General features: G+C 71.3%; 104 protein-coding genes and 1 pseudogene (2 of these 105 running past the window's edge). 45 read left to right on the top strand and 60 right to left on the bottom strand.

Features of this window, described 5'->3' with window-relative positions:
- Nucleotides 1-463: the final stretch of a tetracycline resistance ribosomal protection protein Otr(A) gene (gene otr(A) / locus H293_RS0106700; protein WP_020117114.1), read on the top strand. The gene continues 1,379 nt to the left of window position 1, outside the view; 463 of the gene's 1,842 nt are visible here — the last part of the coding sequence; its start codon lies off the left edge, out of view; its stop codon occupies nt 461-463.
- Between the two features lie 6 nt (nt 464-469).
- Here otr(A) and H293_RS0106695 read toward each other — a convergent pair whose 3' ends face one another.
- Nucleotides 470-1,663 (bottom strand): cytochrome P450, encoded by a 1,194-nt coding sequence (locus H293_RS0106695; RefSeq protein WP_028807612.1) that lies wholly within the window; start codon nt 1,661-1,663, stop codon nt 470-472.
- Nucleotides 1,664-1,814: 151 nt separating this feature from the next.
- Here H293_RS0106695 and H293_RS0106690 point away from each other — a divergent pair, with 151 nt between their 5' ends.
- The gene (locus tag H293_RS0106690; RefSeq protein ID WP_020117112.1) at nt 1,815-2,477 is read left to right on the top strand and encodes a DUF4230 domain-containing protein; all 663 of its coding nucleotides are present in this window, start codon (nt 1,815-1,817) and stop codon (nt 2,475-2,477) included.
- Here H293_RS0106690 and H293_RS0106685 read toward each other — a convergent pair whose 3' ends face one another.
- The 6 genes from H293_RS0106685 to H293_RS0106660 are packed head-to-tail and all read right to left on the bottom strand — an operon-like array spanning nt 2,478 to nt 6,206.
- Nucleotides 2,478-4,238, bottom strand: coding sequence for a complex I subunit 5 family protein (locus tag H293_RS0106685; RefSeq protein ID WP_020117111.1), 1,761 nt, complete (start codon nt 4,236-4,238; stop codon nt 2,478-2,480).
- Nucleotides 4,238-4,585, bottom strand: coding sequence for a sodium:proton antiporter (locus H293_RS0106680; protein WP_020117110.1), 348 nt, complete (start codon nt 4,583-4,585; stop codon nt 4,238-4,240). The genes H293_RS0106685 and H293_RS0106680 overlap by 1 nt, the downstream gene beginning before the upstream one ends.
- The gene (mbhE, locus tag H293_RS0106675; RefSeq protein ID WP_020117109.1) at nt 4,585-5,325 is read right to left on the bottom strand and encodes a hydrogen gas-evolving membrane-bound hydrogenase subunit E; all 741 of its coding nucleotides are present in this window, start codon (nt 5,323-5,325) and stop codon (nt 4,585-4,587) included. The genes H293_RS0106680 and mbhE overlap by 1 nt, the downstream gene beginning before the upstream one ends.
- Nucleotides 5,322-5,582 carry a Na(+)/H(+) antiporter subunit B gene (locus H293_RS0106670; RefSeq protein ID WP_007386563.1) on the bottom strand — a complete coding sequence of 87 codons (261 nt, stop codon included), beginning with the start codon at nt 5,580-5,582 and terminating at the stop codon, nt 5,322-5,324. Before H293_RS0106670 ends, mbhE begins: the two co-directional genes overlap by 4 nt.
- Nucleotides 5,575-6,027: a monovalent cation/H+ antiporter complex subunit F gene (locus tag H293_RS0106665; protein ID WP_020117108.1), complete on the bottom strand. Its 453-nt coding sequence runs from the start codon at nt 6,025-6,027 to the stop codon at nt 5,575-5,577. Before H293_RS0106665 ends, H293_RS0106670 begins: the two co-directional genes overlap by 8 nt.
- Nucleotides 6,024-6,206 (bottom strand): hypothetical protein, encoded by a 183-nt coding sequence (locus tag H293_RS0106660; RefSeq protein ID WP_020117107.1) that lies wholly within the window; start codon nt 6,204-6,206, stop codon nt 6,024-6,026. Before H293_RS0106660 ends, H293_RS0106665 begins: the two co-directional genes overlap by 4 nt.
- A gap of 213 nt (nt 6,207-6,419) precedes the next feature.
- On the opposite strand from H293_RS0106660, the gene H293_RS0106655 reads away from it, so the two are divergent.
- Nucleotides 6,420-6,977, top strand: coding sequence for a VanZ family protein (locus H293_RS0106655; protein WP_020117106.1), 558 nt, complete (start codon nt 6,420-6,422; stop codon nt 6,975-6,977).
- A gap of 117 nt (nt 6,978-7,094) precedes the next feature.
- Entirely contained in the window at nt 7,095-8,330 is a 1,236-nt protein-coding gene (locus tag H293_RS0106650) for a glycoside hydrolase family 16 protein (protein WP_020117105.1), read from the top strand.
- A gap of 9 nt (nt 8,331-8,339) precedes the next feature.
- On the opposite strand, the gene H293_RS0106645 is transcribed toward H293_RS0106650, so the two are convergent.
- Nucleotides 8,340-8,576 carry a hypothetical protein gene (locus H293_RS0106645; protein ID WP_020117104.1) on the bottom strand — a complete coding sequence of 79 codons (237 nt, stop codon included), beginning with the start codon at nt 8,574-8,576 and terminating at the stop codon, nt 8,340-8,342.
- A gap of 166 nt (nt 8,577-8,742) precedes the next feature.
- Nucleotides 8,743-9,552 (bottom strand): SDR family oxidoreductase, encoded by an 810-nt coding sequence (locus H293_RS49175; RefSeq protein ID WP_020117103.1) that lies wholly within the window; start codon nt 9,550-9,552, stop codon nt 8,743-8,745.
- A 179-nt stretch (nt 9,553-9,731) separates the two neighbouring features.
- Between H293_RS49175 and H293_RS0106635 the strand changes: the two genes are divergently transcribed.
- The 4 genes from H293_RS0106635 to H293_RS0106620 all read left to right on the top strand — a co-directional run bounded on the left by H293_RS0106635 (nt 9,732) and on the right by H293_RS0106620 (nt 13,916).
- Nucleotides 9,732-10,769, top strand: coding sequence for a PHP domain-containing protein (locus tag H293_RS0106635; RefSeq protein WP_033415293.1), 1,038 nt, complete (start codon nt 9,732-9,734; stop codon nt 10,767-10,769).
- Nucleotides 10,770-10,807: 38 nt separating this feature from the next.
- On the top strand, nt 10,808-11,464 hold the full coding sequence (locus H293_RS0106630; protein WP_020117101.1) for an HAD family hydrolase: 657 nt from the start codon (nt 10,808-10,810) through the stop codon (nt 11,462-11,464).
- A gap of 28 nt (nt 11,465-11,492) precedes the next feature.
- A complete protein-coding gene (locus tag H293_RS0106625) occupies nt 11,493-12,662 on the top strand; it encodes an FUSC family protein (protein WP_020117100.1) in 1,170 nt (389 codons plus the stop codon).
- A gap of 294 nt (nt 12,663-12,956) precedes the next feature.
- Nucleotides 12,957-13,916, top strand: a complete 960-nt coding sequence (locus tag H293_RS0106620) for an SDR family NAD(P)-dependent oxidoreductase (protein WP_020117099.1) — start codon at nt 12,957-12,959, stop codon at nt 13,914-13,916.
- A 10-nt stretch (nt 13,917-13,926) separates the two neighbouring features.
- Here H293_RS0106620 and H293_RS0106615 read toward each other — a convergent pair whose 3' ends face one another.
- On the bottom strand, nt 13,927-14,583 hold the full coding sequence (locus tag H293_RS0106615; RefSeq protein WP_020117098.1) for a M15 family metallopeptidase: 657 nt from the start codon (nt 14,581-14,583) through the stop codon (nt 13,927-13,929).
- A gap of 113 nt (nt 14,584-14,696) precedes the next feature.
- Between H293_RS0106615 and H293_RS0106610 the strand changes: the two genes are divergently transcribed.
- Complete coding sequence (locus tag H293_RS0106610) at nt 14,697-15,725, top strand: SDR family oxidoreductase (protein WP_028807610.1); 1,029 nt, start codon at nt 14,697-14,699, stop codon at nt 15,723-15,725.
- 53 nt (nt 15,726-15,778) lie between these two features.
- On the opposite strand, the gene H293_RS0106605 is transcribed toward H293_RS0106610, so the two are convergent.
- From H293_RS0106605 to H293_RS0106595, 3 genes are all read right to left on the bottom strand, one after another.
- A complete protein-coding gene (locus H293_RS0106605; RefSeq protein WP_020117096.1) occupies nt 15,779-16,021 on the bottom strand; it encodes a hypothetical protein in 243 nt (80 codons plus the stop codon).
- A 61-nt stretch (nt 16,022-16,082) separates the two neighbouring features.
- On the bottom strand, nt 16,083-17,363 hold the full coding sequence (locus H293_RS0106600) for an ROK family protein (protein ID WP_020117095.1): 1,281 nt from the start codon (nt 17,361-17,363) through the stop codon (nt 16,083-16,085).
- Nucleotides 17,364-17,369: 6 nt separating this feature from the next.
- Entirely contained in the window at nt 17,370-18,362 is a 993-nt protein-coding gene (locus tag H293_RS0106595; protein ID WP_028807609.1) for a phosphotransferase family protein, read from the bottom strand.
- A 237-nt stretch (nt 18,363-18,599) separates the two neighbouring features.
- Between H293_RS0106595 and H293_RS59940 the strand changes: the two are divergent.
- Nucleotides 18,600-18,737, top strand: a pseudogene (locus H293_RS59940) (diguanylate cyclase); the annotation flags it as partial.
- Here the strand turns inward: H293_RS59940 and H293_RS0106585 are convergent.
- Both H293_RS0106585 and H293_RS0106580 read right to left on the bottom strand, forming a co-directional pair.
- Nucleotides 18,680-19,579 carry a DUF3626 domain-containing protein gene (locus H293_RS0106585; protein WP_028807608.1) on the bottom strand — a complete coding sequence of 300 codons (900 nt, stop codon included), beginning with the start codon at nt 19,577-19,579 and terminating at the stop codon, nt 18,680-18,682. The pseudogene H293_RS59940 and the gene H293_RS0106585 overlap by 58 nt on opposite strands.
- 67 nt (nt 19,580-19,646) lie before the next feature.
- Entirely contained in the window at nt 19,647-20,654 is a 1,008-nt protein-coding gene (locus tag H293_RS0106580) for a quinone oxidoreductase family protein (RefSeq protein ID WP_020117091.1), read from the bottom strand.
- Between the two features lie 140 nt (nt 20,655-20,794).
- On the opposite strand from H293_RS0106580, the gene H293_RS0106575 reads away from it, so the two are divergent.
- From H293_RS0106575 to H293_RS0106560, 4 genes are all read left to right on the top strand, one after another.
- Nucleotides 20,795-21,382, top strand: coding sequence for a CGNR zinc finger domain-containing protein (locus tag H293_RS0106575; protein WP_033415292.1), 588 nt, complete (start codon nt 20,795-20,797; stop codon nt 21,380-21,382).
- 485 nt (nt 21,383-21,867) lie between these two features.
- The gene (locus tag H293_RS0106570; RefSeq protein ID WP_020117089.1) at nt 21,868-23,145 is read left to right on the top strand and encodes an aromatic acid exporter family protein; all 1,278 of its coding nucleotides are present in this window, start codon (nt 21,868-21,870) and stop codon (nt 23,143-23,145) included.
- A 35-nt stretch (nt 23,146-23,180) separates the two neighbouring features.
- The gene (locus H293_RS0106565; RefSeq protein ID WP_020117088.1) at nt 23,181-24,203 is read left to right on the top strand and encodes a hypothetical protein; all 1,023 of its coding nucleotides are present in this window, start codon (nt 23,181-23,183) and stop codon (nt 24,201-24,203) included.
- Between the two features lie 102 nt (nt 24,204-24,305).
- On the top strand, nt 24,306-25,538 hold the full coding sequence (locus tag H293_RS0106560; protein WP_020117087.1) for a lactonase family protein: 1,233 nt from the start codon (nt 24,306-24,308) through the stop codon (nt 25,536-25,538).
- Here H293_RS0106560 and H293_RS0106555 read toward each other — a convergent pair.
- Nucleotides 25,506-26,231: a DUF2470 domain-containing protein gene (locus H293_RS0106555; RefSeq protein ID WP_020117086.1), complete on the bottom strand. Its 726-nt coding sequence runs from the start codon at nt 26,229-26,231 to the stop codon at nt 25,506-25,508. The genes H293_RS0106560 and H293_RS0106555 overlap by 33 nt on opposite strands.
- A 90-nt stretch (nt 26,232-26,321) precedes the next feature.
- On the bottom strand, nt 26,322-26,930 hold the full coding sequence (locus H293_RS0106550) for a TetR/AcrR family transcriptional regulator (RefSeq protein WP_020117085.1): 609 nt from the start codon (nt 26,928-26,930) through the stop codon (nt 26,322-26,324).
- 106 nt (nt 26,931-27,036) lie between these two features.
- Between H293_RS0106550 and H293_RS0106545 the strand changes: the two genes are divergently transcribed.
- Complete coding sequence (locus tag H293_RS0106545; RefSeq protein WP_020117084.1) at nt 27,037-28,560, top strand: cytochrome P450; 1,524 nt, start codon at nt 27,037-27,039, stop codon at nt 28,558-28,560.
- Here the strand turns inward: H293_RS0106545 and H293_RS0106540 are convergent.
- On the bottom strand, nt 28,528-29,349 hold the full coding sequence (locus H293_RS0106540; RefSeq protein ID WP_028807607.1) for a pentapeptide repeat-containing protein: 822 nt from the start codon (nt 29,347-29,349) through the stop codon (nt 28,528-28,530). The two genes, H293_RS0106545 and H293_RS0106540, sit on opposite strands and share 33 nt — an antisense overlap.
- Nucleotides 29,350-29,510: 161 nt before the next feature.
- Between H293_RS0106540 and H293_RS0106535 the strand changes: the two genes are divergently transcribed.
- Nucleotides 29,511-29,711, top strand: coding sequence for a DUF5999 family protein (locus tag H293_RS0106535; protein WP_020117082.1), 201 nt, complete (start codon nt 29,511-29,513; stop codon nt 29,709-29,711).
- Nucleotides 29,712-29,787: 76 nt separating this feature from the next.
- On the opposite strand, the gene H293_RS0106530 is transcribed toward H293_RS0106535, so the two are convergent.
- From H293_RS0106530 to H293_RS0106490, 9 genes are all read right to left on the bottom strand, one after another.
- The gene (locus H293_RS0106530) at nt 29,788-30,399 is read right to left on the bottom strand and encodes an FxLYD domain-containing protein (protein ID WP_020117081.1); all 612 of its coding nucleotides are present in this window, start codon (nt 30,397-30,399) and stop codon (nt 29,788-29,790) included.
- A 124-nt stretch (nt 30,400-30,523) separates the two neighbouring features.
- Nucleotides 30,524-31,825 carry an alpha/beta fold hydrolase gene (locus tag H293_RS0106525; protein ID WP_020117080.1) on the bottom strand — a complete coding sequence of 434 codons (1,302 nt, stop codon included), beginning with the start codon at nt 31,823-31,825 and terminating at the stop codon, nt 30,524-30,526.
- 103 nt (nt 31,826-31,928) lie between these two features.
- A complete protein-coding gene (locus H293_RS0106520; protein ID WP_020117079.1) occupies nt 31,929-32,954 on the bottom strand; it encodes a LacI family DNA-binding transcriptional regulator in 1,026 nt (341 codons plus the stop codon).
- An 80-nt stretch (nt 32,955-33,034) separates the two neighbouring features.
- The gene (locus H293_RS0106515) at nt 33,035-34,459 is read right to left on the bottom strand and encodes a BNR repeat-containing protein (RefSeq protein WP_020117078.1); all 1,425 of its coding nucleotides are present in this window, start codon (nt 34,457-34,459) and stop codon (nt 33,035-33,037) included.
- 24 nt (nt 34,460-34,483) lie between these two features.
- Complete coding sequence (locus H293_RS0106510) at nt 34,484-34,804, bottom strand: L-rhamnose mutarotase (protein WP_020117077.1); 321 nt, start codon at nt 34,802-34,804, stop codon at nt 34,484-34,486.
- Between the two features lie 25 nt (nt 34,805-34,829).
- Nucleotides 34,830-35,909 carry a rhamnose ABC transporter substrate-binding protein gene (rhaS, locus tag H293_RS0106505; protein ID WP_020117076.1) on the bottom strand — a complete coding sequence of 360 codons (1,080 nt, stop codon included), beginning with the start codon at nt 35,907-35,909 and terminating at the stop codon, nt 34,830-34,832.
- Between the two features lie 134 nt (nt 35,910-36,043).
- Entirely contained in the window at nt 36,044-37,036 is a 993-nt protein-coding gene (locus H293_RS0106500; RefSeq protein WP_020117075.1) for an ABC transporter permease, read from the bottom strand.
- Entirely contained in the window at nt 37,029-38,069 is a 1,041-nt protein-coding gene (locus H293_RS0106495) for an ABC transporter permease (RefSeq protein ID WP_020117074.1), read from the bottom strand. Before H293_RS0106495 ends, H293_RS0106500 begins: the two co-directional genes overlap by 8 nt.
- Nucleotides 38,066-39,583, bottom strand: coding sequence for a sugar ABC transporter ATP-binding protein (locus H293_RS0106490; protein WP_020117073.1), 1,518 nt, complete (start codon nt 39,581-39,583; stop codon nt 38,066-38,068). Before H293_RS0106490 ends, H293_RS0106495 begins: the two co-directional genes overlap by 4 nt.
- A 274-nt stretch (nt 39,584-39,857) precedes the next feature.
- Here H293_RS0106490 and rhaI point away from each other — a divergent pair, with 274 nt between their 5' ends.
- The 6 genes from rhaI (at nt 39,858) to H293_RS0106460 (ending at nt 47,587) form a co-directional block, all read left to right on the top strand.
- Nucleotides 39,858-41,018, top strand: coding sequence for an L-rhamnose isomerase (gene rhaI / locus H293_RS0106485; RefSeq protein ID WP_020117072.1), 1,161 nt, complete (start codon nt 39,858-39,860; stop codon nt 41,016-41,018).
- A 139-nt stretch (nt 41,019-41,157) separates the two neighbouring features.
- Nucleotides 41,158-43,197: a bifunctional rhamnulose-1-phosphate aldolase/short-chain dehydrogenase gene (locus tag H293_RS0106480; RefSeq protein ID WP_020117071.1), complete on the top strand. Its 2,040-nt coding sequence runs from the start codon at nt 41,158-41,160 to the stop codon at nt 43,195-43,197.
- Nucleotides 43,194-44,630: a rhamnulokinase gene (locus H293_RS0106475; RefSeq protein WP_028807606.1), complete on the top strand. Its 1,437-nt coding sequence runs from the start codon at nt 43,194-43,196 to the stop codon at nt 44,628-44,630. The genes H293_RS0106480 and H293_RS0106475 overlap by 4 nt, the downstream gene beginning before the upstream one ends.
- A gap of 73 nt (nt 44,631-44,703) precedes the next feature.
- The gene (locus tag H293_RS0106470) at nt 44,704-45,459 is read left to right on the top strand and encodes a (Fe-S)-binding protein (RefSeq protein WP_020117069.1); all 756 of its coding nucleotides are present in this window, start codon (nt 44,704-44,706) and stop codon (nt 45,457-45,459) included.
- Nucleotides 45,456-46,934, top strand: a complete 1,479-nt coding sequence (locus tag H293_RS0106465; RefSeq protein ID WP_020117068.1) for a LutB/LldF family L-lactate oxidation iron-sulfur protein — start codon at nt 45,456-45,458, stop codon at nt 46,932-46,934. Before H293_RS0106470 ends, H293_RS0106465 begins: the two co-directional genes overlap by 4 nt.
- Nucleotides 46,931-47,587, top strand: coding sequence for a LutC/YkgG family protein (locus H293_RS0106460; RefSeq protein ID WP_020117067.1), 657 nt, complete (start codon nt 46,931-46,933; stop codon nt 47,585-47,587). The genes H293_RS0106465 and H293_RS0106460 overlap by 4 nt, the downstream gene beginning before the upstream one ends.
- Here the strand turns inward: H293_RS0106460 and H293_RS0106455 are convergent.
- From H293_RS0106455 to H293_RS58370, 3 genes are all read right to left on the bottom strand, one after another.
- Nucleotides 47,560-50,529: an alpha-L-rhamnosidase gene (locus H293_RS0106455; RefSeq protein WP_020117066.1), complete on the bottom strand. Its 2,970-nt coding sequence runs from the start codon at nt 50,527-50,529 to the stop codon at nt 47,560-47,562. The two genes, H293_RS0106460 and H293_RS0106455, sit on opposite strands and share 28 nt — an antisense overlap.
- A 149-nt stretch (nt 50,530-50,678) precedes the next feature.
- Nucleotides 50,679-51,272 carry a hypothetical protein gene (locus H293_RS0106450; protein WP_020117065.1) on the bottom strand — a complete coding sequence of 198 codons (594 nt, stop codon included), beginning with the start codon at nt 51,270-51,272 and terminating at the stop codon, nt 50,679-50,681.
- Nucleotides 51,273-51,314: 42 nt separating this feature from the next.
- On the bottom strand, nt 51,315-51,491 hold the full coding sequence (locus tag H293_RS58370) for a hypothetical protein (RefSeq protein ID WP_020117064.1): 177 nt from the start codon (nt 51,489-51,491) through the stop codon (nt 51,315-51,317).
- Between the two features lie 607 nt (nt 51,492-52,098).
- Here H293_RS58370 and H293_RS0106440 point away from each other — a divergent pair.
- From H293_RS0106440 to H293_RS0106420, 5 genes are all read left to right on the top strand, one after another.
- A complete protein-coding gene (locus tag H293_RS0106440; protein WP_028807605.1) occupies nt 52,099-52,884 on the top strand; it encodes an ABC transporter ATP-binding protein in 786 nt (261 codons plus the stop codon).
- Between the two features lie 3 nt (nt 52,885-52,887).
- On the top strand, nt 52,888-54,198 hold the full coding sequence (locus H293_RS0106435; protein ID WP_020117062.1) for an FtsX-like permease family protein: 1,311 nt from the start codon (nt 52,888-52,890) through the stop codon (nt 54,196-54,198).
- Nucleotides 54,199-54,344: 146 nt separating this feature from the next.
- Nucleotides 54,345-55,202 (top strand): AAA family ATPase, encoded by an 858-nt coding sequence (locus tag H293_RS0106430; RefSeq protein ID WP_028807604.1) that lies wholly within the window; start codon nt 54,345-54,347, stop codon nt 55,200-55,202.
- Entirely contained in the window at nt 55,199-56,545 is a 1,347-nt protein-coding gene (locus H293_RS0106425) for a vWA domain-containing protein (RefSeq protein ID WP_020117060.1), read from the top strand. The genes H293_RS0106430 and H293_RS0106425 overlap by 4 nt, the downstream gene beginning before the upstream one ends.
- Nucleotides 56,546-56,614: 69 nt before the next feature.
- Complete coding sequence (locus H293_RS0106420) at nt 56,615-57,157, top strand: HEAT repeat domain-containing protein (RefSeq protein WP_020117059.1); 543 nt, start codon at nt 56,615-56,617, stop codon at nt 57,155-57,157.
- A 510-nt stretch (nt 57,158-57,667) separates the two neighbouring features.
- Here the strand turns inward: H293_RS0106420 and H293_RS0106415 are convergent.
- Nucleotides 57,668-58,369 (bottom strand): SDR family oxidoreductase, encoded by a 702-nt coding sequence (locus H293_RS0106415; RefSeq protein WP_020117058.1) that lies wholly within the window; start codon nt 58,367-58,369, stop codon nt 57,668-57,670.
- Nucleotides 58,370-58,492: 123 nt separating this feature from the next.
- Here H293_RS0106415 and H293_RS0106410 point away from each other — a divergent pair, with 123 nt between their 5' ends.
- A complete protein-coding gene (locus tag H293_RS0106410) occupies nt 58,493-59,476 on the top strand; it encodes an NAD(P)-dependent alcohol dehydrogenase (RefSeq protein WP_020117057.1) in 984 nt (327 codons plus the stop codon).
- Nucleotides 59,477-59,541: 65 nt separating this feature from the next.
- Here H293_RS0106410 and H293_RS0106405 read toward each other — a convergent pair whose 3' ends face one another.
- The 3 genes from H293_RS0106405 to H293_RS49170 form a co-directional block, all read right to left on the bottom strand.
- On the bottom strand, nt 59,542-59,901 hold the full coding sequence (locus H293_RS0106405) for a cupin domain-containing protein (RefSeq protein ID WP_020117056.1): 360 nt from the start codon (nt 59,899-59,901) through the stop codon (nt 59,542-59,544).
- Nucleotides 59,902-60,051: 150 nt separating this feature from the next.
- Nucleotides 60,052-61,029, bottom strand: a complete 978-nt coding sequence (locus H293_RS0106400; protein WP_020117055.1) for a threo-3-hydroxy-L-aspartate ammonia-lyase — start codon at nt 61,027-61,029, stop codon at nt 60,052-60,054.
- Nucleotides 61,026-61,697 (bottom strand): helix-turn-helix transcriptional regulator, encoded by a 672-nt coding sequence (locus H293_RS49170; protein ID WP_020117054.1) that lies wholly within the window; start codon nt 61,695-61,697, stop codon nt 61,026-61,028. The genes H293_RS0106400 and H293_RS49170 overlap by 4 nt, the downstream gene beginning before the upstream one ends.
- Before the next feature lie 193 nt (nt 61,698-61,890).
- Here H293_RS49170 and H293_RS0106390 point away from each other — a divergent pair, with 193 nt between their 5' ends.
- The 3 genes from H293_RS0106390 (at nt 61,891) to H293_RS0106380 (ending at nt 67,226) form a co-directional block, all read left to right on the top strand.
- Nucleotides 61,891-63,654 carry a glycoside hydrolase family 35 protein gene (locus H293_RS0106390; protein WP_020117053.1) on the top strand — a complete coding sequence of 588 codons (1,764 nt, stop codon included), beginning with the start codon at nt 61,891-61,893 and terminating at the stop codon, nt 63,652-63,654.
- Nucleotides 63,654-66,038, top strand: a complete 2,385-nt coding sequence (locus tag H293_RS0106385) for a beta-galactosidase (RefSeq protein ID WP_020117052.1) — start codon at nt 63,654-63,656, stop codon at nt 66,036-66,038. Before H293_RS0106390 ends, H293_RS0106385 begins: the two co-directional genes overlap by 1 nt.
- A 120-nt stretch (nt 66,039-66,158) precedes the next feature.
- On the top strand, nt 66,159-67,226 hold the full coding sequence (locus H293_RS0106380; protein ID WP_028807603.1) for a LacI family DNA-binding transcriptional regulator: 1,068 nt from the start codon (nt 66,159-66,161) through the stop codon (nt 67,224-67,226).
- Between the two features lie 28 nt (nt 67,227-67,254).
- Here the strand turns inward: H293_RS0106380 and H293_RS0106375 are convergent, their stop codons facing one another.
- The 4 genes from H293_RS0106375 to H293_RS0106360 form a co-directional block, all read right to left on the bottom strand.
- The gene (locus H293_RS0106375) at nt 67,255-68,259 is read right to left on the bottom strand and encodes a LacI family DNA-binding transcriptional regulator (RefSeq protein WP_020117050.1); all 1,005 of its coding nucleotides are present in this window, start codon (nt 68,257-68,259) and stop codon (nt 67,255-67,257) included.
- Between the two features lie 5 nt (nt 68,260-68,264).
- A complete protein-coding gene (locus tag H293_RS0106370) occupies nt 68,265-71,168 on the bottom strand; it encodes an aminotransferase (protein ID WP_020117049.1) in 2,904 nt (967 codons plus the stop codon).
- Between the two features lie 399 nt (nt 71,169-71,567).
- Nucleotides 71,568-72,098 carry a phosphatase PAP2 family protein gene (locus H293_RS0106365; protein WP_259294437.1) on the bottom strand — a complete coding sequence of 177 codons (531 nt, stop codon included), beginning with the start codon at nt 72,096-72,098 and terminating at the stop codon, nt 71,568-71,570.
- A 74-nt stretch (nt 72,099-72,172) separates the two neighbouring features.
- The gene (locus tag H293_RS0106360; RefSeq protein WP_020117047.1) at nt 72,173-73,252 is read right to left on the bottom strand and encodes a YihY/virulence factor BrkB family protein; all 1,080 of its coding nucleotides are present in this window, start codon (nt 73,250-73,252) and stop codon (nt 72,173-72,175) included.
- A 628-nt stretch (nt 73,253-73,880) separates the two neighbouring features.
- Between H293_RS0106360 and H293_RS0106355 the strand changes: the two genes are divergently transcribed.
- The 3 genes from H293_RS0106355 to H293_RS0106345 all read left to right on the top strand — a co-directional run bounded on the left by H293_RS0106355 (nt 73,881) and on the right by H293_RS0106345 (nt 78,032).
- Entirely contained in the window at nt 73,881-76,070 is a 2,190-nt protein-coding gene (locus H293_RS0106355) for an RICIN domain-containing protein (protein ID WP_020117046.1), read from the top strand.
- A 74-nt stretch (nt 76,071-76,144) separates the two neighbouring features.
- The gene (locus tag H293_RS0106350; RefSeq protein WP_020117045.1) at nt 76,145-77,260 is read left to right on the top strand and encodes a chitinase; all 1,116 of its coding nucleotides are present in this window, start codon (nt 76,145-76,147) and stop codon (nt 77,258-77,260) included.
- Between the two features lie 13 nt (nt 77,261-77,273).
- The gene (locus H293_RS0106345; protein WP_020117044.1) at nt 77,274-78,032 is read left to right on the top strand and encodes an NPP1 family protein; all 759 of its coding nucleotides are present in this window, start codon (nt 77,274-77,276) and stop codon (nt 78,030-78,032) included.
- A 400-nt stretch (nt 78,033-78,432) separates the two neighbouring features.
- Here H293_RS0106345 and H293_RS0106340 read toward each other — a convergent pair whose 3' ends face one another.
- The 4 genes from H293_RS0106340 to H293_RS0106325 all read right to left on the bottom strand — a co-directional run bounded on the left by H293_RS0106340 (nt 78,433) and on the right by H293_RS0106325 (nt 83,495).
- Nucleotides 78,433-78,693, bottom strand: a complete 261-nt coding sequence (locus H293_RS0106340) for a hypothetical protein (RefSeq protein WP_020117043.1) — start codon at nt 78,691-78,693, stop codon at nt 78,433-78,435.
- A 140-nt stretch (nt 78,694-78,833) separates the two neighbouring features.
- Nucleotides 78,834-80,210 (bottom strand): glycoside hydrolase family 43 protein, encoded by a 1,377-nt coding sequence (locus tag H293_RS0106335; RefSeq protein ID WP_020117042.1) that lies wholly within the window; start codon nt 80,208-80,210, stop codon nt 78,834-78,836.
- A gap of 89 nt (nt 80,211-80,299) precedes the next feature.
- Nucleotides 80,300-81,868: an alpha-L-arabinofuranosidase B gene (locus H293_RS0106330; protein WP_020117041.1), complete on the bottom strand. Its 1,569-nt coding sequence runs from the start codon at nt 81,866-81,868 to the stop codon at nt 80,300-80,302.
- Nucleotides 81,869-82,067: 199 nt separating this feature from the next.
- On the bottom strand, nt 82,068-83,495 hold the full coding sequence (locus H293_RS0106325; protein WP_020117040.1) for a glycoside hydrolase family 43 protein: 1,428 nt from the start codon (nt 83,493-83,495) through the stop codon (nt 82,068-82,070).
- Between the two features lie 421 nt (nt 83,496-83,916).
- On the opposite strand from H293_RS0106325, the gene H293_RS59935 reads away from it, so the two are divergent.
- The 3 genes from H293_RS59935 (at nt 83,917) to H293_RS53670 (ending at nt 87,625) form a co-directional block, all read left to right on the top strand.
- On the top strand, nt 83,917-84,744 hold the full coding sequence (locus H293_RS59935; protein ID WP_259294436.1) for a CPCC family cysteine-rich protein: 828 nt from the start codon (nt 83,917-83,919) through the stop codon (nt 84,742-84,744).
- Between the two features lie 158 nt (nt 84,745-84,902).
- Nucleotides 84,903-87,206 (top strand): beta-L-arabinofuranosidase domain-containing protein, encoded by a 2,304-nt coding sequence (locus tag H293_RS0106320; protein WP_020117039.1) that lies wholly within the window; start codon nt 84,903-84,905, stop codon nt 87,204-87,206.
- A gap of 233 nt (nt 87,207-87,439) precedes the next feature.
- The gene (locus H293_RS53670) at nt 87,440-87,625 is read left to right on the top strand and encodes a hypothetical protein (RefSeq protein WP_028807602.1); all 186 of its coding nucleotides are present in this window, start codon (nt 87,440-87,442) and stop codon (nt 87,623-87,625) included.
- A 152-nt stretch (nt 87,626-87,777) separates the two neighbouring features.
- Here the strand turns inward: H293_RS53670 and H293_RS0106310 are convergent, their stop codons facing one another.
- Genes H293_RS0106310 through H293_RS0106290 form a run of 5 tightly spaced genes read right to left on the bottom strand, consistent with a single transcriptional unit; the run spans nt 87,778 to nt 93,787 of the window.
- On the bottom strand, nt 87,778-88,116 hold the full coding sequence (locus H293_RS0106310; protein ID WP_020117038.1) for a DoxX family protein: 339 nt from the start codon (nt 88,114-88,116) through the stop codon (nt 87,778-87,780).
- Complete coding sequence (locus tag H293_RS0106305) at nt 88,113-90,080, bottom strand: acetoacetate--CoA ligase (protein WP_020117037.1); 1,968 nt, start codon at nt 90,078-90,080, stop codon at nt 88,113-88,115. Before H293_RS0106305 ends, H293_RS0106310 begins: the two co-directional genes overlap by 4 nt.
- Nucleotides 90,077-91,657 carry a bifunctional 3-(3-hydroxy-phenyl)propionate/3-hydroxycinnamic acid hydroxylase MhpA gene (gene mhpA / locus H293_RS0106300; RefSeq protein WP_020117036.1) on the bottom strand — a complete coding sequence of 527 codons (1,581 nt, stop codon included), beginning with the start codon at nt 91,655-91,657 and terminating at the stop codon, nt 90,077-90,079. Before mhpA ends, H293_RS0106305 begins: the two co-directional genes overlap by 4 nt.
- 19 nt (nt 91,658-91,676) lie before the next feature.
- The gene (locus H293_RS0106295; protein WP_020117035.1) at nt 91,677-92,615 is read right to left on the bottom strand and encodes a fumarylacetoacetate hydrolase family protein; all 939 of its coding nucleotides are present in this window, start codon (nt 92,613-92,615) and stop codon (nt 91,677-91,679) included.
- Nucleotides 92,616-92,641: 26 nt separating this feature from the next.
- Nucleotides 92,642-93,787: a VOC family protein gene (locus H293_RS0106290; protein WP_020117034.1), complete on the bottom strand. Its 1,146-nt coding sequence runs from the start codon at nt 93,785-93,787 to the stop codon at nt 92,642-92,644.
- Between the two features lie 134 nt (nt 93,788-93,921).
- Here H293_RS0106290 and H293_RS0106285 point away from each other — a divergent pair, with 134 nt between their 5' ends.
- Nucleotides 93,922-94,572, top strand: a complete 651-nt coding sequence (locus tag H293_RS0106285) for a TetR/AcrR family transcriptional regulator (protein WP_199790132.1) — start codon at nt 93,922-93,924, stop codon at nt 94,570-94,572.
- On the opposite strand, the gene H293_RS0106280 is transcribed toward H293_RS0106285, so the two are convergent.
- Together H293_RS0106280 and H293_RS0106275 are read right to left on the bottom strand one after the other, a co-directional pair.
- The gene (locus H293_RS0106280; RefSeq protein ID WP_020117032.1) at nt 94,569-95,348 is read right to left on the bottom strand and encodes an LmeA family phospholipid-binding protein; all 780 of its coding nucleotides are present in this window, start codon (nt 95,346-95,348) and stop codon (nt 94,569-94,571) included. The two genes, H293_RS0106285 and H293_RS0106280, sit on opposite strands and share 4 nt — an antisense overlap.
- A 34-nt stretch (nt 95,349-95,382) precedes the next feature.
- Nucleotides 95,383-96,021 (bottom strand): TetR/AcrR family transcriptional regulator, encoded by a 639-nt coding sequence (locus H293_RS0106275; RefSeq protein WP_020117031.1) that lies wholly within the window; start codon nt 96,019-96,021, stop codon nt 95,383-95,385.
- A gap of 185 nt (nt 96,022-96,206) precedes the next feature.
- Here H293_RS0106275 and H293_RS0106270 point away from each other — a divergent pair, with 185 nt between their 5' ends.
- Nucleotides 96,207-97,823 carry an MFS transporter gene (locus H293_RS0106270; protein ID WP_020117030.1) on the top strand — a complete coding sequence of 539 codons (1,617 nt, stop codon included), beginning with the start codon at nt 96,207-96,209 and terminating at the stop codon, nt 97,821-97,823.
- A gap of 72 nt (nt 97,824-97,895) precedes the next feature.
- Here the strand turns inward: H293_RS0106270 and H293_RS0106265 are convergent, their stop codons facing one another.
- The 3 genes from H293_RS0106265 to H293_RS0106255 form a co-directional block, all read right to left on the bottom strand.
- A complete protein-coding gene (locus tag H293_RS0106265; RefSeq protein ID WP_028807600.1) occupies nt 97,896-98,522 on the bottom strand; it encodes a TetR family transcriptional regulator in 627 nt (208 codons plus the stop codon).
- Between the two features lie 102 nt (nt 98,523-98,624).
- Nucleotides 98,625-98,900: a catalase family protein gene (locus tag H293_RS0106260; protein WP_020117028.1), complete on the bottom strand. Its 276-nt coding sequence runs from the start codon at nt 98,898-98,900 to the stop codon at nt 98,625-98,627.
- A 487-nt stretch (nt 98,901-99,387) separates the two neighbouring features.
- Nucleotides 99,388-100,353: a pirin family protein gene (locus H293_RS0106255; RefSeq protein WP_020117027.1), complete on the bottom strand. Its 966-nt coding sequence runs from the start codon at nt 100,351-100,353 to the stop codon at nt 99,388-99,390.
- A gap of 136 nt (nt 100,354-100,489) precedes the next feature.
- Between H293_RS0106255 and H293_RS0106250 the strand changes: the two genes are divergently transcribed.
- Together H293_RS0106250 and H293_RS0106245 are read left to right on the top strand one after the other, a co-directional pair.
- Nucleotides 100,490-100,972: a MarR family winged helix-turn-helix transcriptional regulator gene (locus tag H293_RS0106250; RefSeq protein ID WP_020117026.1), complete on the top strand. Its 483-nt coding sequence runs from the start codon at nt 100,490-100,492 to the stop codon at nt 100,970-100,972.
- Entirely contained in the window at nt 100,969-101,427 is a 459-nt protein-coding gene (locus H293_RS0106245; protein WP_020117025.1) for a MarR family winged helix-turn-helix transcriptional regulator, read from the top strand. Before H293_RS0106250 ends, H293_RS0106245 begins: the two co-directional genes overlap by 4 nt.
- A gap of 18 nt (nt 101,428-101,445) precedes the next feature.
- Here the strand turns inward: H293_RS0106245 and H293_RS0106240 are convergent, their stop codons facing one another.
- Nucleotides 101,446-102,843 carry a PepSY-associated TM helix domain-containing protein gene (locus H293_RS0106240; RefSeq protein WP_020117024.1) on the bottom strand — a complete coding sequence of 466 codons (1,398 nt, stop codon included), beginning with the start codon at nt 102,841-102,843 and terminating at the stop codon, nt 101,446-101,448.
- A gap of 118 nt (nt 102,844-102,961) precedes the next feature.
- Between H293_RS0106240 and H293_RS0106235 the strand changes: the two genes are divergently transcribed.
- Nucleotides 102,962-103,609, top strand: a complete 648-nt coding sequence (locus H293_RS0106235; RefSeq protein WP_028807599.1) for a peptide deformylase — start codon at nt 102,962-102,964, stop codon at nt 103,607-103,609.
- A 169-nt stretch (nt 103,610-103,778) separates the two neighbouring features.
- Here H293_RS0106235 and H293_RS0106230 read toward each other — a convergent pair whose 3' ends face one another.
- On the bottom strand, nt 103,779-105,218 hold the full coding sequence (locus H293_RS0106230; RefSeq protein WP_020117022.1) for a dihydrolipoyl dehydrogenase family protein: 1,440 nt from the start codon (nt 105,216-105,218) through the stop codon (nt 103,779-103,781).
- Between the two features lie 144 nt (nt 105,219-105,362).
- Here H293_RS0106230 and trxA point away from each other — a divergent pair, with 144 nt between their 5' ends.
- On the top strand, nt 105,363-105,749 hold the full coding sequence (gene trxA, locus H293_RS0106225) for a thioredoxin (RefSeq protein ID WP_020117021.1): 387 nt from the start codon (nt 105,363-105,365) through the stop codon (nt 105,747-105,749).
- 3 nt (nt 105,750-105,752) lie between these two features.
- On the opposite strand, the gene H293_RS0106220 is transcribed toward trxA, so the two are convergent.
- From H293_RS0106220 to H293_RS0106205, 4 genes are read right to left on the bottom strand one after another with little or no spacing between them, the layout of a single operon-like run.
- Entirely contained in the window at nt 105,753-107,189 is a 1,437-nt protein-coding gene (locus H293_RS0106220) for a benzaldehyde dehydrogenase (RefSeq protein ID WP_020117020.1), read from the bottom strand.
- A 30-nt stretch (nt 107,190-107,219) separates the two neighbouring features.
- Nucleotides 107,220-108,398, bottom strand: a complete 1,179-nt coding sequence (locus tag H293_RS0106215; protein ID WP_020117019.1) for a 4-hydroxybenzoate 3-monooxygenase — start codon at nt 108,396-108,398, stop codon at nt 107,220-107,222.
- Between the two features lie 16 nt (nt 108,399-108,414).
- Nucleotides 108,415-109,443 (bottom strand): LacI family DNA-binding transcriptional regulator, encoded by a 1,029-nt coding sequence (locus H293_RS0106210; RefSeq protein ID WP_028807598.1) that lies wholly within the window; start codon nt 109,441-109,443, stop codon nt 108,415-108,417.
- A gap of 59 nt (nt 109,444-109,502) precedes the next feature.
- Complete coding sequence (locus H293_RS0106205) at nt 109,503-110,183, bottom strand: TetR/AcrR family transcriptional regulator (protein ID WP_020117017.1); 681 nt, start codon at nt 110,181-110,183, stop codon at nt 109,503-109,505.
- A gap of 102 nt (nt 110,184-110,285) precedes the next feature.
- Between H293_RS0106205 and H293_RS0106200 the strand changes: the two genes are divergently transcribed.
- Nucleotides 110,286-110,849, top strand: coding sequence for an NAD(P)H-dependent oxidoreductase (locus H293_RS0106200; RefSeq protein ID WP_020117016.1), 564 nt, complete (start codon nt 110,286-110,288; stop codon nt 110,847-110,849).
- Nucleotides 110,850-110,947: 98 nt separating this feature from the next.
- Here the strand turns inward: H293_RS0106200 and H293_RS0106195 are convergent, their stop codons facing one another.
- Nucleotides 110,948-111,853 carry a LysR family transcriptional regulator gene (locus tag H293_RS0106195; RefSeq protein WP_033415242.1) on the bottom strand — a complete coding sequence of 302 codons (906 nt, stop codon included), beginning with the start codon at nt 111,851-111,853 and terminating at the stop codon, nt 110,948-110,950.
- Between the two features lie 118 nt (nt 111,854-111,971).
- On the opposite strand from H293_RS0106195, the gene H293_RS0106190 reads away from it, so the two are divergent.
- A complete protein-coding gene (locus H293_RS0106190) occupies nt 111,972-112,178 on the top strand; it encodes a hypothetical protein (protein ID WP_020117014.1) in 207 nt (68 codons plus the stop codon).
- A 258-nt stretch (nt 112,179-112,436) separates the two neighbouring features.
- On the opposite strand, the gene H293_RS0106185 is transcribed toward H293_RS0106190, so the two are convergent.
- Nucleotides 112,437-112,522, bottom strand: partial view of a TIGR03560 family F420-dependent LLM class oxidoreductase gene (locus tag H293_RS0106185; RefSeq protein ID WP_020117013.1) — the final stretch only. It continues 622 nt past the right edge of the window; 86 of the gene's 708 nt are visible here — the last part of the coding sequence; its start codon lies beyond the right edge, outside the window; the stop codon is at nt 112,437-112,439.

The raw sequence follows: 112,522 nt of genomic DNA, 5'->3' as shown, positions 1-112,522 counted from the left end.
CGAGACCGAACTCGGAGCGCTCCCCCGGGCGTTCCACCAGGCCGTCGAGGAGACGGTCCACGCGAGCATGCGGACCGGGCTGACGGGTGCGACCGTGGCGGACTACCGGGTCGTCCTCGTCCGCTCCGGCTTCGTGGGACCGCTCAGTACCGCCGCCGACTTCCGCGGGCTCACGCCGATCGTGCTGCGTCGGGCCCTGGAGCGGGCCGGCACGCGGCTGTTCGAGCCGTGCCACGCGTTCGAGGCGGAGATCCCCCTCGATGCGCTGGCACCGGTGACCGCGCAACTGGCTTCAGTGGGAGCGGAGTTCACGGGCACCACCGGAGGCGCCACCGCATGGCTGATCACCGGGGAGCTCCCGGCCCGGCGGGTACGCGAGGTCGAACTGCGCCTTCCCGGGCTCACGCACGGTGAAGGGGTGTGGTGGTCCAGGCCCTCGGGCGACCGGGAACTCAGGCCCTAGGAGTGCTCACCAGGACACCGGCAGCCGGCGCGGCCCCCGGGTCATCTGTCCCTCCCGCCACGCGATCGCCTCCGGGGTGAACTCGGCCCGCAGACCCGGGAACCGGACCGCCAGCCGGTGCAGGGCCAGGCCCAGCTCCAAGCGGGCCAGCCACGCGCCCAGGCAGTGGTGGGGGCCGGCGCCGAAGACCACGCTCGGTGTCGTCAGCGGGGCGAACAGGTCGGTCTCCTCGGGCCGCGGAAAGACGTCCGGGTCCCTGTTCGCCGCGTTGGTCTGGACGGCGACCACCGCCCCGGCCGGAATCGTCACCCCGCCCACCTCGACCTCGTCGACCGCCCGGCGGATCAGGCCGGGCAGCACCCTGCCCTCGCTCAGCGGGATCGTCCGCAGGAGCTGTTCGACGGCGGTCCCGGCGGCCTCCTGGCTCTCGGCGAGGCCGGGCCAGGCATCCCGGCCGTCGGTGAGGAGGTGGACGACGATGTTGCCCAGGGCCGTCATCGTCGTCTCGTGTCCGGCGACGACCAGGCCGAGGACCAGGACGACCAGGCGCGGCTCCTCGATCCCGAGGCCGTCGCCCGCGACGACCAGGGCGCTCACCAGGTCGTCGCCCGGCTCCTTGCGCCGCTCGGCGATCAGTTCCGCGCAGAACAGGCCGAACTCCCGCATGGCCGCGCCGACTTCCTCGGCGGTGTGCGCGCCGCCGGACAGGGCGTGGTCGGCCCAGTCGCGGATGCGCTCCCAGTCGGCGTGTTCCAGCCCCATCAGCCGGGAGATCACGGAGACCGGCAGGCGGCGGGTGAACGCCTCGACGATGTCGGCGGGCTGTGGCTGCCGGGCCAGGTCGTCGAGGAGGGTCTCCACCACGGAGGCGGTCCAGGGCCGCCAGCGGGCGATCGCGCGCGGGGTGAAGGCCCGCTGGACCGTGCCCCGCAGCAGTTGGTGGGGCGGTCCGTCCTGGTTGAGGAGGCCGTCCGGGGAGTCCAGCAGGTTCGGCACGAGGAGCAGCGGCGGGGCGTCCTCGTCCCGGAGCGACTGCCTGTCGAAGCGGGGGTCCATGAGCACCTGGCGCACGTCGGCGTAGCGGGTGACGAGCCAGACCGGGGTGCCGGTGGCCAGGGTGGTGAGCCGGGGCGGGCCGTTCTCGGGCAGCGGGATGCGGTGCATGGGACAAAGGGTCCGGGCCGTGCTGTCTGTGCTCATCCGGGTCTCCAGACACGCCGGTACGCAGAGTTCTCCACGGTAGTGCGCCCCCCTGTGTCCCGGCAGTGTCCCAATCAGCCAACAAGACGGTCCCGCAGGGCTTTTGGGGGTCATCCCTGGGCATCCGTGCAGTAGGAAGGAGGGCCGTCGCATGACGACTCCCATCAGGCGCGTGTCCAGGCGCATGCCCGGCTGGGCGAAGATACTGACCGCCGTCGTGGTGGTGCTCGTGGTGTTCTTCGCCGGGATCCGGTTCAGTGTGCTCCCTGGCCTCAAGGACCTGTTCGGCACCGAGACCCACGACCGTACGGGTCCCGCACTTCTGGAGTCCCTCCAGGACATCAGCCGTTACGACGCCGCCTCCGGCAATTTCCAGGTCGTCGTGGACCTGGAGAAGGACACGAAGTTCCTGCCCGACGCGATCCGCGGCTCGCGCACCCTGTACGTGGGGGCGGGCGCCGTCGACGCCTATGTCGACCTCGGCAAGGTCGCCAAGAACGACGTGACGGTCAACGAGGACCGCACGGCCGCCACCCTGCATCTGCCGCACGCCCAGCTGGGCAAGGCCACGCTGGACGCCGACCGCTCCTACGCGGTCTCCAAGCAGCGCGGTCTGCTCGACCGGCTCGGCGACTTCTTCTCCGACAACCCCAACGGCGAACAGGCCGTGCAGAAACTCGCGGTGAAGCACATCACCGAGGCGGCGAAGGAGAGCGAGCTGACCAAGCGGGCCGAGACCAACACCACCAACATGCTCAAGGGACTGCTGAACTCGCTCGGCTTCAAGAAGGTCGAGGTCACCTACGGCACCTGATCAGCCGCCGAGCATGCCCGGCAGGGTGAGGGCGCCGAGCACGGTGGTGCCGACCAGCACCCACGCCACGTAGTCGCCGACGTGCCCGGACTGCAGGCGCCGTAGCCACAGCGCCCGGTCCGGTGCGGCGAACGCCTTCGGGCGGGCGACGGCGAGGAGGGCGAGGACCCCGGCCAGCAGGGTCGAGACCAGGCCCAGCAGGACGCCGGCCGGGGTCCAGTGGACGGACGTGAACACGCCCGCGGAACCGGTCTCGTTCACGGCACGCGCGACCACCTTCGCGAAACCGGGGGCCACGCCGACGGCGACGGCTCCGGCGAGCAGGACGGCGGGCACTGCGGTCATGGTGTCCGGGATCCGGCTGAGCCGGTGCCGGGTCTCGGGCCGCTCGCCGGAGCCGGTCGTCTCGTACCCGGAACCCGTCTCGGGCCTGGGTCCCAGGCCCCCGAACACCCGGGCGGCGACCCGCAGGACGGCCGCGGCGGTGACCGCGCTCGCCGCCACGTAGAGCACGGTGAGCGGACCGCCCACGGCCTCCTCGGTGACGGACTTGCCCAGTGCCGTGCCGAACGGCGGCAGGCCCGCGAGGCCGAGGGCGCCGAGGACGAACAGTACGGCGACGCCCTTGAGTTCGCGGGCCCTGCCGTGCAAGGCGTGCTCGTCGACGCTGCCGTAGCGGTCGAGGAGGATGCCGGTGCAGGCGAACAGGGCGGCCTTCACTCCGGCGTGGCCGAGGACGTACAGGGCGATCCCGTCGTCGGCCTCGGGTTTCAGGACGCCGATGCCGATGAGGAAGAGCCCGGTGTGGGCGACCGTCGAGTAGGCCAGGAGCCGTTTGATGTGCCGCTGGTACCAGCACATCACGGCGCCGATCACCGCCGTCAGCGCGCCCAGCGTGACAAGGGCCCGCTCGAACTCCGGGGCCGGGACGCCGCCAGGCCCGGAGAAGACCGTGCCGTACACGCGCCAGACGCCGAAGGTGCCGAGTTCGACCATGACACCCGAGAGCAGCATGCACACGGGGGTGGGGGCGACGGCGTGCGCGTCGGGGAGCCAGAAATGGAAGGGGACGGCGGCCGACTTGACCAGCAGCGCGGTCATGACCAGGACGAACGCGGCGAGGACCAGGGCGTCGGGGCACCCGTGCGCGTCCAGCCCCCGGCCGATCGCGTGCATCCCCAGCTCGCCGGTGCGCGCGTACAGCAGCCCGATGCCCATGAGCAGGGCGTAGGCGCCGAGCGAGGTGACGACCGCGAAGGTCAGCGCCCCCTGGACGGCCCTGGCCTCCTCGACCCGGTGGCCGGTGAGGGCGTACGCCACGACGCTCATCAGCTCGAACCACACGAACGCGTTGAACAGGTCGCCCGCGATGGCGAACCCGCACATGCCGCCCTGGAACAGCAGCAGGAGTGCGGGGAAGGAGCCGGCGTGGCCGCTGGGCGGTTCGTCGAAGTAGTGCCAGGAGTACGCCAGTGACGCCAGGGTGAGCAGCGAGGCGAGCGCCGCCATGCCGAGGCCGGGCCCGTCGCCGATCAGGACGATGCCGACGCTCTGTCCCTGCACGGGGGTCCAGCCGCCGGACCACTCCAGGAAGGGCGGCGAGGAGTTCAGCAGGAGGACGAGGGCGAGGGCGGCCGTGCCCGCGGAGACCGCGCAGCCGACGGTCTCGGCGACGGGCCGGGGAACCAGGCGGCCGCCGGCGACGAGCAGGGCGGCTCCGAGCAGCGGTACGGCCACCAGCAGGGGCAGCGAGGCGTCCATCAGCCGCGCAGCTCGGAGAGTTCGTCGGGGTCGACGGTGCCGTGCCGTTTGGAGATCTGCACGACGAGGGCGAGCAGCAGGGCCGTGACGGTGGCGCCGACGACCACGTCGGTCAGCGTCAGGGCCTGCACGACCGGGTCGACGACCGGGCGCGAGCCGGGTTTCAGGTCCGAGAAGACGGGGGCGGTGGCGCCGTCGCGGTAGCCGACGGCCAGCAGCAGGACATAGGTGCCGGCCTGGCACACGGACAGGCAGCCGACGGCGTGGATCAGGTTCCGGCTGGTGGCGAGGCCGTAGCAGCCGGTCAAGAAGACCCACCCGGCGACCAGATAGGGAAAGACGTCCATCACTTCCCGTTCCCCTCCTCGATCTCGACGGTCTGGTCCAGGAAGCGGGCGAGCAGGACGACGACCGCGCAGGCCACCTCCATGCCGACGGCCGCGTTCAGCAGGGGGACGGTGCCGCCGGAGGACAGCGTGTTGAAGGTGCCGTACGGCAGCACGGTGTTGGCGAGGAAGGCCGAGCCGCCGATCAGTCCGGCGAGGCCGGTGACGACGTAGGCGGAGGTCGCGATCGCGTCGCCGGTCTCGTACAGGGCGACCGGCCGGACGCGTTCCAGCGCGCGGTAGTCGGCGCCCAGGTAGAGCAGGTGCAGGGAGGTCGCGGCGACCACCCCGCCCTGGAAGCCGCCGCCGGGGCTGAGCTGTCCGTGGGCGATCACGTAGAGGCCGGTGAGGAGGGCGACGGGGAGCACGAGGAGGGAGTACCGGCGGACGGGACGGGCCACCTTCTCCGGGGCAGGGCGGCCGCGGTGTTCGTCGTGGGTCCGGCGCAGCAGGATCACGCAGCCGATGACGGCGGCGAAGAGGATGGTCATCTCGCCGAGGGTGTCGAAGGCACGCTGGTCGAAGTTGACGGAGGCGATGACGTTGGCGGTGCGCCGGGTCAGGGCGGCGTGGACGGCCCGGTCGCCGTAGGGGTGGTGGTCGCCGCCGAAGGCGGGCAGGTCGAGGGCGGCGGCCACGAAGAGGGCCGCCAGACCCGCCCCGCCCACCGCCACGAGCCACAGCCGGGCGCGTCGGCTCACCTGTGGTGTCCTTCCTTCTTGCCGCGCCGCCTGACCTTGTGGACGGCGAGCAGCAGCAACAGCGGGGTGAGCGCGGAGCCCACCGCCAGCTGCGACAGGGCCACGTCGGGGGCCTGGAGCACGGTGAACAGGACCGCGAGGACCAGGCCGAGCACGGACAGGACCAGGGCTTGGCGCGCGGGGTCGCGGACCGCCACCGCCGCGGTCGCGGAGAGGGCGACCAGGAGCAGTGCGACGACGATCACCGCGTCAGCCACGGCGGACCTCCGGGAAGGCGCCGGACAGGGCGCGTGAGGCGAGAAGGTTGCCGCCGATCAGCAGGGCTCCCACGACCAGCAGCTTGGCCATGGCCCGGCTCGGTCCGGTGGCCACGCACAGCGCGGGGACGACCACCGCGCCGACCGCGGCGGCCGCGTAGGTCAGGCCCCAGGCGCTCGGCGGGTCCGCTGCCAGTTCGTCGGCGAGCAGGCGGGCGAAGACGAGTGTGCCGACCGGGCCGAGCAGGGCGAGGACCAGGGCGAGATCGACGTAGGAGGGGCGGTCGTAGCCCTGGGAGAGCAGCAGGAGGGCGGGGCAGGCGAACGCGGTGCACAGGTTCTGCGCCACGACCCGGCGCCTGAGCGGCCCGGTGGCGACGCCCCACACGGTGGCGCCCACTCCCCCGCCGAGGACGACGGCCGCCGCGAGGATCCAGCCGTTCACCGTCCGGTCACCGCCCGCCGGGCGGCCCGGGCGGCCAGTGCGCCGAGGCAGGCGACGCCCGCGCCGACCGCGAGTTCCAGGGTGTCCACGGTGCTGATGAACACGAGCCAGAGCACGGCCAGCGCGGCCCACCAGCCGAGGAGTTCGGCCGAGGCGAGGAGTGTCGTGCGTGCGTTCATGCGCCACCTCCTCGGATCTCCGGCCGCGGGAAACGGCCGCGCGCCATCCAAACACCGGCTCGGGGGCGTGCGGTGACGGCGCGCTCGGTTCCCAGCCCGGAGTGCCCCGACCGTACGAAGGGAAACGTGAGCAGAGCGCGGGGCGGCGGCATTCTCGGGCTGTTCAGGGGTAACCGCCCAACGACACAGGGAAGTTGCAGAGTGGAGGAATCAATGGCCTGGGTGCTCTCACGTTCGCGAGCGGGGTCGGACGCCGGCACCGCCAAGACCGAGCCCGCGGCGAAGCCCGCCCGCCCACGGCGCAGTCCGCTCTCCCTCGTCGTCCGTTTCGTGGCGATGGTGTTCGCGTTCGTGTTCATGGTGGCGTTCGCCGTCGTCCTGGCCCGGCTGACCCTCGAACCGTCGCCCGCGTCGGTGGATCTGACGCACACCAACCTGCACCCCGGTGCCTCGCTCAAGGCCTATCTGGACCAGCCCGAGATGCGGGACGCCTTCAAGCAGATCGGCGGGAACATCCTGCTGGGCATCCCGTTCGGCATCCTGGTCCCGATCATCGCCCCGAAGACCCGCGGGCTGCTGCGGATCCTGCTGCTGACGGCCGTGGTGATGCTGCTGGTGGAGTTCGCGCAGGGTGCGCTGGTGGAGGGGCGGGCCTTCGACATCGACGACGTCATCCTGAACACCTCCGGCGCCCTGATCGGTTATCTGCTGCTGGGGCGGCGGCTGAGCCGGGCCGTGCACAAGAAGCCGGTCGCCAAGCCGGGGAAGTAGGAGTGAGGAGTACGGACCAGGCTCAACGTCTGGTCCGTACCAAAGTATTGACCACCCCTTAACTCACCCCTTAAATCAAGAGGCGACACCTTCACCCCCCACCCCGAAGGAAGAGCCGTGGCCGCCTCACGCCTGCTCCGCAGATGTCTCCTCGCCGCGCTGTCCGCCGTACTGATCTCCGCCGGGACCGCCGAGGCGGGCTCGCCCACCGCCTCCTCCGCCGCTGCCAGTGCCGCCGCGGTGACGTTCTCCGACACCTTCGACGGGCCCGCCGGAGCCGCCGTCGACTCCTCGAAGTGGCAGATCGAGACCGGGGACAACGTCAACAACCACGAGCGGCAGTACTACACGTCGGGCAACAAGAACGCGGCACTGGACGGCCAGGGTCATCTGGTGATCACGGCCCGGCGCGAGAACCCCGCGAACTACCAGTGCTGGTACGGCACCTGCCAGTACACCTCGGCCCGGCTGAACACCTCCGGGAAGTTCACCGCGCAGTACGGGCACGTCGAGGCGCGGATGAAGATACCGCGCGGACAGGGCATGTGGCCCGCGTTCTGGATGCTCGGCACCCCGGTCAACTGGCCGGACTCGGGCGAGATCGACATCATGGAGAACGTCGGCTTCGAGCCCTCGACCGTGCACGGCACGATCCACGGCCCCGGCTACTCCGGCTCGGGCGGCATAGGCGCCGGCTACTCCCTGCCGAACGGCCAGGCCTTCGCGGACGCCTTCCACACCTTCGCCGTCGACTGGGCACCGGACTCGATCACCTGGTCCGTGGACGGGAACGTCTACCAGCGGCGCACCCCGGCCGACCTGGGCGGCCGCACCTGGGTCTTCAACAAGCCGTTCTTCCTGATCCTCAACCTCGCGGTCGGCGGCTACTGGCCCGGCGACCCGGACGGCTCCACGGCCTTCCCGCAGCAACTCGTGGTGGACCACGTGTCGGTGACCACCGGCGACACGGCCGCCGGGGCGGCGATCCGGGGTCTGGCCGGCAAGTGCGTGGACGTGGCCGGGGCGAACCCCGCGAACGGGACCGCCGTACAGCTCTACGACTGCAACGGCACCGCCGCCCAGCAGTGGACCGTCGGCGCGGACGGCACGGTCCGCGCGCTCGGCAAGTGCCTGGACGCGGCGAGCGGCGGCACCGCGGACGGGACGCCGGTCCAGCTCTACGACTGCAACGGCTCCGGGGCCCAGCGCTGGACCGTCACCGGCGCACACGACATCGTCAACCCGCAGGCCGACAAGTGCCTCGACGTGACCGGCAACAGCTCGGCCAACGGCACCCGGCTGCAGCTGTGGACCTGCACGGGCGGCGCCAACCAGAAGTGGACCGTCGGCTGAACCTGCGGGTCAGTGCCGGGTCCAGGTGAACTTGTCGCCGCCCACCCAGCGCACCACCTCCGGGTCGTCCAGGTCGTGGACCGTGATGCCGAAGGCGGCGGCCGCCTCCAGCACGTCGGTGACGGCCCTCGCCTCGCCGACCACTTCCCCGTCGATCTCCACGATCCGGAAGGGCGGCGTGGTCGGCTGGACCCCGAGCACGATGATCCGCGGGTGCGCGATGTGCGGGCTGGCGATTTCGGTCATGGAACGAGCGTAGAACGCATCCCGCGGGAGGGAGAGGCGGGCGCCCCTGCTCCGGGTACGCGGGCAACCGGTCCCCGCCGTGCCCGCGGTGCCTGCGCGCGGGTACGACGGTCAGGGCGTCCTCATCCCCGGGCACACGGCCCGACTCGGTGCCGGTGCGCGGTCTTCAGGGGCGCCGCCACTCGTCGTCGCCGAGGTGCGAGCCGGCCTGCGGGCCCATGCGGAGCATCCCGCCGTCGACGCTCCAGGACGCGCCGGTGACGTAGGTGGCCTCGGGGCCGGCGAGGAAGGCGATCACGGCGGCGACCTCGCGGGCGTCACCCGGGCGGCCGAGCGGGATGCCCGGGCGCTCCTCGGTGTGGACGTCGGTGTCCTCCTGGCCCGTCATCGGGGTGGCGATCTCGCCGGGCACGACCGCGTTGACGGTGATGCCGTGCTCGGCGAGTTCCAGGGCCATGACCTGGGTGAGCAGTCCCAGGCCGCCCTTGGCCGCGCAGTACGGGGCCGCGCCGACCCGGGGCTGGTGCTCGTGGACGGAGGTGACGTTGACGATCCGGCCGCCGTCGCCCTGCCGGACCATGTGCCGGGCCGCCCGCTGGCCGCACAGGAAGGGGCCGACCAGGTCGACGTCGAGGACTTCTCGGACCGTGTCGAGCTCCAGGTCGAGGAAGGGCGTCATGGTGCCGGTGCCCGCGTTGTTGACCAGGACGTCGAGACGGCCGAGCCGGTCGCACAGCTCGTCGACGGTGCCGGCGGCGACGGGCAGCCGGGTGAGGTCCATCTGGGCCACGACGGCCCGCTGTCCGAGCGCGCGAACCTCCTCGGCGGTCTCCTCGGCGCCCTTGAGGTCGCTGTGCCAGGTGATCCCGATGTCCATCCCCGCCCGGGCCAGCCGGACGGCGGTGGCCCGTCCGATGCCGGAGTCGGCTCCGGTGATCACGGCCACCTTGCTGCGGGGAGCGGTGGGGGCGGACATCTCGGCCTCCTCGGGGTGGGGGTCTCGTCGGGCCTGACGAGGCGGCTGCCGGACGTCCGGGGTCCGGGATCCGAGGGAGGTCCGACGCGCCATCGCAGTACCCGGCGGCGAACCCGACAAACCGCTCGTCCGTCGTGCGGGCCCCGGGCGCCTGGGGAACTCTGGAGGTGGAGGTGGCGATGGATCCCGTCGAGGCCCTGGAACGGATCGCCTTCCTGCTGGAGCGGTCCCTGGCACCGACGTACCGCGTCCGTGCCTTCCGTACGGCGGCCCGGGTGCTGACCGGGCTGCCCGCGGACGAGGTGCGCGAGCGCGCGGCGGACGGGTCGCTGGAGTCGCTCAAGGGCATCGGCCCGAAGACGGCCCAGGTGGTGCGCGAGGCGCTGGCCGGAGGCGTGCCCGGTTACCTGGAGAAGCTGGAGGCGGAGTCCACCACGCCCCGGGCCCGGGGCGGCGAGGAGCTGCGGGCGCTCCTGCGCGGCGACTGCCATCTGCACTCCGACTGGTCGGACGGCGGCAGCCCGATCGAGGAGATGGGCCGCACCGCGGCGGAGCTCGGCCACGAGTGGGCGGTGCTGACCGACCACTCACCGCGGCTGACCGTGGCCCGGGGACTGTCCCCGGAGCGGCTGCGGGAGCAGCTGGACGTGGTGGCGGCGCTGAACGAGACCTGGGCGCCCTTCCGGCTGCTCACCGGCATCGAGTGCGACATCCTCGACGACGGCTCCCTTGACCAGGAGCCCGAACTCCTGGACCGCCTGGACGTGGTGGTCGTGTCCGTGCACTCCAAGCTGCGCATGGACGCCCGTTCGATGACCCGGCGCATGGTGGCCGCCGTACGCGATCCGCACGCGAACGTCCTCGGACACTGCACGGGACGGCTGGTGACCGGGCGGGGGCGGCCCGAGTCCGAGTTCGACGCGGACGAGGTGTTCGCCGCGTGCGCCGAGTCGGGCACGGCGGTGGAGATCAACAGTCGCCCGGAGCGCCTCGACCCGCCGCGCCGGCTGCTGCGCCGGGCGGTCGACGCGGGCGTGCTGTTCTCCGTCGACACCGACGCGCACGCTCCCGGCCAGCTCGACTGGCAGATCCTCGGGTGCGCGCGGGCGCAGGAGTGCGGGGTGCCGGCCGAGCGGATCGTGACCACCTGGGACCTCGGCGAACTGCTGGCCTGGTCCCGGGAGGGCCGGGTACCGGCCCGAGTGGCGGGCGCCTGAAGTGGTACCCGTGCGACCCGACAGCAAAGGAGCGGTACATGGAACGGGCGGCAGTGTTCGACGTCGACGGCACCCTGGTCGACACCAACCACCTGCATGTGACGACCTGGTGGGAGGCGCTGCGGCAGGCGGGCCACCGGGTGCCCATGCACGCCGTCCACCGGGCCATCGGACTCGGTTCCGACGACCTCGTCGCGCATCTGCTCGGCGAGGACCGCGACAAGGACCAGGACGAGGAGCTCAGCGCCGCCCACAAGGCCCTGTACGGGCAGTACTTCGACCGGCTGCCCGCCCTCCAGGACGCGGGCCGGCTGCTGCGGCATCTCGACCAGGAGGGCTGGCGGGTGGTCCTCGCCACCTCGGCGGGCGGGGCGGAACTGTCCGCGCTGCGCCGGGCGATCGGCGCGGACGACGCGATCATGGCCACCGCCAGCGCCGACGACGTCGAGCAGGGCAAGCCCGCCCCCGAGCCCGTCGAGCACGCCCTGGAGCTGGCCGGGGTGCCCGCCGGGCGCGCGGTCTTCGTCGGTGACACCGTCTGGGACATGCAGGCCGGCACCCGGGCGGGCGTGCGCTGTGTCGGCGTGCTGTGCGGCGGCATTCCCCGCGCCGACCTGGAGGAGGCGGGCGCGCAGGCGATCTACGACGATCCGGCCCACCTGCTGGCGTCCCTTGCGGACAGCCCCCTGGCATGACGTACCGGCCGCACGGAACCCACTGCTCATGACAGGTGTGACAGAAGCTCTCCGCCGACAGCCCCGTCCGACGCACGCCCTCCGGCAGAAGGCCGGTGCGGTCGGCCGGGCCGCCCGCGCCGCCTGCCGCGGGCCGGGGCGCGAGCGCGATCTTCTCGTTCAGTCGCTCAAGGCCTCGGCCGCCGCGATCCTCGCCTGGCTCGTGGCGGGCGTGTGGATGGGCGATCCGATGGCGCTGATGGCGCCCTGGGTGGCGGTGGTGCTGGTGCAGGCCACCGTGTACAGCTCACTGATCCAGGGCGCGCGGCAGCTGGCGGCGATCTGCTGCGGGACCGTACTGGCGTCGGTGGCACTGGCCGTCACCGGGAGCACGCTGGGCGCCGTGGCCCTGTCCGTGCCGCCGCTGGTGCTCCTGGCGAACTTGCCACGCTTCGGCGACCAGGGGATCTACGGCGCCACCACCGCCCTGTTCACCCTGGCCACCGGGGCCGCCGGGGCGTCCGCCGTCGGCCATCGAGTGGGACAGGCCGCGCTCGGCGCGGTCATCGGTGTCGCCGTCAACGCGTTCGTCCTGCCGCCGATCCATCTGCGGGACGTACGGGAGAACCTCGCGGCGCTGGCCCGGGAGGCGGGCGACACCCTGCACACCGTGGCCGGTGACCTGCGGGACGGTGAGTGGGACACACAGCGCTGGTCGCACGCCTCGGCCCGGCTGGAGCGCCGGCTGGGGGCGCTGCGGTCCGCCCGCGGCTGGAGCCGGGAGAGCCTGCGGCTGACCGCCGCCCCGCTGCGCGCCGTACGGCGGCCTCCCGCGTCGCTCCCGCCGGAAGAGGACGACGAGCGCTGGAGCCGGGTCACCGGGCACATCAGCGCGCTGACCCGGACCCTGACCGTGGCCGCCGACGAGGGCCGCGCGCCCACGGCGCCCGCCGGGCCCGTACTGGACTCGTACGCCGACCTCCTGCAGCTGATCGGCGACGCCTGCCACACGGAGAGCGACCGGCTGCTCGCGGCCGGCGGTGCGGGTCGGCGGGACGAGCACGCCGAGGCGGCGATGCGGGAGCTGCGCGGTCAGCTCCAGGACGGGCTGCGGGAGCACGCCGGACAGGGGGCCGAGGGCGCGACCGTGCTGGGGACCCTGCTTCTCCAGGCCGAGAACCTGTGGAGCGAGACCGTTCCGACCGGTCGGAACGGGTGACGCAGCTCACCCGGGAACACGCCGAACGGCGGAACACCACAGGGTCGTTGCCCGTTGAACAGACCGTGGGTGCGGATGGGACAGTGTCCCCGGGCCTCACCTTTTGCCCACAGGGACGATCGTTCGGCTGAAGCCCTGTGGAGCCTTTCGCCGAGAGGCGACCGCCATCCGTGCCCACCACTTGACCGCCCCGACCGTGATTCCCCCGTCCGGTCGGGGCTTCCTCTTGTCCGCGCCGGTGCCCGGCGGGGCGCGCTTGACTTGGAGAGCACTCCAATTCGTAGCGTTCCCGTCATGAGCACTGCACAGCACAAGATCGGTTCGGGGTTCGACGCCCACAGCACGGCAGACGACGTCCTCGCGGGCACGGACCTGTCCGGCAAGCTCGCGATCGTCACCGGTGGCTACTCGGGGCTCGGCCTGGAGACCACCCGGGCACTCACGAGGGCGGGCGCCCGGGTGGTCGTCCCGGCCCGGCGTCCCGACACCGCCTGGAAGGCCGTGGCGGGGCTGAACGGCGTGGAACTGGACGAGCTCGACCTCGGTGACCTGGAGAGCGTGCGCGCCTTCGCCGAGCGGTTCCTCGACTCGGGCCGCACGGTCGACTTCGTCATCGACAGCGCCGGGATCATGGCCTGTCCGGAGACCCGGGTCGGGCCCGGCTGGGAGGCCCAGTTCGCGACCAACCACCTCGGGCACTTCGCGCTGGTCAACCGGCTGTGGCCGGCCATCGAGCCCGGCGGCGGCCGGGTGGTCTCGGTGTCCTCGCGCGCCCACCACTTCTCCGGCATGCGCTGGGACGACGTCCACTGGCGGACCGGCTACGACAAGTGGCAGGCGTACGGCCAGGCCAAGACGGCGAACGTCCTGTTCGCCGTCCACCTCGACCGGCTCGGCGCCGAGCGCGGGGTGCGGGCCTTCTCGCTCCACCCGGGCGGCATCCTGACCCCGTTGCAGCGCCACCTCCCGCAGGCGGAGATGGTGGAGCGCGGCTGGATCGACGAGCAGGGCAACGTGCTCAACCCCTCCGGCTTCAAGAGCCCGGAGCAGGGCGCGGCCACACAGGTGTGGGCGGCGACCTCGCCCCAGCTGGCGGGGATGGGCGGTGTCTACCTGGAGGACTGCGACATCGCCGAGCCCGCCGTCGACGGCGACCAGAGCAGCGGCGTCAGGTCGTGGGCGACCGACCCGGAGCAGGCGGAGCGCCTGTGGACCCTGTCGGCGGAGCTGACGGGCGTGAACGCGTTCGCCTGAGCCGACGGCTCTACAGCCGGTCCAGTTCCTTCGTCCCGTACAGCGCGGCGGGTGCCCCCGTCTCCAGGGCCCAGTAGCGGTCGCCGTACGACCAGTGCCACCACTCGGTCGGGTAGTTGACCAGGCCCGCCGCGCTCAGTGCCGCACCCAGCAGGGCACGGTTGGCCTTCGCCTCCTCGGTGATGTTGCCGGCGCCCGTGTAGCAGGCGCCGTCGCTCTCCTCCGGGTTGGCGTTCATGGCGGTGCCCAGGTCGAGTTCGCGGCCGTCGGCGTCGGTGAGGGTGAGGTCGACGGCCGCGCCGGCGCTGTGCGGGGCTATGTCGGGCGGGGAGACATAGCGGCTGGCCGCGGTGTGGATCCGGTCCGCGGACCAGTCGGGGTGGGCGGCGCGCAGTTCGGCCGCGTACTGCTCGAAGTAGTGCCGCTGGAGCGCGGGCGGCCGGTAGCCCTCCACGAAGAGCAGGCGCAGGCCGTCGGGCAGCAGGGCCTGCGCACGGAGCAGCCGGTCGAGGACACCCTGGCGCAACTGGATCTCGGCGCCCAGGGAGTCCTCGTGCTTGCGGTCGTCGACCAGGAGGTGCTCGCGGACGTCCACGAGTGGTTCGCCGTTCTCCTCGACGGGGACGGCGGCGACTCGGGCGTCGGACATCAGGATGATCTCGCTCATGGGGTGATCATCCCGTGGCCGCGGACCGTGCCGTGCACCGCGTGCACCGCGTGCACCGCCGGAGGCCGGGTACTCGGGCGGTTCCCCGCCCCAGCGGCCCGAAGGAGCCGAAGGTGAGCACTTCAACCGGCAGCAGGATCGTGGTCACGGGCGCCACCGGCAACGTGGGAACCAGCGTGGTGCGCCTTCTCTCGGAGGATCCGGAGGTGGGCTCCGTACGGGGCCTGGCCCGGCGGATCCCGGACTGGTCGCCCGCGAAAACGGAGTGGTCCGCGGTCGACCTGTCATCGGAACGGACCGATCTGACCGAGGAGTTCACGGGCGCTGACGCGGTGGTCCATCTGGCGTGGGCGTTCCAGCCGACGCACGACCCGGCGATGACCTGGCGCACCAACGTCCTCGGCTCCATCCGGGTGTTCGAGGCGGTGGCGGCGGCCAAGGTGCCGACTCTGGTGCACGCCTCGTCGGTGGGCGCCTACTCGCCGGGCCCCAAGGAGCACGCGGTCGACGAGTCGTGGCCGACGCACGGCTGGCCGGACGCCGCGTACTGCCGGGAGAAGGCGTATCTGGAACGCGCCCTGGACACCTTCGAGCGCGACCACCCCGCCGTCCGGGTCGTCCGGATGCGCCCGGCGTTCCTCTTCAAGCGGGAGTCGGCGAGCGAGCAGCGCCGCATCTTCGGCGGCCGGTTCCTGCCGGGTCAGCTGGCCCGGCCCGATCTGCTGCCCTTCCTCCCCGATATTCCCGGCCTGCGGGTGCAGGCGCTGCACACCGACGACGCCGCCAAGGCCTACGCGCTGGCGGTGCGCTCGGACGTGCGGGGCGCCTTCAACCTGGCGGGCGAGCCGCCGGTCGACGCCGAGTTGCTGGGCGAGCTGCTCGGCGCCCGTCCCGTACGGCTGCCCCGCACCGCGGCCCGTTCGGCGATCGCGGCCGCGTGGGGTCTGCATCTGCTGCCCGCGTCGCCGCATCTGTTCGACGCGGTCCTGCGGCTGCCCCTGATGGACTGCACGCGTGCGCGTACGGAACTCGGCTGGCGTCCGGAGCACACCGCGACCGAGGTCCTGGAGGAGTTCCTGCACGGGATGCAGCAGGGCGCGGGGGCGCGGACGGAGCCGATGAAGGGCCGGAAGGCGGGCTGAGACCCCGGCTGACCCACGGCCCACGGGACGGCGGGTCGAGGCGGGCCCGTGGGTCAGCCGGAGGACTCCTCGGCGCCCGGGTGCTCGGGATGCACGGTGTCCGACCGCGGCGCCCCCTGCCGGCTGGTCCCCGCCTCGTCGGTGTCCGGGACGTCCTCCGGCTTGTCGGTGCCGGGCTCCTCGTCCGGGACGCTCGCGACCTCCCAGGGGTCCTCGCCCTCGCCCGCCTGCTGGTCCGGCAGATCCCGCGGGACGGGATCGCCGTTCTCGCCCGGTCCTTCGTTGCGGTGGTCCACGGCGTCCTCCGTTCGTGTTGATGGCGGGAGCGCGAGTACCTCCGCGCAGGTCGGCGAAACGTCAGTGCGGGGAGCGCTCCTCCAGGGCGGCCCGCCAGGCCGGTGCCGGTCCCTCGGGCGCGGGTTCGGGGCGCCGGCCGCCGCGGGCGAAGAAGTCGGCGAGCGGAAGGATGGCCGCGCCCACGGTGACCGCGTCGGGTCCCAGGCGGCCGAGGTCGACGGTGACCTTCTCCGCCGGGTACCGCAGCGCGTACGCCGTCGCGTGGCGCCGTACGGCGGGCAGGAACCGTGCGCCCAGCTGGAGCCCGGCCCAGCCGCCGACGATGATCCGCTCGGGCTGGAACAGGTTGATCAGGTCGGACAGGCCGGCGCCCAGGTACTCGGCGGTCTCCTCCAGGACGGCCAGCGCCACGGGGTCGCCCGGGCTGTCGTCGGCGGGGTGTGCGGCGGTGATCATGGCGGTCAGCGCGGTCTCCTCGTCGACGCCCTCGGGCGGCCGTCCGCCCTCCTCCCGCCAGCGCTCCAGCAGCGACTCGGCGCCCGCGTAGGCCTCCAGGCAGCCGAGGGCACCGCAGCGGCAGCGGCGGCCCCTGACCCGTACGGTCAGATGCCCCCACTCGACCGCGCGGCCGTGCTCCACCTCGGGCGTCACCAGGCAGGCGCCGACGCCGGAGCCGAAGAGGACCACGACGGCACTGCGGGCACCGCGGCCGCCGCCGAACCACATCTCGGCCTGGCCGAGGGTCTTGGCGCCGTTGTCGATGAAGTAGCGGACGCTGCCGGGCAGCGGGGAGCCGGTGCGCAGCAGTGCCTCCAGCGGGACGGCGTCCCAGCCGATGGTCTGGCCGTGCACGACGGCCCCGCTCTCGGGGGTGCGGGCCACGATGCCGGGCACTCCGATGCCGACGCCGAGCAGCGCCTCGGGCTCGATCGCGGCATCGGCGAGCACTTCGGCGATACCGTCGCGGATGTGCCCGACGATGGCCTCGACGTCGTAGCTCAGCTGGGTCAACGGCCGTTCGGCGCGGGCGAGTTCGGTGAGGGTCAGGTCGAACAGCTCGACGCGTACCCGGGTCTCGCCGACGTCGACGCCGATCATGTGGCCGCTGCCGGGCGCCACCCGCAGCAGGGTGCGGGGGCGTCCGCCGTCGGAGTCGACGCTGCCCGCCTCCTCCAGTAGGCCGTCGGCCACCAGGTCGGCGACGACGTTGCTGACCGAGCCGGAGCTCAGTCCGGTGACCGGGCCGAGTTCGAAGCGGCTGAGGGGTCCGTCGAAGTAGAGGCGCTGCAGCACGGCGGTGCGGTTGGCGCGTCTGAGGTCGCGTACGGTGCGTCCGTTCAAGGGTGTTCAGGCTCCCGTGACCCTGGCGAGGGCCTCGATCTCGTCCAGGGCGGCGACGAGTTCCGGGGCCACCGCCGACTGGACCCAGCGTTCTTTCTCGTCGTCGACCGCCCGGGGGACGGTCTCGGTGAGCATGATCAGGTAGAGGTAGGCGCGGTAGAGGGCCAGGCGCACCCGGGCGGGGACGTCGAAATCGGCCCGGCCGCCCGCCTCCCGGTAGCCCGCGAGAAACGCCTCGTCCTTCTTGATGTCGCCGAGCAGCGCCAGGGAGACGAAGTCGGCGAGGGGGTCGCCCCAGAACATCCGCTCCCCGTCGATGAGCCCGCCGACCCGAAGCTCCCCGTCGGCCGGGCGGTGCAGCAGGATGTTCCCGTCCCACAGGTCGAAGTGGACCAGGGCGGGAACCGTGATCTCGTCGAGGGCGGGGAAGCCGGCCCGGAGTGTGCCGGCCACCTGGTCGACGGAGCGCGGCAGTCGCGCCTCGTAGTCCCGGGCGTCGTCCAGGATCGCCTCGATCATGGTGGTGAACGCGGTCCGCCAGTCGGGGGCGAGCGGGCCGAGGGCGCCGGAGGGGTAGCCGAAGCCGGGCCCGGTCACCGTGTGCAGCCGCGCCACCTGTCGGCCCAACTCCCTTCGCAGCGGGGCGCGTTCGGCTTCGGTGACGGACGCGTCCCAGGGCTCGCCGGGACACGCCGTCATCAGCAGATGAGGTACGGCGGTGTCCTCGCCGAGGGCCACCACGCGTGGTGCCGCGACCTCGGCCACGACGGCCGCGCGGTAGAACTCCGCCTCGGAAAGCAGGAGTTCACGCTCGTAGCGCAGGCCCGGGACGGTGGACGCGGGCGGGACCTTGAGGACGTAGCGGGTGCCGTCGGTGAGCAGGAGCTCCTCGACCGAGTTGTACGTGCCGCCGCTCAGCGGCCGCAGGCCGGCGAGGAGGCCGGGGTCGAGACCCGCGCCCTCCAGTGCCCGCCGGGCCCACTCCCAGGAGTCCACCAACGTCCCGCCCCTTCTCTCACCCGGCGGCGTACACGTCCTCGATGTAGCGCCCGTCCCGCACCGGCCCGTCGAGCCACCGCTCGGCGGCCGTCTCGTCGGCGTCGGACATGTGCTCCCGGAACAGGGTACGGAATGCCTCCCGCACACCGGACGCCCTTCGTGATCCGTCTCCGCAGACGTACACACGAGCGCCGGCCCAAAGAAGTTCCCGGACCTCCTCGCCCGGGCTGACGACGGACGGACGGGGGCAGCTACCACCGGCGGCGGCTGTCGGCGCGGTGGTACGCGGGAAACCGTACGGCAGCGGTCGCGCGGGCCTACGCGCTCGGCGTGCTGACCACCGGCGTCCGGCCCCCGGTGACCTCCCCTGCGTGAGCCGCCCCCTCCGGGGCGCCGAAGCGGGCCAGCGTGTGCCAGACCATCTTCAGGTCCTGGAGTTCGTAGCGGCCCGTCCGGGCGGCGTCGCCGATGATCCGAGGATCGACCAGTCCGTCCTCGGCGATGCTCGCGCCGAGGTCGGCGTACTCCTGTCCGCGGTAGTCGGCGTGGCGGTGCAGTTCGGCCACGGTGATCCGGTGACCGGGGTGCCACTCGACGGGGACGGGCAGCAGGCGCGCCGCGGCCTCGACGGGGGTGTTCCGGTAGCTCGCGTCGAGGACGAGGGCCTCCACATCGCGGGCCAGGTCGACGCCCCCGTGCACCTGGGCCTCGATGTAGTCGTCGAGGGCGTCCCGCTCGTCGGCCTCCGCGAGGGCGATCAGGGACATGCCGGCGGCCACCCCGAAATCGACCGGCTCGGCCGCGCTGTCGGGGTAGCAGAAGGTCGCGCGGGCGAGCGATGCTCCGGTCAGCCGGAAGTGCGAGGAGCCGAACCGCGGGGCGGCGCCCACCACTTGACGGCGGAAGTTCAGCGCGCCGTACACGGGCCGCTCGTGGGCGTCCGCGTCGTCGTAGGCGCCGCCGAAGATCCGGCTCTCCCAGCGCCAGCGGTCGCCGCCGGGGTGCGCGGTCAGGCCGCCGTTGCTGGTGCCGGTGACGAACTGCGAGTGGTAGACGCCGTCCCGGGCGAGCGCCTCCAGGAGGGGCAGGCCGCGCGCCAGGCGGTCCGGGTGGAAGTTCAGCGTGATGCGCACGTCCGGGTCGACGGGCGGACCCTGCGACGCCGCCGCCACATGGCTCAGCGCCGCCCGCGCTCGTGCCGACCCGGCTGAACTCACCGGCGCCTCCCCGCTCACGACTCACCCACGCCTCAGATGATCACCTGCCGAGGTGGGCGCCCGCACCTCATTTGCTGATGTCCGGCCCGACGGCGAGCACGATCTTGCCCCGGTTGTCACGCCGTTCCAACCGCTCGTGGGCGGACCGCGCCTCTTCCAGGGGTACGACGGTCTCGATCGGTACGCGGTAGACGCCCGCGGCGACCCGCTCGGCCAGTTCTCGCAGGTCGGGACGCGGGTCGTAGCCGTGGATCTGCAGGTTGGTGAGCTGGAAGCCCAGGATCGAGGCGTTCTTGGGATAGAAGTCGCGGGTGTCGACGGTGCTCGGTTCCAGGGCGACGTTGGCCAGGGCCACCACCCGCCCGCCGTGGGCCACTTCGCGCAGGCTGCGCCCGAAAGCCCGGCCGCCGACCGTGTCCAGGACGACGTCGGCGCCCCGGCCGTCGGTGAGCCGCAGCACCTCCCCGACCTCGGCGTCGTCGGGGTGGGCGGAGGTGTCGAGGGTGATGTCGGCTCCGAACTCCCCAGCCCAGGCGGCCTTCTCGGCCGAACCGGCGAGGGCGATCACCCGCGCCCCGGTCCCGGCGGCGATCTGCACGGCCGCCGTGCCGACGCCGCTCGCCGCCGCCTTCACCACGACCGTGTCGTCCTTGGTGACGCGGGCGAGACGGCGCAGGCAGTACCAGGCGCTGAGCCAGGCGACCGGCAGGGCGGCCGCCCGGGTCAGGTCCACGGCGTCGGGAAGCACGACCAGATGGGTGGCGGGCACGGTGGCCAACTGGGCATAGAAACCGGACGACTTGCCGCCGTCCAGGGCCATGACCCGCTGTCCCGGAGTGACTTCGGTCACCCCCTCCCCCACCTCGACGACGACTCCCGCAGCCTCGACGCCCGGGACGAGCGGCGGACGCCCGGCACGGTGGTAGAGGCCGGCGCGGAGCAGCGCGTCGGCCCGGTTCACCCCGGCCGCGGCGATCCGCACCAGCACCTCCCCGGGGCCGGGCACCGGGTCGGGAACGTCGACCGGCACCAGTGCCTCCGGCCCACCGAAGCTGTCGATCCGCACCGCACGCATACCGCACCTGCTCCCTGCCCGGCCACCCGAGCAACTGACACCGGTTGAAGTGGTGTCACTCTCCGACACCGCTTCAACCGGTGTCAAGAGGGTTCGCGGCCATGACCCGACACCGCATGAACCGGTGTACTCTCGACGGCATGACCGGCAGCCCCGTCCCCGCCGACCCGGCCCTCGCGTTCCCGTTCATCGGCGGCCGCCCCTGCCTGGACTTCGCGGCCACCCTCGGCAAACGGCACACCACCCCGCTGGAGCGGCTCCCCGACACCGCCGCGCTCGTCCGCTGGTTCACCGAGGCCGAGTTGACGACCGACGAGGGCCAGATGCGGGTCACCGCGCGCGACCTGGCGGAGGCCCGTCTCCTGCGCGAGGCCCTGTACTCCCTGGTCCGCGCCGCGATGGCCGGGCGGGAGCCGGACCCGTCCGACGTGGCGCGGGTCAACGAGGCCGCCGCCCAGCCGGACCTCGCACCCCAGCTCGGCCCGGCCCGCTGGACGGCGCGCAGTCCGGCCCGCGCGGCGCTGGCGACGGTGGCGCGGGACGCCGTACTCCTCGTGCGGGGTTCGCTCCTGGAGCGGGTCAAGGAGTGCGAGAACCCGAACTGTTCGCTGCTGTTCCTGGACGACTCGCAGGCCCGCCGCCGCCGTTGGTGCTCGATGGACCGCTGCGGCAACCTCGCGAAGATCGCCGGTTACCGCTCCCGAAGCCGGGCCGCCGCCACTCGGTGAAGGCGGGTCAGGACAGCGAGGGCGCGGACCTCGGGATGGGCGCCGCCGATCCGGTGGGCGCGACGGGCCCTGCCTGGCCGGCCGGTGACGGGCCGCGGGTCGAGTGCCGTGGTCGCGGCACCGCACCCGGTTGGACCCGCTCGGCGCTGCCCTCGGCGTCCGGGCCGGCCGTTCGCGCCCGCATCCACGCCTGAGCCGCGGACAGGGGCGCCACTCCCGGTGCGGCCGTGCAGGGGGCGGCGAGCAGGGTCAGGATGGTGGAGGGCCGTATCCAGTCGCCGCCCCGCGCTTCCGCCCCGCATCGGCGCAAACCACCGTCGAGCGTGCTCTCGGGGATCGGCCGAGGTGGTGCCGGGTGTCCGCCGTCACTGCCCGGGGTCCTTGCTGTGAGCCGGACGCAGCCCACAATGGGGGCACGCTTGCGGACCGTCACAGTCCGTATACGCCGGCACCGGACGCCTACGTGGAAGAGGAACACACTGAGGATGCGAGAGGTACGTGAGGGGACGGCGTCCCTGGTGCGGTCCGTGAAACGGCGCCGGGACCCCGTGGTCGTACAGACACTGCGGTCGGCGGCCGCGGCGACGATCGCCTACGTCATCGCACTGCGGCTCAGCCCCGAGGCGGCCCCGCTCACCGCGCCCCTGACCGCGCTGCTCGTCGTCCAGGTCACTCTCTACTCCACGCTCACCACCGGCATCCGCCGGGTGAACTCGGTGGTCACCGGTGTCCTCGTCGCCATCGCCTTCAGTCTGCTGGTGGGCCTGACCTGGTGGAGCCTCGGTCTGCTGATCGTGGCGTCGCTGGTGGTCGGACGACTGGTCAAGGTCGAGGAGTTCGTGCCCGAGGTGGCGATCAGCGCCATGCTGGTGCTCGGGGTGACGACCGTCGGGGACACCGCCTGGGCACGGATCGTGGAGACACTGATCGGCGCGGTCGTCGGACTGGCCTGCAATCTGCTGCTCGCTCCCCCGGTGTGGGTGGACGAGGCCGGCGAGTCGATCGAGGGGCTGGCCCGCCGGCTGCGGAAGCTGATGCGGCGGATGGGCGAGGAGGCCGCGGGCCGTACGCCCGTGGAGCGGGCGACGGCCCGGCTGTACGAGGCGCGGGAGCTCGACCACGACATCGTCGAGGTGGACGCGGCCCTCCGGCAGGCCGAGGACAGCCTCAAGCTGAACCCCAGGGTGAAGGAGGGCCTGCTGCACCGGGTGGTGCTGCGCACCGGCCTGGACACCCTGGAGATCTGCACGGTCGTGCTGCGGGTCCTCGCCCGCACCCTCACCGACCTCGCCAAGGAACGCGACCCCTTCGCCGACGACCCGTACCCGCTCGACAAGGACCGGGCTCCCGAGCCCCTGTTCGGGCCGGAGACCGGCCGGACCGTGGAGCAACTGCTGTCCGAGATCGGCGACGCCGTGGTCAGCTTCGCGGTGCTGGTCACCACCCATGTGAGCGTGAGCGCCGAGTCCGCGGAGGCCCGCCTCACCGCCGAGCTGCGCCAGGCCTCGGCGACCCGCGACAAACTGGCCCAACTGCTCCTGGAGGAGATCCAGCGGGACACCCGCCAGTGGCACCTGCACGGGGCCGTGCTCACCGAGGTCAACCGCATTCTCGACGAGCTGGACACCGAGCACCGCTCCCGCCGTCTGCTGGAGGAGCTGGACCGTGCGTCCAAGGAACAGCGCGAGCGGATGCCGCACCTGACCCGGATGCAGGAACGCTGGCGCAGGAACCGCTCGGCACTCTCCCGTCGTTCCAGGTGACACAGGCACACCGGACAATCACAGGGGGCGGGTCGATGACCGACACGAGCGTGCGGATCGACGGGAACACACTGCGGCTGCCGGGCGGTGCGGCGGTGCGGTTCGTCCGCACCCTGCGGCTGCCCGAGACGGGCACGCATCCGCTGCCGCCGGGGCTCGGTGAGTTCCCGGTGCGCCGCGTCTGCGACTATCCGGACACCGTGCCGGAGCAGTGGCGGGCCCGCGGCGGGGTGATGCTGCCGGTGTATCTGCGCGAGGCCATGTGGCTGAGCTTCGGGGGCACCGTCGAGCCCGCCGCCCTCCAGGTGGGGGTGGGCAAGGTGTGCGCGGTCTCCGGGAAGCCGTGGAGCGACCGGCTCGCCCGTGACCCGCAGAACTACGTGGTGCTGCCCCGCCAGCCCTGGCTGGACGGCATCAACTCGGGCAAGGGGACGGTCCGCCAGTTCGTCGCGGTGCCGCTCGGGCTGGGCGCCACCGTCGAGGGGCAGGTCACCGGCGAGGAGGTCTGGGGCGGCGTCCAGCTGCAGTCGTTCCGGCTGGTCGAGGAGCGACTGAGCCAGTGGCGGCAGGCGCAGCAGCGGATGCGTTCGGCGAGCGGGCCCGCCATGGGCTACGGCGCGGCCGTGCCCATGGCCATGGCGGCGCCGGCCGCTCCGGGGGCCCCGCCCCGCAGCGCCCCCTCGATGGGGCTCGGCGTCGGCGGTTCCCTGCACCAGGAGGTCTACCGGGACGACCGGCCGCTGTCGGACTGGGCGGACACAGCGGCCGGGCGGGTCTTCGTGCACCTGGTGACGCCGCCCGAGTGGCGCCGCATCACCGGCGAGGCGCCCCCGCCGTCCCCCGTGGACCGGGCGGCCTACACCAGGGCGGGGCTGCCCTGGTTCGACTACTACGACCAGGACGCGGAGGATCTCGCCCCTACGGAACCGCTGGAGGGCGTGAAACCGGTGGGCGAGTGGCTCGGTGACGATCACGAGCCCTGGCAGCAGCCCACCTCGCAGCAGGTCAAGCCGTTGGGGGACGCGCCGGGCAAGCCGGTCGAGGACGGCGACTGGTAGGGGGCGGCGGGGCTCGGGTTGCACCGGCCGGGCGATCCGGGTGAAGGTGGCTGTCCAGGTCCGAGACGGTCCGACACCATCGATCACCCGGGGTGCGCAGGGATGAGCAGTGCGAACGGCGGCTGGAGCAGGCGCCGGTTCGTCGGCGTCCTCGCGGGTGCGGGCTCGGGGATCGCCGGCTGCGCCAAGTCCTCCGGGGCGTCACCGGAGTCGGCGCCCGCGCGGACTCCCGCCTCCCCCGGGACCACCTCCCCCGGTGCCGCTTCACCGAGCCGGGCGAGGACACCGTCCGCTCCCGCTTCGACCGGCCCCCGCCCCCTCTACCTCGGCACGTACACCTCCGTCGAGGGCGGCGGCGACGGCATCGGGCTCGCTTCCTATGACGCCGGCAGCGGCCGGATCACCGGCGCCGGCACGATCACCGGCCTCACCAACCCGTCGTACCTCGCCGTTCACCCCGACGGGCGCACCCTGTACGCGGTCGCAGAGCGCGATGCCGGTGCGGTGACCGCCGTACGCCTGTCCGACCGCAAGGTGCTGGGGAGCCGGAGCACCGGTGGGGCGGGGCCGTGTCATCTGTCGGTGCATCCGGGCGGGCGCTGGCTGCTCAGCGCGAACTACGGCTCCGGCAGTGTGGCCGTGCATCCCATCGGCTCCTCGGGTGCGCTCGGCGAGCTCAGGGATTCGGTCACGCACTCCAGTCCGGCGCCGGGGCCCGGCCAGGAGGGGCCGCACGCCCACCAGTTCCTCACCAGTCCCGACGGCGGCCACGTCCTTGCCGTCGACCTGGGCACGGACACCGTCTACAGCTATCGCCTCAACGAGCGGACCGGCACCCTCACGGAGGTCTCGCGGGCCCGGGCCCGGGCGGGCGCCGGGCCGCGCCATCTCACCTTTCATCCCGGGGGCCGGTACGCCTATCTCGCCAACGAGGTCGACAACACGGTGGCGGTGTGCGCGTACGACCGCAGGACGGGCCGTGTCTCCATCGGAGGGCCGCAGTCCACGGGGACGGGCTCGGGCACGAACTACCCGGCGCAGTTCCTGGTCACCGCGAACGGCGCGTACGCCTATCTCGCCAACCGGGGCGACAACAGCCTCACGCGGTACGCGGTGGAGGCGGACGGCGCCCGGCTCAGGCTGCTCGACACCGTGCCGGTGCACGGTGACTTCCCGCGGCAGATCGCCTTCTCCCCCGACGGCGGGCTGCTCTTCGCGGCGAATCAGAGGTCCGGCACCGTCAGCGTCTTCCACGTGGACACGTCGAGCGGTGACCTGCGACTCGCCGGAGAGCCGTTCGCCTCACCCGTCGCCGTCTGTGCGCTGCCGCTGTAGGGCACGCGGGCAGGACGCGGCGCTCGCCTGGGTGAGCAGCACTTGCATGCGCTCGGTCAGCCGCGCCACGTCGTCGGCGGGCGCGTGGAAGGGCAGCCGTACGTCGCCGTGGGCGCGGGCGCGCTCGATGCGCAGGGTCAGTCCGTGCCGGTCCACGGCGAGAGGCTGGACGCGGACCGCGCCGTGGAGGCTGTCGGGGTCGACGAGCCTCGTGAGCCGCTCGACCGCGTCGGGGTGGCAGTCGGCGAGGTGGGTGAGCAGCCGGGCCTCGGCTGTGGCGAGCGGGTCGGGTGCGGCGGTGGCGAAGTCGTCGAGGTCGACGACCACCGCGCCGGAGGGACGGCGCAGCACCACGCGCGTGGCCTCGAACTCCAGCCGGCCGTCCCTGGCGGCGAACCAGCCGGCGATCCACAGCCGGGCGCGGATACGGCTGCGCAAGGGAACGGGTGCCACGTCGGCGAACTCCAGGACGGCGGACGGCTCGCCGCGGGGCGCACAGATCGCGGCCGCGACCAGAGTGCTGTCCTCGGGCACCTCCAGGGTCACCCGTCCGTCCTCGGCGACCGTGTGCGCGCCGACGAACTCCTCGCGGCCGCCCTCGGCGGTCACCGCGCAGGACCACGCGGCGGTGAGCACCGACCGGGCGTGTTCCGCCGCGGAAGGCGCGGCCGTCCAGGTTTGGCTGTCACCCATCCATTGCCTCCTAAGGTAAGCCTTGCCTAACTTAGCGAAGATCGGCGACGAAGCCAACCATGGAAGGCGTGACGGACGTGCTGATTCCGGTCAGGGCCTGAGAACGCCGAGCAGGGCCCGCGCGCACAGGTCGCGCACCTGTTCCCGGGAGAGGTCCGCACCCCGCAGCCACTCCAGGCAGACGGCCGTGGTGAAGGCCAGCCAGCCCCGGACGGCCAGCTGAAGGTCGGGGCGCTCCTGCGCCTGTGCGCCGAACTCCGGATCCGCGGCCAGCGCCGCCAGGATCTGCCGCTCCTGTGCTGCCAGTGCCCGGTGATAGACCCGGCGCACGGCCTGGTCCCCGGCGGCGTCGGCGCGATGGAAGGCACGGAAGCCGTGGGCGTGGGCGTGGACGTACTCCAGATACGTGTCCAGCCCCGCTGTCAGCTGCTCGCGCACCGGGACGCCGGGCACGGCCGCGGTCATGGCCAGCATCCGCTCGCTCTCGCGCTCGACGACCGCCGCGAAGAAGTCCTGCTTGGTCGAGAAGTAGTGGTAGAGCAGCCCGCGCGAGACGCCGGCGATCTCGGCGACCTGCTCGATCCACACGTCGTCGTACGGACTCTCCGAGAACAGCCTCGCCCCCACCGACAGGAGCTGCTCCCGGCGCTCCCCGGTGCTGAGCCTGCGACGCGCGCGCTCGCCCTGCTTCCCGGCCATGCCCGCACTTTACTTGACGCCGATTCAACAAGGGGACCAGACTGAGCGCGCTGTTGAACCCACGTACAACGCGCCCAACTGCCGCTGGATCAAGGGAGATCTCGTCATGGCGGAGACGACGACAACGGCCACGCGGCCGACGGGTTTCCGCAGCGCCGAGCTGGGCTGGCCGGAGCTGCACCGCATTCCGCATCCGCCGCGCCGGCTCCCCCTGCTCGGCGACGTGCTGGGCGTCGACCGGGCCACCCCGCTCCAGGACTCCGTGCGCTTCGCCCGCCGACTGGGGCCGATCTTCCGGCGCAGGGCGTTCAACCGGGAGTTCGTGTTCACCTGGGGAGCCGAGCTGGTGGCGGACCTGGCGGACGAGTCGCGGTTCGCCAAGCACGTGGGCCTCGGGGTCGCCAATCTCCGGCCGGTCGCCGGCGACGGGCTGTTCACCGCGTACAACCACGAGCCGAACTGGCAGCTGGCGCACGACGTGCTGGCACCGGGCTTCAGCCGGGAGGCGATGGCGGCCTACCACCCGATGATGCTGGCCGTGGCGGGGCAGCTGACGGACCACTGGGATCGCGAGCAGATGGCGGGCCGGTCGGTGGACGTGCCAGGCGACATGACCAAGCTGACCCTGGAGACCATCGCGCGGACCGGGTTCGGGCACGACTTCGGCTCCTTCGAACGGGACCGGCCGCACCCCTTCGTGACGGCGATGGTGGGCACCCTGACCTACGCGCAGCGCCTCAACTCCGTGCCCTTCCCCGCTCTGGTCCGGCGTGCCGCGCGGCGCAACGCGGACGACATCGCCTACCTCAACCGGATGGTCGACGACCTGGTCCGCGCCAGGCGCGGGGCGCGCGGGGACGGTGACCTGCTCGACCGGATGCTGGAGACGGCCCACCCGGAGACCGGTGAGCGGCTGTCGCCGGAGAACGTCCGCAGGCAGGTCATCACCTTCCTGGTGGCCGGCCACGAGACCACGTCCGGCGCGCTCTCCTTCGCGCTGCACTACCTCTCCCGCCACCCCGAGGTCGCGGCACGCGCGCGTGACGAGGTGGACCGCGTGTGGGGCGCCACCGACGCGCCGGGGTACGACCAGGTGGCGAAGCTGCGGTATGTGCGCCGGGTGCTGGACGAGTCGCTGCGCTTGTGGCCGACGGCGCCCGCGTTCGCCCGCGAGGCGGTCGAGGACACCGTGCTGGCGGGGCAGCACCCGATGCGCCGCGGGGCCTGGACGCTGGTGCTCACGCCGATGCTCCAGCGCGATCCCGAGGTGTGGGGCGCCGACGCCGAGCGGTTCGACCCGGACCGCTTCGACCCCAAGGCCGTACGGTCGCGTCCCCCGCATGTCTTCAAGCCGTTCGGCACCGGGGCGCGGGCCTGCATCGGGCGCCAGTTCGCGCTCCACGAGGCCACGCTGGTGCTCGGCCTGCTGCTGCGCCGCTACGAGCTGCGGGCCGACCCCGGCTACCGGCTCAGCGTGACCGAGCGGCTGACGCTGATGCCGGACGGGCTTCGGCTGCACCTGGAACGGCGGGCGGGCAGCGCCGCCATGGCCGCCCCCGTGGCGAATCCGGACGAGGCCCCGGTTCCGGCCTCCGAGTCACGCTGTCCAGTGCACAGGGCGGGTGACTGACTCCGGCAGCCGGGTTCCGGCGCTGCCCCTGGCCGCGTTCAGCTGGGGCTGGGTGAGGAAGAACGCGCCGGTCAGGTCCGCGTCCCTCAGGTCGGCGTCGCGCAGGTCGGCGCCGATCAGATCCGCGCCGCGCAGGTCGGCGCCGGAGAGGTCGGCCGCTATGAGGTAGGCGCCGCGGAGACTGGCGCCGCGCAGGTCGGCGCCCTTGAGACGGGCACCCATCAGGTCGGCGCCCCGGCGGTTCTTCTTCTTGCTCCCGCCGCCCAGGCCGGCCCGCACCAGCTCACTGGTGCGCAGCAGGAGGACGTTGACCTGCTGCCGGTGCGCGGGGACGTCGAGGGCGGCGAGCTCATCGGCGGTCCCCCGGGTGAGCGCCTCGGTCCGCTCCAGCATGCGGCGCAGGTCGGCGTGGACCGGGCGGGCGGCGGGCAGGGTCAGCGCCTCGGTGAGATACCAGAGCAGTTCGTGGAGCTGGCGCACGACCGGGAAGACGTCGAACATCCGGCGGGCGTCCGCACGCGGACCGTCACGCCAGTCCCGGCCGCCGAAGGTGACCTGCGAGACCTTCTGCCCGGCGCCGAAGCAGTCGTAGACCGTGCATCCGGTGTAGCCCTTGTCCCGCAGCCTGGCGTGGATGCCGCACCGGTGGTCGTCCCGGAGGTTGGGGCAGGGCGTGCCGGCCGGCTTGTCGCGGGCGAAGTCCGCGGAGGCGGTGAAGGGCAGAGCGACACAGCACAGGCCGAAGCACCGTGCGCAGTCGCCCCTGAGGTCGATCATCTGTTCTGGCATCGCGGCCAGCCTAACGGGCCCCGGGGACCGGCCTGCCTGACAGGAACTCACCGACGGGTTTCCGGCGATGTGGGGGTCTCCTCATCCAACGGAAAACAAACTCCGCTACCACAGAGACACCGGCCGACCGAGGCAGGAGCCGAACGCATCGAGGAGGCGTCATGTGCAGCCACCAGCCCCCGTGCCCCACCGTCGACAGCCCCGACCACCACACCGCGGTGATCGTCTCCGCCCATCCCGAACAGGGCTGGAGCCTGCTGTGCAACGGCACCGTCGTCTTCGACGACACCGGTGAACTTCTGCCGGACGGACGGGTCGTGAGCCCGCACCGCACGTCCGGGGCACCGGCCGTGGCGGCCTGAGTCAGCGGGCGCTGCCCGGCAGGTCGAGCCGGGGTCGTCCGTGGAAGCGAGACGATCACATGACGCACGGCGTGGGTCAATACCGTTGCGCCTTCGCCAGCTTGGGCGTCAGCACCGGGTCGGCGGGCTTGCGGCTGACGGCGACGGGCTGGACCTTCTCCCCCGGCTTCAGGTCCTCGGCGCCGACGTACCGGGTCTCCACCACCTTGCCCGACGAGTCCAGGAAGTCGACCTGGACGGCGTACGAGGCCGTCGCTTCGGTCTTGTTGGTGATGGTGACGACGACGGCGAGCAGGCCCCCGGTCTCGGAGCGCGGCTTGCCGGTCATGGTGACCTCGGATCTGGCGTTGCCCGGTCCGTCCACCTTGGCGAGCTCGGTCCGCGCGGCCTTGGCGGCGCGCGCCGTCTCGGCGGAGACGGCTGCCTCGAAGGAGGAGGCGGCCGCCGAGGCGGACGCGGCCAGTTCGGAGGCCTTGGCCCGGGCCGAGGCCTCGGCGGACGCGAGCGCGGAGGCCGCGCTGCCGAAGAAGGAGGCGGTGTCCGGGGCGGTCGGCCGTTCGGCGGAGACCGACGTGCCACCGGAGTCGTCGTCACTGCCGCACGCCGCCAGGGCGAGCGTGCTCGCGGCGGCCATGACCACGGCGAGGGCGGCGATCCGGGACCGTCCGTGGGGTGACGGTGTGCTCATCGGCTGACGTCCTCTCGACTCCGGCGTCGACACTTGATCGAAATGAACCTTATGCCGGAATCGAAAGGGGGGCATGTCGTCGCCCACGGGCCGCTCGCGCCCACGACGGCCCCGGTCTTCGGCGTCAGACCTCGCCGCGGACGAGGGAGAGCAGCCGGTCCAGCACCCGCGGGCCGCCCGCACGGACGCCGTCATGCTCGAACTCGTCCGTCACCCAGGTGCGGAGCCCGCGGATCGCGCGGGCGGTCCGAAGGGAGTGGGCCGTGTCGACGTACATGTCGTCGTGGTAGACGGCGGCGGCGACCGGAACCTCGTTGGCGGCGAGGCGGGCCGGGTCGTACAGAGGCTGCCAGTCGGTGCGGGCGGCCAGGAGTTCGGCGGTCTCGCGCAGCGGCCGCAGGGCCGGGTCGCAGTCGAACAGCCAAGGGTGGATCGACTCGCCGGTGAACAGCAGCGGCTCGTCGCCGGCGAGGGACTTGGCCGCGTCGAACTGCGGGAACTCGGCGCGTACCCGTTCGGCCGACCAGGCGGTGGGCCGCTCGTCCTGGCCGTAGGTGGCCTCGTGGACGAGGGCGTAGAGCGGGTGGGGCGCGTAGGAGAGGAGGCCCTGGACCTCTTCCTGGAAGGCGTCGGAGAGCTCCGGGCCCTGCGGGGTGCGGACGAAGGCGTGCTCCAGGAGGAAATGCAGCCGGTGGCTGCCCTCGCTGCCGCCCAGGAGGATGCCGAGCGACTGGAAGGCCTCGACGGTCAGCCGGTAGCCGTTCGGCAGGGTCACCTCGTGGGTGAGGAGGTGGTCGGCGATACGGCGGGCCCGCTCGACCTCCTGCGGATAGCGGGCGTAGTGCGCGGCGACCTTGCGCTCCACACGCGGGTAGGCGGCCCGGTAGACGTCGTCGGCGTGGGCGTCGAGGGAGGGCAGACCGCCGGTGATGACGGCGGCGGCGAGGCCCTCGGGGGCGAGGGACAGATAGGTCGTGGCGCAGAAACCGCCGAAGCTCTGGCCGAGGACGGTCCAGGGGGCGCCGCCCGTCACCTGGGGGCGGATCGCCTCGCAGTCGCGGACGATGGAGTCGGCGCGGAAGCGGGCCAGGTAGTCGGCCTGTTCGGCGGCGCCGCCGCGCAGCGGGAGGGTCTGGCGGTTGGCGGGGCTGGAGTGGCCCGTACCGCGCTGGTCGAGCAGGAGGACGCGGTACTCCTTCAGGGCCCGCCCGAACCAGCCCCCCTTGCCGACGAATCGGTTCGCGCCGAAGCCGGGCCCGCCCTGGAGGTAGACCAGCCACGGCAGGTTCTGGCCCGCCTTGTCGCTCGCCACGGCCTCACGGGCGTAGAGCTCGATCGTCTCCCCGGCCGGGTCGTCATGGTCGAGGGGGACGCTGAAGCGGCGGTCGGTGAGGACGAGGCCGGGCTGGCGGTAGGTCGCGGACAACTGGGCTCCCGGGACGGACGGATTCTTCAGGGCGCGTCCCAGTTCAGCACATGTTCGTCCGCCGACCGACCCCTTCGATCATGAAATCTTACTGACTTGCGGGTCAGCGGGCAGCCAGGCTGGAGCGCCGCACCACCAGTTCGGGCTGGAGCACCACCCGGCGGTGCTCGTGGCGCTTGCCGGTGGTCTCCGCCTCCGTCTCCTCCAGGAGCAGTTCGGCGGCCAGGGCGCCCATGGTGACGGCCGGCTGGCGGACGGAGGTGAGCGGGACGGCCGCGGCGGCGGCGAACTCGATGTCGTCGTAGCCGACGATGGCGAGGTCGTCGGGGACCGTGATCCCCGCCGCGTACATGGCCTGCAGCACGCCGAGGGCGAGCAGGTCGTTGGCGCAGAACACGGCGGTCGGACGGTCCGCGAGGCCGAGCAGGCGGGCGCCGGCGTCCCGGCCCGCGGCCACGTCGAGACGTTCGGTGGGCAGCTCGCGCAGGTGGTCGGGGCCCAGGCCCGCCTCGGCGAGAGCGTTCAGGGCGCCGGTGCGGCGGTCGCGAACCTGGTTGAGGCCGGGCGGGCCGCTGACGTAGGCGATGGAGCGGTGCCCGGCGTCCACGAGGTGGCGTACGGCCAGGGCCCCGCCCGCGACGTCGTCGACGGAGACCGAGCACTCCGTGGTGCCCTCGGCGACCCGGTCGACGAGGACGAAGGGGATGCCGTGGCGGCGGAAGGAGTCGATGTTGCGGCCGGAGGCGTCGGTCGGGGTGAGCAGGACTCCGCGGACCCGCTGCTCGGCGAAGAGGGACAGGTACTCCGCCTCCTCGCTCGCGCTCTGGGCGCTGTTGCAGACCATCACGCCGAGGCCGTCCTCACGGGCGGCCCGCTCGGCGCCGCGTGCGACGTCGACGAAGAAGGGGTTGCCCATGTCGAGCACGAGCAGGCCCATGATCCGGCTGCGGCCCGCGCGCAGCTGGCGGGCGGACTCGCTGCGGACATAGCCGAGCCGGTCTATCGCGGACAGGACGCGCGCCCGGGTCTCGGTGGCGACGGAGTCCGGACGATTGATGACGTTCGAGACCGTGCCGACGGAGACTCCGGCGGCTCGGGCGACGTCCTTGATACCCACCGACTGGACCATCGGGCAGGAACCTCCAGGGAGACGAGGGGCGACAGGACGACCTTCACATTATCGTCGAGCCGCCCCCACACCGGTCATGATCAGGCGGGCAACACGAAGTCGACGACGTGGAGCGCCGAGGGGGTCGTACCGTTGGATTTCTCCTGGTACATGAACGACAGCACGTTGTCCTGCGCCACCCGCGTCTCGTCGATCACCACCTCGCCGAAGGCGTTGAGGCCGCTGCCGTCGAACAGGATCTTCCAGTCGGTGTACCCGGACGCCTTGGACGCGGCGGCGATCCGGCCGAACGGGAAGATCGCGTAGGCGTTGTCGTACTTGTCCAGGATCAGCTTGGTGCGCTGGCTGGAGCCGAGCACGACCGGGATCTCGGTCTTCTGCCAGGTGCCCGAGGAGTTCTTGCGGACGTGGAAGGCGCGGCCGCCCGCGGTGCGGTCGAAGACGTAGTTCGTGGTGCACTGGCCGAAGCGGCCGGGGACGTAACTGATGATCGCGTGCGGCAGTCCCGAGGAGTCCGTGGACTGGCTCTCCTGGTTCATCAGGGAGTGGTCCGGGTTCAGCGCGTCGATGACCAGGCCGCTGTCGGTGACGGCGACCTTGTCGGAGCCGCCGGTGGTGCCGACGACGGTGCCGGCGTTGTTGCGCCAGGTGCGGCCGCGGTCGTCGGAGTAGACGTAGCCGGTGTCGTGGTTGGTGATGCCGCCGCTGTTGCACATCACGGCGCCGTTCTGCTCGCGCCAGGTGAAGAAGGAGTGCAGCCGGCCGTTCCGGTCGTAGTCGATGCCGTGCAGGTACATGTTGCGGGCCGTCGAGGAGCCGTGCTCGCTGGTGTAGGTGCCCGTCGAGCCGGACCACTCCCCGAGGTCGGTCCAGGCCGAACCGTCGTACTCCGCGAGGGCGTTGCGGCCGTTGCCGGATATCCCGGCCCGGTAGCCGAGCTGGAGCCTGCCGTCGGGAGTGGCGACGAACTGCGGGTAGGTGAACTGCGAGGTGAGGGCCAGGCCGTCCAGGGTGGACTGGGGCGCGCCGAACCGGGCGGCGGTCCAGCTCAGTCCGGACGGGTTGTCCATGAGCCCGGCGGCCGACTTGACGTAGGTGAAGCCGTCGCTGTGCGAGTCCATGTTGAGGTGGAGGCGGCCGTCCACCTTGGAGACGCCCATGGAGATGACGTTGTGGGAGTCGCTGGTCTTCAGCGTGTGGCCGACCTGGACCGTGGACCAGGTGCTCCCGCCGACGACGCGGCGGCCGACGACGGCGTTCTTGTCGGCGGTGTACCAGACGGCGTACTGGTAGCCCTTGTAGGTCAGCAGGCCGTTCTTCTGGAACGAGTTGTTGTTGACGAGGCCGTCGTAGGAGACGAAGAAGACCGCCTGGCCGTCGAGGGTGGTGGTGCCGGTCCGGGTGACGGAGGGACCGGGGTCGGCGGCGCGGGCTGTGCCGCCGGTGAGCGCGGAGGTGGACATGGCGGACACGATGGCACCTGCGAGCAGCGTGCGCCTTCTCATGGATGCGGCTCCTGATGGGGAAGGTCAGGCGAGGTGGAACACCTCGGTGAGCGGTTTCATCGCCTCGTCCGGGCGGGCTCCGTCGAGGGACTCGAAGAAACCGCCCATCTCGGCCTGCCAGCGGGCGTTGACCTCGGTGGCTTCCATACCGGCCTTGGCGGCCTCGAAGTCCTCGGTCTCCAGGTAGCCGACGAGCAGTCCGTCGTCGCGCACGAAGAGCGAGTAGTTGTGCCAGCCGGTGGCCGAGAGCGCTTCCAGCATCTCCGGCCACACGGCGGCGTGGCGTTCGCGGTACTCGGCGATCCGGTCCTCACGGACCTTGAGGAGGAAACAGACGCGCTGCATGAAGTACCGCTCCTTGAGAGGGCGATCAGAAGTTGAACTGGTCGATGTTCTTGGCGGTGAACACGGTCGGCTTGCCGAGGTTGATCACGCCGTCCTTGCCGATGGTGTACGTGGTGCCGCCGGCCTTGAAGGTCTCGCCCTCCTTGCCGGTGATCTGACCGGAGACCAGCGCGACGGCGGTCTGGGCGGCCAGCGCGCCGAGCTTCGCCGGGTCCCACAGCTCGAAGCCCTCGACGGTGCCGTTCTTGACGTACTTGCGCATGTCGTTGGGGGTGCCGAGGCCGGTCAGCTTGACCTTGCCCTTGTACTTGGAGCCGGAGAGGTACTGGGCCGCCGCCTTGATGCCGACCGTGGTCGGGGAGATGATCCCCTTCAGGTTCGGGTACTCCTGGAGCAGGCCCTGGGTCTGCTGGAAGGACTGCTGGGCGTCGTCGTTGCCGTACGCGACCTTGACGAGCTTGATGTTCTTGTACTTCGGGTCCTTCAGCTCGTCCTTCATGAAGTCGATCCAGGTGTTCTGGTTCGTCGCCGTCTGGGCGGCGGACAGCATCGCGATCTCGCCCTTGTAGCCGATCTGCTCGGCGAGCAGCTGCACCTCGGTGCGGCCGAGGTCCTCGGCGGAGGCCTGCGAGACGAAGGCGTTGCGGCAGTCGGCCTTGGTGTCGGAGTCGTAGGTGACGACCTTGATGTCGTTCTTCATGGCCTGCTTCAGCGCGGTGCACAGGGCGCCCGGGTCCTGCGCGGACACGGCCATCGCGTTGACCTGCTGCTGGGTGAGCATGTTGACGTAGGAGACCTGGCCGGCGGTGTCGGTGGCGCTGGACGGACCGACCTCCTTGTACTTGCTGCCCAGTTCGGTCAGCGCCTTCTCGCCGCCCTTGTCCGCGGAGGTGAAGTACGGGTTGTTGACCTGCTTGGGCAGGAACCCGACGGTCAAACCCTTCTTGGTGGCCGCGTTGGGGTCGGCCTTGGCGGTGGAGGCCGCTGAGGCGCCCTCGTCCTGCACGTCCTTCTTGGTGGTGCCGCCGCACGCGGTGAGCGCGAGGGCGAGCGAGGTGCCGGCGGCGAGGGCCGCGCAGGAACGGCGGAGGGATGACTTGCGCATGACGGGTCCTTTGTGACGGAGGTGAACGGTTGCGCCCCTCAGGGGCGCGGGGCGGTATCGATGTGCGGCTCCGCCGCGCGGGCGCGACCAGCCACAGACGGCCCGCAGCTTTGAGACGGCCTTCCAGCGGAGCGTTACGCGGCTCGGCGGCCGGCCCTCGCAACCGAGATCTGCCGTGCGACCCGGGGGCCGAGCACGGAGAGGACGAGAAGAACGCCGGTGACGACGATCTGGGACTGGGCGGAGACGTCCTGGAGGCTCATCACGTTCTGCAGCGTGCCGAGGAGGAAGACTCCCGCGATCGCGCCGCCGAGCGTGCCCTTGCCGCCGTCGAAGTCGATGCCGCCCAGCAACACGGCTGCCACGACGGAGAGTTCGAGGCCCGTGGCGTTGTCGTAGCGGGCACTGGCGTAGTGCAGTGCCCAGAAGATCCCGGTGAGCGAGGCCATCAGGCCCGTCACCGTGAACAGGATGAGCTTCTGGCGCTTGACGCGGATGCCGGCGAACCGCGCCGCCTCCTCGCTCGCGCCGGTGGCGAACACCGACCGCCCGAACGGCGTGGCGTGCAGGACGACCACGGCGATCGCGAGCAGGACGAGGAAGGGCAGGAAGGCCTGCGGGATGAAGGTGTCCCCGATCCGGCCCGCCGCGAAGTCCAGGTACTGCGTGGGGAAGTCGGTGACCGCGTCGGAGCCGAGCACGATCTGTGCGATGCCCCGGTAGGCGGCGAGCGTGCCGATGGTGACGGCGAGGGAGGGCAGGCCCAGGCGGGTCACGAGCAGACCGTTGACGAGTCCGCACGCCACTCCCAGCACCAGGCAGATCGGGATGATCACCTCGATCGTCAGGCCCTGGTTCCACAGGGCGCCCATCACCGCGCCGGACAGTCCGGCGGTGGAGGCGACGGAGAGGTCGATCTCGCCGGAGACCACGAGGAGGGTCATGGGCAGGGCGATCAGCGCGATCGGCAGGGTGTTGCCGATCAGGAAGGACAGGTTCAGCACGTTGCCGAAGCCGTCGACGGTGCCGAAGGAGAGCAGCAGGACCACGATCAGGAGAGCACCGACGGCTGAGTCCCACCTTTTCAAGGTGGACCAGCGGCTCGCGCGGCTGAGGGACTCAGGCATGGCGGGCGTTCCTCTTCTTCAGGGCCAAGGCCACGCGCAGCGCGACGATCCGGTCGACCGCGATGGCGAGGATGAGCAGGATGCCGTTGATGGCGAGCACCCAGACCGAGCTGACGCCGAGGGCGGGCAGCACGCTGTTGATGGAGGTCAGCAGCAGGGCGCCGAGGGCCGCGCCGTAGACGCTGCCGGAGCCGCCGGTGAAGACGACACCGCCGACCACGACCGCGCTGACGACGGTCAGTTCGTAGCCGGTTCCGGTCCCGGAGTCGACGTTGCCGAACCGGGCCAGGTACATCGCGCCGGCGAGGCCGGCGAGGCCGCCGCAGAAGGTGTACGCGGCCAGGATCCGCTTGCGCACCGGGATGCCGGCGAGCCGTGCGGCCTCGGGGTTGGAGCCGAGCGCGTACAGCTCGCGTCCACTGCCGAAGTGCTTGAGGTAGTACGCGGTGGCGACGAGGACGGCCAGCGCGATCAGGGCCAGCCAGGGCACCGCGGAGATGCCGCCGGAGCCGAAGTTCACAAAGCTGTCCGGGAGGTCGGCCGCCGTGATCTGGCGGGAGCCGACCCAGATGGAGTCGATGCCCCGGATGATGTAGAGCGTGCCGAGGGTGACCACGAGCGCGGGCACCTGGCCGAGGCTCACGAGGAGGCCGTTGAGCAGGCCGAAGCCGATGCCGAGCAGGACCGCGAGGACGATCGCCACGACGGGGTTGCCGCCGCCGTGCAGGTAGGTGCCGGTGGCGAAGGCGCTGATGCCGAGGATGGAGCCGACCGAGAGGTCGACGTTCCTCGTGATGACCACCAGCGACTGCCCGGTGGCGACCAGCACCAGGATCGTGGCGTTCAGCAGCAGGTCCTTGATGCCCTGCTCGGTGAGGAAGTCGCTGTTCCCGATCTGGGTGACGACGATCATCACCAGGAAGACGACCAGGATGGCGAGCTCGCGCATCTTGAATACGCGGTCGACCAGCCGGGTGCCGCTGGACTTGGGTACGTCGGTCACGGGGGCCTGGTGGGGAGTCGTCACCGTCATGCGGCGGCCCTCCCGGTGGCTGCGGCCATCACGGTTTCCTCAGTGGCGTCGGAGCGCGGGATCTCGGCGGTGAGACGGCCCTCGTGCATCACGAGCACGCGGTCGGCCATGCCGAGGATCTCGGGCAGGTCGGAGGAGATCATCAAGATGGCCACCCCGTCGGCGGCCAGCTCGCCCAGCAGCCGGTGCACCTCGGCCTTGGTGCCGACGTCGATACCGCGGGTCGGCTCGTCGACGATGAGCACCTTGGGGCCGGTGGCCAGCCACTTGGCGAGGACGACCTTCTGCTGGTTGCCGCCCGACAGGGTGTTGACGGTGTCGGCGATCCGGGCGTACTTCACCTGAAGCTTGACGGCCCAGTCGAGGGAGCGGCTGCGTTCGGCGCCGCGGTCCATCAGGCCCGCCTTGACGGTCGTGCGCAGGCCCGTGAGGCCGATGTTGCGCTCGATGGACATGTCCATCACGAGACCCTGGGCGCGCCGGTCCTCGGGGACCAGGGCGAGGCCGGCGGCCATCGCGGTGGACGGGGCGCCGTTGAGCAGCGCCCTGCCGTCCACGGAGACCTCGCCGGCGTCCCAGCGGTCGATGCCGAACACGGCGCGGGCGACCTCGGTACGGCCCGCTCCGACGAGTCCCGCGAGACCGACGATCTCGCCTCGCCTGACCTCGAACGAGACGTCGGTGAAGACTCCCTCCCGGGTCAGCCGGCTCACCGTGAGCGCGACCTCGCCGGGGCGTACGTCCTGCTTGGGGTACAGCTCGTCGAGGTCACGGCCGACCATACGGCGGACCAGGTCGTCCTCGGTCATGCCCTCGATCGGCTCGCTGGCGATCCAGGCGCCGTCGCGCAGGGTGGTGACCCGCCGGCAGATCTGGAAGATCTCCTCCAGCCGGTGCGAGATGAACAGCACCGCGGCACCCTGCTCACGGAGCGCCTTGACGACGCCGAAGAGCCGGGCCACCTCGCTGCCGGTCAGGGCCGCGGTGGGCTCGTCCATGATCAGGACGCGGGCCTCGAAGGACAGCGCCTTGGCGATCTCGACGATCTGCTGGTCGGCGATGGACAGGCCGCGCGCCGGGCGGTCGGGGTCGAGCTCGACCCCGAGGCGCTGCATCAGGGCCAGGGTCGCGGCGTGCGTGGCCTTGTGGTCGATCCGGCCCAGGGCGCGCCGGGGCCGGCGGCCCATGAAGATGTTCTCGGCGATCGACAGGTCGGGGAAGAGCGTGGGCTCCTGGTAGATCACGGCGATACCGGCGTCGCGGGCGTCACCGGGACCGTGGAAGACGACCGGCTCACCGTCGAGCACTACCTGGCCGGTGTCCGGTCGGTGCACTCCCGCGAGGGTCTTGATGAGGGTCGACTTGCCCGCGCCGTTCTCCCCGGCGAGGGCATGCACCTCCCCGGGAAACAGCTCCAGGGAGACGTCCCGCAGGGCGCGAACCGCGCCGAAGGACTTCGAAATGTCCTTGAGCGCGAGAACCGGGGCCGGACCCGTGGTGGACGGGTGGGTCATTGGGGCTCCTCGACGACGCCGGCGGGACGGCCCTCACGGCACCGTGAAAGGTTTCAACTTGGTTGCCGGGACGTTAGGCGTGGAGCGCATGTCACGTCAATGGGTTCGTGTCGAAAAACTTTCGATGAACTCAGGCCACAGGGGGGTCACGGGCAACAGCCTTGGTCGCAGGGGTTGACACCCCCGCGAGGGCCCCATACTTTCCCGTATTGAATCGTTTCATAGAGAAGCAGTTCGAAGAGCCCTCAAGACCCGACGTCACAGGAGCCCTGAAGTGACCGAGCTCGCCGCGGTGAAGGCCGCTCTCAAGACCCAGGCCGTCGAGACGCCGTCGTGGGCGTACGGGAACTCGGGAACCCGCTTCAAGGTGTTCGCCCAGCAGGGCGTACCGCGTACTCCTGAGGAGAAGCTGGAGGACGCGGCACAGGTGCACGCGTTCACCGGGGTGGCCCCGACCGTCGCCCTGCACATCCCGTGGGACAAGGTCGAGGACTACGCCGCGCTGGCGAAGTTCGCCGAGGAGCGGGGCGTGAGGCTGGGCGCCATCAACTCCAACACCTTCCAGGACGACGACTACAAGCTGGGCAGCATCTGCCATCCGGACGCCTCGGTGCGCCGGAAGGCACTGGATCACCTGCTGGAGTGCGTCGACATCATGGACGCCACGGGGTCCACGGACCTGAAGCTGTGGTTCGCCGACGGGACGAACTACCCCGGTCAGGACGATCTGCGGGCACGGCAGGACCGGCTCGCCGAAGGACTCTCCGAGGTGTACGACCGCCTGGGCGACGGGCAGCGGATGCTCCTTGAGTACAAGTTCTTCGAGCCGGCGTTCTACTCGACGGACGTGCCGGACTGGGGGACGGCGTACGCGCACTGCCTGAAGCTCGGGGAGAAGGCGCAGGTCGTCGTCGACACCGGGCACCACGCTCCCGGGACCAACATCGAGTTCATCGTCACCACGCTGCTGCGGGAGGGGAAGCTCGGCGGGTTCGACTTCAACTCGCGGTTCTACGCCGACGACGACCTCATGGTGGGCGCGGCCGACCCCTTCCAGCTGTTCCGGATCATGTACGAGGTCATCCGGGGTGGTGGCTACACGCCGGACGTCGCCTTCATGCTCGACCAGTGCCACAACATCGAGGCGAAGATTCCGGCGATCATCCGGTCGGTCATGAACGTGCAGGAGGCGACGGCGAAGGCGTTGCTGGTCGACCGGGACGCCCTTGCTGTGGCTCAGCGCGAGGGGGATGTCCTGGAGGCGAACGCGGTGCTGATGGACGCGTACAACACGGACGTGCGGCCGCTGCTTGCCGAGGTGCGCGAGGAGATGGGTCTCGACGCGAACCCCGTCGCTGCGTACAAGCGGTCCGGGTGGGCCGAGAAGACGGTGGCCTCGCGAGTCGGCGGGGAACAGGCTGGTTGGGGAGCGTAAGCGTCTGCCGATTTCCGCCTTATGCGGGGTGCGGGTCCGTTGTGGCTGGTCGCGCCCGCGCGGCGGTAGCCGCACATTGATACAGCCCCGCGCCCCTAGGTAAGAACACTCCCCCTCTCTCAAGAAGGACTGAACGTTCATGGCAACCCACCCCGAAGCCGCCGCCCTCCTTGCCCGCTCCCATCGGCTTGGCTCCGATCCCCGTAACACCAACTACGCCGGCGGCAACGCGTCCGCCAAGGGCACCGACACCGATCCCGTCACCGGGGGTGATGTCGAGCTGATGTGGGTCAAGGGGTCCGGGGGTGACCTCGGAACGCTCACCGAGGCCGGGCTGGCCGTGCTGCGGCTGGACCGGATGCGGGCGCTCGTCGACGTGTACCCGGGCGTCGAGCGCGAGGACGAGATGGTCGCCGCGTTCGACTACTGCCTGCACGGCAAGGGAGGCGCCGCTCCCTCCATCGACACCGCGATGCACGGGCTCGTCGAGGCCGCGCACGTCGATCACCTGCACCCCGACTCCGGGATCGCGCTGGCCTGCGCCGCCGACGGGGAGAAGCTGACCGCCGAGTGTTTCGGCGACACGGTGGCCTGGGTGCCGTGGCGGCGGCCCGGGTTCCAGCTGGGGCTGGACATCGCCGCCATCAAGGCCGCCAACCCGCAGGCGATCGGGGTCGTCCTCGGCGGGCACGGGATCACCGCCTGGGGTGACACGGCCGAGGAGTGCGAGAAGAACTCGCTGCACATCATCCGGACCGCCGAGAAGTTCCTGGAGGAGCGCGGCCTGGCCGAACCCTTCGGGCCCGTCATCGAGGGGTACGGCGCGCTCGGCGAGGCCGACCGGAAGGAACGGGCCGCCGCGCTCGCGCCGTACGTCCGCGCGATCGCCTCCCAGGACAAGCCGCAGGTCGGGCACTTCAACGACTCCGAGCCGGTGCTGGAGTTCCTGGCCCGGGCCGAGCACCCGAGGCTCGCCGCGCTCGGCACCTCCTGCCCCGACCACTTCCTGCGGACCAAGGTACGGCCCCTCGTCCTGGACCTGCCGCCGACCGCTCCGCTGGAGGAGGCCGTCGCGCGGCTCGACGAACTGCACGCCGAGTACCGCGAGGAGTACGCCGCCTACTACCAGCGGCACGCCCTGCCCGACTCCCCCGCCATGCGCGGCGCCGACCCGGCGATCGTGCTGATCCCGGGCGTCGGCATGTTCTCCTTCGGCAAGGACAAGCAGACCGCCCGGGTCGCGGGCGAGTTCTACGTCAACGCCATCAACGTGATGCGGGGCGCCGAGGCCGTCTCGTCGTACGCGCCGATCGAGGAGTCCGAGAAGTTCCGCATCGAGTACTGGGCCCTGGAGGAGGCCAAGCTCCAGCGGATGCCGAAGCCCAAGCCGCTCGCCACGCGCGTGGCGCTGGTGACCGGCGCCGGCAGCGGGATCGGGAGGGCCATCGCGCAGCGCCTGGTCACCGAGGGCGCGTGTGTCGTCGTCGCCGACCTCAACGCCGAGAACGCCGCCGCGGTCGCCGAGGAGCTCGGCGGACCCGACAAGGCCGTCGCGGTGACCGTGGACGTGACGGACGAGGAGCAGATCGCCGGGGCGTTCAAGGCCGCCCTGCTTGCCTTCGGCGGCGTGGACCTCGTCGTCAACAACGCCGGTATCTCCATCTCCAAGCCGCTCCTGGAGACCTCCGCCAAGGACTGGGACCTCCAGCACGACATCATGGCGCGCGGTTCCTTCCTGGTGTCGCGGGAGGCGGCCCGGGTGATGATCGCGCAGAAGCTGGGCGGCGACGTCGTCTACATCGCCTCCAAGAACGCCGTGTTCGCCGGCCCCAACAACATCGCCTACTCCGCCACCAAGGCCGACCAGGCCCACCAGGTGCGGCTGCTGGCCGCGGAGCTGGGCGAGCACGGCATCCGCGTCAACGGCGTCAACCCGGACGGCGTGGTGCGCGGGTCCGGCATCTTCGCCGGCGGCTGGGGCGCCCAGCGGGCGGCCGTGTATGGCGTGCAGGAGGAGAAACTCGGCGAGTTCTACGCCCAGCGGACCATCCTCAAGCGCGAGGTCCTCCCCGAGCACGTGGCCAACGCGGTGTTCGCGCTGACCGGCGGGGAGCTGACGCACACCACCGGGCTGCACGTCCCGGTCGACGCCGGCGTCGCGGCCGCCTTCCTGCGATGAGCGCGTCCGTGAAGTCGTACGCCGCGGTCGACCTCGGCGCGTCCAGCGGACGTGTCATGGTCGGCCGCGTCGGCCCCGACAGCCTGGAGCTGACCGAGGCCCACCGGTTCGCCAACCGTCCGGTCCGCGTCCCGGAGGGCCTGCGCTGGGACATCCTCTCGCTCTACGGCGGTGTCCTGGACGGGCTCAAGGCCGCCGGGCAGGTCGACTCCGTCGGGATCGACAGCTGGGCCGTGGACTACGGGCTGCTGGACGCCGACGGGGCACTGCTCGGCAACCCGGTGCACTACCGGGACTCCCGTACCGAGGGGGTCGCGCAGAAGGTGTGGGCGACCGTGCCCGCGCCCGAGCTCTATGCGGCGACCGGGCTCCAGTACGCGCCCTTCAACACGCTGTACCAGCTCGTCGCCGACCGACTCACCGGCGCGCACAGGCTGTTGCTCATCCCCGACCTGCTCACCTACTGGCTGACCGGCGAGCAGGGCACCGAGCTGACCAATGCCTCGACCACCCAGCTGATCGATCCCCGGACGCGCGGATGGTCGTACGACATCGCCTCGCGCCTCGGCATCGACCTGGGGCTGTTCGCGCCCCTGCGGCGGCCCGGCGACCCAGCCGGGCTGCTGCGGCCGGAGGTGCTGGAGGAGACCGGTCTGCAAGGCCCCGTGCCGGTGACGGCCGTCGGGTCGCACGACACCGCCTCCGCGGTGGCCGCCGTCCCCGCCTCCGGTGAGCGGTTCGCCTACATCTGCACCGGCACGTGGTCCCTGGCGGGGCTCGAACTGGACGCGCCGGTGCTGACGGAGGAGAGCCGGGCCGCCAACTTCACCAATGAGCTGGGGCTCGACGGCACGGTCCGGTATCTGCGGAACATCATGGGGCTGTGGCTGCTCCAGGAGTGCGTACGGGCCTGGGGCGACCCGGATCTGGGCGAGCTGCTCCCCGAGGCGGCCAAGGTGCCGGCGCTGCGGTCGGTGGTGGACGCCTCCGATCCCGTCTTCCTCCCGCCGGGGCGGATGCCGGAGCGGATCGCCGAGGCCTGCCGTGCCTCTGGGCAGCCGGTGCCCGTCTCCCCCGCCGAGGTCACGCGCTGCATCCTCGACTCGCTGGCCCTGGCCCACCGCAAGGCGGTGGAGGAGGCGCAGCGGCTGGCCGACCACCCCGTGGACGTCGTGCACGTCGTCGGGGGCGGGACGCGCAACACCCTGCTGTGCCAGCTGACCGCCGACGCCTGCGGGCTGCCGGTGGTGGCGGGGCCGACCGAGGCGGCCGCCCTCGGCAACGTCCTGGTCCAGGCGCGGGCCCACGGGCTCGTGGGCGACCTCGCGGGCGGGCGCGAGCTGCTCACCCGTACGCAGCCGCTCACGCGGTACGAGCCGCAGGGCGACACCGCGCGCTGGCGCGAGGCTCAGTCCCGGCTCGCCGGGGCCTGACCCGGGGGGCTCCCCTGGGAGTCGCCCCCCGACTACGCTGCACCCATCCGATGATCGACCACAAGGAGCCGCGATGCGTGTCGCCCTGTTCCTGACCTGTGTCAACGACACGCTCTATCCGGACACCGGGCGCGCTGTGGTGAAACTGCTGACCAGGCTGGGCGTGGACGTCGACTTCCCGATGTCGCAGACCTGCTGCGGGCAGGCCCACTACAACACCGGCTACCGGCATGAGGCGGAACCACTGGCCCGGCATTTCTCCGATGTCTTCCGGGACTACGAGGCGATCGTGACGCCGTCCGGCTCGTGCGGGGCGATGGTGCGGGAGCTGTATCCGCGGATGGGTGAGCGGGCCCGGGCCGAGGGGCGCGGGGAGAGCCTCGCGGCCGTCCTGGCGCCCGTGGTGCCGAAGACGTACGAGCTCACGGAGTTCCTGGTGGACGTGCTGGGGCTGACGGACGTCGGGGCGTACTACCCGCACACGGTGACCTATCACCCGACCTGTCACGGACTGCGCGGCCTGGGGCTCGGTGACCGGCCCCGGCGGCTGCTCCAGGCGGTCAAGGGCCTTGAGCTGAAGGAGCTTCCGGGCGCCGACGAATGCTGCGGCTTCGGTGGCACCTTCGCGCTGAAGAACTCCGATGTCTCGGCGGCGATGGGTACGGACAAGGTGCGCAACGCCGAGTCGACGGGCGCCGAGGTGCTGTGCGCGGCCGACAACTCGTGCCTCATGCACATCGGCGGCACGATGGGCCGGCTGGAGTCGGACATGCGGCCGGTGCACATCGCGGAGATCCTGGCGAGCACGGAAGAGGAGCCGGCCGTATGAGCGGGACGTATCTGGGGATGCCGGCCTTCCCCGAGGCCGCGCACGAGGCCGTGGGCAACAAGACGTTGCGCGGCAATCTGCGCCACGCCACGCACACCATCCGCGCCAAGCGGGCGAACGCCGTCGCGGAGGTGTCCGACTGGGCTGAGCTGCGCGAGGCCGGCAAGCAGATCAAGGACCACACGCTGCGCCATCTCGACCGGTATCTGGTGCAGTTGGAGGAGTCGGTCATCGCGGCGGGCGGCACCGTCCACTGGGCCGCCGACGCCGACGAGGCCAACGCGATCGTGACGCACCTCGTCAAGATGACCGGCGAGTCGGAGGTCGTCAAGGTCAAGTCGATGGCCACGCAGGAGATCGGGCTCAACGAGGCGCTGGAGGCTGAGGGCATCCGGGCCTACGAGACCGATCTCGCCGAGCTGATCGTGCAGTTGGGCAAGGACCGGCCCTCGCACATCCTCGTCCCGGCCATCCACCGCAACCGGGGTGAGATCCGGGACATCTTCGAGCGGGAGATGAGCGAGTGGGGCCGCCCGGCCCCCGAGGGCCTCACCGACACGCCCGCCGAACTGGCGGAGGCGGCACGGCTGCACCTTCGGGAGAAGTTCCTGCGCGCCAAGGTCGGCATCTCCGGCGCCAACTTCATGGTCGCCGACACCGGCACCCTGGTGGTCGTGGAGTCCGAGGGCAACGGACGGATGTGTCTGACCCTGCCCGAGACCCTGATCTCGGTCGTCGGCATCGAGAAGATCGTGCCGACCTGGCAGGACCTGGAGGTCTTCCTCCAGACACTCCCCCGCTCCTCGACCGCCGAGCGCATGAACCCGTACACGTCCACCTGGACCGGCACCACCGACGAGGACGGCCCGCAGAACTTCCATCTGGTGCTGCTCGACAACGGCCGCTCCGACACCCTCGCCGACGAGGTCGGCCGCCAGGCCCTGCGCTGCATCCGCTGCTCGGCCTGTCTCAACGTCTGCCCGGTCTACGAGCGGGCCGGCGGCCATGCCTACGGCTCGGTCTATCCGGGGCCGATCGGCGCCATCCTCAGCCCCCAACTCCGGGGTACGGCAAGCGAGATCGACGCCTCGCTGCCGTACGCCTCCTCGCTGTGCGGGGCCTGCTACGAGGTCTGCCCGGTCGCCATCGACATCCCCGAGGTGCTGGTGCATCTGCGGGAGCGGGTCGTGCAGGGCGGTCCTGTGGTCCGCGAGGGCAACAAGGTGGTGCTCAAGCCCGCCAAGGGGCACGCGGCCGAGCGGGCTGCCATGCGGGCGGCCCGCTGGGCGTTCTCCCATCCCGGTGTCCTGCGCACCGGCCAGCGGGCGGCGTCGCGGACCCGCCGGGTCCATCCGCGCACCTTGCCGGGCCCCGGCAAGGCGTGGAGCGGCACCCGGGACCTGCCTGCCGTGCCCGCGGAACCGTTCCGCGACTGGTGGCAGCGCACAGGCGGCGGCAAGGAGGGCACCAAGTGAGCAGCAGGGAGCGGATTCTGGGCCGGGTGCGGCGCGCGCTGGCCGACACCCCGGGGGACGACACCCCGATCGAGCGCGCGTACCTGCGGGAACACGGCGACCGAGGTGTCGAGGAGACGGTCGAACTGCTGGCCGAGAACCTCGCCGACTACCGGGCGATCGTGCACCGCTGCACCTCGGCCGACCTGCCGGCGACACTCGCCGGAATGCTGGCGGCCCGGGGGGCGAAGACCGTCCTCGTGCCACCGGGTCTTGATCCGGCGTGGCTCGCGGACGCCGACACCGAACAGGTGCAGGACCTGGCCGAGAGCACCCCGCACGAACTGGACCGGATCGACAGCGTGGTCACGGCGTGCGCGGTGGCCGTCGCCGAGACCGGCACCATCGTGCTGGACGGCGGCCCGGATCAGGGCCGCCGCCGCATCACCCTGGTCCCGGACCACCACGTCTGTGTCGTACGCGTCCCGAACCAGGTCGTCTCCTCCGTGCCGCAGGCCCTCGAACGCCTCGACCCGGTACGCCCGTTGACGTGGATCTCCGGCCCCTCGGCGACCAGTGACATCGAGCTGGACCGGGTCGAGGGGGTGCACGGGCCGCGCACCCTGGAGGTGGTGCTGGTGGACTCTCAGGCGAGTGAGGACGTCAACTCGTAGTGCCCGGAGGGCAGTTCGTACGAGGCGACACCGTCCTCGAAACCCAGGTACGTCACCCCCGGCACGCGTGACAGGAGGGTGCCGCCCTCGCGCACGGAGTCGGGGTCGGCCGCGGGGATGCGCAGGGTCGCGGTGCTGTTGGCGGGGACCGCGACCCGGTGCGTGAACTCGCTCTCCCGCACCGTCCACGCGCTGACGATCTCGCCGTACGGCGACCGGTGCGAGCCGGTGACCCGGGTGATCCTGCCGGTCGGGTCGAGGTGGGGCCGCAGGAAGAAGTGCCGGAAGCCCGGGTGGGCCGGGTCCTTGGCGATGCCGGCCATGCTCTCGTACATCCACTCCATGATCGCGCCGTAGGCGTAGTGGTTGAAGGAGTTCATCTCGACCGGCCCGAAGCCGTCCTCCTTCGAGTACGAGTTCCAGCGCTCCCAGATCGTGGTCGCGCCGTTCCTTACCGAGTACAGCCAGGACGGCATCGCGTCCTGGTGCAGCACCTTGTAGGCCAGCTCCACCTGGCCCTCCTCGGTGAGCACGGGCGCCAGGACGTTCACCCCGAGGAAGCCGACGGACAGGGTGTTCTCGGCGTGTCCGACCCGGGTGCTGTCGGGGTGGGCGGCCTTGTAGGCGGCGGAGTTGCCGATGTTCTGGACGAGGAGCTCGACGATCGCGCGCCGCTGGGCCTCGGTGTCGTACAGGCCGAGTTTGAGGACCCAGAGCAGGGCGGTCTGGCTGTCGTCCTCGGTCCGGGTGGGGCTGCCTCCCGGGGTCCAGGGCGGCGGGGAGCCGAGGCTGGAACGCACGGTCAGCCGACCGTTCTCGGTGCTCAGGTACTTGGTGACGAAGGCCCGCTTGATGTGCGAGAACAGCTCCTCGTAGGCGTGCGCCTCGGCGGTGCGGCCGGTGGCGCGGGCCATGTCCGCCATGAGCCGGGCGCTGTAGGCGTAGTAGGCGTCGCTGACGAGCTGGGTGCTGGTGACCTGGAAGGCCAGCCAGTCACCGAAGATCGCGCCCTGTCCGGAGTAGGTGCCGCCGGTGCGCGCCCGGATCCAGTCCATGTAGGCGGTCATCGCGTCCCAGCTGCGGTCGACGACGGTGGTGTCCCCGCTCATCTGCCACACCGTCCAGGGCACGACGACCCCGCAGTCCGCCCAACCGCTCGCCGGATCCGGCTCGTTGTAGCGGGCGCCGGGCGCGATCCAGGTGAACTGGGCGCCGTCCGCGCCGTAGGTGCGCTGGGAGTCGATCAGGATGTCCTGGAAGTGGCTCAGGAAGGCGACCGCGTCGGTGTTGTAGAGGCCGGTCTGGGCGAAGAGCTGGGTGTCGCCGGTCCAGCCGCAGCGTTCGTCGCGTTGCGGGCAGTCGGTGGGCACCCAGAGGTAGTTGCCGCGCTGGCCCCAACGGACGTTGCTGATCAGCTGGTTGACGTCGGCGTCGTCCGTCTCGACGGTGCCGATGTCGTGGAGGGCGGAGGTGGCGACCCGGCCGGTCAGTTCGGTGAGGGTGACGGTGGCGGTCGTGGTGACGGATAGGTAGCGGAAGCCGTAGAAGGTCAGGGAGTCCTGGTGGGTCTCGCCCTTCGGGTCGCCCTTGAGGATGTAGGTGCTGGTCGCCCTGGCGGTGCGGAGGTTGGCCCGGTAGACGGAACCTTCGGGGCCGTCCGCGCCCGCGCTGGTGTCGTTGAGCATCTCCGCCGGTTCGAGGACGACTTCGGCTCCGGTGGGGCCGCGGAGGGTGTAGCGGGGGACGCCGACGAGGTTCTGGCCGAGGTCGATCACGGCGGTGTCGCCGGGGTGCAGGGTGAGGGGGGCGGTGGAGGCCTCGGTGGGGTCGGTGACCGTGCGGTCGGGGGCGGGGACGAAATCGCCGCCACCGGTATGGACGGTGATCGACCGTGGCCTGCGGTCCCACTCGGGCATCAGCCGGGCCGACTCGCCCGGGTAGGCGACCAGTCGGGCGTCGGGGAACCGGGTGGTGAAGTCGTGTTCCTCGACTCCGGACCAGGCGGAGGCGTCGAAACCGTTGGCGGTCCAGCCGGGCAGTTCCCGGCGGGCGTCGTAGGTCTGGCCGTCGTAGATGTCGTCGGCCCGGTAGGGGCCGGTGTCCGTGGCCCTCCAGTCGTCGCCGGGCGTGGTCACGACGCTCTGGCCGGAGCCGTCCTCGTAGCGGATCAGGAGCTTGGCCTTGAGGGCGAGGCGGTTGCCGGACTCCGCGTAGTAGACGCTGTTCTCGGAGACGCGGCCGTTGTACCAGCCGTTGCCCAGCACGGCCGCGAGGGTGACCTGCGGCTGGTCCGCCAGCAGGTCCGTCACGTCGTAGGTGAAGTAGCTGACGGTGGTGTCGTAGTTGGTCCAGCCCGGGGTGAGCAGTTCGTACGTGGTGCCGCCGTCCTGGGGCACGCCGACCCGTTGACCGTTGACATAGGCGTCGTACACGCCGAGCGCGGAGACGTACAGCCGGGCGTCGCGCACGCGGCCGGCCTTCAGCGCTGCCTGCCTTCTCAGGAGCGGCGAGCCCGGGCTGTTCGGCGCCTTGCCCGCCATGCTGATCCACCGCGCGCCGTCCCAGCCGCGCACGCCGTCGGTGCTGTGCAGGCCCATCTCGAAACGGGCGACCGGGGCGTCGGGGAGCCTGCGGCCGTTCTCGTCCCAGACCTGGACCGTCCAGTGGTAGCGGGTGGAGGCGTGCAGTTCGGGGCCCGCGTAGCGCACCGCCACCGAGTCCGCCGAGTCGGTCCGGCCGCTGTCCCAGACGTCCGCGCGGCCCTCGGCCAGACGGTCGGGGCCGGACGCCACCAGGATGCGGTACGCCGTCTGCCGCCGGCCGCGGACGCGGGACGCGGTGCGCCAGCCGAAGCGAGGGCGGGCGGCGTCCACGCCGAGCGGATCGGTGCGGTGCTCCACCGTGAGGCCCTCGACGTCGGTGCGGTGGACTCCGTCGGTCATGCCGTGGTCCCTTCGGCTGTGCGGTTGTTCGGCGTTGTATCGATTCAGCCGGGTCGGTGCTTGAAGCTAGTGGCAGATGTGAGGGGTGTCCACCGTCCGCGCCGCGAGGTGAAAGCGTTCAGGACCGGCGGTCTCACCCCACCGTCGCGTCAGCTGTAGACGATCGGGCAGCCGCGCCGCAGGGAGTGCTGGGCGGCACGCAGGTACAGCGCCACGTAGAACGCGGCGTCCAGGTCCTCGGCCCAGGGCCCGGGTCGTGCGGCGGCGACCCGGTTCGCCTCGCCGTCCAGGAACCACGTGGTGAGGTCGAGGTTGTCGCAGGCCTCGGGTATCTCGTCGAGGGGCAGGCCCACGGCCTCGGCCAGTCGTCGCGCGAGATCGAGGATCTGTGGGGCTCCGGCGATCACCGTGGTGTCCGAGTAGGAGGACTCGATGGGCAGTTCGATCTCCACGTCGAGCGGCACCGGCACCAGTACCGACCAGTCGAGAAGGGCCTCCGGCTCCGAGGGCGCCAGCCGGTCACGCGCCAGCCGCAGTAGGCCCTCCATGGACGGCACCAGCTTCTCCTCGAACCGCAGCCCCGACCCGCGGACGAACTCCGTCTCTTCGGGCAGGGACTCGTACGGCGGCAGCCCCCGGCGGCGCAGTTCCTCGTTCAGCCCCGCGGCGACCGCCCCCCTGCCCTCCTCCTCGTCGGTGTCGAACCACTCCTGCGCGCCCACGCTCACCAGATAGATCCCCATGTGCCGAAAAGTACCGCGCCCCACTGACAACGGCCCCAGCCGTCAGGGGCCGGTCAGCAGGAGCGTGGGCAGGGTGTCCTCCAGGATCCGCTCGCGGGGCAGGGTGAGACCGAAGTGCCGCTGGAGCACCTCCAGACAGGCCCGGTGCACGGCACGGTCGTCCAGGTCCTCGTCGGGCAGTCCGGCGGCCATGAGCCGCTGCTGGACGGCGGCGACCACGTCGGGGTCCCCCTCGGGGCTGCCGTACCCAAGTGCCGTCCAGGTGCAGGTTGAACGCGCACATCAGGTTCTCGTCGTGGCGGTAGGCGAAGTTCGGGGGCACCGGCTTGCCGTTCTCCTCCTCGTACTCCAGGTGGTAGACGTGCAGGCCGCCGTGGTCGACCGGCCGGGTGCCGGTGCCGAACTCGCCCTGCCAGCCGCCGTACTTGATGACGTAGGACCACTCGTCGAGCTCGCCGTGGCACAGGGCGATGCCGTCCAGGACCTCGCCGTACAGACCTTCCAGCAGGTCCTGCACCTGGCGTCCGGTGAGTTCTCCGATGGCGCGGGGCCGGTAGGGCCGGTGGGCGGTCCCGGCGATCCGTCGCGCCAGGGATTCCGATTCGAGGTCGGGGGCGATCACCACGCTGTAACCGCCCCAGGCGATGGACTGCGGTTCGGCGAGCCAGGCTATTCCGTCGGTCATGGCGGTCAACCCTGCCGTATCCGCCGGATGGTGTCACTGAGTACACCCCGCAAGACGGGTTCTACGCCCAATGTCCTGCGACCTGCGTCTCCGTAGCTTCTTCTACGAGGCACACGGCGTGCCGGACGAAGGGGGACGACGATGTTTCGCACAGGTTCAGGACGTACGCACGAGACGGGACCCGCCGCGGAGGCGCTGCGGCTGGTGAGGGTCAGCAGGACCTACGGCACGGACGACAGTGCCGTGACCGCTCTGGACGGGGTCACGCTGAGCCTGGCCCGGGGCACCTTCACCGCGGTGATGGGTCCGTCGGGGTCCGGCAAGTCCACGCTGTTGCAGTGCGCCGCCGGTCTCGACCGGCCGGACAGCGGGATCGTGCGGGTGGACGGCACGGAGCTGACGGGTGGCGGCGAGGCGGCTCTGACGAGGTTCCGGCGCGGGCGGGTGGGGTTCGTGTTCCAGCAGTACAACCTGCTGGAGACACTGACCGTCGCCCAGAACACGGTCCTGCCGCTGAAGCTCGCCGGCCGGAAGGTCGATCGGCGGCGGGTCAGGGAGGTGCTGACGGCCGTCGGACTCGGCGACCGGCTCGGGCACCGGCCCGACCAGCTCTCCGGCGGTCAGCGGCAGCGGGTGGCGATCGCCCGCGCGCTGGTCGCGGACCCCCGGGTGATCTTCGCGGACGAGCCGACGGGCGCCCTGGACACCCGGAGCGCGCGGGACGTGCTGCGGCTGCTCCAGGAGGCGGTGCGGGTGCACGGCAGGACCGTGGTGATGGTGACCCACGACCCGGTCGCCGCCTCCTACGCCGACTCCGTGCTGTTCCTCGCGGACGGCCGGCTCGCGGGCCGGATGGACGTGCCCACCCCGGACGCGGTGGCCGAGCGCCTCGCGCACCTGGGCGACGACGTGACGGCGGGGGTGTGAGCGATGTTCATGCTGGCGATGCGGTCGATACGGCAACGGCCCGGACGGTTTCTCGCGACCCTGCTGGCCGCCTTCCTGGGCGCGGGGATCATCATGACGTTCAACTCGCTGTACGACACGGCGGGCGGGCCGGGTGTCGACCCGGTGAGCTCGGACACCCTGACCACCTCGGCGAGCGTCGTCGGCGGCTACGGGACCCTCCTGGTGTTCTTCGCCGTGGCGTCGACGTTGACGGTCAACGTCCGTCAGCGGGCGGGTGAGTTGGAGCTGCTGCGCTGTTCGGGGGCGACGCCGGGGCAGCTCAGGCGGATGGTCGTGGGCGAGTCCGTGGCGGTCGCCCTGATCGGTGCCGTGCTGGCGATCGGTCCGGCGATGCTCGGCGGGCGGGCGCTCCTGGACGTCTTCCAGGACAGCGGGCAGGTCGCGGAGAGCGTCGAGCCCTCCTTCGGTGTCGTGGCGTTGATGTCGGGGGTCGACATCACGCTGGTCGCGGCGGCGGGCGCCGCCTTCCTCGCCGTACGGCGGGCCACCCGCGCGCGTCGGCAGCGGGGTAGGGCGCGCACGCTGCTCGCGTACGCGGCACTCGGCACCGGGGCCGTCTCGGTGACCTCCACCTTCGCCTTCTCGGCGACGGACGAGGCGCTCATGGCGACTCCGGCGTACGGGGCGATCCTGCTCTCCGTGGGGTGCGCGCTGCTCGCGCCGCGACTGCTGAAGGGTGTCCTGGACCGGCTGCCTCTGACCGGGGCGAGCGGCTGGCTGGCCGTGCGGAACCTGCGCCGGCGGGCGGACCACCTCTCCGGGATCCTGATGTCGCTGATCCTGTTCACGGCGGTGTCCGTCGCCACGCTGTACATGCAGGGTGTGGAGAGCGACGCCGTGAAGGCCTCGGGTGCGGTGAAGACGGTCGACGCGAAGAACCTGCAGACGCTGAACCTCACGGTCGTCGGCATCATCGTGGTGTTCGTGTGCGTGATGCTGGTCAACTCGCTGTACGCGGCGACGACTTACCGCAGTCAGGAGTTCGGCCGGCAGCGGCTGGCCGGGGCGAGCCCGCGGCAGGTGCTGGGCACGGTGGGCGTGGAGGGGCTGATCCTCACGGCGGTCGGGCTGTTCTTCGGAACGGTGGCCGCGCTGGCCGGGATCATCCCGTTCACCCTCGTCCGCACCGACTCGGTGCTGCCCCACCAGGGACTCGGCATCTGGCTGGCGGTGGTCGCGATCGCGACGGCCGCGACGATCGGGACGAGCCTGGCCACGGCCCGCAGGGTGCTGCGTACTCCGGCGGTGGAGGCGGTGGGACTGGCGGCGTGAGGAGCGCCGGCGGGCGACGGGCGTCACTCCGGTGACGCCCGTCGCCGTGCCCGCTCCCACCACGGGTCCCACCACGTGACAGAACCGGTGAACAAGCGCTTAGATAGTTGGCGGAACGAGTTCGCGCCGCCCTGGAGGCCCCGTTGCTGTTCACATCCGTCGACGACGTCTCCGCACGCCTCGCCGAGACCGGCTACCTCGCCTCGCCCGCGGTCGCCACGACCGTCTTCCTGGCCGACCGGCTCGGCAAGCCGCTCCTGGTCGAGGGCCCCGCCGGGGTCGGCAAGACGGAGCTGGCCAAGGCGGTTGCCGAGGTCGCCGGGGCGCGGCTGGTCCGGCTCCAGTGCTACGAGGGCGTGGACGAGTCCCGGGCGCTGTACGAGTGGAACCACGCCAAGCAGCTGCTGCGGATCAGCGCCGGCCGGGACGAGACCTGGGACGAGGCGCGCACGGACATCTTCAGCGAGGAGTTCCTGCTCTCCCGGCCCCTGCTGACGGCGATCCGCGGCGACGAGCCCAAGGTGCTGCTGATCGACGAGACCGACAAGGCGGACGTGGAGGTCGAGGGCCTGCTTCTGGAGGTCCTGTCCGACTTCCAGGTCACGGTCCCCGAACTGGGCACGATCACCGCGTCCCGCCGCCCCTTCGTCGTCCTCACCTCCAACGCCAGCCGCGAGCTGTCGGAGGCCCTGCGCCGCCGCTGCCTGTTCCTGCACATCGGCTTCCCCGAGGAGGAGCTGGAGCGGCGGATCGTACGGCTGAAGGTGCCGGGTCTCGACGAGACGCTGGCGAAGTCCGTGGTCCGGGTCGTGGGGGCGCTCAGGGCGATGGACCTGCGCAAAGTGCCCTCGGTCGCGGAGACCATCGACTGGGCGCGCACGCTGCTCGCGCTCGGCGCGGACCACCTCGACGAGACGGTCGTACGGGACAGCCTGGGCGTGCTCCTCAAGCACCAGGACGACATCCTCAAGGCCGGGGCCAAGCTCGACCTGGACGCGGTGTGAGCACCGCCGAGCGGCTCACCTCCCTGGTCGGCGCCCTGCGCGCGCACGGTGTGCGCATCGGGACGGGCGAGACCGTGGACGCGGCGCAGGCGGTCGAGGCGCTCGGGTTCGCCGATCGCGAGCGACTGCGGGAGGGCCTGGCGGCGACCCTGCTGCACAGCACGGCCCAACGGCCGGTGTTCGACCCGGTGTTCGACCTGTACTTCCCGCGGGGCGTCGGCGCGCCCGGCACCGGCCCCGCGGACCGGGAGGAGCTGCGCGAGCGGCTCGCCAGGGCTCTGGCCGCGAACGACGAGACCCTGATGGCCCGCCTCGCGGCGGAGGCCGTCGACGGGTTCGGCGGCTACGGCAACTCCCCTTCCTCGGACGGCTGGTCGTCGTACCAGACGCTCGACCGGTTGCGCCCGCAGACCCTGCTCGCGCGCGTCCGGGACGACGTGCGGGGGCGGCAGGGCATGTCCGGGTTCACCGACCGGCTGCTGGAGGACGAGATCCGGCGGCGCATCGAGGCGTTCCGCGCGCTGGTTGCGGCTGAGGCCCGGCGACGGGTCGCGGAACGGCGGGACCGGGACGAGATCGCGCGGCGGGCGGTGGCGCCGACGACCGACCGGGTCGACTTCCTGTTCGCGGGGAAGGACCGGCTGGCCGAACTGCGGCGCACGGTCCAGCCGTTGGCCCGCAAGCTCGCCACCCGGCTCGCGGCCCGCCGCCGGCGTGCGGCCCGGGGCAGTATCGATCTGCGGCGGACGCTGCGCGGTTCGCTGTCGACGGGCGGGGTGCCGATGAAGCCGGTGCTGCGCAGGCGCCGGCCGGCCCGGCCCGAACTGGTGCTGCTGTGCGATGTGTCGGGCTCGGTGTCGGGGTTCTCGGACTTCACGATGCTGCTGGTGCAGGCGCTGCACGACCAGTTCAGCAAGGTGCGGGTGTTCGCCTTCGTCAACCGTCTCGACGAGGTCACCCGGCTCCTCGAACACGGGGCGGCCGACGCGGAGGGGCTGGGTGCCCGTATCCGGGCCGAGGCCACGCTCACGGGGTGGCACGGCAGCAGCGACTACGGCGTGGCGCTGGGCGAGTTCGCGTCGCTGTACGGGGACGCGCTGAGTCCGCGCACGACGGTGTTCGTCCTCGGTGACGCCCGCACCAACATGAGCGACCCGAACCTGCCCGCCATCCGGGAGATCGCCGAACGGGCGCGCCGCGTCTACTGGTTGAACCCGGAGGCGCGTGCGCAGTGGGGCACGGGCGACTCGGCGGCGTACGAGTACGCCGAGTTGGTGGAGATGCACGAGTGCCGCAATGTCCGCCAGCTCAGCGCCCTGGTGGGGCGGCTGCTGCCGATCTGACGAGCCGCTTGGTGCCCGTGCCTCGAAATTCCTTTGCCGGGCCGTTCGTCGCGGTCCGACACTGAGGTCATGCTCGGATTCGTCAGGACCGACAATGAAGCCCTCGTCTCCTGCCTGGGCGACCCGCAACGGGCCGTCGCCGCCTTTCGTGAGCTGCTCAGGCGGGACAGGGACGCGCTGGATGCCGTCCGCGCCGGACTGCGGGACGAGAACGCGGCCGTGCGTGAGGGCTGCTGCCGTCTTCTCGACCATCTCGTGGACACCGAGTCCATGGACGAGTTGATCAGCATGGCCGACGATCCCGACCCCGGCGTCAGGATCGCCGCGTTCCACGCCCTGGCCTGCGACCGGTGCAAGGGCGACACCTGCGCGCCGGGCCCGGAGCGGGCCCTGGAGCCCGCGCTGCGGCACCTGGCCGGCGATCCCGACCCGCAGGTGCGGGCCAGGGCCGTCGAACTCGTCGGCAGGTTCGCCCACACCGACTCCCGAGCCATCACCGCCCTGGAGGCCTGCCGCGCCGGGGACCCGAGCCCGGCCGTCCGGAAGAAGGCGAGCTGGTACACCCCCGGCGGCAGCATCCACCGACGAACCGCGCCTCGCGCACCAAGGTGACTCAGGCCGCCAGCTGCGGAACAGCGTCCGAGATCGTCGGCAGGTTCACCCACTCCCGCGCCATCGACCGCGCCCGGCACCCCAGCCCGGCCGTCCGGAAAAAGGCGGGCCCCTACACCCCGGCGACAGCATCCACCGACGAACCGCACCACACGCGCACCGAGGTGACTCAGGCCGCCACCCGCGGAACAGCGTCCGAGATCGTCGGCAGGTTCACCCACTCCCGCGCCATCGACCGCGCCCGGCACCGGCCGTCCGGAAAAAGGCGGGCCCCTACACCCCGGCGACAGCATCCACCGACGAACCGCACCGCACGCGCACCGAGGTGACTCAGGCCGCCAACCGCGGGAACACGGCCCGGGACACCTCGGCAGGTTCGCCCGCGCCCGTGTCGCCGCCCTGGAGGCCGGCCACGCCAGGGACCCGAGCCCGGCCGTCCGGAAGAAGACGGGCCGGTGCACCCCCGGCGGGAGCATCCATCGACGGACCGCGCCACATGCCTCCCGGTGGCTAGGCCGCCAGCTGCGGGTACAGGGCCGAGAGGTCCGCGGCGAGGCCGGCCTTCACCTGGCGGGTCAGGTCGTCGGCGAGTACCTCGAAGGCGCCGGACTCGATGCCGTCGAGGGCCTGCGCGGCCACGCTCTCCGGCGTGACCTTCGGGGCGTCGATCTTCGCGGTCATGTCCGTGTCGACGTACCCGACATGCAGTCCGGTGACGTCGATACCGTGCGGCCTCAGGTCCAGGCGCAGGGAGTTGGTCTGCGACCACAGCGCGGCCTTGGAGGCACTGTAGGAGCCGGCGACGCCGAGCCACGACAGCACCGAGTGGACGTTGAGGATGTGGCCGCCGCCGTTGCGTTCGATGACCGGCACGAAGGCGCGGGTCACGAGGAGCGGGCCGTAGAAGTTGGTCTCGAACTCGCGGCGGACGTCCTCTACGGGTGCATCCAGGAAGCTCGCGTTCACGGACGCGCCGGCGTTGTTGATCAGCAGGGTGACGTCCTGGGCCTGTTCGGCGGCGGCGGCGACGGAGGCGGGGTCGCTCACCTCCAGGGCGAGCGGCACCGCGTCGGGGTGGGTGACGGTCCTAGGGTCGCGGGCGGTGGCGTACACCTTCTTCGCACCACGCTCGTACAGGGCGGTCACCAGCGCCCGGCCGATGCCGCGGCTGCCGCCGGTGACCAGGGCGACAGAACCTTCGATGGTGGTCATGAAAAGCCTCCAGGAACGTCGAGAAACCGATTGGTTTACCTACACCCCACACCGTAAACCGATCGGTTTCCGATGGCAAGGCGGGTCCTCTTCCGTACGCTCCGAAGCGACGGAGGGGGACCCATGAAGGCAGTCGTCCAGGACCGGTACGGCTCGGCGGACACACTGGAGTTGAGGGAGGTCGAGCGGCCCGTGCCGGCCGCCGACGAGGTGCTCGTGCGCGTGCACGCGGCTTCGGTCAACGCCTACGACTGGCACTACCTGCACGGCGACCCGAAGATCGCCCGGCTGTCGTTCGGGCTGCGCGCGCCGAAGGTGCGGATCCGGGGCCGGGACTTCGCGGGCCGCGTCGAGGCGGTCGGCGCCGAGGTCAAGGGGCTGCATCCGGGCGACGAGGTGTACGGCGAGGCGGACGGGACCTTCGCCGAGTTCGTGTGCGCCAAGGACAGCGAGACGGACCTCAAGCCCGCCGGCCTCTCCTTCGAGCAGGCGGCCGCGATGCCGCTGGCCGCGAACACCGCGCTCATCGGACTGCGGGACGTGGCCGGAGTCCGGGCCGGCCAGTCCGTCCTGGTGAACGGCGCCTCGGGCGGCGTGGGGACCTTCGCCGTGCAGCTCGCGAAGGCGTACGGCGCCGAGGTGACCGGCGTGTGCGGCGCGCGCAACGTCGAACTCGTCGGCTCCCTCGGGGCGGACCAGATCGTCGACTACACCCGGGAGGACTTCACCCGCGCCGGACACCGCTACGACGTCGTCCTGGATCTGGTGGGCAATCGTTCACTGCGCGATCTGCGGCGCGCCACGGCTGCGGCCGGAACCGTCGTCCTGTCCGGCGGTGGTGTGTACGAGGGCGGCAGTGTGCTCGGCCCGGTGCGGCTCACCCTCCGGGGCCTGCTCCTCTCCCCGTTCGTCAGGCAACGGGTGCTCCAACTCCCGGCGCGGGCCCGCAAGGAGAATCTCGGGGCCCTGCGGGAACTCGCCGAGGCAGGGAAGATCGCCCCGGCCGTCGAGCGGACGTACCCGCTGGGCGAGGCGGCCGAGGCCATCCGGCATCTGGAGGTGGAGCACGCGCGCGCGAAGATCGTCGTCACGGTGCGAGCGGTGTGAGCGGTGAGTGCGGCGTGAGCGGGTACGTCACGGCGTGGGAGACGACGGTCCGGGGCCGGTGGGCCTCACTTGCCCTTCGCGTAGTCCTTCGCCATGCCGCCCGCGAAGTCGTAGACCACGCACTGCTCGTCGCCGACGACCCAGGCGTCGTGCCCGGGTGACACCACGAAGATGTCGCCGGGGCCCACTTCCCCCTCGCCGCCCTCGTCCATGGCGATGTGCATGCGGCCCGAGACCACATAGCCGTTGTGGTGGACCTCGCAGCTGCTGGTGCCCGCGATGGGTGCCACGGACTCGGACCAGCGCCAGCCCGGTTCGAAGGTGCCCACGGCGAAGTCCAGTCCGCTCATGTGGACCGCTTCGAGGTGGCCCCGCGGGAAATCGCGGCGCTCGTCCGGCTTGTCGAGCGTCTTCACCTCAAACATGACGGCTCTCCCTTCCGGCCGTGTTGCGGTACGGCCGGGGCCGGTCTCCGTCTCCCGCCCCTTTTGGGCAGCACCGGCGGGGGCCTGGCCCCATCACTCCATCGTCCGCCTGCCCAGGCGGGCCCGCCATTCGGGTGACAGCCAGCGGTGTCAGTCCCCGCCCGCGCAGAGCCGCGCGAAGCGGTCCGCGTCGACATTGCCCCCGGAGACGATCACCCCGACCCGGTCCGGCAGGCCGCTCACCCGGCCGCTGAGCAGGGCGGCCAACGGGCTCGCGCCGCTCGGCTCGACGACGATCTTCAGCCGCTCGAAGGCGAACCGCATGGCCGCGCGGATCTCGTCGTCGGAGGTCAGCGCGATCTCGTCGACCAGTCGTCGGTTCACCGAGAAGGTGAGCTCGCCGGGCATGTGCAGGGCCTGTCCGTCGGCGATGGTCTTCGGCACCGGGATGCTGATGCGCCGCCCCGCCTCCAGGGACCGCTTGGTGTCGTCGCCGGCCTCCGGTTCCACGCCGATCATGCGGATGCCCGGGTGCAGGCCCTTGGCGGCGGTCGCGCTGCCCGCCATGAGGCCGCCCCCTCCGACGGGCGTGAGCAACGCACCCAACTCGCCTGTCTCCTCCAGGAGTTCAAGGGCCGCTGTGCCCTGTCCCGCCATCACGTGCGGATGTTCGTACGGCGGGATGAGCGCCAGGCCCCGCTCGGCGGCCAGGGCCTCCGCGATGGCCTCGCGGTCCCCGCTGTAGCGGTCGTACGTGACGATCTCGGCGCCGTACGCCTCGGTGGCCGCCCGCTTGGAACCCGGGGCGTCCTCGGGCATGACGATCACCGCGCTGGTGCCGAGCTCTCGGGCGGCCAGGGCGACGGCCTGGGCGTGGTTCCCTGAGGAGTAGGCGGCGATGCCCCGGGCCAGTTGCTCCGGGGTCAGCCGGGAGGCCGCGTTGTAGGCACCGCGGAACTTGAAGGCGCCGACCCGTTGGAAGTTCTCGCACTTGAGGAAGACCTCGGCGCCGACCAGGGCGTCGAGGGTCCGCGAGCGCAGCACCGGCGTGCGGTGCGCGACGCCCTTGAGCCGGGCCGCCGCCTCCCGGACGTCGTCCAGGGTGACCGGCGGGGTGGTGGTCGTCACGAGAGCCCTCCAGTGTTCGCCTGTTTTCTGTTCGCCTGTTTTCGGGACTGGGACAGATAGCTGTACGCGGAGGCGCGGGAGATCCCGAGCCGCCCGGCCACCTGCTCGATCGCCCGCCGGACCTCGAACACGCCCCGTTCGTCCAGGCTGCGGAACAGGTCCAGGCGCCCGGCGCGGTCGAGCAGCGCCCACGACTGGTGCCGGTGTGCGTCGAGCATGACGTCGACGACTGAGTCGATGTCGTCGCCGAAGGTGGTGACGGGCGGTTCCGCGGAGGCGGCGGTGCCGATCCCGGCGAGGGCGCCCAGCAGGGCGTGGACCTCGCTCGCCGCGGTGACGTCGACATTGACGCACAAGGCGCCGAAGACCGCGCCCGAGGAGTCCCGCAGCAGCATCGTCGACGACTTGAGGAGCTTGCCGGTGTCGGTCCGCGTGACGTAGTTCAGCTCGTCGGCCGCCTCGTCGCCGCGGGCGAGCATCCGCAGGCCGATCTCGCTCATCGCCCCGCCCACCGCGCGCCCGGTCACCGAACCGGCGAGGGCCACCACCGAGTTCTCCGGTCTGCGGTAGTCGTGCAGCACCACCTCGCACACCGGTCCGAAGGTCGCCGCGATCCCGTCGACGACCGATGTGAGCGCGGCGATGATCGCGTCCCGCTCGGCCTCCATCACGGCCTCCCCTCCACCAGTCCTTCTAGACTAGCAATCCAATGCCTGGACCACCAGTCCAATCCCGCTGCCCCTTCTGTCTCCGTCCGCGGATCTTGACGGCTCGCATGTTACCGGTAACATCGCATGCCATGTCCCTCATCCGCAGCACCCGAACCCACTGAACTCCCGCTGACTCGAAGGGATGCCCCGCATGCCCGCTCTGACGACGTCCTCCGACGGTTTCCTCCTGCAAGGCGAGCCGTTCCGGATCATCTCCGGAGCCATGCACTACTTCCGTATCCATCCCGACCAGTGGACCGACCGGCTGCGCAAGGCCCGGCTGATGGGCCTCAACACCATCGAGACGTATCTGCCGTGGAACCTCCACGAGCCCGAGCCGGGCAGGCTCGTCCTGGACGGCTTCCTCGATCTGCCCCGCTGGCTGCGCCTCGCCCAGGACGAGGGCCTGCACGTCCTGCTGCGCCCGGGCCCGTTCATCTGCGCCGAGTGGGACGACGGCGGTCTGCCCGCCTGGCTGCTCGCGGACCCCGACATCCGGCTGCGCAGCAGCGACCCGCGGTTCACGGCGGCGTTCGACGGCTACCTCGACCGACTCCTGCCCGCACTGCGGCCGTTCATGGCCGCGCACGGCGGCCCGGTGATCGCCGTGCAGGTGGAGAACGAGTACGGGGCGTACGGCGACGACACCGCCTATCTCAAGCACGTCCACCAGGCGCTGCGCGACCGCGGTGTCGAGGAGCTGCTGTACACCTGCGACCAGGCGGGCGCCGAGCACCTGGCGGCCGGCACCCTCCCGGGCACGCTCGCCACGGTCACCTTCGGCAGCCGGGTCGAGGAGAACCTGGCCGCCCTGCGCGCCCATCAGCCCGAAGGCCCGCTGATGTGCTCGGAGTTCTGGGTCGGGTGGTTCGACCACTGGGGCGGTCCGCACCACGTACGGTCCGCCGCCGACGCCGCGGCCGACCTGGACCGTCTGCTGTCGGCCGGTGCCTCGGTCAACATCTACATGTTCCACGGCGGCACCAACTTCGGCTTCACCAACGGCGCCAACCACAAGCACGCCTTCGAGCCCACCGTCACGTCCTACGACTACGACGCCCCGCTCACCGAGAGCGGCGATCCCGGCCCCAAGTACTACGCCTTCCGCGAGGTGATCGCCCGCCACACGGCCACGCCCGACGAGCCGGCACCCGCGCCCGCGCCCGCGCCCAAACTCCCGGTCACCGACGTCGACCTGGACCACCGGGCGCCGCTGCTGCCGTACGTCCGCGGGCTGCCGTCGACGCACACCGACACCCCGGTGACGATGAACGCACTGGGAGTGCACACCGGTTACGTGCTCTACCGCACCGCGCTGCCCGGCTCGGGCGACGGGCTGCTGCGCTTCACGGGCGGGGTCGGCGACCGCGCCCAGGTCTTCGTGGACGGCGCCTCCGTGGGCGTACTGGAGCGTGAGCGGCACGACGAGACGCTGTCCGTTCGGGTCCCGCATGCCGGTGCCGTCCTCGAGGTCCTGGTGGAGAACATGGGCGGCGTCAACTACGGGCCGCGCATCGGGGCGCCCAAGGGGCTGCTCGGCCCGGTGGCCTTCCAGGGCACCGAGCTGCGCGGCTGGGAGTGCCGGCCCGTGCCGCTGGACGACCTGACCGCCGTGCCGTTCGGTCCGTCCGAGGCGACCACGGACGCGGTACCCGCATTCCACCGGGGCACCTTCGAGGTGGACAGCCCGGCGGACACCTTCCTCTCGCTGCCCGGCTGGACCAAGGGCCAGGCCTGGGTCAACGGCTTCCACCTCGGCCGCTACTGGAACCGCGGCCCCCAGCACACGCTGTACGTCCCCGCGCCCGCCCTGCGCCCCGGCGCCAACGAACTGGTCCTCCTTGAGCTGCACGCCACCACCGGTACGCGCGCCCAGCTCACCGACACGCCCGACCTCGGACCGGAGAGCGACTGATGGCCCGCCCGCACCACCTGCGCCTCCCCTCCCCCGCCGGGCCTCCGCTGACCGGGCACCTGCCCTTCGCGGACGCCCCCGGGGTGCCCGATCCGATCGCGGTCACCAGCCGCTGGCTCACCCGCGGCGGCCGTCCCTGGTTCCCGGTGTCCGGCGAGTTCCACTACTCCCGCTACCCCGCCGGGGAGTGGGAGGAGGAACTGCTGAAGATGAAGGCGGGCGGGGTCACCGCCGTCGCCGCCTACATCATCTGGATCCACCACGAGGAGGTCGAGGGCCGTGTCCGCTTCGAAGGCGACCGCGACCTGCGCCGCTTCGCCGAGCTGTGCGCCCTGCACGGCCTGGACTTCATCCCCCGTGTCGGTCCCTGGTCGCACGCGGAGGTCCGGAACGGCGGCCTGCCCGACTGGGTACTGGCCCGCGACTGCGTGCCCCGCACCGACGACCCGTCTTACCTGGACGCCGTACGCCCCTGGTTCGCGGCGATCGCCGAGCAGTTGGACGGCCTGGACCGGGCCCACGGCGGTCCGATCGTGGCGATCCAGATCGAGAACGAGCTCTACGACCAGCCCGGACACCTGCTGACGCTGAAACGGATGGCCCAGGAGGCCGGCCTGAGCGCGCCCCTGTGGACCTCGACCGCCTGGGGTGGTGTCCAACTCCCGCCGGACGAGCTCCTTCCGCTGTACGGCGGCTACACCGAGGCCTTCTGGACCGAGGCCGACGGCGGCTGGCCCGACACCTGCCGCAAGCACTTCTTCTTCACCCACCAGCGCGACGACGAGGGCATCGGATCCGACCTGCGCCCGGTGCGCGTGCGCGGCAGCGAGCCCGACGCGTTCGCGGACCGATTCCCTTGGGCCACCTGCGAGTTGGGCGGCGGCATGGCGGTGTCGTACCACCGCCGCCCGTACGTCGACCCCGACGACATCGGCGCGCTCGGCCTCACCAAGATCGGCTGCGGCTCGGTCTGGCAGGGCTATTACATGTTCCACGGCGGCACCAACCCGGCGGGTGAGCTCGGCACCCTCCAGGAGTCGCACGCCACCGGCTGTCCGAACGACCTGCCCGTCCTGACGTACGACTTCCAGGCGCCGCTCGGTGAGTACGGTCAGTACCGGCGGACCTACCACGAACTCCGGCTCCAGCACCTGCTGTTGGCGGACTTCGGGCATCTGATCGCCCCCATGGGGTCCGTGCTGCCCGAGCGGCGTCCGGACGTGCAGTTCGACCGGGAGACCCTGCGCTGGGCGGTGCGCGGTGACGGCACCTCGGGCTTCCTGTTCGTCAACAACCACCAGCCGCACGAGCAGCTGCCGGAGCACCCCGAGACGTCGTTCACGGTCGAATTCCTCTCCGGTGGTGGCGAGTTGGCTCTGCCCAGCACTCCCGTCACGGTCCCGAGCGGCGCGTACTTCTGCTGGCCGCTGCGTCTCGACGTGGCCGGTCTGCGGCTGGAGTGGACCACCGCCCAGCCGGTGTGCAGGGTCGACGTCGACGGCCGTACGGTCCTGGTGCTGGCCGCGACGGAGGGCATCGCGCCCGAACTCGCCCTCGACGCGGCCACGGTGTCGGCCGTGCGCACGCCCACCGGCGATGTCGTCCCGGTCGGCGACCGGCTGCTGGTGACCGGGCTGCGTCCCGGCACCGATGCCCTCGTGGAGGTGGACACCTCCGACGGCGGGAGGGTCGGTCTGCTGGTGCTGGACGCGGCGACGGCCCGTACCGTCTACCGGGGCGAGGCGTGGGGTGCCGAGCGGCTGGTGCTGAGCGGGGACGGTGTGGTCTTCGACCGGGACGCGGTACGGCTGCACGGGTCGGGGAGGGCGACGTCGTTCGCCGTGCTGCCGGCGCCGGCGCGGGCGCCCGTGGTGGACGGGGTGCGGGCGGAGGCGGTCACGGACGGGGTGTTCACCCGTTACGCGCTGCCTGCGGTGCCGGCCGTCGAGGGCGCCGCGCCCGAGGTCACCCTCGTGCGGCCCGCGGGACCCGCCCCCGAGACGGTCACGGGCGTCCAGGGCCGGGCGAGCGTCCCGGCAGACAAGTGGTTCGACACCGTGGCCGCCGAGTACCACGTGGAGGTGCCGGACGGGCTGCCGCCCGGGACGCTGCTGCGGCTGCACTGGAGCGGGGACGTGGGGCGGGCGTACGTCGGGGACACGCTGGTCGCCGATCAGTTCTGCGCGGGGCGGGTCTGGGACATCGGCCTGGACCGGCTTCCCGCGGAAGCGCTGCGCGCCGAGGGTCTGCGGCTGCGGGTGCTCCCGCTACACGCGCAGGCGCCGGTCCATCTGCCCGAGCGGGCGCACGGTGCCCGGGGGACGGCCGCCGTCCCGCACGCCGAGTGGATCACCCGGCACACCTGGTCGGTTCCGGCGGTCTGACCAGCCGTGGAGCCCCGTGCACCTGCCGGATCCCCCGTCCCGGCCCGCCTATGCTGTGCTCCCCGGGCGGGCCGGGACCGCCGTACCATCCGCCACCACCACGTCGAGGACACCGCCACCATGACCCCAAGCCCCGCCGAAGGAGCCGTGCCGAAGGGGCGCAGCCGGCGCAACTTCGCCGGTTCGCGTCCGGTGATGGACGATGTGGCCCGGCTGGCGGGTGTCTCCAAGCAGACCGTCTCGCGCGTGCTGAACGAGCATCCGTCCGTGCGCCCCGAGACCCGCGAGGCGGTCCTGACGGCCATGCGGACCCTCGGCTACCGGCCCAGCCGCAGCGCCCGGTCGCTGGCCAGCGGGCGGACCCGGATGCTCGGGGTGATCAGCTTCGACGCGGCGCGCTACGGGCCGGCCGCGATCCTCACCGCCATCAACACCGCGGCCCAGGAGGCCGGTTATCTGCTGAGCTCCATCTCCCTGGACTCGGCGGAGCACGACACGGTCGTCGAGGCCGTCGACCGGCTCTCCGCCGAGGGCGCGGACGGGGTGATCGCCATCGCCCCGCAGCTGTGGGTGGGCCGCGCCCTGGCGGACACCCGTCTGGACACCCCGCTGGTGGTGCTGGAGAACGGCTTCGACGCGGAGACCGAGCGGGTCACCGGTGACTCACGCGAGGGCGCCCGCAAGGCCACCGAGCATCTGCTGGGGCTCGGCCACCCGACCGTCTGGCACATCGCGGGCCCGAGCGGCTGGACCTCCGCCGACCAGCGTCTGGCGAGCTGGCGCGCCACGCTGGAGGCGGCCGGAGCACCGGTCCCCGAGCCGCTGTTCGGCGACTGGAGCGCCGACTCCGGCTACCACCTGGGGCGCCGGCTGGCCCGGCGCGCGGACGTCACCGCGGTGTTCGTGTCCAACGACCAGATGGCCCTCGGCGTCCTGCACGCCTTCCACGAGGCGGGCCGCTCCGTGCCGGGCGAGATCAGTGTGGTGGGCTACGACGACATCCCCGAGGCCGGGCATCTGCTGCCGCCGCTGACGACCGTGCGCACGGACTTCGCGGAGATCGGCACCCGGTCCCTGCGGCTCCTGCTGAGCCGGATCGACGACTCGGCACAGCCGCCGCCTCCCGACTCGCTCGTCCCGGTCGATCTCGTCATCCGCGCGAGCAGCGGAGCGGCGCCGGGGCGCTGAGGGCGGTGCCGACCCGATCCCGGAAACCTCACGAGTCCGTGGACGCCCGGACGATCATGTCGATGGCCAGGGTGCGGGTGGTGCCGCGCGGAGTTTCGCCGGCGAGTATCTCGCAGAGCAACCGGACGCATTCCGCGCCCATGTGACGGGGCCTCAGGTCGATCGAGGTGATCGGTGGTTCCGCGGTCCGCATCGCCAGGCTGTCCACGCAGGACGCCAGCAGCAGGTCCTCGCCCACCACCCGGCCCGCCGACCGGATCTCGGGCAGGACGGCCGCCGCGGCCCCGTCGGCCGCGCACACGATCGCGTCGGTCTCGGGCGCCTCGGCGAGCAACTCCCCCACGACGCCCCGCAGTACCTCCGGCGAGGACCCGAACGGCGCCTTGCGCAGCAGCCGTTGGACGCCGTGCTGGGCGCACCAGCGGTCGTAGGTGTGCTGGAGGGTGAGGGCCCAGTCGGCGGCGGAGTCGGAGGCGATGAGCGCGGGCCGGCGGGCGCCCCTCGCGCGCAGGTGGTCGAGGAGTTCCGTCAGGGAGGTTTCGTGGTCGGACCAGATCACGCCTGTGGGCCGGCTGTCGCCGCCGTAGCGCTCGGCCGTGACGACCGGGAGCCCCGCGGTCATCAGCTGGTCCACGACCGGGTTGTCCGGCATCGGGTCGCACAGGATCAGTCCGTCGGCCTGCGGGAGGCGGCCGGACGACACCAGGGTCACGTTCAGCCCGGCGCGCGCGGCCTGTTCGGCGACGCCGAACACGAACGACATGTAGTACTCGGCGCTGGTGAGGAACTCCGGGATGTGCAGCGCGATGGTGTCCGTCACGGAGGTGCGCAGGCTGCGGGCGCTGCGGTTGGGCGTGTATCCGAGGCGCCGGGCGGTGTCCAGGACGGCCCGGCGGGTCGCGTCGGACACCCGGCCGTGGCCGCGCAGCGCGTCGGACGCGGTGGTCTTGGAGACTCCGGCTCCACGGGCGACGTCGGCGAGGGTGGCGGACGCGCCGGGTCCGGTCGGCGTGCGGGGGTTCCTGGCCGGCACCCGCCTCACCAGCCGTGGGTCAGCACGTCGTCCAGGGCTGCGGCGAACACGTCGGCGCTCCGCCGGGTCAGGCACAGCGGTGGCTTGATCTTCAGTACGCACTGTCTGTCCGAGGTCGGCTGGACGATCACGCCGAGCTCGCGCAACCGGTCGCAGATCGCGGCGGTCTCCTCGGTGGCGGGCTCCAGGGTCTCGCGGTCCCGGACGAACTCGACGCCCAGATACAACCCCGAGCCGTGCACCGCGCCGATCAGCGGGTGCCGGGCGGCGAGTTCCTCCAGCCGACGCTTCAAGTACCCGCCCGTCTCCAGCGCGTTGTCCTGGAGCCGCTCCTCCCGCAGCACGTCCAGCACGGTCAGCCCGACCACACTGCTGACCGGGCTGCCCCCGGCCGAGGAGAAGAAGTAGCCCTGGCTGCGGTAGGCGTCGGCGATCTCGCGCCGGGTGATCACCGCGCCCAGCGGATGCCCGTTGCCCATCGCCTTGGCGACGGTGACGACGTCCGGCACCACGCCCTGCTGCTCGAAGCCCCAGAAATGGGTGCCGAGCCGGCCGTAGCCGACCTGCACCTCGTCCGCGATGCACAGACCGCCGACGGCGCGGGTGGCCTGGTAGACCTCCCGGAGGTAACCGTCCGGGAGGGGAAGGCCGCCCGCGTTGCCGTAGAAGGGCTCGCAGATGAAGGCGGCGGGCCGGTGCCCCTGTGCGGCGAGCTCGGTGATCCACGCGGCGGCCTCGGGACCGTACCGCCGTGCCTCGGCACCGCGGTGGCGGCCCCGGTAGGAGTTGGGGGCGGCCACGGTGTGGACCCAACTCGGGCGGGAGGAAAGGGCGTTCGGGTTGTCCGCGACCGAGGTGGAGACCGCGTCGCTCGCGTACGTCCATCCGTGGTACGCCTCCTCGACCGCGACCGTGTCCTGCCGTCCCGTCGCCGCCCAGGCCAGGCGCAGGGCGAGGTCCACTGCCTCGGAGCCGCTGTTGACGAGGAACACGGTGTCCAGTTCCGCGGGCAGGAGCGCGGTGAGCCGCTCGGAGAGTTCCACCACCGAGCCGTAGTGGAAGCGGGAGTTGGTGTTGAGGCGCCGCCACTGCCGGTGCACGGCGTCGCTCAGTCCGGGGTGGCCGTGGCCGAGGATGGTCACGTTGTTGAGCATGTCGAGATAGCCGCGGCCCTGGGTGTCGACGAGGTGGTGCCGCCAGCCGCGTTCGATGCGGGGCGGCTCGTCGTAGTAGTGCTCCTGAACGCCGGCGAAGGCGCGGTCGCGGCGGTCGAGGAGATCCTCGTCGGCGGAGGGCTCCCCCGGGTCCCGCCCGGTGATCAGCGCCGTGGGGTCGGGGCTCACCGCCAGCCACCCGGCGGCCAGGTCCGGGGTGGCGAACCGAGGGGGGCGCCGGTCGGCCAGGGTCGACAGCTGGAGGCCGAGGGTGTGCCTGCCGTCCCGTTCGGCGACTGTGCCGAGGGGCTGCCCGGCGGCGACCGGACCGGATGCGGCCGGGCTGTCGACGCCGTACAGCCGCAGGACGGGGCCCTCGCCGCGCAGGTCGAGCGTGCCGTCGGCGTGCCGGGTGAGCGTGCCCGCCCAGGGCGCGCGCACCTCCAGCGGGGCCGCGAGATGCACGTCCACTCCGAGGGCGCAGGTCGCCGGGAGGTCCGTGGTGTCGAGCGTGGTCCGGGTGAGGCGGAACTCGCCGTGCCGGGTACGGGCCGCCGGCCGGCCGGAGGCCAGAGCGGCTTCGGCGTCCGCCTCCAGCCACCGGCCCGTGTGCAGGTCGTCGCTCTGCGCCGACAGGTCGAGCGCCGGGATGTCGTCAGGCAGGTCCGGCAGCATGCGCTGGGCGGGAACGACGGCGACCTGCGGCAGGGGGCGGCCGAGTGCCTCCCGCAGCTGGGCCGTCATCACCTCCGCCGGGACGGAGACGGCCGACTCGAACATGGTCCACTCCCGGTCCAGGGCGGCGGACGCGTAGCCGTTGTCCGGGTCCTGGAGGACGTCGTACTGCCCACTGACCACCATGACGGCCGCCCGCAGCACGACGAGCGGCCACAGCGCGGCCGCCTCGCTGTCGGAGAGTGGGCGTACGGCGTCGAAGGCGCGGACGGCGGGCAGTACGGAGGCGGGACGGGCACCGTGGTGATGCAGGACGGAGGTGCAGGTGACGGCGAGTTCCGCAACGGTCCAGCCGGTGCCGAGGTCCCCGAAGTCGATCACGCCGACGGGCATCCGCCGGCCGTCCTTCGCCGTCTCGCAGACGACGTTGTTGTCGGTGATGTCGCCGTAGACGAACTGGACCGGCAGGTCCTTCGCGTGCGACTCCACGAGGGCGTGCGCGGTGCGGGCTGTGCTCAGCACCTGGTCGGCGCGGGCCCGGTCGGGCCAGTGCGGGGCGAGGGTCTCGACCACGTCGAGGGCGTTGCGCAGGTCCCAGGGCCGGAAGCGGTCGGGGTCGGGGGCGGTGAAGTCGGTGAGGGCGGCGGCGATCCGCCCGGCGAGTGCGCCGAGACGGGCGACGACGGCGGGGGCGAGACAGCGGCTGTCCATGATCGGCTCACCCGGCACGAAGTGCAGCAGCCGGCAGGCGAGTTCGGCTCCGTCCAGGGGGAAGGGCTGCACCACGTCACCGTCGCTGCCGGGGTGCGCCCGGGGCAGCCGGAGGTCGGGCAGCGCACCCGCCAAGTGCTCCACCGCGTCGCACTGGGCCCTCAGCTCGGCCGTCCCGGTGGCCGGGTTGGCGACCTTGAGGACGTACTCCCCCGCCTCGCCGCGCACCCGGTAGTTGCGGTCCTGCTGGCTGCCCAGGTCCCGCACGGTGCCCCGCACCCCGAACCGGGCCGCCAGCACGGCCGACGCGGTGGCTTCGTCGATCGGTGCGACGGGTCGCACCAGCCAGTCCGTGGACGGCAGGCCCATGGGTCCGCTCCGCTCCGCATGCGCGGCGGGGGCCGCGCTCCTTTGCCGGAACGTTCCGGCACATCGTGGGACGACGGTAGGGGGAACCGAGTTCGCAGGTCAATGGTCCCGGTAGCGCGAGCGGGACCCGTTTCGGCCTCACCCGTCACGGTTCACCAGGATTGCCCCTGGCGATGCGGGTTACCCGCACGATGGGTCCCTGGGGAGCCGCGGCGGCGGTCCACGGTGGCTTGTCCCGAGTGTGCCCGCGGTGTGGGGCTGCCGGCACACAGCGGCGTCGGCCCGCTCAGCAGGTTCGAGCGGGCCGACGCGCTCCTTCGCGGACGAATCCCTCTCTCGTGCGGCGGCCGATCCGCCCGTCCCTCCCCTCCACGCGGCGAGTCGCCCCGGCGTCGGCGGCTACGGCCAGTGGCGCAGGAACAGCGCCGGGGCACGACGCGCGAGCCAGGCGCCGCCCAGGCCGATGACGGCACCGGCGGCGACATCGCTGGGATAGTGCGCGCCCGACTGCACCCGTTCGACGGCGACCATCGTGGCCGGCAGCGCACACAACACGCCCGCTGCGGGCCAGGTGGGAGCGACGGCGGCGGTGAAGGCGACCGCGGCCGCCGTGTGCCCGGAGGGGAACGAGGAGGAGTCGGGACGGTCGGCGACCTCGTCGTGCGGGATCCACTCCGCCGGTGGCCTGGGACGGCCGGCCAGTTGCTTGCACAGGCCGTTCGACACCAGCTGGGCGACGGCCAGGGCCGCCAGTCCGGCGGCCGCCGCCCTGCGGCCCCGCCACCCGCCCTTGCACGCCATCACGACGGCGGCACCGCACCACAGCTTGGTGCTCTCCGCGGACTCCTCCACCGCCGACAACGCCTTGGCCACGCCCGGCGGGATCCGGGAAGCCGCCCGCCGGGTCAGAGCCCCGTCGATCTCATGCAAGTCCGTCAGCAACCTCATGACCTGCGGTTGTCCCGAGCTCCCCGAGATAAGCCGTCCGGATCCCGTTCAACTCGTCACTCGCCCGACACTGTCCCTGAGTCGTCCAGCCTGCGAAGGTCCTGCTCGTCCCACGTCCTGGTGTCGCGCGGCTCCGTGTAGGGCTCCTTGTCGGGCGGCAGCCCTCCGGCGATGGCCCGCTGCCGGACGGTCTCGGCGTCGAACTCCAGGCCCAGGAGGATCGCCAGGTTGCTGATCCACAGCCAGACCAGGAAGACGATGACGCCGGCCATGGTGCCGTAGGTCTTGTTGTACGAGGCGAAGTTGGCGACGTAGAACGCGAATCCGGCGGACGCTACCAGCCAGATGACCAGGGCGAGGAAGCTGCCCGGTGTGATCCACCTGAACCCCTTCACCCGGGCGTTCGGGGTGGCCCAGTACAGGAGCGCGATCATGACCGTGACCAGGACCACCAGGACGGGCCACTTGGCGATCGACCACACCGTCAGGGCGGTGTCGCCGACCCCGAGCGCGGTGCCCGCCTTGTGGGCGAGGGTGCCGGTGAAGACGACGATCAGGGCGCTGACGACGGCGAGCACCATCAGGACGACCGTCAGGCCGACCCGCACCGGAAGGATCTTCCAGATGGGGCGGCCCTCCGGCATGTCGTAGACCCGGTTGGCCGAGCGGATGAACGCGGCCACGTACCCGGATGCCGACCACACCGCCAGGGCGAGGCCGACGATCGCCATGACCGACCCGACGCCGGCCTTGTTCTGGAGCTGTTCGACGGCGTTGGTGATGATGTCGCGGGCGGAGCCAGGGGTGAACTGCTTGAGGTTCTTCAGCACCGTGTCCGTGGCGGACTTGCCGGTCAGGCCGAGCATCGACACCAGCACCAGGATGGCCGGGAAGAGCGACAGCAGACCGTAGTAGGTCAGCGCCGCGGCCCGGTCGGTCAGCTCGTCGTCCTTGAACTCCCGCAGGCTGCCCCGCAGTACAGCCCCCCACGCCGTCTTCGGCAGTTGCGACGGCGTGTCCGGGGCACGCTCCTCCACGGCGGGCCCGGGGCCCACCTCCTGCGACGACGGGACCTCCCGCTCGGGAGCCTCGTCGCTGCCGTCGTGGTCTTTCCGTCCAGGAAGATGCAGCTTCATGCGCGTCGAGTACCCCCGGACCCCCTCCCAATCAGGACACCGGTGGGGAGTCGCGCGGGCGCCCCGACGGTGCTCCGATACGAGACCGCGGAGTTCGACGGGTCCGGCTTCAGCAACTCAAGTCCGGGCGAGCTCCGTAGACCATGAAGCGCCACGCGGAACTGTCACGCCGCGTCGAGACGTCGTTCATGCCGCCGTTCGGCAGAACCGCGCCCGGTGCGGGACGGGGCGCCACCACGGATCAGCCGCAGGTGACGTCCTCTCGCGTGACGCGGCGCCGACGACCTGGCCGACAATCGGTCCTCGATACGGTCCATGGCGTACAGCAGCACCCCTAAGGCGGGCAGCAGCGACACAGCGACGGCGATCACAACGCGGGTTCACTCCCGGCGACAACATGCAGCCGGGTGCCCGCCCGCGGCCGCTCAAGGCCCCCCGAACCGGAAACTTCTCGCGCCCCACCGCCCCCCGATCGGCGGTGAGACGGGGCGGTCCACGGGATCCCTCACGTTCAACCACCTTCCCTCAAAACTTACTTCATTCCTTGACGTAAGTGGTCCAGACCTTTAGGTTCACGGGTCAGCCAGACACCTCGCGACACCCTCACCCCCCATGAAGGGCTCTGCGCATGCACACCCTCGCGCGCTTCCGCAGATCCGGCGCCGCCACCCTCGTCACCGTGGCCGCCGCGTCCGCGCTGACCTCCCTGTCCACGCCGGCCGAGGCCGCCGCCACCGCGCTCCCCACCGGCTTTTCGACTGTCATGAACGCGGCAAGCGGTCGGTGTCTGGACGCCAGGTCGGCCGGCACCGCCAACGGCACCGCCGTCCAGCAGTACGCGTGCAACGGCAGCACGGCCCAGCAGTGGAGTCTCACCGCCACGAGCGACGGCTACGTCCGCATCGACAACCGCAACAACACCAGCCAGGTCGCGGACGTGGCCGACGTCTCCACCGCCGACAACGCGCCCGTGCACCTGTGGACCTACGGCGGCGGCGCCAACCAGCAGTGGCTGCCCGTCCACGAGGGCGGCGGCGCCTACCACTTCGTCAACCGCAACAGCGGCAAGTGCCTGGACGACCCGGGCGCCTCGACCGCCGACAGCGTGCAGTTCGTGCAGTACGCCTGCAACGGCAGCGCGGCCCAGCGCTTCCAGGTGGTCCCCGTGACCCAGTCCGCCGGCAACCCCGACCTCGGCCCCAACGTCGTCGTCTTCGACCCGTCGACGTCGTCCTCGGCGATCCAGTCGAGGCTGAACTCGATCTTCCAGCAGCAGGAGACCAACCAGTTCGGCTCCCAGCGCTACGCCGTCCTGTTCAAGCCGGGCTCCTACACCGTGGACGCCAACGTCGGCTTCTACACCCAGGTCGCGGGGCTGGGTCTGACCCCGGACGCGGTCACCGTCAACGGTGCGGTGCACGCCGAGGCCGACTGGTTCCAGGGCAACGCGACCCAGAACTTCTGGCGCGGGGCCGAGAACCTCTCCGTCAACCCCACCGGCGGCAGCGACCGTTGGGCGGTCTCCCAGGCGGCCGCCTACCGCCGGATGCATCTGCGCGGCAATCTCGCCCTGGACGACAACGGCTGGTCCAGTGGCGGGCTGCTCGCCGACACGAAGGTCGACGGTCAGGTCAACTCCGGCAGCCAGCAGCAGTGGCTGACCCGCAACTCCCAGCTCGGCAGCTGGACCGGCTCGAACTGGAACATGGTCTTCGTCGGCAGTCAGGGCGTCCCCGGCACCACCTTCCCCAACCCGCCCCACACCACCGTCGCGCAGTCCCCGGTCAGCCGCGAGAAGCCCTTCCTGTACGTCGACGCCGACGGCGCCTACAAGGTGTTCGTGCCGTCGGTGCGGACCAACTCCACGGGCACCAGCTGGGCGAACGGCTCCCCGCCCGGCAGCTCCCTGTCCCTGGACACCTTCTACGTCGTCAAGCCGGGCGCGAGTGCCGCGGACATCAACACGGCACTGGCGGCGGGCAAGAACCTCCTGGTCACCCCCGGTGTATACCACCTGAACCAGACGCTCCAGGTGACCCGCCCCGACACCGTCGTCCTCGGCCTGGGACTCGCCACGTTCGTGCCGGACAACGGCGTCACCGCGATGAAGGTGGCCGACGTCGACGGCGTGAAGGTCGCGGGCGTCCTCTTCGACGCGGGCACCACCAACTCGCCCACCCTGATGGAGGTCGGGCCGGCCGGCTCCTCCGCCTCCCACGCCGCGAACCCGACCTCCCTGCACGACGTGTACTTCCGCGTCGGCGGCGCGGGCGTCGGCAAGGCGACCACCAGCCTCGTGATCAACAGCGACAACGTCATCGGCGACCACATGTGGATCTGGCGCGCCGACCACGGCAGCGGCGTCGGCTGGACCACCAACACCGCGGACACGGGCCTGATCGTCAACGGCGACAACGTGACGGCGTACGGGCTGTTCGTCGAGCACTACCAGAAGTACCAGACCGTCTGGAACGGCAACGGCGGCCGCACGTACTTCTACCAGAACGAGATGCCCTACGACCCGCCCAACCAGGCGGCCTGGACGAACGGTTCCACCCAGGGCTACGCCGCCTACAAGGTCGCCGACTCCGTCACCAGTCACCAGGCCTACGGCCTCGGCAGCTACTGCTACTTCAACGTGAACCCGGGCGTGGTCGCGGAACGGGCCATCGAGGCGCCGAACACGTCCGGTGTGCGCTTCCAGAGCATGGTGACCGTCTCCCTCGGCGGCACCGGCACCATCCGGCACGTCGTCAACGGCACCGGAGGCCCGTCCAACTCCTCGACCAACGTGGCGAACCTGACCAGTTACCCGTAGAGCTCCGCCCTTCGGCCGCCCCTCCCCACCAAGGGGGCGGCCTCCCCAACCCCCCGCAAGGAGCGTGCCCGCCCATGTCCTCATCCCTCCACAGAGGCCGCCTCGCGGTCTTCGCCGTCCTCGCCGCCGTACTCACCGCGCTGCTCACGGTGACACCCGCGCACGCCGCCTCCGGCACGATCACCGGCCTCGCCGGAAAGTGCGTCGACGTGGCGGGAGCGTCCACCGCCAACGGCACGGCCGTCCAGCTCTACGACTGCAACGGCACCGGCGCCCAGATCTGGTCCAACTCCGGTGACGGGACCCTGCGTGCGCTCGGCAAGTGTCTGGACATCGCGGACCGCGGTACCGCCGACGGGGCGGCCGTACAACTCTGGGACTGCTCCGGCGGTGCCAACCAGCAGTGGGTGGTCTCCGGCGCGCGCGACATCGTCAACCCGGCCGCGAACAAGTGCCTGGACGTCCGGGACAACAACAGCGCCAACGGCACCCGGCTCCAGATCTGGACCTGCTCCGGTACGGCCAACCAGAAGTGGAACGCGCCCGCGAGCGGCGGCGGGAGCACCCCGTCCGGATTCGTCGTCACCGAGGCGCAGTTCAACCAGATGTTCCCGAACCGGAACTCCTTCTACACCTACGGTGGTCTGGTCGCGGCGCTGAGCGCGTACCCCGGCTTCGCCACCACCGGCAGCGACACGGTCAGGAAGCAGGAGGCCGCGGCCTTCCTCGCCAACGTGAACCACGAGACCGGGGGGCTGGTGTACGTCGTCGAGCAGAACACCGCCAACTACCCGACCTACTGCGACTGGAACCAGCCGTACGGCTGCCCGGCGGGACAGGCGGCGTACTACGGCCGCGGCCCGATCCAGCTGTCCTGGAACTTCAACTACAAGGCCGCGGGCGACGCGTTGGGGATCGATCTGCTGGGCAACCCCTGGCTGGTGCAGAACGACTCCGCGGTGGCCTGGAAGACCGGCCTCTGGTACTGGAACACCCAGTCCGGGCCCGGCACCATGACCCCGCACAACGCCATGGTCAACCAGGCCGGCTTCGGCCAGACGATCCGCAGCATCAACGGTTCCCTGGAGTGCGACGGGCGCAACCCGGCCCAGGTGCAGAGCCGGGTGGACGCCTACAACCGCTTCACGTCGATCCTCGGGGTCACCCCCGGCGGCAACCTCTACTGCTGAACAGGGGCACGACATGCGCACGGCGAGATCCCTGACCACGGCTCTGGGCGCCGCCCTGGCGCTCGTCGTGGCGATCCCCGCGACCGCCCACGCGAACGTCCTGACCCTGCTCCCCCAGAACGCCGACGGTCTGGAGCAGACCTACTCCCCCGCCTACGACTACGACCGTGACGGCTGTTACGCCACCTCCGCGATCGGTGCCGACGGCACGATCAATCCCGGGCTGAAGCTCGGCGGAGACGTCAACGGCAAGTGCCACGACTACGCCCAACTCGCCAACGCCAACACCTACTCACGGGCGAAGTGCGACAACGGCTGGTGTGCCGTCATGTACGCCAGCTACTTCGAGAAGGACCAGGCCACCCTCGGTCCGGCGGCCATCGGACACACCCACGACTGGGAGCACGTCGTGGTGTGGGTCTTCGACGACCAGGTCCAGTACGTGTCGGTGTCCCAGCACTCCGGCTACCAGGTGGCCGCCCGCTCTGCGGTGCGTTTCGACGGCACCCACCCGAAGATCGTCTACCACAAGGACGGTGTCTCGACCCACTGCTTCCGGTTCGCGAACGGAAACGACGAGCCGCCGGAGAACGCCACGGGCGGCTGGTTCTTCCCGCGGCTCGTCGGCTGGAACGGCTATCCCGCCGGGTACCGGGAGAAACTCATCGGGGCGAACTTCGGTTCCGCCACGCTGAAGATCGACGACGGTGACTTCCAGTACGCCCTCGACCACTCGAAACCGTCCGGCATCCCCTTCGACCCCTACGCCTGACGCCGGTCAGCCGAGCAGCGCCCCCTCACGGCGACCACGCACTTCACCATCTCGCCGGACGGGGGCCGGCTCAGCGCACCCTCCCCTGCGGCTACAACGGCGGCAGCGCTGTTCCGAACCGGTGAGGGTCAGCAAGCATGGGTTCCGCTGTCCCGGTCCGTGGGCTGGGTTGCGGCGGAGGAAGGCATGCCACCGGCTGTCGACATCCGTGCTGGTGGCGCCGGGGACCGAGCACCACAGCCACAGGGGTTTCGGGTCGCGGTCGCCCGGCAGCCGTCCGGTCTTCAGACGGATCAACGTGCCGTGCAGGACAGGCAGTTTCGAGTATTCCTCTGGGACTGAAACGGGGCGGCCAGGTCGCGGAACATGACGCGGTCGGAGCGCAGGCGCCCGAGCAGCATCACTGGCAGGTCTTACGGCCCGTTTCCAGGGCAGCGACGAGAACAGCCTCGTCGCTGGTGGGGCCATCGGGGCGGCGCCAGTTGCTCACATCCACGGCCGGCGCGCGGCGCAACCGTGCAGGCTCCGCCCAGCCCCGGTCCCACGCCGCGCACAGGGCGCCGTGCCCACGCCGGTGCTCGACCGCCGACGACAGCTCGAAGAGCGTATCCGCCCGGGCGTAAACGTACTCGTAGAACTCGACCCGAAAGCGGGACAACACGCTCGATGCCTCGCCCGCGGACCCGGGACAGGAGACTCATACGCAGCGGCCGTTCCCTCGTGCTTCGTCACTCGACATCTCGAAGCGTGGAGAACGGCCGCCTCCGCAGGCCGGGTGACAGGCGAGGATAAACGCCAAGCTCAGTACCAGACGGAGAACGTGGCGTCGGCTCTGCCGGTGGTGGTGGAGATCGGGTCGATGCGCAGCACGTAGTCGAAGTGCCGGATATAGCGGTCCGGGTAGTTGTGCGAGCGGAATGACGACCAGGACGGGTCGGCGAGCCCGGCCGTCTTGTGGAAGGTGGCGTCCTGGGCGAACTTCGCGGTGCCGTCGTTGGCGTCCAGTCGCAGCTGGAAGTAAGAGTGCCGCAGGTAGCGGGTCGGGGCGGTGACGGACTGGAAGGAGACGCCGGAGGAGTCGGCCAGACCCGGCACCACCTTCCATTGCGAGTCGGTGTACGGGTCGAACGGGTACGGGTCGATGCGGCCGATGGAGTCGACCTGCCGCCAGTATCTGTCCGGGAAGTTGTAGGACTTCAGCCGGTTCCAGGCCGGCTTTCCCCACTTGGCGACCATGTTGTCGTACACCGTTTGGGGAATCGGCTTGATGTCGGCGTGCTTGGAGTTCAGCGGCTGGGTGTAGACGCGCCGGTCGGTGGCGGTCCAGGTGCCGGTGGAGAGGTCGCTGGTCTGCCAGGTGTAGAACAGCGCGTTGGCGTCGCCCCACAGGTACCACGTGCCGGCGGCCTGGGCGAGGATCGGGCCCTCGATGCCGCCCTGGGGTGCCAGGCCCGGGGTGAACTGGGTGAAACTGCCGGGATCGAGCGAGGTGGACTTCGCACCCGTGAGGCTGTTGTGGCCCTTGAAGTACAGGTAGTTGACGCCGTTCACGTCCTTCGCCAGGGTGCCGTCTATGACGTCGTAGCCCGGGTCGAAGAAGACCTGCGGTGCCGTCACCGTCTGGAAGTCCGTGGTGTAGTTCACCATGATCACGTTGTGGCCGCTGCTGTTCACGGCCGAGTAGATGATGGCGTACTGGCCGCGGGAGGCGTCCCAGAAGGCGTCGGGCGCCCAGGTGTGGGTGGCCATGTCGTGCAGTTTCAGCAGACGGTAGTTGTCGAAGGAGCGCAGGTCGGCGGAGTCCCAGACGTGGATGTACGGGCTCTTCTTGGTCCAGTCGGTGCCCTTCAGGTTGGTCGCCATGACGACGAAGGTGCCGTCCTGCTTCGGCAGGATGACGGGGTCGCGCAGACCGCCGTCGCCCGCGGTCGGGGTCACGACGGGGTTGTTCTGGTTCAGCGGCATCCACTGCAGCGCGTCGGTGCTGACCGCGAGATGCAGGCCGTAGTCCGTACCGAGGTTTCTCGGTGACTGGGTGAAGTAGGCCATGACGAACGGGGAGGCCGTCGCGGCGCTCGCGCACTGGCTGCCGAGGGTCAGCGCGCCGGTCATGGACAGCGGCACGGCCGCGGCCATGCCGAGGAACAGCCGCCGCGACGGGAAGGGGGGTGCGCTCATCTGGTACCTCCGGGGCGTAGGAAGGTGCGGGCGGATGGAGAACCCGTGGGCGGCCCCGGCCCGGAGCCGCCCACGGGTTCGGTCCCTCGTCAGTTCCAGGGAGCCGCGGTGAGCCAGCTGGTGTCCTGGGCCCACGACTTCGTGTTGTCCCAGGCGTTGGTGCCGCCGTTGCCGGCGATGTAGGCCGTGTAGTTGTAGTGGCGGAGGTACTTGGCCGGGAAGTTGGAGGACTGGAAGGAGGTGCCGACGCCGCTGTTGCCCGCGGTGGGGCAGAAGGTGGCGTCCTGCGCGAACGAGCTGCCGCCGTTGTCCGTGTTCAGGTAGAGCTGGTAGTTGAAGTGGCGCAGGAACTGGCCGGGTTTGTCGGCGGACTCGAAGGACAGGCAGGAGGTGTTGGCCAGTCCGGCGCGGACGATCCAGGTGGCATTGGCCTTGTCGGTGGCCGGGCTGGCGGAGTTGATGCTGGAGATGGCGACCTTGGTGTCGGCGCTGTTGTGGCGCAGGTAGTGGGAGGTGCAGCAGGGCGAGGTGGTGGCCTGCAGGGAGATCCGGGAGCCGGGGGTGAGGGTTCCGGTGCTGGTCGAGCCGCTGTTGTAGCCGGCGGCGGTGATGTTGGCCTGAACGGCGTTCTCGGTGGCGTCCGAGGGGTAGCCCTGGGTCATGACGCCTTCGTAGAAGGTGCCTTGGCCGGTGTTGCTGTTGTCACCGCCGATGCCGAGGATGATCGCGCCCTGCTTCTTCATCGGGTTGTAGCCGGTGTCGTTGGGGCGCACGCCGTCGTAGAAGGTGGACAGGCCGCCCGACTGGGCGTTGCCGCCGCGGATGGCCCAGTGGTTCGGGCCGCCCTTGACGATGGCGGTCGTGAACCGGTGGTTGATGGTCAGGTCGCCCGCGTTGACGCCGCGGTTGACCCCGGAGAACAGGCCGTTCTCCAGGTCGGCCATGATCCACGGGCCGGTGCCGCTGCCGGAGCCCCAGCCCGTGCTGGTGCCGAAGTAAATGGCCTCCATGGTGCCGTTGCCGTCGTCGTTGCCGGTCGTCTCGGCGTTGCCGTAGTCGAAGCAGCAGCCACCGTTGACGTGCGTGCCGTCGAAGATGGCGTACATGCCCTCGGGCTGGTCGCCGGTGGCGATGCCGTTGGTGTTGTTGTTGCGGTAGCCGGTGCCGGGGGCCACGTAGACGCCGTATGCCTTGTGCCCGCCGACGGTGACCGGCGCCTCGAAGGCGTTGGCCAGGTTGTCGTTCCCGTTCTCCGCCGGACCGGGCCAGTGGCCCTTGAGCGCCTGGGTGAGGTTGTTGTGCTTGGGCGACTGGTCGTAGATGACGGTGATGACACAGCTGGTGTTCGCGCAGAAGGAGTCCTGCTGTGCCGCGTCGGCGTATCCGCCCGCGCTCAGCAGGCCGATGTCCTTGGTCGCGTTGTCGGAAGCGCGCTTGACCTGGTAGAGCGGGCCGTTGTACGCCCCGTACAGGGCACGGGTGGTGCTGTGCGCGGCGACGCAGGCGGTGTTGCCCGCGGCGTAGATGTCGCACGGTCCCTGGGTGGCGGCCTGCGAGGAGGCGGCCGTGGCGGTGAGCAGGCCGGCTGCGAGGGCGGCGGTGGCCCCTGCCGCGAGCAGTGCGCGTCTGGCGCGGCGCATCCACTGTTTCTTGATCATGAAGAACTCCTACGCAGAGGGGAGTGGGAGGTGAGTGGAACTCCCGGGCGCCGCCATCACGGCGGCAGCCCGGCCCGGCCGGTAGCTCCGGGGGCCGGCCAAGGCGGCGAGCGCCGTCGCCGGAATTTGCTGGGTCCACCGCCGGAACGGCGGACTCCGCAGAGCGCTCACGATGAGGCCTCACCGTGAGACGGTCGGGTCAGCTCGTCACGCGGAAGGTGGCGTCGCCGCGCCCCGTCGTGGTGGTGATCGGGTCGAGCTTCAGGTAGTAGGCGTAGTGGCGGATGTAGCGGTCCGGGTAGTTGTACGACTGGAACGACGACCAGGTGGAGTCGGCGAGCCCGGCGACCTTGCGGAAGGTGGCGTCCGCGGCGAACTGGCTGCTGCCGTCGTAGAGGGCGAGCTGGAAGTCGTAGTTGGCGTGCCGCAGGAAGTAGCCGGGGTGGTTCACCGACTCGAACGAGACGGTGCCGGTGCCGGCCAGGCCGGGCCTGATCCGGAACTGGGAGTCCTCGACGGGGCTGACGTTCGGGTCGATGCGCATGTCGAAGTTGATCTGGCGCACGTAGCGGTCCTGGAAGTTGTACGACTGCAGCCGCTGCGCCGGGGTGTTGGGCCAGCGGGCGAGCACGCGGCTCTCCTCGGCGGCGGTGAGGGTCATGATCGCGCCGTGGCGCTTCGGGGTGCCGCCCATGTCGTAGCCGGTCGCATCCTGAAGCCGGTAGGTGCTGACGTCGAACGGGTTGGTCGTCAGGATCGGCCGGTATTCACGGACGCCCTGCGGGTTGTTGTAGTCGATGTAGAGGGCCCACTCGTCGCGGTCCCTGAACTTCATCCAGATTGGGCCTTCGACCACATTGCCGGTGAGGCCGATGCTGGAGAGGTTCCCGAGGTTGGTCCACGTCCCGAGGATCGAGTTGCTGCCCTCGACGTTGTTCTGGCCGTCGCCGGAGACCCGCAGGTAGCGGTAGGGGCCGGTGCCGACGGGCACCTCGGTCATCTGGGTGTCGACGACCGGCGTGCTGCCGGGCGGGTCGATCCAGATCTGCGGGGTGGTGATGGTGCGGAAGTCCTTGGTGCGGGCGGCGTAGATGCGGTACTTGAAGACGCCGTTCACCGTGGCGTTCGTCGCCCAGTACAGGACGTAGTCGTTGGTCTCGGGGTTCCAGATCGCCTCCGGCGCCCACGCGTTCTTTCCGCCGGGGATCAGTCCGGCGGCGCCGAGCAGCCACGGCTTCGACCAGGTCACCAGGTCGGTCGACTCCCACACCACGAAGTTGGGGCTGCCGTTGGTGTACGTCGAGCCGCAGCGGATGCACAGATCGGTCGCGATGATCCAGTACTTGCTCCCGTCGGGAGAGCGCACCAGCGCGGGGTCACGTACCCCCTTCGTGCCGATCATGGAGTTCAGGACCGGCGCTCCGCCGTTGAGGTCGTTCCAGTGCAGGCCGTCCGTGCTGTGCGCGAGGTACAGCATCTGCCCGGTCGCGGAATCGCCGGTGAAATGCACCATCAGGTATCCGGGATCGGCGGCGGCCGCCCGTTGCGGTGTGGTGAGGGCTTGGCCCGTGAAGAGGAGACAGACGGCGAGCAATATCACCGTCAGCCGGGCGCGGAGCGCAGACATGGGATCTCCTGTCGTGTGCGGGTGCCACCGCCGGGCGAAGGGGGAGCGGGGTGGCGGGGGAACTTGGTCTCGAAGTGGGCGGGACGGGACCCGGCTGCCGCGCGAGCCGGAGGGACGGATCCGAACGACGGCGTTTCACCGCTTCGCCCATGACGCCGTGGTGACGGCGGGTCAGGGCGCTCGGGCACGTGCGTCCGCCAAGGTGGGGCGGTTGCGACACGGGCCGGGCGTCTGGGCCTCTCAGCGCCAGTGAAGGTGTTTCAGGTGGGCGGCACTCGGACGGAAGCCTTCATAGCCAACTCACTATTCGATCAGGCGTTGAACGATATATCGAACACCGTTCGGGAAATCGGGCAGAGGCTAGATCCGGAAAAGACGGCGCGTCAATACATCCGACACATCCGATCCACCGAACGTACAAGTGCGCGATCCCGCACTCACCCGCCCCCGCTCCGGCTCATACGAGGCATGCCCCGTCCGCTTCTGGGAGGACGACGGGGTCCAGTTCCCCCGACCGGCCATGGCCGACGGCGCGAACAAGGTCTCCCCGGTCGAGGCCCAGCGCACCTACCGGGAACGCCGGCCGAGGACAGGGCCGGGCAGGCCGCGGCGGCTCAAGGAGGCCACGGGCGCCGCCTCCGCTCCCACGCATCCAGCGGCATCCCCCGCCCGCACAACCCCCAGCACACCGCACCCGCGGCCGGCCCCACCCTCGATCACCAGCCACACCGCAGCGCTCAACCCCGTCAGGCAATCACCTGCACAACGTCCCCCAGTTTCTGTTATTGCCCCGCCGTCCCGCCGTCTCCTGTACATGCACGCGACACGACAGATCAGTCGGCGCACCATGCTCAAGGCCACGGGCGCCGCAGCCGTCGGTCTCGCCGGCGTCGCCACCCTCTCGATGGCGGCGGGCGGAGCCTTCGCACACCCCGGCCCCCTCCATACCGGCACCGACCTCGCCCGCATGGCCGCCAAGGCGAAGGTCCGCGCCGCGTCCTACACCGCCGGGTGCGCGAAGCTGACCGCCCACCCGCATGCGCGGAGAGGCCACACGGACCGTCCGCAGGCCATCGTGTACCGGGGCGCGGAACTGCGCCCCCGCAGCACGTGGCCGCAGAACTACGGGATGACCCGACAGCCGGTAAGAATTTCGTGTTCACAGGCTAGACACAACCAACGTCCATATCCGTTAATCCATCCCATGTGTCAGCGAAGATCCGCGTTCCATATTTCGGACGGCGTTTGAAACATCGAACCGCGGGAGGAAGTTGTCGTCGGCCTGTCGGCCGTAGGGCGCCGCTTCGGCAGCACACAAGGCCGTGACGCGCCACGCCCGACCGTCGGACGTGTGAGCCGGCACATCAAAAGTCCAAGCAGTCGCTCTGCCGTATCGAAAGGCTCAAGATGTCTTCCTCCGTCAGCAGGCGTCGTCTCCTGCAACTGCCCGGGGCCACCGTGGCCGCCTCTTCCACCGGATCCTTCCTCGGCGCGTCTTCCGCCCAGGCGGCCATCGCCCCCGCGAGGACCGACATCGGGGTCTTGGCGCACCCCTTCGAACTCGGCCAGGTCCGACTCACCGCGAGCCGGTGGCTGGACAACCAGAACCGCACCCAGAACTACCTGCGGTTCATCGATGTCGACCGGCTGCTGTACAACTTCCGCGCCACCCACAAGCTGTCCACCAACGGCGCGGCCGCCAACGGCGGCTGGGACGCGCCGAACTTCGGCTTCCGCACCCACATCCAGGGGCACTTCCTCACGGCATGGGCGCAGTCGTACGCCGTGACCGGGGACACCACCTGCCGGGACAAGGCCACCTACACGGTCGCGGAGCTGGCCAAGTGCCAGGCCAACAACAGCTCCGCCGGATTCAACCCCGGGTACCTCTCCGGCTACCCCGAGTCCAACTTCACTGCTCTCGAGCAGGGAACCAGTGGCGAGGTGCTGTACTACACGATCCACAAGACCCTCACCGGCCTGCTGGACGTATGGCGCCACATCGGCAGCACACAAGCCCGGGACGTGCTCCTCGCCCTGGCCGGATGGGTCGACTGGCGCACCGGCCGGCTGACCACCCAGCAGATGCAGACCATGCTGCGCGTCGAGTTCGGCGGCATGAACGCCGTGCTGACCGATCTCTACCAGCAGACAGGCGACGCGCGGTGGCTCACCGTCGCCCAGCGGTTCGACCACGCCGCGGTGTTCGACCCGCTGGCGGCCAACCAGGACCAGCTCAACGGAATTCACGCCAACACCCAGGTACCCAAGTGGATCGGTGCCGCCCGGGAGTACAAGGCCACCGGCACCACCCGCTACCGGGACATCGCCACCAACGCCTGGAACATCACCGTCAACGCGCACACCTACGCCATCGGCGGCAACAGCCAGGCGGAGCACTTCCGCGCCCCGAACGCCATCGCCGGCTACCTGACCAACGACACGTGCGAAAGCTGCAACACCATCAACATGCTCACCCTCACCCGGGAGCTGTTCACGCTGGACCCGAACCGCGTCGCGCTGTTCGACTACTACGAGCGGGCATGGCTGAACCAGATCATCGGCCAGCAGAACCCGGCCGACGAGCACGGCCACGTCACCTACTTCACCCCCCTCAAGCCGGGAGGCCGGCGCGGTGTGGGCCCGGCGTTGGGCGGCGGCACCTGGAGCACCGACTACGGAACCTTCTGGTGCTGCCAGGGCACGGGCCTGGAGATGCACACCAGGCTGATGGACTCCCTCTACTTCCACGACGACACCACGCTGACCGTGAACATGTTCGTGCCGTCGGTGCTCACCTGGACGGAGCGCGGTATCACCGTCACCCAGACGACGACCTTCCCTGTCAGCGACACGACGACCCTTCAGGTCACCGGCAGCGTCAGCGGAACGTGGGCGATGCGCATCCGTATACCGAGCTGGACCGCCGGGGCCTCCGTCGGCGTCAACGGCGTCGCGCAAACCATCACCACCACACCCGGCAGTTACGCCACCCTGAACCGCTCGTGGACCTCCGGCGACACGGTCACCGTCCGCCTGCCCATGCGGATCGGCATCCGACCGGCCAACGACAACGCGAACGTCGCCGCGATCACCTATGGCCCGGTGGTCCTGTCCGGCAACTACGGTGACTCCACGCTCAACTCCCTCCCGTCGCTGACCACGTCCTCGATCAAACGGACCAGCAGCAGTTCACTCGCCTTCACCGCCACCTCCAGCGGCTCCACCGTCAACCTGGGCCCGTTCTACGACGCGCACGGCTTCAACTACACCGTCTACTGGAACACCACGGGCAACACCGTCCGTCTCGCCAACGTGGCAAGCGGTCTCCTGCTGGGTATCCAGAACATGTCCACGGCCAACGGCGGCCGCGCTCTGCAATGGACGGACAACGGCACAGCCGACCACAACTGGGAAATGATCACCGACGGAAGCGCGGTCCGCTTCCGCAACGCCAACAGCGGCGAGGTGCTCGGCGTCCTGAACATGGACACGACCGACGGCGCGGCCGTCCTGCAGTGGTCGGACAACGGCACCGCCGACCACAAATGGACCCTGCTCGACCAGGGAGACGGGACCTACAAGATCCGCAACGTGAACAGCGGCAAGCTGCTCGCCATCGCGAACAACTCCACCGCCGTCGGCGCGTTCGCGGTCCAGGACGCGGACGACGGAACCGCCGACAACCGCTGGCGCATCGTGCTGAACTAAGACCTCGTGCATGGTTGGCCGTGGCTCGGCGCACGAGTAGCTCGTTGAACTGAGCATGGGGGGCTGGGGCACGTGAGTTGATCGTGGCGGAGTACCGGGTCATCGGGTTGCCGTCAGCGGTCATTGCTGAACTCGTCGCTGAGGCAGGGCCGTTGTGGCACGAACAGCACCAGGCTCGACTCACGGCTCGGCCGCGGCGGCGGGCGGTAGGAGCCGCAGCGAAACACACGTTCGTGCCGCTGCTCGCTCAGCGGGGCTGTACCGTCGCGCCCGACGTCCGGCTGCGTACTCTCGCCAAGGTCGTCGAGTATCTGGGCGTCGACGGTCGCACCGGGATCATCGACGGCACGGAGATCCGGGTGCGATGCTCGGCCGCCGGCCGCCGGCCGCCGGCCGCATGGACCGGGACAAATATGTGAAGTCCATGGTCCTCAAGGACGCCGACGGGCGGCTGCTGTTCTGCAGCCCTGGTCCAGCCGGGCCGCGCGCCGAGATCACCCAGGCCGACAGCTTGGACTGGCTCAGCTCCTGGCCGACGTCCCGTTCATGGCGCGCGGTTTCGCTTCTTGCGTCAGCCGATGGCCGCTGCCGCCTGCGTCACAGCGATGAGGGCCAGTACGACGGCCGGGACGGCCCGGACCGGCGGGTCGCCGTGGCGCAGGTGGACCACCGCCGCGCCGGCCATAAGCAGTGCGAGGCCTGTCGCGGCGGCCATGCCCAGCGGCATCCAGGTCAGCCCCATCAGCAGACCGGCGACCCCGGCCACCTCCAGCGCGCCGACGGCGCGATAGAGCCGTACCGACATGCCGAGATGGGCCGCCGCCTGGCGCATGAACGGCGCCGCGGCGAGCTTCGCCAGCCCCAGCGGAAGGAAGACCAGGGACAGGGCGACAGCGAGGACGGTGGTCATGAGGCGGACCTGCCCTTGCGGCGCTCCTTGCCCAGCCGGGCGTAGTGGTCGATGAGTTCGGGGCTGTCCACAGTGGCCGGATCGACGACCTGCTCCACCGTGGCGCCCTGGAGCAGTCGCTTGATCGGGACCTCCAGCTTCTTGCCGGTGCGGGTGTGCGGGATGCCCGGCACTTCGAGGATCTCGTCGGGGACGTGGCGGGGTGAGGCACCGGTGCGGACGGCTTCGCGGATCTTCTCGCGCAGGGTGTCGTCCAGGGCCACCCCGGCCGCCGGGACCACGAACAGCGGCATCCAGTAGCCGCCGTCCGGCTCCTCCGCACCGATGACCAGGGCCTCGGCGATCTCGGGGAGACGTTCGACGACGTCATGGATGTCGGCGCTGCCGAGCCGTACACCATTGCGGTTGAGCGTCGAGTCGGAGCGGCCGTGGATGATCACCGAGCCGTGCCCCGTGACGGTGATCCAGTCGCCGTGTCGCCACACCCCGGGGTACGCCGAGAAGTAGGCGTCGCGGTAGCGGGTGCCCTCCGGGTCGTTCCAGAAGTACAGCGGCATCGACGGCATGGGCCGGGTGACGACCAGCTCGCCGACCTGGTCGATGACGGGGAAGCCCTCGGCGTCGTAGGCGGCGAGCGCCACGCCCAGGTGGGGTGCGGACAGCTCCCCGGCCCAGACGGGGGTGTTGGGGGCGCTGCCGGCGAAGCCGGAGACGATGTCGGTGCCGCCGCTGATGGAGGCCAGCAGGACGTGCCCGCCTACGTGGTCACGGACCCAGGGGTAGGCGGAGGCGGGCAGGGCGGAGCCGGTGCAGCCCACGACGCGGATCGAGCAGAGGTCGTGCGGGGACGGGTCGATGCCGAACTTGGCCATGCCCAGCAGGTACTGGGGGCTGGTGCCGAAGACGGTGACACGGTGGCGGGCGGCCAGTTCCCATAGGCGGTCGAGCGTGGCGAAGGGGGCCGGGCTGCCGTCGTAGGTGCAGGTCGTGGCGCCGGTGAGGAGGGTGGAGGCGACCAGGTTCCACATCATCCAGTGGGTGGTGGTGTACCAGAGGAGGCGGTCGCCGGGGCCGAGGTCGGAGTGCAGGCCGAGGGTTTTGAGGTGCTCCAGGAGCACGCCGCCGTGACCGTGGACGATGCCCTTGGGCAGGCCGGTGGTGCCGGAGGAGAAGACGACCCAGAGAGGGTGGTCGAACGGCACCGGCACACAGGCGAGTTCCTCGGTACGGGTGGAGGCATCCTCCCAGGAGACCACCAGCGACGGGTACGCCTGCGACGGCCAGGGCAGGCCCATGTGGTCCACCAGCAGGGTCGCCTTCAACGTCGGCAGGGATCCGGCGAGTTCGAGGGTTGCGTCGCGGCGGTCGTGGGTGGTGCCGTTGAAGAGGTAGCCGTCGGCGGCGATCAGGACGGTGGGTTCGAGCTGGGCGAAGCGGTCGGCGGCGGCCTTGGGGGCGTAGTCCTGACCGCACACCGACCACACGGCGCCCAGGCTCGCGGCGGCGAGGAACGTGACGATGGCGTGCGGGGTGTTGGGCAGATAGCCGACGACCCGGTCGCCCTTGCCGACGCCGAGGTCGCGCAGGGTCGCGGCCACGGACGCCACCAGGGCACGCAACCGGGCGCCGGTCACCTCGTATCCGGAACCGGTCTCGTCGAGGGCGACGATCGCCACGGCCTCGTCGGCGAGATTGCGCAGGGCGTGGTGGGCGTAGTTGAGGGTGGCGCCGGAAAACCAGCGGGCGCCGGGCATCCGCTCCTCCGCCAGGACACTCTCGTAGGGGGTGTCGGCGTCGATGTCGAAGTACTCCCACACCGCGCCCCAGAAGCCCTCCAGGTCGGTGACCGACCAGCGGTGCAGGGCGGCGTAGTCGTCGGGGGCGATGCCCTGACGCCGGGCGAAGTCCGCGATGCGACTGGCGGCCGCCGTCTCCGGGTCGGGTGTGAAGAAGGGCGTGCTCATCGCGTCGTACTCCTCAACAGGCTTTTCGGTGCCGTCCGTTCGGAAGGGACGGGGCTTCGGGTGGTGTGCAGCAGGGAGGCCCAGGCGGCGGTCGACGTGAAGTCGTGACTGCCCGAGGGGACGACGTCCATCACGACGCGGTCGGGCCGCAGCAGGACCGCGTCCGCGCGTCCGCCGCGCAGCCAGGCTGCGAGGGTGCCGTCGTCGCCGAGGCCGGCCACGGAGAGCGCGCGTATGCCGAGGCTGTGGGCAAGCGCGGTCAGGGAGGGGCCCGGTTCGGTGGCGGTCAGCACGGTGAAGGAGTCGCCGAGCAGCTCGTCGAGACGGGTACGCCGTCCGTCGACGCTCACCCACGGTTGCGGACAGTGCGTGCCCGCCAGGCGTCGGCGGACCCCGCGCCGCACGAGCGGTCCGGCGGTCAGGGGCGGGCTGAGGTCGCGGCCGGCGAGCTCGGTCAGGCCGGGTATGCGGCAGGCGGCGGCCAGCGCCCGGCGGCGGATCGCGGCGGCGCCGTCCTGGCCGCCGGTCATGGCCCAGCCCATGGCGACCGCGAGGCGGACCACATGCCGGGCGTGCGGCCTGCGTTCGCTCTCGTAGGTGTCCAACAGCCGTTCGTCGCCGCCCTGCTGGAGGACGCGGGCGAGTTTCCAGGTGAGGTTGTAGGCGTCCCGCATTCCCGAGCACAGGCCCTGTCCGATGAAGGGCGGGGTGAGGTGGGCGGCGTCGCCGAGCAGGAAGACGCGTCCGCTGCGCCAGCGGTCGGCGACGCGGGCCCGGAAGGTGTACTGCGTCTCGCGGACCGCCTCGAAGTCCCCGTCGTACGAGGGCGGCAGCCACGGGGCGATCAGCTCGCGGACCGTCTCTTGTCCTTCCCCGAGCCGGAACTCCCAGCGGTAGCGGGTCTCGTTCACCCGCATGAAGGTCCCCGGCCGGTCCGGGTCGCAGACCTGGTCGACGCCCTCCCAGCAACGGACGGGGCCCGTCGTCTCGGCGTCGATGACGGTCCACTTCTCCTCGAAGCGCAGGTCCTCCCAGACGCCGCCGATGGCTTCGCGGGCGAGGCTGCCCGCGCCGTCGCAGCCGAGGACCGCGTCGGCCCACAGTTCATGCTCGCGATCGCCGTCGCGGTAGGTGACGCGTACAGGGCCCGTGGTGTCCGGGCCGACGGCGGTGACCTCCACGCCGCCGCGCAGTTCGCACTCCGGGCGCTGAGCCAGGGCGTCGCGCAGCACGCGTTCCAGCTCGGGTTGGTCGAACATGCTGGACTGCGGATAGCCGTGGTGCCCCTGCTGGGAGCGCCGGAACTCGGCCATCACCCGGTGCCGGGCATCCAGCAGCCGTAGTCCGTTCGCCGGGCGGGAGATCGCGGTGAACTCCTCGCCGACTCCGGCGGCCTGGAGGATCCGGTGGATCTCGTCGTCATTGGCGACGGCGCGCGGGAGCGGGTAGACGTCCCGGTGGCGTTCGAGGACGACACTGCGGACTCCGCGCCGGGCCAGGAGAAGGGCGGCGGTCACGCCCACCGGTCCGGCCCCGACGATCACGACGGGCACACGTGCGGCTTCATCGACGGTCATGTGCGGCTCACCTCGGGTGTTAGTTCGCGGCCGCGACGGGCGTGCGCTGCTCGCCGAGGTCGATGCGGCCGTCGGGGGTCGCGATCGTCGCCGTGATCACGTCGCCGGGGTTCAGGTAGTGCGGGTTCTTGGCCTGGCTCTTGAAGAACGCCTTCCATTTCACGGCGGGCGGCAGCAGCGCGCCGATCTTCTCGACGGCCTTCGGCGGGGCCTTCAGAGCCGTGCCGCCAGGGGTGCCGGTGAGCAGCAGGTCGCCGGCGTCCAGGGTCTGGAAGCGGGCGAGCAGGGTGAGTGCCGGTGCCGGGCGGACGATCATGTCGGCCAGGGTGCGGTCCTGGCGCAGCTCGCCGTTGACACTCAACTTCAGCCGCAGGTCCAGCAGATGGGCGAAGTCCTCCGGCTCCAGCAACGACAGGTACGGACCGGTCGGCGTGAAGGTGGGGTACGACTTGCTCTCGTAGAACTGCGTCTTGGTCAGCTGCACCTCACGGGCGCTGACATCGTTGGTGATCACCAGTCCGGCGACGTACGACGGCAGGTCCCGCTCCTCGACGACGGTGCCGACAGGCAGGGGCGCGCCCATGACGAGCCCGAGTTCGATCTCGTAGTCGAGGAACTTCACGTGCGACGGCCGGACGACGGCCTCTCCGGGACCGCTGACCGAGCCGGACGCCTTGCGGAAGAACGCGGGCGGGATGTCGCCCTTGAAACCCGAATCACGGGCGTGGCTGCGATAGTTGACCATCTGGGCGACCACCCGGCAGGGCGTGGTCACCGGCGAGAGCGCCACCAGGTCGGCGACGGGCGTGCCCGGTTCACCGGAGACGGCGGCCTCCCGGACGGCGTCCCGGTCGGCCAGCAGCTCGGCGGTGGTCGCGGCCTTGGTCTCGACGGGGACGGCCCGGTCGCCTCGGACGACCCACCAGCCCTCGGCCGTGCGCAGGACATTGGGGCTCATGTCAGTGCCTTCTTCAGAGGGACGGGTCAGGAGTTGGCGGCCTTGAGCAGGCCGAAGAGTCGCGCGGGGTCCATCTCGTTGTCGCCGCGCAGTGCCTCGATGACGTCGCGGATCCGCTGCGGGGAGGGGCCGGCGCCGAGGAAGTCTCGGGTGGCGGGCGGGCCCCACTGGGCGAGGCCGCTGGTCGACATGGGCGCCCAGCCGGGTTCCACGTCGCAGGAGAACAGGTCGCCGTCGGCGAAGTGCTCCAGCATGAAGTGGTCCGGATCGCGCCAGTAGTCGAAGAGCTGGCTGCCCTGGATGTGCCGTCCGATGCCCCAACTGCGCCTGTAGCCCCGCTCCTTGAGGTACTCGCCACCCGCGGCGATCGAGTCCAGGTCGGTGACCTGGTAGGCCGAGTGGACGTACCCCGTGCCCGGCCCCAGGTGCATCGCGAGGGTGTGGTGGTCGGCCGGCACGCCACCCAGGTCGCAGCGGATGAACGCCATCGTCGGACCCCGGCCGCGCTGCCCGTCCAGGAACAGGAAGTCGGACACGATCATCCCGAGGGTGTCCAGGTACCAGTCCAGGGCACGGGCGAACACCCGTGTCTCCAGGACCACATGGCCCAGGCGCTGAATTCGGGACGGCTCGCGCGGCGGTCGCTGCGTGGTGTTCGTACGACGGTGATCCGTGCCGAAGTTGAGCAGCAGCGGCTGCTGTTCGGGCAGCGCGGGCAGCTGTTCGGCGCAGTGCACGACCCGGACCGGGAAGCCGGAGGGGTCGAGCAGGTCGACGACCTTGCCACCACCCGGAACGTCGGCGTCCCGCACATCCCTGCCCGTCGCGCGGGCCAGCCGGTCCAGGTCGGCCCGCTCCCCCGCCCGGAACGCCGGGCCGATGAAACGGGACGTACGACCGCGCCGGATCACCATGCAGGGCGAGCCGGCGAAGGTGCCGCGCAGCCACAGCTCCCGTTCGGTACGGGCGGCGACGGCGAACCCGAAGTCGCGGGCGAAGACCTCGGCACGGTCCAGGTCGGGTTTCTCGAACTCCAGCCAGGCCAGGTCGGCCACCTTGATGACCGGGTTCCGGGAGCGGCCGGGGTGTTCGCCACGCAGGGCGCCCTGCTCACTGTGGAGGTCCTGATGGGCCGTGATGACGTCGGCCCCGTTGACGCGGATTTCAGACATGGTGCCCTCCGAGCAACATTGCCGTAATGAGGAAATCATCAACTGTGACAGTTCCGTCGTCAAGGTGTCAGCGTTGGAAATGACGAATTCATCAGGATTGCGATCGCCATCGGCCCGGCGGCTAGAATCTGCGCATGTCCACGCCAGCCCTGCCCAGCAACCGGTTCGAGCGGCGTCGTGCGGGGACTCGCAGGGCTCTCGTGCGAGCGGCCCGGCAGATACTCGCCGAGACCGGGGACACCAGCGCGAGCATCCAGGCGATCGCCGAACGCGCGGACGTGGGCTTCGGCTCCTTCTACAACCACTTCGACTCCAAGGCCGAGCTGTTCGAGGCGGCGGTGGTGGACGCCCTGGAGGAGTTCGGACAGGCCTTCGACGAGCGCCTGACGGGGATCGACGACCCGGCGGAGCTGCTCGCGGCCGGCTTCCGGCTCAGTGCCCGGATGGCCGACTCGCACCCGGAGCTGATGCAGGTCCTGCGCCGCCGCGGCCTGGGGCACATCCACTCGGACAACGGCCTGGCCCGACGCGCCCTGCGCGATCTCCAGGTCGGCATCGCCTCCGGTCGCTTCACCACCCTCGACCCCGTGGTCGCCCTCGCCGCGCTGGGCGGAACCCTGCTGTCGCTGGTGGAGCTGCGCTTTGCCCGCCCGGAGGCGGACGGCGACGAGGCTGCGGTGAACCTCGCCGAGATGGTCCTGCGCATGCTGGGGCTGTCACCGGACGAAGCTCACGAGGTCGCCCGGCGCCCCCTGCCCGACCTCGACCGACCGTCCTGCCTCTAGGCGCTCGAGTCCGGGCGGAAGGTGACCGACCGGCCGGTGAAGCGGGCGTCGATCCCGTCCTCTGTGGTCGTGACCGACCGCAGGTGGAGTCCCTCGGGGACGTTCTGCAGCGGAATGGGCTCGTCCAGAGCCTTGTCGAGCAGTGACTTCAGCGGAGGCAGCAGTTCACCCTGCTCGGCGCGGACGTCGGTGAACGAGACGCGGTTGCCGCTCGCCGCCGAGACGGCCGCGCTCACGGTCACGTCGCCGACGAGCGGCAGGCTCGCGGTCGCGTTGACCCGGCCCGACTCGTCGCCCTGCGACACCTCCACGCCGAGCGCGCTCGACACGTCCGCGTACGACAGGTGGGCGGTCGCCCGAACGCTGCGGGCGTGTGCCGCATCGGCGCTCCCTGAGGTCTTGAGCCCGTCCATCCCTACGGTCAGCTTTGTCACCGGCAGGGGCCGGGTCGAGCCGTTCGCGGGTATGTCGTGGGCTGTGAGGTCGACGTGGTTCAGGCTGCCCTTGGCCAGTTGGGTCAGCACGGGGAATCCGGTGACACGCACCGACGGTCGGTCGGCGGTTCCCATGCCGTCCTGGAAGGCCTCGGCCGTACGGCTCTCCGCGCGGGCCGCGGCGATCCGGTCGACCGCGACGGCGCCGAGCGCCAACACCACCACGGATGCGGCGGCGATGATCAGGCGCCGCCTGGTCCGGGTCGGGGGGCTCACGTACGTGGAGCCGTCGCCGTAGCGCGGCTCGCCGAGGTACTCCTCGTCGCGGTGGGTCCGGTACATGGTTCTCCATTTCGAGTGGTGCTTCGGGAAGCGCCTACGCGGCGTCGCCCTCGGGTCGGCCGAGTCCGCGAAGGCATGTCGCCGCGCTGACTCCGTCCACACCCATCGCGATCAGGGCGGCGGTCGCGGTGCCCGTGCCGTCGTCGCTCCAGGCCCCGCCGTTCACGCAGTCCACAAGGCCCAGCAGGTGTCCCTCCAGCGCCCGGGTCAGCACGGCTGGTGGAACGAGGGTCTGAAAGACTCCCTGCCGCTGCCCCCGGCCGATGATCGCCTCCGCCATGTCCCGCGCGGGAGCCAGGACTTCCGCCAGCCGATCGGCCCCGAGGTCCTGGGGAGCGAGGCGGAGCAGGATGCGGTAGCGATCTCCGACGGGCCACACCGCGAGGACGAAGCGCGCCAACTCCGTGACGGCATCCGTCGCCGGTGCGCGCGGGACCGCGAGCGCCTGCCGCAAGGCCCACGTGGCCTCCTCCACCAGCCCCTCCATCAGTGCGGCCCGGCCGCTGAAGTGGCCATAGACCGTACGGCGCACCACCCCCGCCGCCTCGGCGATGTCACCGAGGCTGCTGTCGGGGTCACGGTCGAGTTCCTGCCGGGCCGCCTCCAGGATGCGGGCCCGCGTGAGCAGAGTGCGGCTGCGTTCCGGGGCGGCTGTCAGGTGTGCGTGGATCATGTCGAACCTCCGGTAGACGGGGAGGGCGACTCGATATTTGCACATCGGCGAGCAATAAACTAGTCTGCACATCAACGGGCAATTAGCTGCCCCTGGTGCCGAGCCCCTCTTGGCCCCGCGTGCACCGATCCCCTCGATTCCGCACCCCGAAGCCTGCGCTTCACCTCCTGCCGAGGAGCCTGACCATGCCGCTCTTTCCGAACACACCCGTCGAGAAGATGACGGAGCCCTACCACCGGCGCTGGTGGGCCCTGCTCGTCCTGTGCCTGAGCCTGCTGATCGTCGTCATGGCGAACACGTCACTGATCGTGGCCGCCCCCGACATGACCAAGGACCTGGGGCTGTCCAGCAGTGACCTGCAGTGGGTCATCGACGGCTACACCGTCCCCTACGCCGCGCTGATGCTGGTGCTGGGCGCGATCGGCGACAAGTACAGCCGCCGCGGCGCCCTCGTCCTCGGCCTGCTGATCTTCGCCGGAGGTTCGGTGATGGGCGGCCTGGTCGATGAGACCAACCTCGTCATCACAGCCCGCGCGATCATGGGTGTCGGTGCCGCCGTCGTCATGCCGGCCACACTGTCGCTGCTGGTCGCGGTGTTCCCGCGCGCCGAGCGCGCCAAGGCCATCACCGCCTGGTCCGCGACCTCCGGTCTCGCCATCGCCGCCGGTCCGCTGGCCGCCGGCTGGCTGCTGGAGAACCACGCCTGGGGCTCGACGTTCCTGATGAACGTGCCCCTCGCCGTCCTCGGCGTCGTCGGCGCGCTGCTGCTGGTGCCGCCGTCGAAGGCGGAGGGCATGGGCCGGATCGACTACGTCGGTGGCCTGCTGTCGATCATGTCGGTCGGTTGCCTGGTCTACGCGACCATCGAGGGCCCGCACTTCGGCTGGGGCGTCGGCCCGATCACCGCGGCCGTCGTCGCCGGTGTGGGCCTGCTGGCCTTCGTGGCCTGGGAGTTGAAGCACCCCAACCCCATGCTGGACGCGCGCAAGTTCACCGAGCGTCCCTTCGGCGGCTCGATGATGGCGGTGCTGTTCTTCTTCTTCGGCACCTTCGGCTCGATCTACTACTCCACCCAGTTCCTGCAGTTCGTCCTCGGCTACAACGCCCTGGAGACCGGCATCCGCCTGCTGCCCCTGGCCGGAGCGGTCTTCCTCGGCGCCGCAGTTACCGGCAAGCTCGCCCCGAAGCTTGGCGTGAAGATCGTGGTCGGCACCGGCATGGTCATCGGCACGGCAGGCGTCTTCCTGCTCACGCAGATCGAGTCGGGCTCGACGTACACCGACTTCCTGGCCCCCCTGCTGCTGCTCGGCTTCGCCATCGGCCTGAGCCTGTCCCCGGCCACCGACACCATCATGGGCTCCTTTCCCGAGTCGGAGCTGGGCGTCGGCGGCGGCGCCAACGACACCGCCCTGGAACTCGGTGCCTCGCTGGGCATCGCCATCCTCGGCTCGCTGCTGGCCACCTCCTACAAGGACAAGCTGACCGACCTGGTCGGCGGCCACCTTCCGGGCGAGGCCATGGACACCGCCAAGGACTCGGTCGGCGGCGGCATCGCGGTCGCCGAGCAGGTCGCCAAGAACCCCCAGGGCGGCGCCGAACAGGCCCAGACCCTGCTCGGGGCGGTCCACGAATCCTTCGCCCACGCCATCGCCCACACCAGCCTCGTCGGCGGCATCATCATGGCCGCCGGCACCCTGATCGTCATCGCCGTCCTGCCCGGCCGCAAGCACACCGCCAAGCAGAGCGATGCTGAAGCGGCGCCGGCGACCGAGAAGCAGACCGAGACCGTGGACGCCGGCTGAGCCACACGTGGGACGGACATGGAAAGACCCCGGCGCTTCGCACCGGGGTCACGTCGGACTGCGGGGGCGATCTCACCCCTCGGCGGCGGCCACCTCGTCGACTACGGTCTGCGCCCGCTTCTCCGGCACACCGGCCGCGATGAGCGTGGTGACCGCCACCCGGGTGCCGTCGTCCTCCAGCGCCCCGGTGTTGACCTCTTCCAGCAGGGCGACCGTCATCGCCTCCAGGCCGGCGCTCAGCACCGGGGCCGACAGGTGGGAGTGGAAGATCCCGTCCCGTTGTCCCTGCTCCACGATGGCCGTGACCCTGACCCGGGCGGGCTTCAAAATCCCGGCGACACGGTCCATGCCGAGGTCCCGTCGGGCCAGCGCCAGGAGCATCCGGTACCGGTCGCCCACGGGCCAGAGCTCCAACGTGAAGTGGGCGAGCGCCCGGTCGGCCGGCTCCGTCACCCCCGCGCCGACCGCCACGGTGGCCTGAAGCGCCTCGGCGGCCTCCTCGGCCAGCGCGTCCAACAGAGCCGCCCGCCCGGGGAAGTGTCCGAACAGCGTGCGCCGTACGACACCGGAGGCGCGGGCGAGTTCCTCCAGGGTGATGTCGGGATTCCGCCCGAGCTCCTGGCGGGCGGTGGCGAGGATGCGCGCCCGGTTGGACCGGGCGTTGCGTCGCTGGGGCACACGGCCGACGGGCTGGGACACGAAAGGAACCTCGAAGAAGCCAGGGCGGAGAATGGACTTCTCCATTCTGGCACGCGGGCCCCGACCGACCGGCGGCCGCGTCCGGGGCCGGCCGGGACCTGGTCAGGCGGGCAGCTCCTTGATGTCGGACGGCTCCTGCGGCTCGATGCCGTTGAAGCGGTGCCGGAAGGCGCTGGAAGCTGAGTACGCGGCGCGGCGGGAGCGCATGATCGAGCCCAGCCGGCGGTAGGCCTCCAGGGCGTGCCAGGGGCTGAAGGAAAGGACGTCGTCGGCGTAGCGGCGGGCGTCGCTGTAGGCGTCCTGGGCGGGCAGATGCAGCACGGCCACGATCTGATGCGGTGACAGGTCCTCGGGCCACAGGACCGAGGCGTCCTCCACCGGCCCGGGCCCGGCGATCCGGTGCCGTTGGTATCCGTGAACGTCATCGCCCCGAGATCCCCGCCGACGCGGGGGCTGCGTAGAGATTCCCGGTGATCAGCCCGCCTCGGACCGAGAGCCGGACCATACGTGGGCCAGCGGCCCTCGACGCGCCCCAGCCGTCCGTGAGGCGACCGCGCGAGACCCGGTGATCCGCACTACCGGCCTGCCTCAACCACACGTCGGGGCAGCCCTCCCCGGTCGTCACCAAACCCGCGGAAGCCCTGCGCAAGGCACGGGGCCACGAAAGGAACCTCACAACCTGACTGACGGAACGTCAGGAAAGTCAGCAAAGGCCGGCACTCGCTCTGCCACAGCTGCCCACAGACGGCCACACCGTGGAGCCGCCACCCGCCCCCGCCCGAACGGCAACACGGTCGACCGCCGGAGGCATTGCCAGGCCGCGCCGCACTCGACTGCGTCACCAACACGCAGGCATTCCTGCAGGTCAGCGCACCCTACCCCGTGGCTTCAACGGCACGGGCGGCAACTCAGGCGCCGGCAGCGGCGCGCCGTCATACCCCTTCACCTCACCGAAGCGGCGGCCTTCCATCCAGTCCCGACGCGCCTGCTCGATCTCCTCCTGGGACCGCCCGATCCAGTTCCAGAACATGATCAGTTCCTCCTCGAACGGCTCGCCGCCCAGGAGCATCAGGCCCGCGTCCGACTCGGCGCGCAGCGGGAGTTCGGTGCGCCCGCAGCCGAGGTAGAGCATCGAGCCGGGCAGCACCGGCACCCCGTCCACATGGGCCTCGCCGGACATGGACAGCACGGCGTACTCGAAGTCCGGTTCCAGCGGCAGGCGTACGTCCGTGCCGCGGGCGAGGGTCAGGTCGGCGCCGACGATGGGGGTGTACGCCGTTCCGGGTGAGCGTGCGCCGTCGAGTTCGCCCAGGATGAGCGTGGCCGTCAGGCCCGGGGCCGTGATCTGCGGAAGCCCGGTGTGGTGCTCGAAGTGCGGGTCGGTGTGGCGGTCCCCGTCCGGGAGGGCGACCCAGAGCTGGGCGCCGTGCAGGAAGCGGGCGTGCGGCTTCGGGCTCTCCTCGGAGTGGCTGATCGCGCGGCCGGAGGTCATCAGGCCCAGTTCACGGGGGCGGATGGTCTGGAGGCTGCCGGTGGAGTCGCGGTGCAGGACCTCGCCCTGGTGCAGCCAGCTCACCGTCTGCAGACCCATGTGCGGGTGCGGGGGCACCTGCATGCCCGGCTCGTCGGCGATGTCGTCGGGGCCGTAGTGATCGACGAAGCACCAGGCGCCGACCATACGGCGGCCCAGGTTGGGCAGCAGCCGGCGCACCTCGCCGGACTCGCCCAGCTTCACGCGGCGGGGGCTGAGGAGTTCGCGCACGGGTTCCGCCACCACGAAGCCGCGGCCGCCGCACAGGGCGGGAACCGCCTGGCGATCAAGATTGCTCATGACGCCCAACCTAGCCCCGTGAGGCGTTTCCCGTCAGGCCGTCCCCCCGGGCTCCGTGCCGGGTGGTCGCCCGCCGGTTCGCGGGCGCCGGGGAAAATAGTAGCCATGGACATAGTAGCCATGTACCGTATCGGGCATGAGTACGGCATCCGAGGGCGCGACGCCCGGTTTCCTGGTCTGGCGACTGTCGATGAAGTGGCGGGTCGCGGTCGATCGCGCGGTGGCGCCGCTCGGCCTGACGCACGCCCAGTACTCGCTGGTGGCCTCGCTGTACGGCATGCAGCGCGGTGGCGAACGCCCGAGCCAGCGGCGTCTCGCCGACCGGACCGGCCTCGAACCGCTCTACGTCTCCAAGCTGGCGCGCTCCCTGGAGAGCGCCGGGCTCCTGGAGCGCGCTCGCGACCCGCGCGACCCGCGCGCGGTGCAACTGGCGCTCACCGAGGAGGGCCGCGAGCGGACCCGGCAGGCCATCGAGGTCGTCCAGGGGCTCCTGGAGCAACTGCTGGCACCCCTCGGCGGCCTGGACAGCGCACGCACGCGGGAGTTCAAGCGTGAGCTGACGACCCTGCTCGACGCACCTCTCGACCCGACGAACGAGAACCTCAAGGAGCAGCCATGACCACCGCCACTCCCGTCCTCACCCCCCGCGTCATAGCCCTGGCCCACTACGCCGCCCGCGCACTCCTCGAGAACGCCCTGGCCCGCCACGGCATGACCTTCCAGCAGTCGGTCACGCTGCGCCTGGCCGCCCTGGCGGAGGGACCGGTCGCGCGTGACCGCATCGCCGAGGACGTCGTCGGCGCGCTGAAGATCGACCCGGCTCAGGCGCACTCCGTGGTCGACGAACTGGTCGCCAAGGGACTGGTGGCTCCCCAGGGGGCGTCCCGGGGGCCGTCCCAGGTGCGGATCACGGACGCCGGCCGGGCGCTGTTCGAGACGACCTCCGCCGAGACCGCCCCCATCAGCGCCCGGGTCTACGCCGGCATCCCGGCCGAGGACCTCGCGGTCGCCGGCCGCGTACTGAGCCTCATCACCGAGCGGGCCGACGCGGAGCTCGCCGCCCTGGCCGAGTAGCGGGACAGCACGTAGGTCTCAGGTCGCGGCCACGCCCTTCCTGCCCCTCCGGTGCGCGATCTCGCCGAGGATCACATCGGCGACGACGAAGCCGGCCAGCGGAATGCCGAGCAATGGCACGAAGTAGCCGAGGACGGCGACGACCACCACGCCGGGCACCAGGATCTGCGGCGGGACCTGCTGCCAGGCGCCGCGCGGGATCGGCCGGCCGAAGGCGGAGCCCCGGCCGCGCTGCCACCACATGCGGTAGCCCCACACGATCAGCAGGACCAGCGACAGCGCGAGGACCATCAGGACGAGCTGGTTGACCAGCCCGAACAGGACTCCGGTGTGCAGGTCGATGCCCCAGCGGGTCAGCTTGGCGAGCAGCGGGTAGTCCGCGAACCGCACGGTGTCGGTGACCTCGCCGCTGCTCGGGTCGACGGCGACCGAGTCCTGCTTCTCGGGCCAGCTGCGCTGCACCTGCCGTACGACATAGGCCGACGACGCGTCGGCGGGCGGCACGATCTCGACGGGGTCGCCGAGGCCTTCGGCGCGGGCCGCGGCCAGCACCTTGTCGAGGCCGACGCCGTGCTCGGCGTCCCCGGCCGAGGCGGACGCGCCGTGGCCCGAGTGGTCGCCGCCCGCGGCCGCGGAGACGGAGGGCGTGGACTGGCCGAGCGAGGTGCGCAGTTCGTCGATGTTGGCGCCGGCGTACGTCGACCAGGTCAGTCCGGTGGCCGACAGGAAGAAGAACCCGGCGGCCGCCCAGACGCCGACGCTGCCGTGCAGGCCCAGGGTGCGACGGCGCCCGCTGGTGCCGCGGACCTTGCGCAGGGCGCGGCGGCGGGAGAACCACAGCACGATGCCGCCGCCCGCGATCACCCACAGCCAGCTGGCGGCGAACTCGCTGTAGAGGCGGCCGTTCTCGCCGAGGTGCAGGTCGCGGTGGAACTCGTCGATCCAGGTCCGCAGCGGCAGCGCTCCGGTCGAGCCGTACTGCTCCAGCGTGCCGCGGACCTTCCCGGTGTACGGGTCGACGAACACGGCCAGGGTGTGGTTCGGGTCGACTCCCTTCACCCCTGACAGCAGCACCCGGGTCGTCGCGTCGGCCGCGGGCGAGGGGCGTATCGCCGAGACCGTGCCCTCGGGGTGCGCCTTGCGGGCGGCGTCCACCTGGTCGGAGACGGGCAGCTTGCTGGCGCCGACGGCGGCGACGGTCATCTCGTCCCGGTAGGCGATCTTCTCGGCCTGGAAGGCACCCGCGTACAGGAACCCGGTGACGGCGGCGACGAGCAGAAAGGGCGCCACGAAGACACCGGCGTAGAAGTGCAGACGCAGCACGAGCGGGCGCAGCGGGGCCCATCTGCCGGGGGCCGGCGCCGGGGCGGCCGGCTGCGGGACCCCGTCCTTGGTGGTCGAGGGGGCGATGGACATCGGCGGCTTCTCCGAGGGCTGGGGACGGGGGCGGTCCAGTAGTCGGAGGAAGGGGGCGTCAGGTTCCCGGGCCCCGAAGTGACCTGCGTCACAAGGCACTCCGTGGCATCCTGGCGCGATGTCAACTCCGAGTCATCGCGCGCCCCTTGCCGAGCTGGTCGAGGAACTCCTGGCCACGGACGGTCCGCTGCCGATCGTGGCGGCCGGCGAGCCGGTCCTGCGAGGCGGCACCGAGCGTTACGACGGCCAGCTGGACCCCGCGCTGCTGTCCCGCTTCGTCGAGGCACTGCGTCTGACCATGCACGCGGCGCCGGGTGTGGGACTGGCCGCCCCGCAGGTGGGGGTGCCGCTGCGCATCGCGGTCGTCGAGGACCCGGCGCCCGTACCGGAAGAGGTACGGCTGGCGCGCGGGCGGGTGCCGCAGCCGTTCCGGGTCCTGGTCAATCCGTCGTACGAGCCGGTCGGCACCGAGCGGGTGGCGTTCTTCGAGGGATGTCTGAGTGTGCCGGGGTGGCAGGCCGTGGTGGCGCGGCCCGCCGAGGTCAGGCTGACGTGCGAGGACGAGAACGGCCGCGCGGTGGACGAGGTGTTCGGCGGCTGGCCCGCGCGGATCGTCCAGCACGAGACGGACCATCTCGACGGCGTGCTCTATCTCGACCGCGCCGAACTTCGCTCGCTGTCCTCCAACCAGACGGTGGCCGAGCGCTGGACGCAGCCGACGCCGGAGCTGGCGGCCGCGTCCCTCGGCTTCGAGCTGCCGGGCTGACGGACGGCTGCGTGGGCCTGCCGGGATCCGCGGGTCGGCGATGGTGCGGAAGCCTTCCGCACCCTTCCCCGCTCCCGCTGACCCACGTCGAGCGCGCACCCACGATGGGCCGGCCTGGGACGGGCACCGATCCCGCCGGCGCCGTCCCGGCCGAGCACCCCGAGCGCCGTCAGTTGTCCCGGTACGCCTCCAGCAGCCGCAGCCACACCTCGCTGATCGTCGGATACGCCGGGACCGCGTGCCACAGCCTGCTGATCGGGACCTGCCCGGCGACCGCGATCGTCGCGGAGTGGATCAGTTCGCCGACGCCGGGTCCGACGAAGGTGACGCCGAGGAGGATCTCGCGTTCCAGGTCGACGACCATGCGGGCGCGGCCGCGGTAGCCGTCGCCGTAGAGGCCGGCGCCCGACACCGAGGCGAGGTCGTAGTCGACCGCGCGGACCCGGTGGCCCGCCTGCTCGGCCTCCGCCAGGGAGAGACCCACGGAGGCGGCCTCCGGGTCGGTGAAGACGACCTGGGGTACGGCGTCGTGGTCGGCGGTCGCGGCGTGGGCTCCCCACGCGTCCGACTGGACGGAGGCTCCCGAGGCGCGGGCGGAGATGGCGGCGCCGGCGATGCGGGCCTGGTACTTGCCCTGGTGGGTGAGGAGCGCGCGGTGGTTGACGTCGCCGACCGCGTAGAGCCAGTCGCTGCCGGTCACACGGAGGCTGTCGTCGACCTCCAGCCAGCTGCCGGGCTCCCGGCCGATGGTGTCGAGGCCTATGTCGTCGGTGTGCGGGGCGCGTCCGGTGGCGAAGAGGATCTCGTCGGCCTCGATGCGGTCACCGGTGCCGGTGACGACCACGACCGTGCCGTTCTCCCGGGTGACCGACTCGACCGAGGTACCGGTGCGGACGTTCACCCCCGCTTCGGTGAGCGCCTCGGCGACGAGCTCGCCCGCGAACGGCTCCATGCGGTTGAGCAGGCCCTTGCCACGCACCAGGAGCGTCACCTGTGAGCCGAGGGCCTGCCAGGCCGTGGCCATCTCGGTGGCGACCACTCCCCCGCCGACCACGACCAGGCGTCCGGGTGCCGCCTTGGCGCTGGTGGCCTCGCGGCTGGCCCAGGGCTTGACCTCGTCGAGGCCCGGCAGGTCGGGCAGCACGGCCCGGGTGCCGGTGCAGACGGCCACGGCGTGCCGGGCGGTCAGTACCTTCTGTGTGCCGTCGGGGGCGGTGACCGTGACCGTGCGCTCCCCGCTGAGACGGCCGTGGCCGCGGTGGATCTCGGCGCCGATGCTCTCCAGCCAGCGGACCTGGCCGTCGTCCTTCCAGTCCGAGGCCCAGTAGTCCCGGCGGGCGAGGACCGCGGCCGCGTCGAGGGGGCCCTGCACCGAGGCGCTCAGACCGGGCAGGCGGCGCGCGTCCGCCTGGGCGATCACCGGCCGCAGCAGGGCCTTGCTGGGCATACAGGCCCAGTAGGAACACTCTCCGCCGATCAGCTCGCTCTCCACGACCGCGGTGGAGAGGCCGGCCGCGCGGGTGCGGTCGGCCACGTTCTCCCCCACGGGCCCGGCACCGAGCACCACGACGTCGTAGGTGCTGTGGGCGATGTTTTCCGTTTCCGTCATGGGCCCAGTCTGGTGGGTGGTGTGCGCTCGGGCCACCAGGGGTACGCGCGCCGGACACCGAGAGGCGACAGCTGTGGAATACCCGGCCGACAAGCCGTGTTGTGCCGACGGCTTTGCTCCGAGACCAGGAAGAGGGATTACGTCATGAGCAGCACCGTGGAGCTCACCAAGGAGAACTTCGACCAGATGGTCACGGACAACGAGTTCCTCCTGATCGACTTCTGGGCGGCCTGGTGCGGCCCTTGCCGCCAGTTCGCGCCGGTCTACGAGAAGGCCGCCGAGGACAACCCCGACCTGGTGTTCGGCAAGGTGGACACCGAGGCGCAGCCGGAGCTGGCCGCGGCCTTCGGTATCCAGTCGATTCCGACACTGATGATCGTCCGCGACCAGGTCGCGGTGTTCGCCCAGCCCGGCGCGCTGCCCGAGTCCGCCCTGACGGACGTCATCGGGCAGGCCCGCAAGCTCGACATGGACGAGGTCCGCAAGTCCGTGGCCGAGCAGCAGGCCCAGGCCGGGCAGAACGACCAGTAGTTCTCAGAACGGGTACGTCGCCACGTCCGCTCGTACCGTCGTCCAGCGCACGTCGGTGAAGGCCTCCACATTGGCCTCGCCGCCGAATCGGGCGCCGGTGCCGGACGCGGCGATACCACCGAAGGGCGCGACCGCCTCGTCGTTCACGGTCTGGTCGTTGATGTGCACGATGCCGGTCGGGATCCGCTCCGCGAGGTCCAGACCGCGGGCCGCGTCCCCGGTGACGATGCCGAGCGAGAGGCCGTAGGGCCCCGCGGCGGCCAGCGCTGCCGCCTCGTCGACCGTGCTGAAGGACCGTACGGGAGCGACGGGGCCGAAGACCTCCTCCGCGTAGGCGGGCGTGCTGTCGTCGAGGCCCGCGAGGACCGTCGGACGGTAGAAGAGCTTCTCGTGCGTACCGCCGGCGGCCAGCTTGGCGCCCTGGGCGGTGCTGGCGTCGACCAGGCCCCGCACCTTGGCGAGCTGGTTGTCGTCGATGATCGGGCCGAGGTGGACCTGCTCCAGGTTGGGGTCGCCGACGGCGAGCGAGTCGGCCTTCGCCGCCAGCCGCTCGACGTACTCCTCGTACAGCGACGCGTGGACCAGGTGGCGGCCCGTGGTCATGCAGATCTGGCCCTGGTGGAAGAAGGATCCCCAGGCCGCCGTGGAGATCACGGCCTCGATGTCGGCGTCCTCCAGGACGATCAGCGCGGAGTTGCCGCCGAGTTCCAGGTGGGCGCGCTTGAGGTGGCGTCCGGCCGCCTCCCCCACCGCACGGCCCGCCGCGGTCGAACCGGTGAAGGAGATGACGGGGACACGCGGATCGGCGACCAGGGCCTGGCCGACGTCCGGGCCGCCGGGCAGGACGTGGAACAGCCCCTCGGGCAGCCCGGCCTCGGCGAAGACCGCGGCGAGCGAGAGGCCGCCGCAGACCGCGGTGCGCGGGTCGGGCTTGAGGATCACGGCGTTGCCGAGGGCGAGGGCCGGGGCGACGGAGCGGATCGAGAGGATCAGCGGGGCGTTGAAGGGCGCGATCACGCCCACCACGCCGACCGGGACCCGGCGGGTGTAGGACAGCCGGGGCGCCTCGCTGGGCAGGACCTGGCCGGCGGGGCGAGAGGCGAGGGCGGCGGCCTCGTAGCACTCCTGGGCGGCCACGTGCAGCTCGAAGTCGGCCTTGCCGGGGATCGACCCGGACTCGCGGACGAGCCATCCGCGCAGCTCGTCGGCGTGCGCGGCGAACAGGTCGCCGGCCTTGCGCAGCACCCCGGCGCGGACGAAGTGCGGAAGCCGGGCCCACTCGCTCTGGGCGGCGCGGGCGGCCTCGGCGGAGTGCTCCACGTCCTCGCCCGAGGCGAGGGAGACGGTGGCGAGCGTGTCGCCGGTCGCGGGCTCGGTGACCGCGTACTCAGGTCCCGACAGGGGGTGGGGCTGCCAGCTCTTGGGGTCGAGCAACGACATGACGGCTCTCCGTTCGATCACCGGTGGGACTCACACGGGGAGCGGTAGTCCCGTGTAATTCGCGGCCAGTTCGGCGGCCGCATGGCGGGATGCGGTGATATGGCGCAGCCGTGCGAGCTGCATCCGGCTCTCGAACGCATCCCCATTTGGTTGAGCATGCAACATCCTAGTCATCTCGTACGAGAACCGCGTGGCCTGCCACACACGAGACAGACACAAATCCGAATACCTGTCGATCAGTTGTGTCGATCCTGTGCGGTGCACATCGGTCAGGGCCCGGGCGAGCAGGGACACGTCCGACACGGCGAGGTTGAGCCCCTTCGCCCCGGTCGGCGGCACTATGTGCGCGGCGTCGCCGGCGAGCAGGAGACGGCCGTGCCGCATCGGTTCGTGGACGTGACTGCGCATGGGCGTCACGGACTTGGCGGTGATCGGCCCCCTCGCGAGGGTCCAGTCGGCGTCGATCGCGAAGCGGGCGGCGAGCTCGTCCCAGATCCGCTCGTCGGACCAGTCGTCCGGGTCGGTGCCGTTGGGGACCTGGAGATAGAGCCGGGACACGGCAGGCGAGCGCATGCTGTGCAGGGCGAAGCCGCGCTCCCCGCGGGCGTAGATCAACTCCTCGCAGGACGGGGCGACATCGGCGAGGATCCCGAGCCAGGAGTACGGGTAGTCGTGCGCGTACGTCCGGCCGGCCCCCGGCGGGAAGGTCCCGCGCGAGATGCCGTGGAAGCCGTCGCAGCCCGCGATCCAGTCGCAGGTCAGCGTCTGTTCGCGGCCCTCGTGGAGGAACCGCACCACGGGTGCGTCGCTCTCCGGCTTCTCGACCGCCAGGGCCTTGGCCTCGAACAACAGCGGTGGCCCCTCGGCCAGTTGGAGCGCGACCAGGTCCTTCACGATCTCGGTCTGGGCGTAGATGGTGACGGTACGGCCGCCGGTGAGGACGGGGAAGTCGAGGTGGTGCCGCTCCCCGGCGAAGCGCAGCTCGATGCCCTGGTGGACGAGCCCCTCGGCGTCCAGCCGCCCGGCGGCGCCGGCCGCGCGCAGGGCGTCGACCGTGCCCTGCTCCAGCATCCCGGCGCGCTGGCGGTGCTCGACGTACTCCCGCGTCCTGCTCTCCAGGACCACACAGTCGACGCCGGCCAGGTGCAGCAGGCGGGCGAGAAGCAGTCCGGCGGGGCCGCCGCCGATGATCCCGACCGTGGTGCGCATGGCAGGCCTCCCTGCGTCAGCTGGAGTCGCGGTGCACCACCGTGGCCCCCAGCACCGTGTGCGTCTCGGTCGCGGCGCCCGGTTCGCGCACCGCGCGGTCGACCAGTTCGGCGAGGTCACGGCCGGACGGGAGCTCGATGTGGACCGTGCTCAGCCTGGGCCGCAGCAGCCGGCCGAGGAGCAGGTCGTCGGCACCGATCACCGCCGTGTCCTCCGGGATGCGCACACCCTCGTCCTGGAGGGCGCGCATTAACAGCATCGCGTATTCGTCGTTGTACGCGAACACGGCGTCGAGGCCGAGGTCCCGCCAGCGCACGGCGAGCTTGGCCGCGGCCTGCTCCTCGTAGGCGAGGGGCAGCTCGGTCAGCGTGGCGTCCGTGCCCTGGAGAGCACGGCGCACACCGGCGAGGCGGGGCAGCGAGAAGGCCTCCAGGCCGGACTCCTCGGGCACCACGACACCGATCCGGCGCCGGCCGCGGGCGTACAGGTGGGCGGCGGCACTGTGGCCGACGCCCGAGTGGTCCATGAGCAGGGCGTGGGCCCCCTCGACCGCCTCGGGGGCAACGGTGACCACGGCCCGGGCGCCGGAGCGCCGGAGCAGGGCCACGCCCTGCGGGCCGAGTTCCACGCCGGGCACCAGGACGGCGACCGGGCGCAGCTCGGCCCAGGCGCGGGCCGCCTCGTCGCCCTGGAGGCCGACACTGCCGTACTGGACGACCGTGTAGTCCAACCGGCCCAGGGCCCACTGGAGTTCACTGATGAACTGGCTGTAGAGCGGGCCCACCGGGATGGACGGGGCGGGCATCAGGACCATCCGGCTGTGGCCGGCGCGCAGGCTGCGGGCGGCCGCGTGCGGGACGTACCCGAGTTCCTTGGCGGCCTCGTGGACACGGCGGCGCGTGGGCTCGCTGATCCGGACGGCGCTGGTGTTGTTGAGGACGTAGGAGACGGTCGCACGCGAGACGCCGGCCACGCGGGCCACATCGGCGCTCGTGGGAACCGGGCGCGTGACCGAGGACGCGGACGTGTTCTGTATCTGCACCATGACGATCGTCATCTTTGCAGAAGCTGTGACGGTTCCCACATCGGGGGTTGACGCGTCGCTCAGCGCGGCACGTCGGCGCCGGTCACCCGGGTGACGAGGTCGTTCCAGCCGGCTTCCAGGCGCTCCAACGGCATTCCGCGCTGCCGGGTGAGGTGGTGGATGAGGGCCGGGTCGAGATACCCCATCAGCGTCTGGGCCAGCAGGTCGCAGTCGGCGTCCGGGAGGATCTGGCGCAGCAGCATGGTGGTGTGCATGTGCAGCGCCCGGGTCGACGGGTGGGAGTGGCGGCGGGTCGGCTCCGCCTGCGCGGCCAGCAGCAGGTCCAGCTGTTCGGCGGAGCGATACAGCACGGCCACGCCGAGCGCCCGCAGCCGGTCCACCGCGGGGGCGCCGGGACCCAGGGGCGGCGGCCCGCCGAGGAAGTCCGCCTGGAGCGTGTGCGCGGAGTGGTCCAGCAGGGCCATGAGCAGTCCGGTGCGGTCGCCGAAGCGGCGGAAGACGGTGCCCTTGCCGACGCCGGCCGCGGTGGCCACCGCCTCCATGGTGACTCCCGCCACACCGTGCTCCGCGATCAGCCGGGTCGCGGCCTCCAGCAGACGGGCACGGTTGCGGGCCGCGTCGGCACGAAGGCAGGGCTCGTCGGGCGCGGAACCGACGTCCAGCAGTCGGGGCGCGCCGAAGGGCTCCTGAGGCTTCGGGAACGGCGGCAGGGTCGCGGACATGAACCCAGCGTAAAGCATCGGGAAGAAAACTGGACCCTGGTCCGTTTAAGATGCTAGAAACGTAACCGGACCCCGGTCCGGAACGTTACCGCCGTGTTTCAGCCCCCCTTGGAGTTACGCATGTCTGTTCGCATCCTGGCGCTCGTCGGATCCCTTCGCGCCGGTTCGCACAACCGTCAGCTCGCCGAGGCGGCCGTCAAGCACGCCCCCGAGGGCGCGGAGGTCGTGCTCTACGAAGGCCTGGCCGAGATCCCCTTCTACAACGAGGACATCGACGTCGAGGGCAACGTCCCCGCGGCCGCCGCCAAGCTGCGCGAGGCCGCCCAGGCCTCCGACGCGTTCCTGCTCTTCTCCCCCGAGTACAACGGCACCATCCCCGCCGTCCTGAAGAACGCCATCGACTGGCTGTCGCGTCCGTACGGCGCCAGCGGTTTCGGCGGCAAGCCGGTCGCCGTGGTCGGTACCGCCTTCGGTCAGTTCGGCGGCGTGTGGGCGCAGGACGAGACCCGCAAGGCCGTGGGCATCGCCGGCGGCAAGGTGCTCGAGGACGTCAAGCTGTCCATCCCGGGTTCCGTGGTCCGTTTCGCCGAGACCCACCCGGCGGACGACGCCGAGGTCGCCGCGCAGCTGACCGAGGTCGTCGCTCAGCTGCACAGCAACACGGGTGAGGTCGCCGCGGCCTGAACCTGCGGCGCGTGAACAGGTTTTCCCGGCAGGGGCCGGAGTGTTCGCACTCCGGCCCCTGCCGTGTGCTGTCCGCGGGGCGGTAAGGGCTGGTCGTCTCAAGCCACCGCCGTGGGGGCCAGGTCCCGTAGGACATCGAGTGCGACGGCGACCGCGGGGCGTTCGTGGCCGCCGCGCCGGGTGCAGGTCAGGAGCCTTCGGTGGGGGTCGCCCGCGCAGCGGACCCTCGTGATCGGCAGGTTCGGGGTGAGGTGGGCCAGGCGCGGGATCAGGGCCACGCCCAGGCGGTGGGCGACCAGGTGAGCGGTGACGTTCCAGTCCCGGGCGTGGTGGACCACGCTCGGGGTGAAGCCGGCCGCGCCGCAGGCCGACATGACGTGCGTGCGGCAGGGGCTGTCCGCGAAGGGTGCGATCCAGTCCTCGCGGGCCGCGTCCGCGAGATCCACGCGGTCGCGGTCGGCCAGCGGATGGTCCGCGGGTACGACCAGGTCGAACGGGTCGTCCAGCAGCGGCTGTTGGTCGTAACGGGTGTCGCTCAGGGGCGGGTTGTGCGGAGTCGCCTCCACCACCGCCAGATCGATGTCCCCCTCGAAGAGCAGGTCGAAGCTGTCCGGCACGCCCGTTTCCTGGATGCTGACGGTCAGCCGGCGGTGCCGTTCGCGCAGCCGGGCCGCCATCGGGGCGAGCAGGGCCGACACGGCCACGGACAGACCGCCCGCCCGCAGCGGACCCGCGGGCTCGCCGTGGTCGGCGCGCAGATCGAGTTCGGCCCGTTCCCACCGCGCCTGGATGGCGTCGGCGTGCGCGAGCAGGCTCTCGGCGGCCGGGGTGAGCCGGACCCCGCGGCCCTGGGGTTCGAGCAGGTCGACGTCCAGGTCGCGGGCGAGCTGGCGGATCTGCTGGGACGCGGCGGACGGGGTGAAGTGCAGGGCGCGGGCGGCCGCGGTGACCGTGCCGTAGTGGGCGACCGCCCTCAGGACGTGGAGCCGGCGCAGGTCAATCATGAAGCCCACGCTTCAAGGTCGGGTCCGGGAAGTCAACCTGGACGTGTACGAAGACTCCGCCGCATCCTGGATTGTGTCGCGACGGCCGTACACAGCCACGAGGTACGAGGGAGTCACCATGACCAGCACGACCCGCGCCGTCTGCCCGCACTGCGGCTGGCCGGACGGCGCCGAACCCTTCCAGGTGGTGTCCCGGCACGGCACGGCGGCGGGCGGGACGGTGTGGACCCGCTGCGCGTGCGGCTCGTTGCAGGTCCGCGTGAGCGACGGCTGCGGCACGCGCGTCGTCTCCCGCAGCCGGCCCTCCGCAGCACGGGCGGGTTAGGCCCTGTCGTTTGGATCAGGTCGGCTGTGAGGTGCGGTGCCTTCCGGCCGACCCGAGCCGGGTCTGGTGCGTGCGGCTGCCAGGCGGAGGAGGGAGTCGACGCGATGGGGGTCTCCGCTCGAGCGAAGTCGAGAGTGGGGGAGTCGGCGACCGACGACAACGCGGCTGGGGGCACCCCCTCTGGGGGAGCGCGTGCCAGACCCCGTGACGGCGGGCTGATCCAAACGACAGGGCCTAAACCAAGGCCTGTCGGGCGGATCAGTCCAGCTCCGCGAGCCGCCGTACGGCGGGTGCCGTGAAGCGTTCGATCCACTGGGCGGGGGCGCCGGTGCGCGGGGCGAGGA

Origin of the sequence: Streptomyces canus 299MFChir4.1 (assembly GCF_000383615.1) — a bacterium.
Classification (GTDB): domain Bacteria; phylum Actinomycetota; class Actinomycetes; order Streptomycetales; family Streptomycetaceae; genus Streptomyces; species Streptomyces canus_C.
This window is presented reverse-complemented; position numbering and strand designations above follow the sequence as displayed.

Bases quoted from the DNA above. Each gene is read 5' to 3' on its own strand.
- H293_RS0106455 (WP_020117066.1), bottom strand. From the start codon at position 50,529: ATGACCGACGGAGTCCACCGCACCGACGTCGAGGGCCTCACGGTGGAG.
- H293_RS0106645 (WP_020117104.1), bottom strand. From the start codon at position 8,576: ATGACCGAAATCGCCAGCCCGCACATCGCGCACCCGCGGATCATCGTG.
- H293_RS0106325 (WP_020117040.1), bottom strand. From the start codon at position 83,495: ATGTCTGCGCTCCGCGCCCGGCTGACGGTGATATTGCTCGCCGTCTGT.
- H293_RS0106380 (WP_028807603.1), top strand. From the start codon at position 66,159: ATGACCCCAAGCCCCGCCGAAGGAGCCGTGCCGAAGGGGCGCAGCCGG.
- H293_RS0106510 (WP_020117077.1), bottom strand. From the start codon at position 34,804: ATGCAGCGCGTCTGTTTCCTCCTCAAGGTCCGTGAGGACCGGATCGCC.
- H293_RS0106330 (WP_020117041.1), bottom strand. From the start codon at position 81,868: ATGATCAAGAAACAGTGGATGCGCCGCGCCAGACGCGCACTGCTCGCG.
- H293_RS0106310 (WP_020117038.1), bottom strand. From the start codon at position 88,116: ATGACCACCGTCCTCGCTGTCGCCCTGTCCCTGGTCTTCCTTCCGCTG.
- H293_RS0106520 (WP_020117079.1), bottom strand. From the start codon at position 32,954: ATGGTCCAGTCGGTGGGTATCAAGGACGTCGCCCGAGCCGCCGGAGTC.
- H293_RS0106685 (WP_020117111.1), bottom strand. From the start codon at position 4,238: ATGGACGCCTCGCTGCCCCTGCTGGTGGCCGTACCGCTGCTCGGAGCC.
- H293_RS0106290 (WP_020117034.1), bottom strand. From the start codon at position 93,787: ATGTCTGAAATCCGCGTCAACGGGGCCGACGTCATCACGGCCCATCAG.
- H293_RS0106690 (WP_020117112.1), top strand. From the start codon at position 1,815: ATGACGACTCCCATCAGGCGCGTGTCCAGGCGCATGCCCGGCTGGGCG.
- trxA (WP_020117021.1), top strand. From the start codon at position 105,363: ATGAGCAGCACCGTGGAGCTCACCAAGGAGAACTTCGACCAGATGGTC.
- H293_RS0106295 (WP_020117035.1), bottom strand. From the start codon at position 92,615: ATGAGCCCCAATGTCCTGCGCACGGCCGAGGGCTGGTGGGTCGTCCGA.
- H293_RS0106465 (WP_020117068.1), top strand. From the start codon at position 45,456: ATGAGCGGGACGTATCTGGGGATGCCGGCCTTCCCCGAGGCCGCGCAC.
- H293_RS0106550 (WP_020117085.1), bottom strand. From the start codon at position 26,930: ATGGCCGGGAAGCAGGGCGAGCGCGCGCGTCGCAGGCTCAGCACCGGG.
- H293_RS0106440 (WP_028807605.1), top strand. From the start codon at position 52,099: ATGTTTCGCACAGGTTCAGGACGTACGCACGAGACGGGACCCGCCGCG.
- H293_RS0106695 (WP_028807612.1), bottom strand. From the start codon at position 1,663: ATGAGCACAGACAGCACGGCCCGGACCCTTTGTCCCATGCACCGCATC.
- H293_RS0106195 (WP_033415242.1), bottom strand. From the start codon at position 111,853: ATGATTGACCTGCGCCGGCTCCACGTCCTGAGGGCGGTCGCCCACTAC.
- H293_RS0106660 (WP_020117107.1), bottom strand. From the start codon at position 6,206: ATGAACGCACGCACGACACTCCTCGCCTCGGCCGAACTCCTCGGCTGG.
- H293_RS0106190 (WP_020117014.1), top strand. From the start codon at position 111,972: ATGACCAGCACGACCCGCGCCGTCTGCCCGCACTGCGGCTGGCCGGAC.
- H293_RS0106615 (WP_020117098.1), bottom strand. From the start codon at position 14,583: ATGAGCGAGATCATCCTGATGTCCGACGCCCGAGTCGCCGCCGTCCCC.
- H293_RS0106540 (WP_028807607.1), bottom strand. From the start codon at position 29,349: ATGCCAGAACAGATGATCGACCTCAGGGGCGACTGCGCACGGTGCTTC.
- H293_RS49175 (WP_020117103.1), bottom strand. From the start codon at position 9,552: ATGTCCGCCCCCACCGCTCCCCGCAGCAAGGTGGCCGTGATCACCGGA.
- H293_RS0106495 (WP_020117074.1), bottom strand. From the start codon at position 38,069: ATGACGGTGACGACTCCCCACCAGGCCCCCGTGACCGACGTACCCAAG.
- H293_RS0106240 (WP_020117024.1), bottom strand. From the start codon at position 102,843: ATGTCCATCGCCCCCTCGACCACCAAGGACGGGGTCCCGCAGCCGGCC.
- H293_RS0106470 (WP_020117069.1), top strand. From the start codon at position 44,704: ATGCGTGTCGCCCTGTTCCTGACCTGTGTCAACGACACGCTCTATCCG.
- H293_RS0106320 (WP_020117039.1), top strand. From the start codon at position 84,903: ATGTCTTCCTCCGTCAGCAGGCGTCGTCTCCTGCAACTGCCCGGGGCC.
- H293_RS0106230 (WP_020117022.1), bottom strand. From the start codon at position 105,218: ATGACGGAAACGGAAAACATCGCCCACAGCACCTACGACGTCGTGGTG.
- H293_RS0106305 (WP_020117037.1), bottom strand. From the start codon at position 90,080: ATGAGCACGCCCTTCTTCACACCCGACCCGGAGACGGCGGCCGCCAGT.
- H293_RS0106680 (WP_020117110.1), bottom strand. From the start codon at position 4,585: ATGGACGTCTTTCCCTATCTGGTCGCCGGGTGGGTCTTCTTGACCGGC.
- rhaS (WP_020117076.1), bottom strand. From the start codon at position 35,909: ATGCGCAAGTCATCCCTCCGCCGTTCCTGCGCGGCCCTCGCCGCCGGC.
- H293_RS0106435 (WP_020117062.1), top strand. From the start codon at position 52,888: ATGTTCATGCTGGCGATGCGGTCGATACGGCAACGGCCCGGACGGTTT.
- H293_RS0106285 (WP_199790132.1), top strand. From the start codon at position 93,922: ATGTCCACGCCAGCCCTGCCCAGCAACCGGTTCGAGCGGCGTCGTGCG.
- H293_RS0106255 (WP_020117027.1), bottom strand. From the start codon at position 100,353: ATGAGCAATCTTGATCGCCAGGCGGTTCCCGCCCTGTGCGGCGGCCGC.
- H293_RS0106545 (WP_020117084.1), top strand. From the start codon at position 27,037: ATGGCGGAGACGACGACAACGGCCACGCGGCCGACGGGTTTCCGCAGC.
- H293_RS0106570 (WP_020117089.1), top strand. From the start codon at position 21,868: ATGCGAGAGGTACGTGAGGGGACGGCGTCCCTGGTGCGGTCCGTGAAA.
- H293_RS0106275 (WP_020117031.1), bottom strand. From the start codon at position 96,021: ATGATCCACGCACACCTGACAGCCGCCCCGGAACGCAGCCGCACTCTG.
- H293_RS0106415 (WP_020117058.1), bottom strand. From the start codon at position 58,369: ATGACCACCATCGAAGGTTCTGTCGCCCTGGTCACCGGCGGCAGCCGC.
- H293_RS0106385 (WP_020117052.1), top strand. From the start codon at position 63,654: ATGGCCCGCCCGCACCACCTGCGCCTCCCCTCCCCCGCCGGGCCTCCG.
- H293_RS0106215 (WP_020117019.1), bottom strand. From the start codon at position 108,398: ATGCGCACCACGGTCGGGATCATCGGCGGCGGCCCCGCCGGACTGCTT.
- H293_RS0106565 (WP_020117088.1), top strand. From the start codon at position 23,181: ATGACCGACACGAGCGTGCGGATCGACGGGAACACACTGCGGCTGCCG.
- H293_RS0106500 (WP_020117075.1), bottom strand. From the start codon at position 37,036: ATGCCTGAGTCCCTCAGCCGCGCGAGCCGCTGGTCCACCTTGAAAAGG.
- H293_RS0106530 (WP_020117081.1), bottom strand. From the start codon at position 30,399: ATGAGCACACCGTCACCCCACGGACGGTCCCGGATCGCCGCCCTCGCC.
- H293_RS0106345 (WP_020117044.1), top strand. From the start codon at position 77,274: ATGCGCACGGCGAGATCCCTGACCACGGCTCTGGGCGCCGCCCTGGCG.
- H293_RS0106205 (WP_020117017.1), bottom strand. From the start codon at position 110,183: ATGCTTTACGCTGGGTTCATGTCCGCGACCCTGCCGCCGTTCCCGAAG.
- H293_RS0106575 (WP_033415292.1), top strand. From the start codon at position 20,795: ATGACCGGCAGCCCCGTCCCCGCCGACCCGGCCCTCGCGTTCCCGTTC.
- H293_RS0106335 (WP_020117042.1), bottom strand. From the start codon at position 80,210: ATGAGCGCACCCCCCTTCCCGTCGCGGCGGCTGTTCCTCGGCATGGCC.
- H293_RS0106350 (WP_020117045.1), top strand. From the start codon at position 76,145: ATGTCCTCATCCCTCCACAGAGGCCGCCTCGCGGTCTTCGCCGTCCTC.
- H293_RS0106420 (WP_020117059.1), top strand. From the start codon at position 56,615: ATGCTCGGATTCGTCAGGACCGACAATGAAGCCCTCGTCTCCTGCCTG.
- H293_RS0106580 (WP_020117091.1), bottom strand. From the start codon at position 20,654: ATGCGTGCGGTGCGGATCGACAGCTTCGGTGGGCCGGAGGCACTGGTG.
- H293_RS0106555 (WP_020117086.1), bottom strand. From the start codon at position 26,231: ATGGGTGACAGCCAAACCTGGACGGCCGCGCCTTCCGCGGCGGAACAC.
- H293_RS0106620 (WP_020117099.1), top strand. From the start codon at position 12,957: ATGAGCACTGCACAGCACAAGATCGGTTCGGGGTTCGACGCCCACAGC.
- H293_RS0106410 (WP_020117057.1), top strand. From the start codon at position 58,493: ATGAAGGCAGTCGTCCAGGACCGGTACGGCTCGGCGGACACACTGGAG.
- H293_RS0106270 (WP_020117030.1), top strand. From the start codon at position 96,207: ATGCCGCTCTTTCCGAACACACCCGTCGAGAAGATGACGGAGCCCTAC.
- H293_RS0106220 (WP_020117020.1), bottom strand. From the start codon at position 107,189: ATGTCGTTGCTCGACCCCAAGAGCTGGCAGCCCCACCCCCTGTCGGGA.
- H293_RS0106625 (WP_020117100.1), top strand. From the start codon at position 11,493: ATGACAGGTGTGACAGAAGCTCTCCGCCGACAGCCCCGTCCGACGCAC.
- H293_RS0106630 (WP_020117101.1), top strand. From the start codon at position 10,808: ATGGAACGGGCGGCAGTGTTCGACGTCGACGGCACCCTGGTCGACACC.
- H293_RS0106405 (WP_020117056.1), bottom strand. From the start codon at position 59,901: ATGTTTGAGGTGAAGACGCTCGACAAGCCGGACGAGCGCCGCGATTTC.
- H293_RS0106210 (WP_028807598.1), bottom strand. From the start codon at position 109,443: ATGGTGCAGATACAGAACACGTCCGCGTCCTCGGTCACGCGCCCGGTT.
- H293_RS0106250 (WP_020117026.1), top strand. From the start codon at position 100,490: ATGAGTACGGCATCCGAGGGCGCGACGCCCGGTTTCCTGGTCTGGCGA.
- H293_RS0106280 (WP_020117032.1), bottom strand. From the start codon at position 95,348: ATGTACCGGACCCACCGCGACGAGGAGTACCTCGGCGAGCCGCGCTAC.
- H293_RS0106655 (WP_020117106.1), top strand. From the start codon at position 6,420: ATGGCCTGGGTGCTCTCACGTTCGCGAGCGGGGTCGGACGCCGGCACC.
- H293_RS0106355 (WP_020117046.1), top strand. From the start codon at position 73,881: ATGCACACCCTCGCGCGCTTCCGCAGATCCGGCGCCGCCACCCTCGTC.
- H293_RS0106235 (WP_028807599.1), top strand. From the start codon at position 102,962: ATGTCAACTCCGAGTCATCGCGCGCCCCTTGCCGAGCTGGTCGAGGAA.
- H293_RS0106450 (WP_020117065.1), bottom strand. From the start codon at position 51,272: ATGGGGATCTATCTGGTGAGCGTGGGCGCGCAGGAGTGGTTCGACACC.
- H293_RS0106490 (WP_020117073.1), bottom strand. From the start codon at position 39,583: ATGACCCACCCGTCCACCACGGGTCCGGCCCCGGTTCTCGCGCTCAAG.
- H293_RS0106360 (WP_020117047.1), bottom strand. From the start codon at position 73,252: ATGAAGCTGCATCTTCCTGGACGGAAAGACCACGACGGCAGCGACGAG.
- H293_RS49170 (WP_020117054.1), bottom strand. From the start codon at position 61,697: ATGGAGGCCGAGCGGGACGCGATCATCGCCGCGCTCACATCGGTCGTC.
- H293_RS0106200 (WP_020117016.1), top strand. From the start codon at position 110,286: ATGTCTGTTCGCATCCTGGCGCTCGTCGGATCCCTTCGCGCCGGTTCG.
- H293_RS0106535 (WP_020117082.1), top strand. From the start codon at position 29,511: ATGTGCAGCCACCAGCCCCCGTGCCCCACCGTCGACAGCCCCGACCAC.
- H293_RS0106560 (WP_020117087.1), top strand. From the start codon at position 24,306: ATGAGCAGTGCGAACGGCGGCTGGAGCAGGCGCCGGTTCGTCGGCGTC.
- H293_RS0106480 (WP_020117071.1), top strand. From the start codon at position 41,158: ATGGCAACCCACCCCGAAGCCGCCGCCCTCCTTGCCCGCTCCCATCGG.
- H293_RS0106370 (WP_020117049.1), bottom strand. From the start codon at position 71,168: ATGGGCCTGCCGTCCACGGACTGGCTGGTGCGACCCGTCGCACCGATC.
- H293_RS0106390 (WP_020117053.1), top strand. From the start codon at position 61,891: ATGCCCGCTCTGACGACGTCCTCCGACGGTTTCCTCCTGCAAGGCGAG.
- mhpA (WP_020117036.1), bottom strand. From the start codon at position 91,657: ATGACCGTCGATGAAGCCGCACGTGTGCCCGTCGTGATCGTCGGGGCC.
- H293_RS0106515 (WP_020117078.1), bottom strand. From the start codon at position 34,459: ATGAGAAGGCGCACGCTGCTCGCAGGTGCCATCGTGTCCGCCATGTCC.
- H293_RS0106245 (WP_020117025.1), top strand. From the start codon at position 100,969: ATGACCACCGCCACTCCCGTCCTCACCCCCCGCGTCATAGCCCTGGCC.
- H293_RS0106635 (WP_033415293.1), top strand. From the start codon at position 9,732: ATGGATCCCGTCGAGGCCCTGGAACGGATCGCCTTCCTGCTGGAGCGG.
- H293_RS0106475 (WP_028807606.1), top strand. From the start codon at position 43,194: ATGAGCGCGTCCGTGAAGTCGTACGCCGCGGTCGACCTCGGCGCGTCC.